The sequence below is a fragment of the Sulfitobacter profundi genome (genome assembly GCF_042661425.1).
GTDB classification, from domain to species: Bacteria; Pseudomonadota; Alphaproteobacteria; order Rhodobacterales; family Rhodobacteraceae; genus Sulfitobacter; species Sulfitobacter profundi.
Window position 1 is genome coordinate 112,514 of sequence record NZ_JBHSWA010000003.1, and the last position, 113,872, is coordinate 226,385.

General features: G+C 58.9%; 99 protein-coding genes and 19 pseudogenes (2 of these 118 cut by a window edge). 55 read left to right on the forward strand and 63 right to left on the reverse strand.

All coding sequences use genetic code 11. The features are described from left to right. On the forward strand, positions 1 to 1,250 hold the 3' portion of the coding sequence (locus tag ACFQAU_RS18865) for a vitamin K epoxide reductase family protein (RefSeq protein WP_386284764.1). The gene continues 631 nt to the left of window position 1, outside the view; the window shows 1,250 of its 1,881 coding nt (coding positions 632-1,881); its start codon lies beyond the left edge, outside the window; the stop codon is at positions 1,248 to 1,250. Then, complete coding sequence (locus ACFQAU_RS18870) at positions 1,247 to 1,570, forward strand: SPW repeat domain-containing protein (RefSeq protein ID WP_386284398.1); 324 nt, start codon at positions 1,247 to 1,249, stop codon at positions 1,568 to 1,570. The genes ACFQAU_RS18865 and ACFQAU_RS18870 overlap by 4 nt, the downstream gene beginning before the upstream one ends. 171 nt (positions 1,571 to 1,741) lie before the next feature. Here the strand turns inward: ACFQAU_RS18870 and ACFQAU_RS18875 are convergent. Together ACFQAU_RS18875 and ACFQAU_RS18880 are read right to left on the reverse strand one after the other, a co-directional pair. Next, positions 1,742 to 2,914: pseudogene (locus ACFQAU_RS18875) on the reverse strand (IS3 family transposase). Between the two features lie 300 nt (positions 2,915 to 3,214). Next, positions 3,215 to 4,243: an IS110 family RNA-guided transposase gene (locus ACFQAU_RS18880; RefSeq protein WP_132446397.1), complete on the reverse strand. Its 1,029-nt coding sequence runs from the start codon at positions 4,241 to 4,243 to the stop codon at positions 3,215 to 3,217. 574 nt (positions 4,244 to 4,817) lie between these two features. On the opposite strand from ACFQAU_RS18880, the gene ACFQAU_RS18885 reads away from it, so the two are divergent. The 10 genes and pseudogenes from ACFQAU_RS18885 (at position 4,818) to ACFQAU_RS18930 (ending at position 12,768) form a co-directional block, all read left to right on the forward strand. Continuing rightward, positions 4,818 to 4,997 (forward strand): lytic transglycosylase domain-containing protein, encoded by a 180-nt coding sequence (locus ACFQAU_RS18885; protein ID WP_132446493.1) that lies wholly within the window; start codon positions 4,818 to 4,820, stop codon positions 4,995 to 4,997. A gap of 200 nt (positions 4,998 to 5,197) precedes the next feature. Then, positions 5,198 to 5,725 (forward strand): hypothetical protein, encoded by a 528-nt coding sequence (locus tag ACFQAU_RS18890; protein WP_132446395.1) that lies wholly within the window; start codon positions 5,198 to 5,200, stop codon positions 5,723 to 5,725. A 268-nt stretch (positions 5,726 to 5,993) separates the two neighbouring features. Then, positions 5,994 to 6,251: pseudogene (locus tag ACFQAU_RS18895) on the forward strand (IS6 family transposase); the annotation flags it as partial. A gap of 318 nt (positions 6,252 to 6,569) precedes the next feature. Next, positions 6,570 to 7,040 (forward strand): annotated as a pseudogene (locus ACFQAU_RS18900) (IS5 family transposase); the annotation flags it as partial. 398 nt (positions 7,041 to 7,438) lie between these two features. Then, the gene (locus ACFQAU_RS18905) at positions 7,439 to 8,431 is read left to right on the forward strand and encodes an IS30 family transposase (protein WP_132447155.1); all 993 of its coding nucleotides are present in this window, start codon (positions 7,439 to 7,441) and stop codon (positions 8,429 to 8,431) included. Positions 8,432 to 8,532: 101 nt separating this feature from the next. Further along, positions 8,533 to 9,534, forward strand: a complete 1,002-nt coding sequence (locus ACFQAU_RS18910) for an IS30 family transposase (protein ID WP_120352504.1) — start codon at positions 8,533 to 8,535, stop codon at positions 9,532 to 9,534. A gap of 142 nt (positions 9,535 to 9,676) precedes the next feature. Then, positions 9,677 to 10,030 (forward strand): IS66 family insertion sequence element accessory protein TnpB, encoded by a 354-nt coding sequence (gene tnpB / locus ACFQAU_RS18915; protein ID WP_120352502.1) that lies wholly within the window; start codon positions 9,677 to 9,679, stop codon positions 10,028 to 10,030. Between the two features lie 62 nt (positions 10,031 to 10,092). Next, a pseudogene (tnpC, locus tag ACFQAU_RS18920) lies at positions 10,093 to 11,756 on the forward strand (IS66 family transposase). 270 nt (positions 11,757 to 12,026) lie between these two features. Further along, entirely contained in the window at positions 12,027 to 12,278 is a 252-nt protein-coding gene (locus ACFQAU_RS18925) for a TFIIB-type zinc ribbon-containing protein (protein ID WP_120352500.1), read from the forward strand. Between the two features lie 28 nt (positions 12,279 to 12,306). Further along, positions 12,307 to 12,768: a pentapeptide repeat-containing protein gene (locus ACFQAU_RS18930; RefSeq protein ID WP_240791654.1), complete on the forward strand. Its 462-nt coding sequence runs from the start codon at positions 12,307 to 12,309 to the stop codon at positions 12,766 to 12,768. A gap of 68 nt (positions 12,769 to 12,836) precedes the next feature. Here the strand turns inward: ACFQAU_RS18930 and ACFQAU_RS18935 are convergent, their stop codons facing one another. Beyond that, positions 12,837 to 13,802, reverse strand: coding sequence for a calcium/sodium antiporter (locus ACFQAU_RS18935; protein ID WP_120352499.1), 966 nt, complete (start codon positions 13,800 to 13,802; stop codon positions 12,837 to 12,839). Positions 13,803 to 14,025: 223 nt separating this feature from the next. On the opposite strand from ACFQAU_RS18935, the gene ACFQAU_RS18940 reads away from it, so the two are divergent. Then, positions 14,026 to 14,670, forward strand: coding sequence for an exopolysaccharide biosynthesis protein (locus ACFQAU_RS18940; RefSeq protein WP_240791655.1), 645 nt, complete (start codon positions 14,026 to 14,028; stop codon positions 14,668 to 14,670). 99 nt (positions 14,671 to 14,769) lie between these two features. On the opposite strand, the gene ACFQAU_RS18945 is transcribed toward ACFQAU_RS18940, so the two are convergent. Both ACFQAU_RS18945 and ACFQAU_RS18950 read right to left on the reverse strand, forming a co-directional pair. Next, positions 14,770 to 15,267, reverse strand: coding sequence for an MgtC/SapB family protein (locus tag ACFQAU_RS18945; protein WP_206054330.1), 498 nt, complete (start codon positions 15,265 to 15,267; stop codon positions 14,770 to 14,772). Positions 15,268 to 15,692: 425 nt separating this feature from the next. Further along, positions 15,693 to 16,043: an H-NS histone family protein gene (locus tag ACFQAU_RS18950; protein ID WP_132446199.1), complete on the reverse strand. Its 351-nt coding sequence runs from the start codon at positions 16,041 to 16,043 to the stop codon at positions 15,693 to 15,695. Between the two features lie 170 nt (positions 16,044 to 16,213). Between ACFQAU_RS18950 and ACFQAU_RS18955 the strand changes: the two are divergent. Continuing rightward, positions 16,214 to 16,303, forward strand: a pseudogene (locus ACFQAU_RS18955) (integrase core domain-containing protein); the annotation flags it as partial. A 258-nt stretch (positions 16,304 to 16,561) separates the two neighbouring features. Here the strand turns inward: ACFQAU_RS18955 and ACFQAU_RS18960 are convergent. The 3 genes from ACFQAU_RS18960 to ACFQAU_RS18970 are packed head-to-tail and all read right to left on the reverse strand — an operon-like array spanning position 16,562 to position 19,549. Further along, a complete protein-coding gene (locus tag ACFQAU_RS18960; RefSeq protein WP_132446203.1) occupies positions 16,562 to 17,332 on the reverse strand; it encodes an ABC transporter ATP-binding protein in 771 nt (256 codons plus the stop codon). Further along, positions 17,326 to 18,387, reverse strand: coding sequence for a FecCD family ABC transporter permease (locus ACFQAU_RS18965; protein WP_132446205.1), 1,062 nt, complete (start codon positions 18,385 to 18,387; stop codon positions 17,326 to 17,328). Before ACFQAU_RS18965 ends, ACFQAU_RS18960 begins: the two co-directional genes overlap by 7 nt. Positions 18,388 to 18,430: 43 nt before the next feature. Further along, positions 18,431 to 19,549: an ABC transporter substrate-binding protein gene (locus ACFQAU_RS18970; RefSeq protein WP_132446207.1), complete on the reverse strand. Its 1,119-nt coding sequence runs from the start codon at positions 19,547 to 19,549 to the stop codon at positions 18,431 to 18,433. 125 nt (positions 19,550 to 19,674) lie between these two features. Here ACFQAU_RS18970 and ACFQAU_RS18975 point away from each other — a divergent pair, with 125 nt between their 5' ends. Together ACFQAU_RS18975 and rpsU are read left to right on the forward strand one after the other, a co-directional pair. Next, positions 19,675 to 20,421 (forward strand): class I SAM-dependent methyltransferase, encoded by a 747-nt coding sequence (locus ACFQAU_RS18975; RefSeq protein WP_120352495.1) that lies wholly within the window; start codon positions 19,675 to 19,677, stop codon positions 20,419 to 20,421. 116 nt (positions 20,422 to 20,537) lie between these two features. Next, a complete protein-coding gene (gene rpsU, locus ACFQAU_RS18980) occupies positions 20,538 to 20,744 on the forward strand; it encodes a 30S ribosomal protein S21 (protein WP_120352546.1) in 207 nt (68 codons plus the stop codon). 81 nt (positions 20,745 to 20,825) lie between these two features. On the opposite strand, the pseudogene ACFQAU_RS18985 reads toward rpsU, so the two are convergent. After that, a pseudogene (locus ACFQAU_RS18985) lies at positions 20,826 to 21,576 on the reverse strand (hypothetical protein). A 99-nt stretch (positions 21,577 to 21,675) separates the two neighbouring features. Further along, positions 21,676 to 21,951 (reverse strand): hypothetical protein, encoded by a 276-nt coding sequence (locus ACFQAU_RS18990; RefSeq protein ID WP_132446209.1) that lies wholly within the window; start codon positions 21,949 to 21,951, stop codon positions 21,676 to 21,678. Between the two features lie 224 nt (positions 21,952 to 22,175). Here ACFQAU_RS18990 and ACFQAU_RS18995 point away from each other — a divergent pair, with 224 nt between their 5' ends. The 17 genes and pseudogenes from ACFQAU_RS18995 (at position 22,176) to ACFQAU_RS19075 (ending at position 36,925) form a co-directional block, all read left to right on the forward strand. Further along, entirely contained in the window at positions 22,176 to 23,762 is a 1,587-nt protein-coding gene (locus tag ACFQAU_RS18995; RefSeq protein ID WP_386284417.1) for an RcgA family putative transporter, read from the forward strand. Beyond that, on the forward strand, positions 23,752 to 24,759 hold the full coding sequence (locus ACFQAU_RS19000) for an alpha/beta hydrolase family protein (protein ID WP_120352492.1): 1,008 nt from the start codon (positions 23,752 to 23,754) through the stop codon (positions 24,757 to 24,759). The genes ACFQAU_RS18995 and ACFQAU_RS19000 overlap by 11 nt, the downstream gene beginning before the upstream one ends. A gap of 565 nt (positions 24,760 to 25,324) precedes the next feature. Further along, positions 25,325 to 25,693, forward strand: a complete 369-nt coding sequence (locus tag ACFQAU_RS19005) for a hypothetical protein (RefSeq protein WP_120352491.1) — start codon at positions 25,325 to 25,327, stop codon at positions 25,691 to 25,693. A 43-nt stretch (positions 25,694 to 25,736) separates the two neighbouring features. After that, positions 25,737 to 26,356: pseudogene (locus tag ACFQAU_RS19010) on the forward strand (lytic transglycosylase domain-containing protein). A 71-nt stretch (positions 26,357 to 26,427) separates the two neighbouring features. Continuing rightward, the gene (locus ACFQAU_RS19015) at positions 26,428 to 26,748 is read left to right on the forward strand and encodes a TrbC/VirB2 family protein (RefSeq protein WP_120352542.1); all 321 of its coding nucleotides are present in this window, start codon (positions 26,428 to 26,430) and stop codon (positions 26,746 to 26,748) included. Beyond that, complete coding sequence (locus ACFQAU_RS19020) at positions 26,741 to 27,019, forward strand: VirB3 family type IV secretion system protein (protein WP_025042451.1); 279 nt, start codon at positions 26,741 to 26,743, stop codon at positions 27,017 to 27,019. Before ACFQAU_RS19015 ends, ACFQAU_RS19020 begins: the two co-directional genes overlap by 8 nt. Then, on the forward strand, positions 27,009 to 29,384 hold the full coding sequence (locus ACFQAU_RS19025) for a VirB4 family type IV secretion/conjugal transfer ATPase (RefSeq protein ID WP_132446211.1): 2,376 nt from the start codon (positions 27,009 to 27,011) through the stop codon (positions 29,382 to 29,384). The genes ACFQAU_RS19020 and ACFQAU_RS19025 overlap by 11 nt, the downstream gene beginning before the upstream one ends. Continuing rightward, positions 29,381 to 29,548, forward strand: a complete 168-nt coding sequence (locus ACFQAU_RS19030; protein ID WP_162931912.1) for a hypothetical protein — start codon at positions 29,381 to 29,383, stop codon at positions 29,546 to 29,548. Before ACFQAU_RS19025 ends, ACFQAU_RS19030 begins: the two co-directional genes overlap by 4 nt. Further along, positions 29,538 to 30,692, forward strand: a complete 1,155-nt coding sequence (locus tag ACFQAU_RS19035) for a lytic transglycosylase domain-containing protein (RefSeq protein WP_240791657.1) — start codon at positions 29,538 to 29,540, stop codon at positions 30,690 to 30,692. The genes ACFQAU_RS19030 and ACFQAU_RS19035 overlap by 11 nt, the downstream gene beginning before the upstream one ends. After that, positions 30,692 to 31,500 (forward strand): annotated as a pseudogene (locus ACFQAU_RS19040) (type IV secretion system protein). The gene ACFQAU_RS19035 and the pseudogene ACFQAU_RS19040 overlap by 1 nt, the downstream one beginning before the upstream one ends. 17 nt (positions 31,501 to 31,517) lie before the next feature. Further along, positions 31,518 to 32,171 carry a VirB8 family type IV secretion system protein gene (locus ACFQAU_RS19045; protein ID WP_120352489.1) on the forward strand — a complete coding sequence of 218 codons (654 nt, stop codon included), beginning with the start codon at positions 31,518 to 31,520 and terminating at the stop codon, positions 32,169 to 32,171. Between the two features lie 2 nt (positions 32,172 to 32,173). Continuing rightward, positions 32,174 to 32,869, forward strand: coding sequence for a TrbG/VirB9 family P-type conjugative transfer protein (locus ACFQAU_RS19050; protein ID WP_120352488.1), 696 nt, complete (start codon positions 32,174 to 32,176; stop codon positions 32,867 to 32,869). Then, positions 32,866 to 34,245, forward strand: a complete 1,380-nt coding sequence (locus tag ACFQAU_RS19055) for a TraB/TrbI/VirB10 family type IV secretion system protein (RefSeq protein WP_120352487.1) — start codon at positions 32,866 to 32,868, stop codon at positions 34,243 to 34,245. Before ACFQAU_RS19050 ends, ACFQAU_RS19055 begins: the two co-directional genes overlap by 4 nt. A 4-nt stretch (positions 34,246 to 34,249) precedes the next feature. After that, a pseudogene (locus tag ACFQAU_RS19060) lies at positions 34,250 to 35,235 on the forward strand (ATPase, T2SS/T4P/T4SS family). Next, complete coding sequence (locus ACFQAU_RS19065) at positions 35,232 to 35,426, forward strand: DUF4177 domain-containing protein (RefSeq protein WP_012187154.1); 195 nt, start codon at positions 35,232 to 35,234, stop codon at positions 35,424 to 35,426. The pseudogene ACFQAU_RS19060 and the gene ACFQAU_RS19065 overlap by 4 nt, the downstream one beginning before the upstream one ends. Beyond that, positions 35,423 to 35,836 (forward strand): hypothetical protein, encoded by a 414-nt coding sequence (locus tag ACFQAU_RS19070; RefSeq protein WP_132446215.1) that lies wholly within the window; start codon positions 35,423 to 35,425, stop codon positions 35,834 to 35,836. The genes ACFQAU_RS19065 and ACFQAU_RS19070 overlap by 4 nt, the downstream gene beginning before the upstream one ends. A gap of 12 nt (positions 35,837 to 35,848) precedes the next feature. Then, a complete protein-coding gene (locus ACFQAU_RS19075) occupies positions 35,849 to 36,925 on the forward strand; it encodes a TrbL/VirB6 family protein (protein ID WP_120352484.1) in 1,077 nt (358 codons plus the stop codon). Positions 36,926 to 37,143: 218 nt separating this feature from the next. Here the strand turns inward: ACFQAU_RS19075 and ACFQAU_RS19080 are convergent, their stop codons facing one another. The 3 genes from ACFQAU_RS19080 to darT all read right to left on the reverse strand — a co-directional run bounded on the left by ACFQAU_RS19080 (position 37,144) and on the right by darT (position 42,290). Beyond that, on the reverse strand, positions 37,144 to 39,789 hold the full coding sequence (locus ACFQAU_RS19080; protein ID WP_165935602.1) for a TrlF family AAA-like ATPase: 2,646 nt from the start codon (positions 39,787 to 39,789) through the stop codon (positions 37,144 to 37,146). A 777-nt stretch (positions 39,790 to 40,566) separates the two neighbouring features. Then, entirely contained in the window at positions 40,567 to 41,649 is a 1,083-nt protein-coding gene (gene darG, locus ACFQAU_RS19085; RefSeq protein WP_120352483.1) for a type II toxin-antitoxin system antitoxin DNA ADP-ribosyl glycohydrolase DarG, read from the reverse strand. Continuing rightward, the gene (darT, locus tag ACFQAU_RS19090; protein WP_092838803.1) at positions 41,649 to 42,290 is read right to left on the reverse strand and encodes a type II toxin-antitoxin system toxin DNA ADP-ribosyl transferase DarT; all 642 of its coding nucleotides are present in this window, start codon (positions 42,288 to 42,290) and stop codon (positions 41,649 to 41,651) included. The genes darG and darT overlap by 1 nt, the downstream gene beginning before the upstream one ends. Between darT and ACFQAU_RS19095 the strand changes: the two genes are divergently transcribed. After that, positions 42,210 to 42,755: a hypothetical protein gene (locus ACFQAU_RS19095; RefSeq protein ID WP_386284789.1), complete on the forward strand. Its 546-nt coding sequence runs from the start codon at positions 42,210 to 42,212 to the stop codon at positions 42,753 to 42,755. The genes darT and ACFQAU_RS19095 overlap by 81 nt on opposite strands. Before the next feature lie 95 nt (positions 42,756 to 42,850). Here ACFQAU_RS19095 and ACFQAU_RS19100 read toward each other — a convergent pair whose 3' ends face one another. The 6 genes and pseudogenes from ACFQAU_RS19100 to ACFQAU_RS19125 form a co-directional block, all read right to left on the reverse strand. Further along, positions 42,851 to 44,533: a type IV secretory system conjugative DNA transfer family protein gene (locus tag ACFQAU_RS19100; RefSeq protein ID WP_386284437.1), complete on the reverse strand. Its 1,683-nt coding sequence runs from the start codon at positions 44,531 to 44,533 to the stop codon at positions 42,851 to 42,853. Between the two features lie 8 nt (positions 44,534 to 44,541). Next, positions 44,542 to 46,892, reverse strand: a pseudogene (locus tag ACFQAU_RS19105) (relaxase/mobilization nuclease domain-containing protein). Continuing rightward, the gene (locus ACFQAU_RS19110; RefSeq protein WP_120352480.1) at positions 46,879 to 47,472 is read right to left on the reverse strand and encodes a helix-turn-helix domain-containing protein; all 594 of its coding nucleotides are present in this window, start codon (positions 47,470 to 47,472) and stop codon (positions 46,879 to 46,881) included. Before ACFQAU_RS19110 ends, ACFQAU_RS19105 begins: the two are co-directional and overlap by 14 nt. Before the next feature lie 562 nt (positions 47,473 to 48,034). Continuing rightward, complete coding sequence (locus ACFQAU_RS19115) at positions 48,035 to 48,241, reverse strand: hypothetical protein (RefSeq protein ID WP_007120662.1); 207 nt, start codon at positions 48,239 to 48,241, stop codon at positions 48,035 to 48,037. Positions 48,242 to 48,778: 537 nt separating this feature from the next. Next, a pseudogene (locus ACFQAU_RS19120) lies at positions 48,779 to 49,706 on the reverse strand (DUF2493 domain-containing protein). A 672-nt stretch (positions 49,707 to 50,378) separates the two neighbouring features. Continuing rightward, the gene (locus tag ACFQAU_RS19125; RefSeq protein ID WP_120352477.1) at positions 50,379 to 50,741 is read right to left on the reverse strand and encodes an ArsR/SmtB family transcription factor; all 363 of its coding nucleotides are present in this window, start codon (positions 50,739 to 50,741) and stop codon (positions 50,379 to 50,381) included. 48 nt (positions 50,742 to 50,789) lie between these two features. On the opposite strand from ACFQAU_RS19125, the gene ACFQAU_RS19130 reads away from it, so the two are divergent. Continuing rightward, positions 50,790 to 51,236 (forward strand): SRPBCC family protein, encoded by a 447-nt coding sequence (locus tag ACFQAU_RS19130; protein ID WP_120352476.1) that lies wholly within the window; start codon positions 50,790 to 50,792, stop codon positions 51,234 to 51,236. A gap of 28 nt (positions 51,237 to 51,264) precedes the next feature. After that, positions 51,265 to 51,603, forward strand: coding sequence for a VOC family protein (locus ACFQAU_RS19135; protein ID WP_120352475.1), 339 nt, complete (start codon positions 51,265 to 51,267; stop codon positions 51,601 to 51,603). Positions 51,604 to 51,673: 70 nt separating this feature from the next. Here the strand turns inward: ACFQAU_RS19135 and ACFQAU_RS19140 are convergent, their stop codons facing one another. From ACFQAU_RS19140 to ACFQAU_RS19170, 7 genes and pseudogenes are all read right to left on the reverse strand, one after another. Next, entirely contained in the window at positions 51,674 to 52,078 is a 405-nt protein-coding gene (locus tag ACFQAU_RS19140) for a VOC family protein (RefSeq protein ID WP_240791658.1), read from the reverse strand. A 9-nt stretch (positions 52,079 to 52,087) separates the two neighbouring features. Further along, the gene (locus ACFQAU_RS19145) at positions 52,088 to 52,381 is read right to left on the reverse strand and encodes an ArsR/SmtB family transcription factor (protein WP_120352474.1); all 294 of its coding nucleotides are present in this window, start codon (positions 52,379 to 52,381) and stop codon (positions 52,088 to 52,090) included. A 247-nt stretch (positions 52,382 to 52,628) separates the two neighbouring features. Continuing rightward, complete coding sequence (locus ACFQAU_RS19150; RefSeq protein WP_120352473.1) at positions 52,629 to 53,357, reverse strand: DUF736 family protein; 729 nt, start codon at positions 53,355 to 53,357, stop codon at positions 52,629 to 52,631. A 125-nt stretch (positions 53,358 to 53,482) separates the two neighbouring features. Continuing rightward, entirely contained in the window at positions 53,483 to 53,785 is a 303-nt protein-coding gene (locus ACFQAU_RS19155; protein WP_120352472.1) for a hypothetical protein, read from the reverse strand. A 100-nt stretch (positions 53,786 to 53,885) separates the two neighbouring features. Continuing rightward, on the reverse strand, positions 53,886 to 54,347 hold the full coding sequence (locus ACFQAU_RS19160) for a DUF6915 family protein (protein WP_120352471.1): 462 nt from the start codon (positions 54,345 to 54,347) through the stop codon (positions 53,886 to 53,888). 1 nt (position 54,348) lies between these two features. Next, positions 54,349 to 54,735 (reverse strand): DUF6878 family protein, encoded by a 387-nt coding sequence (locus ACFQAU_RS19165; protein WP_132446219.1) that lies wholly within the window; start codon positions 54,733 to 54,735, stop codon positions 54,349 to 54,351. Between the two features lie 118 nt (positions 54,736 to 54,853). Next, positions 54,854 to 59,115, reverse strand: a pseudogene (locus tag ACFQAU_RS19170) (strawberry notch-like NTP hydrolase domain-containing protein). 404 nt (positions 59,116 to 59,519) lie between these two features. On the opposite strand from ACFQAU_RS19170, the gene ACFQAU_RS19175 reads away from it, so the two are divergent. Further along, complete coding sequence (locus ACFQAU_RS19175) at positions 59,520 to 60,035, forward strand: hypothetical protein (RefSeq protein ID WP_223866110.1); 516 nt, start codon at positions 59,520 to 59,522, stop codon at positions 60,033 to 60,035. Here ACFQAU_RS19175 and ACFQAU_RS19180 read toward each other — a convergent pair. The 5 genes and pseudogenes from ACFQAU_RS19180 to ACFQAU_RS19200 all read right to left on the reverse strand — a co-directional run bounded on the left by ACFQAU_RS19180 (position 60,032) and on the right by ACFQAU_RS19200 (position 65,055). Next, positions 60,032 to 60,688: a DUF6927 domain-containing protein gene (locus ACFQAU_RS19180; RefSeq protein WP_132446223.1), complete on the reverse strand. Its 657-nt coding sequence runs from the start codon at positions 60,686 to 60,688 to the stop codon at positions 60,032 to 60,034. The two genes, ACFQAU_RS19175 and ACFQAU_RS19180, sit on opposite strands and share 4 nt — an antisense overlap. Then, positions 60,688 to 61,281, reverse strand: coding sequence for a regulator (locus tag ACFQAU_RS19185; protein ID WP_132446225.1), 594 nt, complete (start codon positions 61,279 to 61,281; stop codon positions 60,688 to 60,690). Before ACFQAU_RS19185 ends, ACFQAU_RS19180 begins: the two co-directional genes overlap by 1 nt. 76 nt (positions 61,282 to 61,357) lie before the next feature. Next, a complete protein-coding gene (locus ACFQAU_RS19190) occupies positions 61,358 to 63,340 on the reverse strand; it encodes a ParB/RepB/Spo0J family partition protein (protein ID WP_132446227.1) in 1,983 nt (660 codons plus the stop codon). Positions 63,341 to 63,495: 155 nt separating this feature from the next. Beyond that, positions 63,496 to 63,885: a DUF3768 domain-containing protein gene (locus ACFQAU_RS19195; protein ID WP_132446229.1), complete on the reverse strand. Its 390-nt coding sequence runs from the start codon at positions 63,883 to 63,885 to the stop codon at positions 63,496 to 63,498. 100 nt (positions 63,886 to 63,985) lie between these two features. Further along, a pseudogene (locus ACFQAU_RS19200) lies at positions 63,986 to 65,055 on the reverse strand (alpha/beta hydrolase). A 424-nt stretch (positions 65,056 to 65,479) separates the two neighbouring features. On the opposite strand from ACFQAU_RS19200, the gene ACFQAU_RS19205 reads away from it, so the two are divergent. Next, positions 65,480 to 65,917: a helix-turn-helix domain-containing protein gene (locus ACFQAU_RS19205; RefSeq protein WP_165935603.1), complete on the forward strand. Its 438-nt coding sequence runs from the start codon at positions 65,480 to 65,482 to the stop codon at positions 65,915 to 65,917. A 45-nt stretch (positions 65,918 to 65,962) separates the two neighbouring features. On the opposite strand, the pseudogene ACFQAU_RS19210 reads toward ACFQAU_RS19205, so the two are convergent. The 6 genes and pseudogenes from ACFQAU_RS19210 to ACFQAU_RS19235 all read right to left on the reverse strand — a co-directional run bounded on the left by ACFQAU_RS19210 (position 65,963) and on the right by ACFQAU_RS19235 (position 73,171). Then, positions 65,963 to 66,900, reverse strand: a pseudogene (locus tag ACFQAU_RS19210) (ArdC family protein). Between the two features lie 40 nt (positions 66,901 to 66,940). After that, a complete protein-coding gene (locus ACFQAU_RS19215) occupies positions 66,941 to 67,411 on the reverse strand; it encodes a hypothetical protein (protein ID WP_132446237.1) in 471 nt (156 codons plus the stop codon). A 1,217-nt stretch (positions 67,412 to 68,628) separates the two neighbouring features. Further along, positions 68,629 to 69,836, reverse strand: a pseudogene (gene repC, locus ACFQAU_RS19220) (plasmid replication protein RepC). Positions 69,837 to 70,049: 213 nt separating this feature from the next. Continuing rightward, a complete protein-coding gene (repB, locus tag ACFQAU_RS19225; protein WP_132446241.1) occupies positions 70,050 to 70,979 on the reverse strand; it encodes a plasmid partitioning protein RepB in 930 nt (309 codons plus the stop codon). Continuing rightward, entirely contained in the window at positions 70,963 to 72,156 is a 1,194-nt protein-coding gene (gene repA / locus ACFQAU_RS19230) for a plasmid partitioning protein RepA (protein ID WP_132446243.1), read from the reverse strand. Before repA ends, repB begins: the two co-directional genes overlap by 17 nt. A 134-nt stretch (positions 72,157 to 72,290) precedes the next feature. Then, a pseudogene (locus ACFQAU_RS19235) lies at positions 72,291 to 73,171 on the reverse strand (recombinase family protein). 118 nt (positions 73,172 to 73,289) lie between these two features. Between ACFQAU_RS19235 and ACFQAU_RS19240 the strand changes: the two are divergent. Continuing rightward, positions 73,290 to 75,128, forward strand: a complete 1,839-nt coding sequence (locus tag ACFQAU_RS19240) for an SWIM zinc finger family protein (protein WP_386284462.1) — start codon at positions 73,290 to 73,292, stop codon at positions 75,126 to 75,128. After that, the gene (locus tag ACFQAU_RS19245; protein WP_386284464.1) at positions 75,122 to 76,714 is read left to right on the forward strand and encodes a DEAD/DEAH box helicase; all 1,593 of its coding nucleotides are present in this window, start codon (positions 75,122 to 75,124) and stop codon (positions 76,712 to 76,714) included. The genes ACFQAU_RS19240 and ACFQAU_RS19245 overlap by 7 nt, the downstream gene beginning before the upstream one ends. Positions 76,715 to 76,817: 103 nt before the next feature. Here ACFQAU_RS19245 and ACFQAU_RS19250 read toward each other — a convergent pair whose 3' ends face one another. After that, complete coding sequence (locus tag ACFQAU_RS19250) at positions 76,818 to 77,912, reverse strand: tyrosine-type recombinase/integrase (protein WP_120352530.1); 1,095 nt, start codon at positions 77,910 to 77,912, stop codon at positions 76,818 to 76,820. Between the two features lie 158 nt (positions 77,913 to 78,070). Between ACFQAU_RS19250 and ACFQAU_RS19255 the strand changes: the two are divergent. The 3 genes and pseudogenes from ACFQAU_RS19255 to ACFQAU_RS19265 all read left to right on the forward strand — a co-directional run bounded on the left by ACFQAU_RS19255 (position 78,071) and on the right by ACFQAU_RS19265 (position 82,072). After that, positions 78,071 to 78,954: pseudogene (locus ACFQAU_RS19255) on the forward strand (DUF1403 family protein). A 1-nt stretch (position 78,955) separates the two neighbouring features. Then, positions 78,956 to 79,564 (forward strand): SMC-Scp complex subunit ScpB, encoded by a 609-nt coding sequence (scpB, locus tag ACFQAU_RS19260; RefSeq protein WP_132446251.1) that lies wholly within the window; start codon positions 78,956 to 78,958, stop codon positions 79,562 to 79,564. Positions 79,565 to 80,389: 825 nt separating this feature from the next. After that, positions 80,390 to 82,072: a peptide ABC transporter substrate-binding protein gene (locus ACFQAU_RS19265; RefSeq protein ID WP_386284469.1), complete on the forward strand. Its 1,683-nt coding sequence runs from the start codon at positions 80,390 to 80,392 to the stop codon at positions 82,070 to 82,072. Between the two features lie 68 nt (positions 82,073 to 82,140). On the opposite strand, the gene ACFQAU_RS19270 is transcribed toward ACFQAU_RS19265, so the two are convergent. Next, positions 82,141 to 82,551 carry a RidA family protein gene (locus tag ACFQAU_RS19270; protein ID WP_386284471.1) on the reverse strand — a complete coding sequence of 137 codons (411 nt, stop codon included), beginning with the start codon at positions 82,549 to 82,551 and terminating at the stop codon, positions 82,141 to 82,143. A 50-nt stretch (positions 82,552 to 82,601) separates the two neighbouring features. Between ACFQAU_RS19270 and ACFQAU_RS19275 the strand changes: the two genes are divergently transcribed. The 3 genes from ACFQAU_RS19275 to istB all read left to right on the forward strand — a co-directional run bounded on the left by ACFQAU_RS19275 (position 82,602) and on the right by istB (position 85,785). Further along, positions 82,602 to 82,901 carry a hypothetical protein gene (locus ACFQAU_RS19275; RefSeq protein ID WP_386284474.1) on the forward strand — a complete coding sequence of 100 codons (300 nt, stop codon included), beginning with the start codon at positions 82,602 to 82,604 and terminating at the stop codon, positions 82,899 to 82,901. A gap of 573 nt (positions 82,902 to 83,474) precedes the next feature. Then, complete coding sequence (istA, locus tag ACFQAU_RS19280) at positions 83,475 to 85,004, forward strand: IS21 family transposase (protein ID WP_132447147.1); 1,530 nt, start codon at positions 83,475 to 83,477, stop codon at positions 85,002 to 85,004. Then, entirely contained in the window at positions 84,994 to 85,785 is a 792-nt protein-coding gene (gene istB / locus ACFQAU_RS19285) for an IS21-like element helper ATPase IstB (RefSeq protein ID WP_132447145.1), read from the forward strand. Before istA ends, istB begins: the two co-directional genes overlap by 11 nt. A 181-nt stretch (positions 85,786 to 85,966) precedes the next feature. Here the strand turns inward: istB and ACFQAU_RS19290 are convergent, their stop codons facing one another. The 13 genes and pseudogenes from ACFQAU_RS19290 to ACFQAU_RS19350 all read right to left on the reverse strand — a co-directional run bounded on the left by ACFQAU_RS19290 (position 85,967) and on the right by ACFQAU_RS19350 (position 99,141). Next, positions 85,967 to 86,224, reverse strand: coding sequence for a hypothetical protein (locus ACFQAU_RS19290; protein ID WP_132446060.1), 258 nt, complete (start codon positions 86,222 to 86,224; stop codon positions 85,967 to 85,969). 227 nt (positions 86,225 to 86,451) lie between these two features. Then, positions 86,452 to 87,618, reverse strand: a complete 1,167-nt coding sequence (locus tag ACFQAU_RS19295) for an ABC transporter substrate-binding protein (RefSeq protein WP_386284479.1) — start codon at positions 87,616 to 87,618, stop codon at positions 86,452 to 86,454. Continuing rightward, positions 87,615 to 88,010: an ABC transporter substrate-binding protein gene (locus ACFQAU_RS19300; protein WP_386284481.1), complete on the reverse strand. Its 396-nt coding sequence runs from the start codon at positions 88,008 to 88,010 to the stop codon at positions 87,615 to 87,617. The genes ACFQAU_RS19295 and ACFQAU_RS19300 overlap by 4 nt, the downstream gene beginning before the upstream one ends. Then, positions 88,007 to 89,101, reverse strand: coding sequence for a DUF917 domain-containing protein (locus ACFQAU_RS19305; RefSeq protein ID WP_240791647.1), 1,095 nt, complete (start codon positions 89,099 to 89,101; stop codon positions 88,007 to 88,009). The genes ACFQAU_RS19300 and ACFQAU_RS19305 overlap by 4 nt, the downstream gene beginning before the upstream one ends. Positions 89,102 to 89,127: 26 nt before the next feature. Beyond that, positions 89,128 to 90,231 (reverse strand): DUF917 domain-containing protein, encoded by a 1,104-nt coding sequence (locus ACFQAU_RS19310; protein ID WP_132446054.1) that lies wholly within the window; start codon positions 90,229 to 90,231, stop codon positions 89,128 to 89,130. Further along, entirely contained in the window at positions 90,224 to 91,438 is a 1,215-nt protein-coding gene (locus ACFQAU_RS19315; protein WP_386284488.1) for a hydantoinase/oxoprolinase family protein, read from the reverse strand. The genes ACFQAU_RS19310 and ACFQAU_RS19315 overlap by 8 nt, the downstream gene beginning before the upstream one ends. 86 nt (positions 91,439 to 91,524) lie before the next feature. After that, positions 91,525 to 91,821, reverse strand: a pseudogene (locus tag ACFQAU_RS19320) (hydantoinase/oxoprolinase N-terminal domain-containing protein); the annotation flags it as partial. Then, positions 91,818 to 93,494: a dipeptide ABC transporter ATP-binding protein gene (locus ACFQAU_RS19325; protein ID WP_132446050.1), complete on the reverse strand. Its 1,677-nt coding sequence runs from the start codon at positions 93,492 to 93,494 to the stop codon at positions 91,818 to 91,820. The pseudogene ACFQAU_RS19320 and the gene ACFQAU_RS19325, both read right to left, overlap by 4 nt. 3 nt (positions 93,495 to 93,497) lie before the next feature. Continuing rightward, entirely contained in the window at positions 93,498 to 94,373 is an 876-nt protein-coding gene (locus tag ACFQAU_RS19330) for an ABC transporter permease (protein ID WP_240791646.1), read from the reverse strand. Then, positions 94,374 to 95,438, reverse strand: a complete 1,065-nt coding sequence (locus tag ACFQAU_RS19335) for an ABC transporter permease (RefSeq protein ID WP_132446048.1) — start codon at positions 95,436 to 95,438, stop codon at positions 94,374 to 94,376. A gap of 80 nt (positions 95,439 to 95,518) precedes the next feature. After that, positions 95,519 to 97,000 (reverse strand): helix-turn-helix transcriptional regulator, encoded by a 1,482-nt coding sequence (locus ACFQAU_RS19340; protein WP_386284494.1) that lies wholly within the window; start codon positions 96,998 to 97,000, stop codon positions 95,519 to 95,521. 17 nt (positions 97,001 to 97,017) lie between these two features. After that, positions 97,018 to 97,389 (reverse strand): hypothetical protein, encoded by a 372-nt coding sequence (locus ACFQAU_RS19345; protein ID WP_386284497.1) that lies wholly within the window; start codon positions 97,387 to 97,389, stop codon positions 97,018 to 97,020. 792 nt (positions 97,390 to 98,181) lie between these two features. Continuing rightward, positions 98,182 to 99,141: an IS481 family transposase gene (locus ACFQAU_RS19350; protein WP_132446043.1), complete on the reverse strand. Its 960-nt coding sequence runs from the start codon at positions 99,139 to 99,141 to the stop codon at positions 98,182 to 98,184. Positions 99,142 to 99,176: 35 nt separating this feature from the next. Here ACFQAU_RS19350 and ACFQAU_RS19355 point away from each other — a divergent pair, with 35 nt between their 5' ends. Beyond that, positions 99,177 to 99,422, forward strand: coding sequence for an SUMF1/EgtB/PvdO family nonheme iron enzyme (locus ACFQAU_RS19355; RefSeq protein ID WP_386284777.1), 246 nt, complete (start codon positions 99,177 to 99,179; stop codon positions 99,420 to 99,422). A 96-nt stretch (positions 99,423 to 99,518) separates the two neighbouring features. Then, positions 99,519 to 100,061, forward strand: coding sequence for a flavodoxin domain-containing protein (locus ACFQAU_RS19360; RefSeq protein WP_165935598.1), 543 nt, complete (start codon positions 99,519 to 99,521; stop codon positions 100,059 to 100,061). Positions 100,062 to 100,123: 62 nt separating this feature from the next. Here ACFQAU_RS19360 and ACFQAU_RS19365 read toward each other — a convergent pair whose 3' ends face one another. Next, complete coding sequence (locus tag ACFQAU_RS19365) at positions 100,124 to 100,531, reverse strand: group III truncated hemoglobin (protein ID WP_132446034.1); 408 nt, start codon at positions 100,529 to 100,531, stop codon at positions 100,124 to 100,126. Next, positions 100,528 to 100,683, reverse strand: coding sequence for a hypothetical protein (locus ACFQAU_RS19370; protein ID WP_165935597.1), 156 nt, complete (start codon positions 100,681 to 100,683; stop codon positions 100,528 to 100,530). The genes ACFQAU_RS19365 and ACFQAU_RS19370 overlap by 4 nt, the downstream gene beginning before the upstream one ends. Between ACFQAU_RS19370 and ACFQAU_RS19375 the strand changes: the two genes are divergently transcribed. Next, positions 100,682 to 101,227, forward strand: a complete 546-nt coding sequence (locus ACFQAU_RS19375; RefSeq protein WP_240791645.1) for an RrF2 family transcriptional regulator — start codon at positions 100,682 to 100,684, stop codon at positions 101,225 to 101,227. The genes ACFQAU_RS19370 and ACFQAU_RS19375 overlap by 2 nt on opposite strands. Here ACFQAU_RS19375 and ACFQAU_RS19380 read toward each other — a convergent pair. Both ACFQAU_RS19380 and ACFQAU_RS19385 read right to left on the reverse strand, forming a co-directional pair. Next, positions 101,224 to 102,155, reverse strand: a pseudogene (locus tag ACFQAU_RS19380) (ornithine cyclodeaminase family protein). The gene ACFQAU_RS19375 and the pseudogene ACFQAU_RS19380 overlap by 4 nt on opposite strands. Before the next feature lie 11 nt (positions 102,156 to 102,166). Continuing rightward, a complete protein-coding gene (locus ACFQAU_RS19385; protein ID WP_132446028.1) occupies positions 102,167 to 103,279 on the reverse strand; it encodes a DSD1 family PLP-dependent enzyme in 1,113 nt (370 codons plus the stop codon). A gap of 333 nt (positions 103,280 to 103,612) precedes the next feature. Between ACFQAU_RS19385 and ACFQAU_RS19390 the strand changes: the two genes are divergently transcribed. Continuing rightward, positions 103,613 to 103,933, forward strand: coding sequence for a GNAT family N-acetyltransferase (locus ACFQAU_RS19390; protein ID WP_165935596.1), 321 nt, complete (start codon positions 103,613 to 103,615; stop codon positions 103,931 to 103,933). 78 nt (positions 103,934 to 104,011) lie between these two features. Then, a complete protein-coding gene (locus ACFQAU_RS19395; protein ID WP_132446021.1) occupies positions 104,012 to 105,556 on the forward strand; it encodes a phospholipase D family protein in 1,545 nt (514 codons plus the stop codon). A 31-nt stretch (positions 105,557 to 105,587) separates the two neighbouring features. On the opposite strand, the gene ACFQAU_RS19400 is transcribed toward ACFQAU_RS19395, so the two are convergent. From ACFQAU_RS19400 to ACFQAU_RS19410, 3 genes are read right to left on the reverse strand one after another with little or no spacing between them, the layout of a single operon-like run. After that, positions 105,588 to 106,847, reverse strand: a complete 1,260-nt coding sequence (locus ACFQAU_RS19400) for a D-amino acid dehydrogenase (protein WP_132446018.1) — start codon at positions 106,845 to 106,847, stop codon at positions 105,588 to 105,590. A 52-nt stretch (positions 106,848 to 106,899) separates the two neighbouring features. Further along, positions 106,900 to 107,340 (reverse strand): nucleoside diphosphate kinase regulator, encoded by a 441-nt coding sequence (gene rnk / locus ACFQAU_RS19405; RefSeq protein ID WP_132446016.1) that lies wholly within the window; start codon positions 107,338 to 107,340, stop codon positions 106,900 to 106,902. Continuing rightward, the gene (locus tag ACFQAU_RS19410; protein ID WP_132446013.1) at positions 107,337 to 107,837 is read right to left on the reverse strand and encodes a hypothetical protein; all 501 of its coding nucleotides are present in this window, start codon (positions 107,835 to 107,837) and stop codon (positions 107,337 to 107,339) included. Before ACFQAU_RS19410 ends, rnk begins: the two co-directional genes overlap by 4 nt. 605 nt (positions 107,838 to 108,442) lie before the next feature. Here ACFQAU_RS19410 and ACFQAU_RS19415 point away from each other — a divergent pair. Next, positions 108,443 to 108,907: a mechanosensitive ion channel family protein gene (locus tag ACFQAU_RS19415; RefSeq protein WP_386284511.1), complete on the forward strand. Its 465-nt coding sequence runs from the start codon at positions 108,443 to 108,445 to the stop codon at positions 108,905 to 108,907. Here the strand turns inward: ACFQAU_RS19415 and ACFQAU_RS19420 are convergent. Further along, a protein-coding gene (locus ACFQAU_RS19420) for an IS5 family transposase (RefSeq protein WP_386284514.1) occupies positions 108,895 to 109,651 on the reverse strand; the annotation gives its coding sequence in 2 pieces (ribosomal slippage) (positions 108,895 to 109,321 and positions 109,320 to 109,651; 759 coding nt in all). The two genes, ACFQAU_RS19415 and ACFQAU_RS19420, sit on opposite strands and share 13 nt — an antisense overlap. 367 nt (positions 109,652 to 110,018) lie before the next feature. Here ACFQAU_RS19420 and mgtE point away from each other — a divergent pair. Then, complete coding sequence (gene mgtE, locus ACFQAU_RS19425) at positions 110,019 to 111,347, forward strand: magnesium transporter (RefSeq protein ID WP_132445999.1); 1,329 nt, start codon at positions 110,019 to 110,021, stop codon at positions 111,345 to 111,347. A 42-nt stretch (positions 111,348 to 111,389) separates the two neighbouring features. Here mgtE and ACFQAU_RS19430 read toward each other — a convergent pair whose 3' ends face one another. The 3 genes from ACFQAU_RS19430 to ACFQAU_RS19440 form a co-directional block, all read right to left on the reverse strand. Next, positions 111,390 to 111,869 (reverse strand): Dps family protein, encoded by a 480-nt coding sequence (locus tag ACFQAU_RS19430; protein WP_240791644.1) that lies wholly within the window; start codon positions 111,867 to 111,869, stop codon positions 111,390 to 111,392. Positions 111,870 to 111,970: 101 nt separating this feature from the next. Further along, positions 111,971 to 112,282, reverse strand: coding sequence for a YjiS-like domain-containing protein (locus ACFQAU_RS19435; RefSeq protein ID WP_206054323.1), 312 nt, complete (start codon positions 112,280 to 112,282; stop codon positions 111,971 to 111,973). Positions 112,283 to 112,572: 290 nt separating this feature from the next. Beyond that, on the reverse strand, positions 112,573 to 112,788 hold the full coding sequence (locus ACFQAU_RS19440; RefSeq protein ID WP_132445997.1) for a hypothetical protein: 216 nt from the start codon (positions 112,786 to 112,788) through the stop codon (positions 112,573 to 112,575). Between the two features lie 288 nt (positions 112,789 to 113,076). Between ACFQAU_RS19440 and ACFQAU_RS19445 the strand changes: the two genes are divergently transcribed. Both ACFQAU_RS19445 and ACFQAU_RS19450 read left to right on the forward strand, forming a co-directional pair. After that, on the forward strand, positions 113,077 to 113,697 hold the full coding sequence (locus ACFQAU_RS19445; RefSeq protein WP_386284521.1) for a 16S rRNA pseudouridine(516) synthase: 621 nt from the start codon (positions 113,077 to 113,079) through the stop codon (positions 113,695 to 113,697). 76 nt (positions 113,698 to 113,773) lie between these two features. After that, a protein-coding gene (locus ACFQAU_RS19450; protein ID WP_132445991.1) for an HIT family protein crosses the window boundary here: on the forward strand, positions 113,774 to 113,872 show its 5' portion. The gene runs 333 nt beyond the window's last position; 99 of the gene's 432 nt are visible here — the first part of the coding sequence; it begins with the start codon at positions 113,774 to 113,776; the stop codon falls past the right edge of the window.

The following is a 113,872-nucleotide window of genomic DNA, read 5'->3' on the forward strand; positions in this document are numbered from 1 at the left end:
ATATGCTGCAAAAGCTGAAAGACGATCCGTATCACTGGTATGAGGAAAACAGCCTGAACGCTGCACGAGTCTCTGCGGCCAAGGTGGAGCAGGCCGCAGAAAAGGCCGCCGCCGAGGCGAAAGATGAGAGTGCCGCCGAACAGCAAAGCGCTGCGCGCGAACATGACAAACACATGCGTATGATGCATTTCCAGATGCTCTGGGTGCATTGGCTGGTCGCGGCACTGGGCCTCTGGCTCGCCACCGCGCCGTCGGTGTTCGGCACATTTGACCAAACCGAGTTCAGCGCGGCCGTGCAGCGCGTGACCGAAGATCGCGGACTTTGGGCGGCCTCACTGCGCAGTTGGCTGACGGCGTGGAACAATGTGTTCACTGGTCTGGCCATCACCGCGTTGGCTTTCATTTCGATGAAGCCCGGCAACGGTTGGGCACAATGGGCGAACGCGGCGCTTGGGGTCTGGCTGCTCGCCGCGCCCTTGGTGTTCTGGACGCCGGACCCGGCGGTCTATGCCAATGACACGCTGATCGGAGCGTTGGTGATCGCCCTGACGATCCTGATCCCGATGATGCCCGGCATGTCGCGCGAGGGCATGATGGACGACGCAGACATCCCGCCGGGGTGGACATATTGCCCCTCGACCTATGTCCAACGTCTGCCGATCATCGCGCTCGGGGTCGTCGGTTTCCTGCTGTCGCGCATTCTCTCGGCCTATCAGCTGGGGCATGTTGACGGGATTTGGGAGCCGTTCTTTACCTCGCCCTCGGGCCTCAACGGCAGCGAATATATCGTCACGTCGGATGTCTCAAAAGCATGGCCGATTGCCGACGGCGGCTTGGGTGCGATGAGCTATATGTTCGAGATCCTCATGGGGGTTATGGGTAGCCGTATGCGCTGGCGCACGATGCCATGGATGGTGGCGCTTTTTGGCATTGTGGTAGGCCCGCTGGGGGTGATCAGCATCTATTTCATCATCATCCAGCCCATCGCTATTGGCACCTATTGCACGATTTGCCTGCTCGCCGCAGCAGCGATGCTTATCATGATCCCGTTCTCTTTGGACGAAATCGTGGCGATGGTGCAGTTCATGGTCTGGAACACCCGCCGTGGCCGCCCCTTCTGGCGGGCGTTTTTCCGGGGCGATGCGCTGCTGGGGTCGAGTGAGGGCGGCACGATGAGTTTCGATGCACCCTCTCGCGAGATTGCCCGGCAAAGTGCGCGGGGGTCACTGTGCCCTGGACCTTGGGGATGAGTGCGGCCATCGGTCTGTTCCTGATGCTGTCACGCGCGATCTTGGGAAATGCCATGCCACTTGCGGGCAGTGACCACTTGGTCGGCGCATTGGTCCTGACGACCGCTGTCATCGCTTGGGCCGAAGTGGCGCGCCCGCTCCGGTTCCTCAACATCGGCTTTGGGCTGTGGCTGATCGTGGCGCCTTGGTTTTTGGACGGCGGTACCATCGCGGGCAGCTTAATCGGTGTAATCTCTGGCATCGCTTTGATCGCGCTCAGCTTGCCGCTCGGAAAGCGCAGTGCGGAGCACTATGGCAGTTGGGATCGCTATATCGTTTGAAGCAGAAGTGCCCTGAATTCGCAAACGATAGCCGAGGCAAATATCTGGTCCGCCTTTTCGGTTAAAGAACAACAATTTATTCGCAGATACCTGCTTCTTGAAATCCGCTGGGCAGCGTATCGTACTTAATGAAGGCATGGTTTGTGAACTGGCCCCCTTTCGACCGGACACCTAAGCGGTTTCGGTTGTGGCCTTGATGAACTCGCGAGGCGAGCGCCATCTTAGGCCGCTGTGTGGGTGGTTGTTGTTATAGTCCTCGATCCATTCTCCTATCAAATTCAAAACGGTTTCGGCATTGGGTAGTGGATTGACGCGCACGTAATCGCGTTTGAGCGTCTTTACGAAGGCTTCGGACATGCCGTTGGATTGCGGGCTGGCGACTGGGGTGAAGCATGACTTCAGGCCGAGCTGGCGAGCGAAGATGCGGGTTTCCTTTGCTGTGTAAGCGCTTCCATTGTCGGATAAGACCTCGACCACCTCTGGCGCACGATAGCTGCCGAAGCGTTTCTCGACCGCCTCCAGAAGCATGTTACGCACGTCCGAGCCGCTAATCCCGGCATTGGCGACGGCCCGCCAGGCAATGATCTCACGATCATGAGCATCGAGCAGAAACGTCGCGCGGATAATGTCGCCATTCCAACAGGTGAACTCCAGCCCGTCAGAGCACCAGCGCAAGTTCGACCGCATCATGATGACCTTGCCATCATGGGCGCGTTCGGGCCGGTCGAAGCCGGATCGCTCCAGCAGCAGGTGATTGGCCTTCATAATGCGATAGACGCGTTTATGATTTGCCGTGATAAGGCCTTCTGCCTTGGGTTCCCGGTTCAGCACTGCACAGATCCGGCGGTAGCCATAGGTTGGGCGCTCCGCCACCAGCTTTATAATAGCTCCGACGCGGCTCCGTGTTTCCCCTCTGCCGTTCATGTAGGTTCGAACGGGATACGCCTAACGTCTGTGCCACCGCCTTCATCGGGAACCGCCCGGTTTGAGCGACTGCGCAAGCAAGGCCGGTTTTTTTGAGCGGGACTTGTCGAGCGCTTCCTTCAAGATCTCCACTTCCAGCGTTTTGCGTCCCAGCTGGCGCTCAAGCTCCCGAACGCGGGCTTCCATCTCTCGAACAGCCTTATTGCTGGTCACGCTGTCATCCCCTGTCACGGCGACACTCCCTCCCTCGAGCATCAATCTACGCCAACGATACAACAGATTTGGGGCCACGCCATTACGGCGGGCAACAGCGGAAACGCTGTCCCCGTCATAGAGGGTCTCTTCAACGATCCGCAGCTTTTCTGCCGCAGACCAGCGTCGACGGCGTCCGCCATCAGTACTGATTTCCATCTCAGACATAAGCACGTGCTTAAGGCTATCCTTAAGCCTTGTGTGGTTGCCGTCCGTAGTGCAAGAGCCATTCTGACTTTTAAACGTGTGATCGAGTTCGGTCTTGTGTCAGGCCTCAAATTTGCGGCTTTGGTCGGAACCGCGGGCCGGTATGGTGATCCGCGGATTGGGTCCAAATCTCCTTGGCGAGCTTGACGCTCCTTGGCTTAAACTGGTTTCCACAATCCGGATCTGTTCGATCATGCGCCCATTCAGGTCATCGACTTCTCACACCTCCTTGCCGGGCTTGGCTTTTAGTTCATCGGCATGTCACATAGCCGCAGCCAAGGCCGGATCTCGATAATCTTCGTTTTTGGTCAGCATAGCCCAGATCGTTCGCGCCATCTTGTTCGCCAGCGCGACTGCCACCAACATCCGTGGTTTCCTTGACAGTATGCGCGCCAACCATGATTCCGACTTGAGCGGTTTACGGCTAGCCCAATTCACACAAGCCATCGCGCCGATGATTAGCAGCCTTCGGATGTCAGCCTGACCAGCTTTCGATACCCGGCCTAGCCTTTCTCTACCACCAGACGAAAATTGCCGGGGAACGAGCCCAAGCCAGGCCGCAAAATCGCGACCACAGCGGAAGTTCTCCATAGCTGGCGCGAAGGCTTCAATAGCCAACGCAGTCACCGGACCTAGGCCTGGCATAGTCTGAAGCCGCCGCGCGGACTCACTATGTCGGGATAATTCCGTGAGCCTCTTCGTTTTCTTCTCAATTCGCGCCGTCTGCTCACCGATCTGAGCTAACAAATCGTGGCACTCTTCCCGAACAAGCTCGGGGAGGTCGATCTCGTCACCTTCGATCATGGCCTTGATCTGCTTGATGCGACCAATACCGAGTGGAATGACTTGGCCGTATTCGTAAAGCATCGATCGAAGTGCGTTCACCAATTCCGTCCTCTGACGAACCACACGTTCGCGTGCTCGGAATAGAGCAGCCCGTGCTTGCTGCTCGGAAGTTTTAGGCTGCACAAACCGCATCTCTGGCTGGCGCGCAGCAATAACAATTGCTTCCGCGTCTGCAGCATCGTTCTTTTGGCGTTTGACGAAGGGTCGTACATATTGCGGCGCAATCAGTTTTACATCATGGCCCGCTTTGGCCAGTTCGCGGGCCCAGTAATGGGCACTTCCGCAAGCTTCTAGTATCACAAGTGCTGGCGGTTGCTCCGTGATAAATCGGAAGAATTGTCCACGTGACAGTTTCTTCCGGCACTTCACGTGACCTGCCATCGATGCCACGTGAACCTGGAAAGCATTCTTCGCCAGGTCAATCCCGATCATTGTATCCTTCATGTCGCCATCCTCTCTATTCTGGGGCTGTGCCAGCCACAATTTTGGCACAACACGATGCCGTTTGGGGAGGACGGCAACCACCCCATCTCCTTGGTCAAACCAAGGTGCCCGGTCGAAATGGGGGCCAGTTCACGTCTGCTGCTGGGTCACAATCGGAGTTTCAAATCTGTTTAATTTAACGCCTCTTTACCGGCGGGATTCTACCATAGAAACCGGATGCTGAATCCCTGACCACTTCGTTGCCGAGGGCGTTTTTCCGGACATCATACCCGGCGAAGATGGACGGACAAACCAGTTCAACATCTTTTCGCATCAGTAAAAGCTGTAATCACTTCTTTAAGAAGTAACGAAGAGTATAGGTCAGCATGGTACAGGCGTACCGCACGTTGTTTTTTGCATAGGGATGGAATGCGTCGGTATTGATCTGGATCAAAGCGCTAGTCAAGGCATAGCAATACACCTTGAAAGGAACGTTCCTCCGTCCGGATACTTGCACTGCCCAATAGCAAAATTCCGCGTAGCCAGGACGATCGTCACACTGCATTTGGAGAACAACCTATGAAATGCCGTCAACCTGCCTGAAGGTTTCACATTCGATCCCTCACAGAATCTTGAAGGCGGGGCGGGCTACCTCAAGATGCAATGCCGCGCGTTCGACATGGAGGAGCTTGTTCTGGGCGTTTATAACGCCGGTCCGGGCCCAGTAAAAAAGCACGGCGGCGTACCCCTATATAGAAAAGCGCATTTACGTTGAAGCTACGTGAGGCAGCTAAGTTTATGATTTTACTAGTTAATGAGCGTTGCCTCGACCCGTTTGGGCGGAGTTTTTACTATTCCGCCCAACCATTGACAGCGCGCACAGGAACCACCGGGGCATTTAAGGTGTTCTTCGATTAGAACCTCTTGCAGCGGGATTAGCCCGCCGCAGAGAAGAAAAGATCGTAGGAGAACAACATGTACACGAATATGAAGAATATCGCCCTCGCCGCAGGTGTAAGCGTCATTGCCCTTAGCGGTTCTGCCTTTGCTGATGAAAAAATCATGGTATCCGCAATTGACGTTGAATCTTCCGTGTCGGCTTCGACAGAGGCCAATGCGATGGATTTCTACCCTGATCTGGAAGAAGACCTACGTGCCGAAGTGGCCGAGCGCGTGCCGATGAGCAGCGATGCCGCCGATCCGCAGATCAAGATTGATATCCGCAAGATCGCACTGAACGGTTCGACCATGCTGCCAGACAGCAAGGAATTCAATCAGTTAGAAGGCGTTGTTGATGTCACTAGCCCTAATGGCGATAATGCCGGTCTAAGCTTTCCGGTGATGATCTCTGCCTATGCAGGCGATGAGATTGCCGCCGAAGGATATGTCAACGTACAGCCATCTGAAGCTGAATTTTACGTCGCGATGGTGTCGACATTCGCGGATGTTGTGGCCGAGGGTCTGGCAAATGTGAACACAGCTGGCGACCCAATCGACCCATAAGTTCTATCACAGAATTCCCCAGGCGTTCCCCTGCACGCCAGCCTGAGGACCAAGGCGCGGATCTTTCCCGGATCCGCGCTATTTTTATGCGGTGCTACCTATCTGTTGAATGTTACCAAGAACAGATGGGGTGGATACCCCTCCCGACGGCATCGCAATGTGCCAAGGTGATGTGGGTCACATCACTGATAGGAGAAAGCATTCATGGAACAAGTTACCATGGCATTGCCAAGTTGTTCAGGCTGAGTGACCCGGTTAAATCGCACTTATGAACATGCCAACGATTATGCCGCGCCTGAAAGGCTTTCGCTTTCCTCGTGAGATCATTGCTTACGCGGTTTGGGCCTACCATCGCTTTGCGTTGAGCACCGCTGACGTTGAGGATCTGTTGGCTGCGCGAGGCGTGATCGTCAGCCCAGAAAAAGTTCGGTTGTGGGGCAATCGCTTTGGTCGACATTTTGCAGATTGCATCAGGCAGGATCGTCCACGGCCAAACGGCAAGCGGCACATGGACGAAGCCGTGATCGAGCGTCAAGTTCGGCCCCCTGATCGCTCACGTTCTACGGCGGCGGCAGCCGCGCCCCGGCGATGTCCGGCATCTGGACGAAGTCGTTGTGAAAATCGCGGGCCAGTCATACTGGCTCTGGCGCGGGGTTCAGCGCTTCATCTCTACGCAGTCCGCAACCCGCAACTCTTTCTCCGTACCAACCCGCTTTCGTGCTGCTCTCACCATCCGCTACCATCGGCTAGAAGCATTTGAGGCGTGGAAATCCGTGGCAAACGTCGCTTGATCAACGATCGGCATGCCAACTTGCAAGCTCGGCGAGTTAACGTGACAACACCGACCGGGATCAAGGTCGAAGGGGAAGGCGAGTGGAATGCCTGCAAGCATGACGACCGCAAACGGCGCGTCTGGCGCAATATCCACATTGGTATCAACGAGCAAACGCTGTAAATCAGAGCAGTCGAGATCACGGGCAGCAACACCGGGGATGCACCGATGCTACCTCATCTGCTCAACCGGATTTTAGCTGACCTGCAGATCGGCAGCGTGACTGCGGATGGTGCCTACGACACGCGCAAATGCCATAACGCCATCGTCGATCATGGAGCATCTGCGGCCATCCCCCGCGTGGAATTGAAGCCAACCACCGCCGGCGCCATCGCAAAGAACGAGGCACTCCGCGCATCAAGATAATTGGGTCGGCCACTCTGGCGAAATTGGAGCGGATACCACCGCCGGAGCCGCGTCGAGACAAAGATAACTTGTGTAAAACTGCTGGGCCAGCGACTAATGGCGCCCGACTTTGACCGCTAGGTCGCCGAGGTTCAGGTGTGTGTTGCGACTGCGTCAAATATTACGCCTGAAGTGACTTGAATGTGAACTGCGGGACCAAGCGACTGATGCGATCGCCGTCAGGTGCTCCGTCTGGGTGGACATGATGCAGGTGGAGGAGTACGGGCTTCCTCCCGTCAACCCGAATCCGAAACGTGCAGCAACAAGAGGCGCTATAATGGGACACGCGCTTTACGATTTTTGTTTCAAGTTGACGGACTAGTCCACTCCGTCAATGAAGCAACTCAATACTATCGTCGGTCTAGCGCAAATAAATAACATAATTAACCCTATGGGCGATTTTGCTTGTAGGGGGGCACATTCTAAACTGGGTTGCGACAAATCCCCTATCTTGTTGGAAAGCAAGGAGAACGGACATGGCCCACACAGAGTTAGGATTGCGTGAAAGACGCGCGATTGAAGACATGTTGAACGCGAAGATGTCAGTGGACAAGATTGCAGCTGAGATTGGGAGACATCGTTCGACCGTGTTTCGCGAGATCAAGCGAAACAGATACATTGATAATGAGCTCCCCAATCTTAGCGGTTACTACGGTGTGACTGCACAGAGGTCCGCCGTCGACCGGCGCGCGCGTCGACGCAAGCTGGTACGGTTTATTGAATTGCGAGATGCCGTGATCAAACAGCTCAAAGTTGGCTGGTCTCCGGAACAGATCGCGGGTCGACTTCAGTTGGACGGCCAGGAACTTCGTGTCAGCCACGAGACGATCTATGCCTACATTTACGGTCCCGATGGCCAGTCCGAAGAATTGGCGCGGTATCTACCGCATCGCCGTAAGAAGCGGCAACCAAGACGCAGGCGAACACCTCGAGGCCTTGCTTTCCCACCAGATCGGTCGATTCACCAGCGGCCTGACTATGTTAAAACCCGCGAAACATTTGGTGAATGGGAAGGCGACCTCATGATTTTTGAGAGAGCGCACGGTAAAACCAATGTTGCTTCTCTGGTGGAACGCAAAACGCGCTTTGCCGTTCTGTTCCGCAACAACGACCGCAGTACGACGCACCTGATGAACAAGCTGATGAGTGTGATGGAACCCCTGCCCCAGCCGGCGCGAAAATCGATCACCTTTGATCGAGGGATCGAATTCCGCGACTGGCGCAAGCTGAAGCCCGGTATCGGAACCGAGGCGTGGTTCTGCGATCCGCAGGCTCCGTGGCAAAAGGGTGCAGTCGAGAATCTGAATAAGCGCGCACGGCGGTATCTACCACGCGATGCACCCGTGGCCGCGCTCTCAAATCGAGACATGAAATCGATTTGCGATCGCTTGAACGGCACGCCAAGAAAGTGCCTGGGCTGGCGCACGCCAACGGAAGCCTTCAGAGAAGAACTGATGAAAATGAGATAGAGGAACGCGTCGCAACGTGTCTTGAGATTCCAGGGGCGCGCGCTACCCTCAAGTACGACTCTTGTTAGAAAACAGTAGTTTATCTAGTGAGAGGAATCGGTATGGGAGCCGTTTACAGCCAACTGAGTATCACAGAACGACGCAAGATAGAACGCTGGAGACACGCAAAGGTCCCCGTCGATGAGATGGCGCGCGTTCTGAAGCGCTGCAGATCCACGATATTCCGTGAGCTGAAGCGCAACCATTTCTCGGATGAAAACATGCCCGGATGCGATGGCTATTACGGTGCAGCTGCGCACCTGATACAAGCGGAACGCCGTGCTCGGGAGCGCAAACTGATCAAACATCCTGAGCTTCGAAAGCGCGTGATTGAGCGTATCAAGAACGGTTGGACACCAGAGCAGATCAGTAACCGCATGATCCACGAGCGCGCTTCCCTCAGGGTCTGCCAGGAAACCATCTATCGCTACATCTATTCCAAGGAAGGTCAGCGCGAAGACCTGTGGTGGTATCTACCGACCCACCGTGTCGCCCGCAGACCGCGTCGCACCAGAAGGCGCAGAGAACCCAAATTCCACCGCGATGTCAGTATCCTGTTCCGACCCGATGATGTCGCTCATCGCCGTCAGTTTGGCCACTGGGAAGCTGATTTAATGCTGTTCAAACAGAAGCTTGGCCAGTCCAACGTTACCTCATTGGTTGAGCGCGTCAGCCGCTTCACCGTGATCCTGAAAAACCCGAACAGGCGCACCAAGCCGGTCATGGGAAAGATCATAAGGTCTCTCAAAGATCTTCCCCTCGTCGCCCGTCGGTCCATCACTTTTGATCGCGGAACTGAGTTTGTCAGTTGGCCACACCTACAAGCTGAGATCGGAACCCAGACGTGGTTCTGCGACCCCTCCAGCCCCTGGCAGAAAGGCACAGTCGAGAACACAAATCGACGCCTTCGAAGGTGGTTGCCCCGCAAACGCGACCTCCGGCAATGCACAGATCACGATATGAAGGTGATCTGTGATCGCCTCAACAACACGCCGCGCAAGTGCCTCGGATGGAAGACGCCAGCCGAGGTCTTCCGCGAAAAGATGTTGGAGGAAATGCGATGACGCCCCTACCCTGAGCTCGATAAGAGTCGCAGTTCAGGTATCGCTCACAGATCGAAATTGGGGCCGATGTGGTGTTGCGGGTGCCGGGCGATGTTCCGGCGGAGCGAGCAGCAGCGGTGGCGCATGCGTTGCGAGGATCGACATGATTGTCGCGGGGCAGCGCCAGCCTATCTTGATCGCGACGCGGCCGGTAGACTTCCGCTGCGGCCATCGGGCGTTGGCGTTGATCGTACAAACTGAGCTGAAGCTCGATCCTCATTCGGGGGTAACGATCGTGTTCCGTTCGAAACGCGGTGACAGGCTGAAGATTTTGGTTTGGGATGGAACAGGTCTTGTGATGGTTTACAAAGTTCTGGAGCAAGGCAGCTTTGCTTGGCCGAAGGTTCAGGACGGGACAATGCGGCTGTCGCGCGCCCAGCACGAAGCTCTGTTTGAAGGTTTGGACTGGCGCCGGATCATTGCGCAGCGGGTCGCTGCCCCCGTTGCTGCGGGTTGATTTATTAGGCTGTTTTGGCTTTGTTTTATTGGCTTTCCTTGCGGGAACAGCTATAAATCCACATGTCGCAGCCCTTCGATCTCAGCCTATTTCCAGACCTTCCGCCCGAAGTTGTGAAGGCGTTCGAGGCCGCGCAGTTTGAGCTGGCGGTTGAGCGTGCGGCCCGCCAGCATGAGCAGGCGGTCGTCGCCGAAAAGGACACCTTCATCACCGAGTTGAAGGCCCTGATCGAGAAGCTGCAAGGTCAAGTCGGACAATACCGACATGCGAAGTTTGGGCCTAAATCCGAGAAGTTGGACACTGCGCAGCTCGAACTGGCGCTGGAGGATCTGGAAGCCGCCATCGCCGAGACCCAGCAACAGATTGACGCTGTCGAGGCGAAGATTGCGGCCAGTGAGGCCAATCCCGAGAAGAAGGCGCCGCGCAAGAAGCGCAAAGCGCGCGCCTTGCCGGAACACCTGACGCGCGTCGAGCGCATCATTGAGCCAGACAGCATCGTCTGCCCTTGCGGTTGTGGCGACATGGTCAAGATCGGCGAGGATCGGGTCGACCGGCTGGATTACATCCCGGCGCGGTATCAGGTGATCGTCACAATCCGCCCTAAATACGCCTGTCCCAAAGGTCGCGCAGGCGTGGTGCAGGCGAAAGCTCCGGCGCATCTTCTGGAGGGCAGTTGGCCCACCGAGGCGCTGCTGGCGCAGATCGCCGTGTCCAAGCATTCCGAGCACATGCCGCTGAACCGCCAAGCTGTGGTCATGGCGCGGCACGGTGTGCCGATCGACCGATCGGTCCTCGCCGACTGGATGGGTCGGACCGGTGCGCTGATCGCGCCGGTGGTGGACCGAATGGCGGTGCTGCTGAAACAGGGCAGCACCCGGCTTTATGTCGATGAGACGACCGCCCCCGTTTTGGACCCCGGACGTGGCAAGACCAAGACCGGCTATCTTTGGGCGGTGCTGCGCGACGATCGCGGCTGGAACGGCCCGGCGCCACCGGGCGTGGTGTTCCACTATCGGCCCGGCCGAAAGGGCGAATACGCCAATGAACTCCTGACTGGCTTCAATGGCACGATCCAAGTCGACGCCTATGGCGGCTATACCCATCTGGCTAAGCCAAACCGCAAGGGGGTGAGCCATTGAAGCTGGCATTCTGCTGGGCCCATGGGCGGCGCAAGCTGATCAAGGCCACGCCGCAGAAAGGCTCGCCCATCGTCGATGAGGCGTTGGTGCGCATCGCGGCGCTGTACAAGATCGAGGATGCCATCCGCGGGTCAGCGCCTGAGCATCGTCGGGCGGTCCGCCAAGAATTGTCTCGCCCTCTGGTGGATCAGTTCTTCGCCTGGTTGGCCGCTCAGGCCGCGCGCGTCTCGCGCAAATCCGACCTCGGTGTGGCGCTTGCCTACATGCTGCGGCGACAAGACGGCTTCCAGCTCTTCCTCGAAGATGGCCATGTCGACATGGACTCCAACCTTGTCGAGAACGCTATCCGCAGCCCGGCCATGAACCGCCGCAACGCGCTTTTTGCTGGCCACGATGAGGGCGGCCGTTCTTGGGCGCGCTTCGCAAGCCTGATCGGCAGCTGCAAGATGAACGGCGTGGAGCCCTATGCCTACTTGCGCGACCTCTTCACCAAGCTCGCCAACGGTCATCTCGACCAAGACATCGATGCTTTAATGCCATGGGCCTACGCTGCGGCCTCATCCCCTCATAATGAGCTCATCCGGTAGTCCCCAGTGAGCTCATTCTGAGCACTCACGAAAGCGAAAACCCGACCGCAAGTAGATTCACAATGGGGCGTGGACGCCGCATACAATTGAGACGATGACAATAGGGCTGCAGTTGGATCAGATGGATACGGCAAGCTGACCTGGCAAGGAAAGCTCCGACATCGAGCCCTTTGTGACACCGTTGCTCCAGATGACATGAATGTTTGAGCGCAGATAGATTGCAATTTGCCGCTAGTATCCCCAATTCAGCTAAAACGCAGGAGGCTACCTATGCAATGTCCGATCGATGGAACCCAACTGGTGATGACAGACCGCTCCGGTGTAGAAATTGACTACTGCCCTCAATGTCGTGGGGTTTGGTTAGACCGAGGCGAGCTGGACAAGATCATTGAACGGTCGGATCCCGAACCTGCCCCCCGTGAGGTCGCCTCCCTGCGCAGTTCGGGACAAGATCGCGACCACGGCAAGCCTTATAAAAAGAAGCGTCGCGAAGGCTTTTTGAGCGAGCTTTTTGACTTTTGAAAGGCCTGATGGGCTTAGGTGGTACTTCTTGAAAAATCATGCGTTTCCGACGAGCTGCCTTGGCGTGCTTCTGACTGTCGCTTCTCTCTTTGGCACTTCCGCGATCGGGCAGGAACCGGAGCAGGAGAAGCAATTGCGCATGCTCGGCAGATGTTCCGGTTGTACCTTCGAGCAGATGGACCTCACAGGTCGGAAGTTGACCGGAATTGACCTGACCGAAGCTCAATTAAGGGACGTCGACTTCTCGGAAGCAGGTCTCAACCTTTCGCTGTTTGACCAGGCTACCCTCGAGAATGTTTCGTTTGCCTCTGCCGATTTGACGGGCGCCAGTTTTACCGGTGCCAAGCTCATCAACGTAACATTCGAGAACGCGGTTCTCAAAGCAGCCGTCTTCGAAGATGCCATTCTCATCGACACTGATCTTGATGCTGGGATCTACTGCAACACGCAGGTGCCAGATGAGACGATGGTCAGCACCGAATGCGATTGAGCGGCCATCTAATCGGTCTGGCTTGAGCTACATCTTCATGCGGCCTCGGCCGGGAATATTCAGGAAGGCTAGCTGATCGCGCCGCTTTGGAACAGGTATCCAATGTAAACTGCATAACCCGCTATGAACAGGAAGCCTGCTACTCGACCGATGCGCTTGGCTGCAAACAAGATCACAGCCAGGCCGCAGGACAGTAGTAGCATGAGCACCATATCAAGCCCCTGGAACCGTTCACTGACTTCAATCGGAACGATTGCGGATGTGATCCCAAGGATCGCTAGGACGTTGAAAATATTACTCCCAATCACATTGCCTATGACCACGTCAGACTGTTTTTTGAGGGCCGCAGAGATAGATGTGGCCAGTTCAGGCAGGGAGGTGCCGATGGCTACGAGGGACAGACCAATCACAGCATCGGAAACCCCGAACGTTTTCGCGATGGACCCGGCCCCGGACACCAGCAGATTAGCACCCGCCACGAGCGCTATGATGCCGCCTAGAACAAAGACGGTGGCAACGCTCGTTTTGGTGATGCCGGAACTTTCAAACTCCTCGGTCTCATGCTCGAACATCTGGGAGTCCCGGCTGCGTTTTTCCATCCAGAACGTCGCACCGAGGTAGACAGCTAGAACCGCGAGCAAAAGTGCGCCCTCGAGGCGGTTTAGAAACGCTCCTTTGAGCAGGCCAAACAGCGCGAAAGCGACCAAGGCCGCTACCATCGCTTCCCGTACAGCAGACCTATCCCAACCGGCGATCGGCATGATCAAGGCCCCAGCCCCGATGATAAGTAGGATATTGGCGATATTGCTTCCGACCACATTGCCCAGAGCAATTTCGGGGGATCCGCTGAAAGCGGCCTTCAAGGAGACCAGCAGCTCTGGTGCTGATGTGCCAAACCCAACGATCGTCAAGCCAATGACCATTTTGGAGAGTCCGGCCCGTTCGGCAATCGCAACGCTACCGCGAACAAGACCTTCGCCCCCTGCGAAGAGCAAAACGAGGCCGGCTGCGATGTAGATCAGATCAATGCCCATGCGGTCTCAGTTCATAAGAATATTGCATAGGCTCTTGGTTCCCTCAGGTTCATACCCAAATAGAGTTCCATTCAGCTCCCTACAAGAGTGGAACAGGGCGCATTCCGAAGGGACCTGCCAATCAATACCCCAGGCAGATGGGCCCCCAAGTTAAAGGCAGACCAATGACCACCATCCGAGAGACACTTTTCTATACTCCTCCCCATCGGGGCTTGGGAAAATCGTGACAATCGACTTCAGTTATCCACTGTCGAAAAGGCAAAGGACCGTCAAAAGTCGTTCTCTATCGTTCAATTTGCTTTGCGTGCTTCGGAGTGAGCGCCCGCGCAACGCGATACCCCTTGGTCATCTCTTAGAACAGTTGGGGGAGCGGTCATTCGGTTGGGCCATTCTGCTCTCATCCCTAATTAACCTGTTGCCGCTGCCTCCGGGCGCCACGCTTGTAACGGCCATCCCCCTGGTGTTCTTTAGTGTTCAATTGGTGCTCGGGCGTTCTTATATTTGGCTGCCGCCTTGGATTGCCAAACGGTCATTGTCCCGTTCCGCTCTGAGAAATACTGTGCTGCGTCTACGGCCGATTTCCCGACGCGTTGAGCGCCTGACTCGACCGCGCCTGCAAGGCGTATTCCAAACCAAAACTGAGCGTCTAATCGGATTGCTTCTCTTAGCAATTGCCTTGGCACTGTTTGTTCCTTTACCGCTCAGCGGGTGGTTTCCTGCTATTTCACTTTTCGTCTCAGGTATTGGTTTTGTTGAGCGCGATGGACTTGTTGTACTTGCTGGTATCGGCATGGGGCTGGCTTCGATAGTCCTGACGGTTCTCGTCGCGTTGTCAGTTGCAGCCGGGGCGGATGCCATTATGCATTGAGGGTGTCCTATGCAAATTTAGACCCAATACCTATTACGTCGGGTACTGTCCTTTGGAGCATTAGCCCACCGAGCATGGCAAAGCCGAACGTTAACAGGGTTACCGTCCTTCTTGGACCCCGCTGTGAATAGCAGAAGATGGTAGGATGCGCGGGATAACGGCGAGGATGATCAGCACGATCACCGTCGCTAGGACCGCAGTTGCCTCGAGACCGAGCCCCGCGACGATACCAATCCCAGCGGTAGCCCAAATGTTTGCAGCAGTCGTCAGCCCTTGGACCTTTTGTTCTGCTGCGCGTATAATGATCGCTCCTGCCCCTAAAAAGCCAATACCCTGAATGATACCTTGCAGAACCCGTGACATGTCTGGAGTGGGCATGCCACTCTGTAATGGGCCGATCACGAAGAGTGCCGCCCCAACAGCCACCAGCATATGGGTGCGCACCCCGGCGCTTCGCGCTTTGAGTTCTCGTTCATAGCCAAGCAGCCCGCCCAAAAACGCGGCCAATACCAAACGCAGCGTTATACGCGTCATGGTGGACAAATCGGGAATATCGGAAAATTCGTTGATGATGGTTGCCCAGACTTCTTGCCACACGGGTTTAATCCTTATTCAGCGCAACCTCGGCCGAGGTGCAACAACACCAGGGCGCCTCAGAACACCCTGCGCAGTAATCGCTAGGGTAACAGCCTTACAAGCGCCACTCAGTATTCAAATAAAATTCGGGAACATGAGTGGGCACTCCGATGACCTGAAAAGCTCTATGATCACCCAAAAGCTCAGCGTAGACCGTTAACGAGATTGCTTTTTAGAGGTACTTGTTGTGACCCGTCTGTAGCTATCCTGTAGGCCTAATGAGGTCATTCTGTAGGCGCCTTGTAGACGTGACGCTGAAGGAGGACTTCTCTCCCGAGGCCTTATGCCGATCGGTATAAAGGGGGTGGGCGAAATGCAGGTAGCTGCGCATCAGGGAAAAACCATTCTGAAATGCGCAGCTAACCATCAGTGTCGCTCCCCGGATGTCAGATACGCATAGCATCGGGCGCAGTGCCGCTCTCGATCTGACTACGGAACCAATTCGGCTGTCGGCCCTTACCCGTCCAGGTCTGTTTCTTGTCGTCTGGATTGGCATACATTGGTATTGAAGGCTTCGAAGCTTTCTTAACCTTAGCTCGCTTTTTCGGAGGAGCTGAGGGTTGCGTTTCAGAAATTTCCCCCAGGGAGAATCCAAACTCTGCGGCCGCTTTAGTAGCAGCCTTTCTTGCCTCTCGCTGGTCTCTGTTTCGAGCCGCCTGCAATGCCTTTTTTACATCAGACAGAAGCCTCTCGAGCTCTTTTCGCGACATTGCCTTCAGGTCATTTTTCGTAAACATACAAGCCTCTATTTCAGATACGCCCCATATATGTATCAATAGGCATTAACGTCGACCCTCTAAAGTACATAGGTATCAGTATTTCTCTTTTCCGGGCAAAGTGGCTATAGCACTGGATATGAGGTTTCCCGGTTACATACATGGGGCCAGATCGTAGGCGCCGTCCTGCTCAAGGCAATCCTTCAATCGGGTCGTTCAACGGCAGCCTGCGCGATGAGCTGCTGAATGAGGAGATATTCGACACTCTGGACGATACGCGGCTGGCCACGCTGCCTCAGCGAGGGACAGAGCTTACCCGTTCCAAGGCAAAAGTGCATGGATGGGCGATGGATATCTACCAATGCCCGTCTTTCTGATGGGCTGTTCGATCGTTTATCGATGGCCCTATGTGCGCGTACGAAGTTACCCCCGCCTTTTTATCGGTCTGTGATACCGGCCACCGCCGCGAGCCCAATGACGAAAAGATCCGTATCGTTGAGGAAAACTGCCTCTTTTGAGACTTCTTTCCGGGCGCACCGTCAAACGGTGATCGGTTGGCTCTCAGCTGGCCCATCGACGATCATCATCGCGCAGCCTCGCGAGCAGCGCTCAACGCGGCTGTTGATACCATAGAGGCGGCGGATCATCGCGGGTGTGAGTATTTCTAGCGTCGGACCGGTGGCGAGGATGCTGCCCTCGCCCAAAGCGATGGTGGTCGTGCTGCACCGCATCACCTGATTTAGGTCATGCAAAGCGAGGATCATCACAGCTCCGCTTTCAGCGGCATAGGATTGCAACGCCTCCAATACCTCGTATTGCCGGTAAAGGTCGAGCGCGGAGGTGGGCTCGTCCATCAGGATAACCTGCGGCCGCGTCACCAGCGTCTGTGCGATCGACACAACCTGACGTTGCCCGCCGGACAGTTCCGGCAACTGCCGCTCAGCAAGTGCGGTGATGCCCAATCTGGCCAAGACGTCGTTCACGGCCGTCAACTCGGAAGCTGAAAGTCGCCAGCTGCCCCCACCTTGCTTCAGCGCGAGTATGATGGATTCGTAGACCGTCAGCGCTGCATTCATCCCCGTATCCTGAGGCATGTAGCGCAAGTCTTCCGCGGCTGCACTGCTGAGGCGCACAGTTCCTGCCCCCCGCATCTGACCTGCGATGCGCCGAAACAGCGTGGACTTACCAGCCGCATTGGCTCCCACAAGAGCGGTCAAGCTGCCTCCTCGAATTGGCGGTGTTGTTGCCTTGCTGAGGACCTCGTGCCGACCATAGCGCGCACCGAGGTTTTCAAGTTGCAGCGTCACCATGCTTTACGCCCCTTGGTCAGAATAAGAGCGGCAAAGAAGGGAACGCCCACCAATGCCGTGATAATGCCAATGGGCAGGACAGCGCCGGGCAGCAAGGCCTTCGAGAGCACAGATGTGGCCGAAAGGATCAGCGCGCCAGCTAACATCGCTCCAGGCAGGAAGAACCGTTGATCTTCACCCAAGAGAAGCCGTGCCACATGTGGACCGACAATGCCGATGAAACCAATCGTGCCGACGAAGGAAACCGGCACGGCCGCCAAGAGCGAAACGAGAAACAAAGCTTCCAGTCTCAGCCGACGCACCGGCACGCCCATTGCCGCCGCGCGCGCTTCACCCAGTCGAATGGCGGTCAGGGCCCATGCCCGGCGAGCAAAGAGCGGCACACAGAGCGCGAGGACCACCGCCGTCACCGCCACCTTGCCCCAAGTGGCTTTGGTGAGGCTGCCCATGGTCCAGAAGACCACGGCAGATAGAGCTTGCTCCGAGGCAAAATATTGCAACAACGCCAAGGCCGCGTTGAAGCTGAAGACCAATGCGATGCCTAGAAGGATAATGGTTTCGACCGTCACGCCCCGTAGAGTGGACAATCCAAAGATCAGCAAAGCGGCTGCCATCGCCATCAAAAAGGCATTGATCGGCACCATCAGGGAAATCGCCGCCGGAAAGAGTGCGACCCCCAACACCATCGCCAACGCCGCGCCAAAACTGGCTGCTGCCGAAAGGCCGAGCGTGAAGGGACTGGCCAAAGGGTTCGCGAGGATGGTCTGCATCTGCGCCCCGGCAAGCGACAGGCTTGCCCCGACCGTCACCGCGAGCATGGCCATCGGCATCCGAATGTCCCAAACGACGACCCGCATCTGCACATCCGCATCGGTTGGAGAGACGAGGGTCCGCAGCACATCTGCCACCGAATAACGCGCCGGTCCCAGTGATACGTCCACCGCGACAGAAAGTATCAGCAAACAGGCCAGCAGAGCCAGAATGAAGATACGTCGCGTCACCAGCCCGCGGTAGGCGAACGCGGGTGCCGCAGTGTCGGATGTGATACTGGTCATTGATCTGCCTTATTCGACAAGAGGGCTGCGCTGCGCGCCCTGGTTACTTCAGTGAAACCCAATATCCAGGACGGTAGTCGACGGGCAGGAACCGCTCGTGAAGTTCCTTAAGTGTTGCCTCCGCGTCGGGGTCGGCAAACAACTCCGGGTGCAACCATGTCGCCAGCCGTTGGACGGCGACAAAGCTATAGGGCGAGTTGTAAAATTGATGCCAAATCGCGTGAACCTCGCCTGCCTCGACGGCCTTAACACCGGTAAAGGCGGGACGCTCCATCAAAGCCTGCAACTTCGCACGGGCCTGCGCCTCGTCCGAGCCTGGCCCGACGCCAACCCATGCGCCACCGGGGACGTAGGCCTCCCAATTGCCGCCGGTGACTATGATTTGATCGGGGTTGGAGGCGATCACCTGCTCCGCGTTCACCGTACCAAATGTCCCGGGGATGAACGGGGCAGCCATGTTTTCCCCACCCGCCAGTTCGACCATGCGACCGAAGTTGCCGCTGCCGAATGACATGCAGCAATCCTCGGAGTAGCCCCCTGCCCGTTCGACAAATACCAAAGGACGCTCCAGATCGTTCTGTGCATCGATCACATCTGTGACACGGGCGATCTGCTCTTGATAAAAGTCGTTGAAGTCATCGGCACGCTCTTCTTCGCCAAACAATTTACCGATGATTTCCATCGACTTTGCGGTGTGTTCAAACGGCTTTTCGCGGAAATCAACATAAACGATAGGGATGCCGACCTTGGCGAGCTTGTCCTCATAGCCTGCCTCATCGGTAGCCGCCTTGGCTTCGAGGTTCATGATCATCACGTCAGGGGTCAGGGATACGGCCTGTTCAATATCGAATGTGCCATCCTTGAAGCCGCCGAAGGTCGGAATATCAGCGATCTCGGGAAATTTTTCAGCATAGGCCTCATAGCTCTCGGGCGCGGCCTCACGGAAATCGTCCCGCCACCCCACCACGCGCTCGAATGGGTCTTCGCCGTCCAATACGGCCGCAAAGAAAATTTGCCGCCCTTCGCCGAGAATTACCCGGTCCACAGGTGCTTCGAGTGTGACTTCTCGCCCTGCAATATCCGTTATGGTGATCGGGGCTGCAAAGGCAGGAGCGGAGAAAAGACACAGCGCACCGGCGCTCAAGGTGTAGCGAAGGGACATCAGGAGACCTTTATGTTTGAACTGGCCCATCGCCTATTAATTCCGACTTAAATCGTCAAGTTTTAATATTGACAAAAATTGTCGTCTTTAACATGGAAGTCATCGACCCGTCTTGGAGCAGACCTATGACCCAACCGCTTGGCAGCAACCGTGATCTACGCGATGAGATCCGCGACTACTGGTCGGATAGAGCGGCCACTTTCGACGCCGAGCCAGGCCACAAGATTGGGCAAGGTGAAGAACAAGCAGCTTGGCAGGCGCTTGTCCAAAAACACCTCGGACCTGCCGCGGGGCGCCGACTGCTCGATCTGGCGTCCGGAACGGGAGAGATTGCCCGCCTGTGCCACGATCTTGGTTATGCGGTAACAGGTCTCGATTGGTCCGAGCCCATGCTCGAGCGCGCCCGCGCCAAAGTTCCGGCCGCAGTTTTTATGCAGGCTGACGCGGAGCGTACCATGCTGCCCAATGCAAGTTTCGATGTGCTCGTAACCCGCCACCTTGTATGGACCCTCGTCGATCCGGCTGCGGCCTTCGCAGAATGGAAGCGCGTTTTGGTTCCGGGTGGACAGCTGCTGTTGGTCGATGGTGATTTCGTCACCCGTGGCTGGGTTGCGCGCACCCTGGCTCGGCTTTCTCCACGTCGGTCCCAGAACATGGATTCTCGTCATCAGGAAATTCTGTCGCAAGTTCATTTCGCTCAAGGCGCTCGGGCGCAGCAAGTTGCTTTCCTGTTGGCCGAGGCAGGCTTCAAGGATATTCGCATCGATACCGATCTTAGTAAAATACATCGCGCACAGGCACGACAGCTCGGCTGGCGCAGGTCTTTGATCCGTCACAGTGAGCATCGGTATGCTATCAGCGCAAAGATTTAAGCGGAGGGAAGGACGAGCGCTTGTCTCACAGGCATCTCGATACACAAATTGCTCTTGCAACCAGCATGGTCCTGTTCTCTAGTAATTTCTCGTTCATGAATAATGGTGTTATCCATATGCAGGTCAGTGTCCGCGATAATAATGTCGATCAGGCTCTTCGGGTTTTAAAGAAAAAGCTTCAACGCGAAGGCGTTTTCCGCGAAATGAAGCTCAAGCAGCACTTCGAGAAGCCTTCTGAGAAGAAAGCTCGTCAACAAGCGGAAGCAATCCGCCGGGCTCGCAAAGCGGCGCGCAAGCGCTTGGAGCGTGAAGGCGTGATGTAGGTCTACCGATACACATCACTCAGAAAATTGCCCTTCGGCGTGAGTTCCTATCTAAAACAAATGGCTTTTTCCCGACTGGGCTCAGTAGTTGACCTGCTCGTAGCCATATTTGCCCTCGTAATCCCGCCACTCGACGAATACCGAACGGTGGCGGATGCTCGGACAATTATCGCCCCACCTCTCCAGCCCCACATGATCTTTCGGCAAGGTTCCGATCGATGAACGCTGCCAAGAGAAGTCTCCTTGAACGCCATAAGTTCCAAGTACAACGACCGCGCTCCGCTCGCAGTCCCCCTCGCTACCTGCCTCATATTGTCGAGCGTTCCGCACATCAAAGATTCGTATCGAGCGCACGAAGTTAAACTCCGGACCGCTGATGTCGATGTCGGCGCGTTCTTGACCAAGCGTAATAGAAAAGTCACTGCTCTTATCACCCGTTTCAACCCTTTCCGCCGGGAACACGCCCGTCGATGACAGGCCGACTTCCTGAGATCGGGCAACGGTAATCGTCTGGAGCAGCGGATGACGCGGTCTATCGAACAGAATGTCGAAGATACGGCCGCCATTTTTACCAGTGCCATTGAGTTCATGGGATGCTCTCATCGGACAACGCCATATCTGCAATGGAGGCTCTACTGGCCAGGGGTTATTCTTCGAATGAATTCCGCGCGGGCGCGTGAGCATGGCACTGATGCGGGCCAACCCCTGAAAGACAGAGGAGAATCGCGCAATCGATCGGATAGGTTTGCGCCCTAACCCGCTCGGCCGTTCCGAAGAAAGACGTGGAGCCAAGAGCGACAAGGACGACGAAACGAGTAAGCGCTTTGGGCATGAATACTCTCCTACAGTTTTGGCAGGTTGACGGTCTCTCTAGATATTTTATATTCATTGCGCCAATAGTATATTTTTGAAAGACCTGCTCCGATGACTATTAAGGCCTGCTAATTTGGGTATGCTCGCCGCCACTCGAAAGCGCTTCGAGGTACTCGATCACTTTCACTGGTGTCGACGATTTTGCCTCTGCCAGCACTTCGGGATGAAGCGGCGGCTCGATAGAACCGGCAGGTACCTGCTCGTCCAGCCAGAGCACCGACAACTCAGAGGAATCCCACAGGTATACCCATCCAACCGTGCGCTCCCGATCATTTCCAAACAATCGGGCTATGGGCTCTGCTTCTTCTTTCAACAGTCTCACCGCTTTCTTCATTCCAGTTTCCAACCACCAAGCAGGATTTCGATCACGTCAGACATTCTCTGGCCCAGTAGATGGCGATCGAATCACACTGCCTGTAGTTGCACTGTCGTGAGCCGCGAAATCACGATACGAAGCGAACGCCAGCGAAATAGAACGAAACGAACAACGGTACGTCCTTGATAAAAAATGGAAAATACTTCGTTCCTCCGTTGGATGACGGAAGTGACTTCAAGGAGTTGTTCAGACGGTTGAGCGCAGCGGGAGCGGGTCGGCCTATTGACAAAGATGGGATACCCTTGGGGCCGTGGACAGCCGAGCTACTTGCCACCGCAATTACTCAGATCGAAGCCAACCGGTCCGGGATCGAGCTGCGAACGGTGCAGCTTTGGTACCAAGACAACGAGAAAGGAATCAGCACCGAGAACATTCGATGGCTAGCAAGGGTGTTTGGGTGTGATGATCCGAAGGCGACCAGTGAATGGCAGACGGAGCTAAGTGCGGCCCGGACACGATTGGTAGCCAGGAGGCGAGCGCTGCGTGCGGGGCCAGACGGCCACGATGCGCATAGTCCTCCAGATACGGTTCAGAACGCGGCAATCGATGTTGATACCGTGGTTCCGTCACCGCTGGCGCACAAAGGTGAGGTTATCTCGCCGAGGCGGGGATTTAGCTTGGCGAGAACATCGGAGGCCGTGTTCAACCGGGGATCCCCTTTGGATTTGTCGGCGTCGGTGTTCGCAGGGGCAGTGGCCCTTGGATTTTCCTCTTACTTTTTGGGCATTCACAGCATTGTTTTTCCGCAGGCGAATGGTGTGATTAAGCAGGTTGGGTACTTATGGGCACCGAACTGGACACTCCTCTTCATGGTGCTCATGCCGCTATACTTCGTATTCGTGCGGGACTTAGTGGTCTTTTGGAGGGGTACAAGGCGGTCACTGTTAAGTCCTGAAGGTGAAGGAATCGCGAATGACGACATGTGGGTGCGAAAAGTCGCGACCTTTTCGGTGACGTATTGGGCGGCCTTTCTTGTTTGTTTACCTATAGCTACGGTTCTTCAGTGGATCGATAGGTGTTTAGGCCCATTACTGACCCGCGATACCGGCAACTACCCGGTGGAATGGGCTCGGATGGCGATTGAGCGCCCGCACGTCATTTCAATACCGGAGGCGGTCGCGTTCACCGGGTTCGCCTATCTCTACATGGGTGTGGTATTTTTTCTCTTCTTTGCAGGACTCATTTTGCTCTTCACAATAGCGCACGATTCTTGGGAACTTGGACGAAAGTCTGAATCGTGGGTAGATGGAGAATATCAATGTCAGCCTAATCAAGTCGGTCTCAAAATCATGCGTGGGATTTTTCGGTGCTGTATTTTAGGACTCTTGATTGCCATATGCATGAAGCTCCAAAGCACTTTTATGCTATCAAGTGAATCGACCATAACGGGTTGGTTGGCTAACGATTTCCTGTCAGTCTTGGGAAATCATGAGAAGGCAAGCGACTGGCTCGAATACAGCATGCCGACAAACTATAGCAGCCTGCTGATCGTATTGGCGACCTGCACTGTGTTTCTCTATGGGCTCATTCGAGTCCACGCCGCCTTGCGTCAGCAAGGGCACATTGGACATGGTCGAAATCAGAGAGAATTTAGAATCATGTTGGCGCGCGTCGCCCTGCTGGTCATCGTCTACGTGCTGATCGGTGCGGTCGCCGGTTTCTCGATCTTGCTGTGCATCGGGCTGCTGTCTGCAATCTACGGCCTGATTTATCCAAGCATCGATACCTGGCGGGCGACTAACCAAGGAGACAAACAAAGTGTATCATAGCTGGCTTGACCATTGGGATGAGCGACGAGCAGAGCGCGGGGACGAAGTAAAGAGGCCGACCGACTTCGCTCTGGACACTGAACTTGCCTTCCCTGGCTCCGGGCGTCCGGCAGGTATCGAGGCCTTTTGTAAACTTGCAGAACAGGCTGTTGAGGACCCAACCTATTTCGATGAACCAGATAACAACGACTTGGTCGTCGAACGCGAAGGAGAGTGGGTCAAGTTTCCTTCAGGAATTTCTACTGACGTCGCAGAGAACAATGTCGTCTGGGCGAAAGTAACAGAAAGCAGGTCATTCGACCAAGCATTGATTGTGTTTCACCATTGGAATGCAAGCGCGCGGTATCAACAGATCGCCAACTTTTTCGCCCGGCGCGGGATTACGGTTGTCGAGATAGCACTGCCGTATCACTTCGAACGTAGCCGTCCCGGCGCCGTTTATGCCGACTACATGCTAAGCCCGAATCTCGGACGGACGGTTCAATCCGTGAGACAGGCGGTATGGGATGGCCGAAAGCTCATTAGATGGCTGAAGGGGCAAGGTTATAAAGAGATTTCTGTACTCGGAATGAGTCTGGGTTCCTGGGTTGCCGGGTTGATTGCCGCCCATGACAAAACTGTTTCAAAAGCTGCGCTATTCCTGACGGCCGGAAGTCTTGCTGACATGGTGTGGACCGGGCGCGCAACGCGAACGATTTGCGAGAGCCTTCAACCCGTGATCGAATTGGGGGACCTCAGAAGGGCTTGGGGACCACTAAACTTGGTGAACCATGCGCATCATCTTGCGCGGGACAATCTCGAATTAAATGTGGTATTGGCCAAACGAGACAAGGTGGTGCTGCCGGAGCTTTCTGAACGGCTGATACAAGGGCTTAAGGACGCCGGAGCCGAGCCCAGCATATTGGAACTAAATTGCGGCCACTATTCGCTGTCCATGCCGCCCTACATTGTGTCGGCCGGCCGAAGCGTGGCTCGCTTGTTGAAACCCGACCCCTAAGCCGCTGACGACGGGGCTCGAACGGGTCTCGGCTGAATTTCGCTCGTAGTCCAGTTATCGAATTCGGAACCCGCGCGACTCGGACCAAAAGTTTCGCCCCGAAGTTATCGGTGAAGCGAGCCCAAGAAGCGCCCATATTCCTCGCTGACTTCGCGCGCTTCCTCGAAGGCGCGAGCACGCTCCTCGTCGAGGCAGCGAAAATAACCTGTACGTCACGGAAGTAGAGTTCGAAGTCATGACGGAGGATGTCCATAAATTCCGTGGCAACCTTCGGATCTCTTGGAACAAATGGCCGAGGCGGGGGATGCATGGACCGGCGAGCGCCGGACAACCGACGAGCGACAGCAGAACGAATGTGCGCATCAAAGGTAGGATGCGCAACCGAAGGTAGCAAAAGCCGCTTAAATCCTTGAACGAGTGCATGTTACGTGCCTAAAGGTATCAGATCAACGTATACCGCGAAAATTATAATATACTATTGCGGTCATCAGTATACTATCGTAACCCTAGGCATCAAGTAGGAGTGCCCGGGTGTTGCGTCTTTAGAGAAAGCGTGAGCCGGGCCATGAACTGGGACATAGAAGCACCAAATGTGGTTACGGAAGCTAGGTTCCGCGAGCTCGTGGAAAGCGGCTATAGCGCAGAAATCCTGTGCCAGGAGTCGGCACACAAGAAAGGCCCCAGCTATTACGGGGTCTGGATCATGCGTGTTGCCTCTGATGACGGGGTGGAAAAGCTCCTCGTCACCGCCCGCACGCGGACGACCTACAACGATATCAAGATCCGTGAGTTCAAAACGATCTCTGGCGTGGTGTCATTCTTCATTGGCCTTGGCTTTGCGCATGTCGACCTGCCCCTTGAGGCGGGTACAAGCCGTACGCATAAACTCGCCCCGCCAGACAAAGCCCCATCAGACAAGGGCGCTGGCAACTAAGTTCGTCTGTCTCTGGCTGGTCGCCGCGCCAGCCTCAGCGCAAATCGTTCTGGTCATGGAGGGCGACGGCTCTCTGACCCCGTCGCGGTCTCAGAGCGGTTTTGCCCGGAACTACAATGACGGCGTTGGTCAGGGATCGGCGTCCGATGGTTTGGCCATTCTTGGTGAGACGGAAGCAGCGCCCAAACCTGACGCGCTGCAGCTTGCGGCACTCGCCCAGCCAGCACCCCTGCCCCGCGCGGACGTTCTCTTAGGCATCGAGGCAACGGCCCTGCGCTATGCCAATCATCCTGGTTTGCGCCGCGCGGAGCTCTCCGTGAGGGATTGGCTGGCTCTCTACCGGGCCAACATCGAGGTTGAGAGCGCCTACCGGCAGGATGCGATCTCAACCGCGGGCGCCATTGGTCTGGGTCAACTGATGCCAGCAACCGCGCGTGATCTCGACGTCAATCCGGAGGACCCGATGCAGAACCTCGACGGTTCCGCCCGCTACCTCGCGATGATGCTCGAGACGTTCGGCGATCCGCGCCTGGCGCTGGCCGCTTACAACGCCGGACCCGACGCCGTGCGCCAATATGGCGGCATTCCCCCTACCGAGAAACCCAGAACCATGTGGCCCGCGTGATGGCGGTGGCCGCCCGATTGGAAGGATCAAATTCATGATGTCCCAACCTTTTTGGAAATCATTCCTCAAAACACTTATCGGCAATGTCACGAGAGCACGCAGCGCGGCAGTGCATTGGCGATACAACTTTTTCCAAACAAGTTGGTTTTCAAACCTCTTTGTCGCCTCGCTGGCGCTATTTCTGGTGATTGCCGAGCCCGCCCTAGCACAGAGCATCGACCTCTCCCCGATCCAAAGCTTGTTGCAGGGCATTGTCGATGCGCTGACCGGACCTCTTGGTGTGGTCATCGCCACACTAGCGGTCCTCGGCGTTTTCTTGAGCTGGTTCTTCAACATCATCGATCTGCGCCAGGCGCTCTGGGTCCTCGTCGGGATCGCCGGTGTTGCGGCTGCCCCCACCATCGTTGCCGCGGTCTTCGCCGGTGGCTGAGCGCGCGCCTCTCTTCCTCGGCCTCGTGCGCCCGCCCAAGCTTCTGGGCCTGCCCATCATGTATGCGATGGTCTGGCTCTTCGGTTCGGTGCTCTTGTTCGTCTGGGTCCAGCACATCGCGGTACTGGCTGTCGCGGCCCTTCTCTACCCGGTGCTTTGGAAGGCCGCAGATTGGGACCCGCGTTTCATCGACGTGATGATGACAGCCCTGCAGGAGACACCGCCCACGCGCAACAGGTCCATCCATGGCGGGGACAGCTATGCCCCGTGATGACGCCCGTGATGCTGCGCTCGATGCCCGCACAATGACGCCAGACTGGTATGCGCGCGAGACCCGGCTTGCGCATATGCTGCCCTATGTGAGCCTCGTCGACGACCAGACCGTGCGGACCCGGGTGAACGAACTCTTCCGCTGCATTCGCCTTGAGGGGATCAACAGCTACACGACGGACGATGCCTATCTCGACAAGGTGACGGCGCTTTTTGCTCGCATCGTCGCGCAACTCGGGCCAGAATTCAGCTATTACGTCCACAAGGTCTCCAAGGCCATCAAACCTGATCTCGACCCCATCCGTGAGGACAGCTTCGCGGGCGAGGTGGACCGGCGCTGGCGCGCGAAATTCGAGACCAGCGAGCTGCGCGACAAGACCCTGACGCTCACCGTCATTCACCGCCCGCCCCCGAAAAGCCTCCTGCCGCATCTCGGCCGCAGCGCGCCGGACCGGCTGAAGGAAGAGACCCGCAAGCGTCTCCAGCGCCTCGGTGAGGCCGTGAACGTCTTCCTGTCCGGCCTCGCAGAACTCAAACCGCGCCTCCTGTCGGCTGCATCGGGGGAGTTGGTGGGGTTTCTGGGCGCGCTGAACACAGGCACCGAGCTGCCGCTCTACCCTGCAAACACCTACGGCTTTTTGTCCGTCAACGTCGCCAATACCCGCGTGACGTTTCACGGAGACCATTTCGAGCTTTCCGAAGGCGTCGTGGGCCATCGCTACGGCAAGAGCTTCACCATCGGAGAATACTCGGAAGGCACCTCCTGCACCATGTTCGACATGCTGAACCTGCCGGTCGACATGATCGTGACGCACTCCTTCACGCCGATCAATTCGAACCTCATGGCGGGCCGCATCAAGCGGCAAAAGCGCCAGATGCAGGCCAGCCAGGACGCAGCCCTGTCGCTCCTGGAAGCCCTCGACATCGCCGCCGATGATCTCGAGGCCAAGCGCCAAAGCTTCGGCGAGCATCACATGGTCGTGACGCTCTTTTGCGACACGCTCGAAGAGCTGCAGACGCTCAGCGCCGAAATCGTGAACGCCGCCGCAACCGAAGGCGTGAAGATGATTGGCGAGCGGGTCGCGGCCAAGGCGCATTACCTCAGCCAGCACCCCGGCAACCAGTCAAAGCGCGTCCGCGCCAGCGCCGTCACCAACCGCAACTTCGCGGATTTTGCGGCCTTCCACCGGACACAGCTCGGCAAACCTGCAGCACTTACCCCCTGGGGCCGGGTCGTCACATATTTGCCCACGCCGGAGCAGAGCGCCTACCGGTTTTCCTATCACGAGCAAGGCTCGCCCGATAAAGAACCCACCAGCGGCCATACCCTGATCATGGGGCGGCCCGGGTCAGGTAAGTCTGTGCTTTCGGCCTTCTTGATGACCCAGGCCCGTCGCGCGGGCGCCCGGGTCTTCGTCTTCGATTACCGTCTTGGTATGGAGATGGCGGTCCGCGCCAATGGCGGGCGCTACGCGTCCCTGAACGCCGGTCAGCCCACGGGCCTCAACCCGCTCTGGACAGAGACCGATGCCCGCGGCACCGCCTGGCTCTCGGACTGGCTTGCCACCTTGCTCTACCGCGCTGACAAGCCCCTGACCCCGGCGCAGACCAATCGCATCCAGGAGGTCGTGCGCCAGAATGCCCAGGCCACCAATCCGGCCCTGCGGAACTGGCGGGATTTTGCGTCGCTTTTTGTGTCCACCGATGATGGCGGCGATCTGCACCAGCGCCTGCTCGAGTGGACCGAAGACGGCCGCTATGGCTGGATCTTCGGGCAGAGCCTTGAGGACACGTTCTCGCTCAAAGGCGATGTGGTGGGCTTCGATCTGACCGGCATTCTCGACAGCGAGGCCGACAAGGAGCGGATGGCGGTTCTCTCCTATCTTTTCCGCCGGGTCGAACGTGAGATCGAGGATCGCCACCCCACCATCATCGTGATCGACGAGGCCTGGAAGGCCCTCGATAACGCGTATTTCGCCGAACGGCTGTCGAACTGGCTGGTGACCGCGCGCAAGCAGAACACCGTCGCCGTGATGATGACGCAATACGCCAGCCAGCTCGAGCGCACCCGGACCGGCAAGACCATCGTCGAAGCCGTTCCGACACAGATCCTGCTGCCCAATATCCGCGCGCAGCCTGCGGATTACGCCATGCTGAACCTCACGGAGAAGGAACTCGACGTCCTTCTCAACACGGGCAGCAACAGCCGCCTCGCACTGATCCGCGACGATCAGGGCTCCATTGTCGTCGATGCCGATCTGAGCGCCCTTGGGCCCAATCTCACCATCCTTGGCGGCATGGAAAAGGGCGAAGCGCTTGTCGGCGCCGATTACCGCGACCGCTCGGACTTCTGGAGGCTTTCATGATCCGTACCCTGTTTCTTCTCACCGCGCTCGGCGCACTGGCCTCCTGCACCCAGTACCGGGAGCCGCAGGCGAATTGCTTCACCTTCCTTGCGTCCACGGCACCCGTCGCGCCTGATTGTGACTTCACGCCCCTTGGCACCCCGGAGGGCGACATTGAAGTCTAGCCTGCCTCATATCCTCGCGTTTTGCCTGCTGCCCGGTCTCGGCTTCGCCCAAGGCGTGCCGACCAACGACAGTGGGCTGACCGCGCGAGACATCGTCGAGACCGGCGACCGCGAGGCTGACTTGGCCGTTCAGGCGGACAAGCTTGCCGTGCGCGAACTCATTGCCGAGATCGACCGGGAGCAGCTGGAAACCCTGCAACGCATCCTTGATGCCCATACCAGCTTCGGCGGTCAGGGCTTACCGGCTATGGTCTCGGGGCTGGAAAGCGGCAGCGGGGATCCGGCCCGGTCAGTCGAGGCGGTCTATGGCAATGCCGACATCGACCCCAATCCCGGCGGTGCGCAGATGTTCGGCGACGCCGCCGAGAACATCGAGCAGCTCATCATCCGCGTCGCCCAGGAAACCAGCGGCTTTGCGGGTGTTGGCCGCGCAGGGCTCTCGCCCGTCCAGTGGCGCGCGTTGCTACAAGCGCTGATCTGGCAGGAAAGCCGCTTCACCATCGGCGCGCGTTCGCCGGTCGGGGCCTTTGGCCTCACCCAGATCATGCCCGGCACCGCCAGCGATCTTGGTATCAACCCGGAATACTACGACAGCCCTTACCTGCAGGTGCATGGCGGCGCGCGGTATCTCGCGACCCAGCTCAACACCTTCGATGGCAACATCATCAACGCGCTCGCGGCCTATAACGCGGGGCCGGGCCGAGTGTTCGAATATGGTGGCGTGCCGCCCTTTGCCGAAACCCAGCATTACGTTCAGGTCATTCCCGAACGCTATAACCACTATTTGACCCGTATCGGCGGGATCGATGCGCTTGGCACGATCGATCCGGCGCTTCTCGCCAATGCCAACCTCTCGCTCACGGGTCATGGGGCGGCCTTTTATGGCAGCAACTCACCAGCCGCGATCCGCCAAGCCGCCCTGCGCATTTCCGACATCGTCGAACGGATTTCCGAGACTGAAGACGTGCAGGAAAGCATCGCACTCAACACCTATGCCCGCGCCGAACTCGTGCGCCTCGTCGCTGCACGCATCCGGCTTCAGGCGGCACGCACCCGCGTCCTTTCTGCCGAGGAGTTGGCCCAGGCCAGCGCCCGCATGGCCGAAGGCGCGTTCATGGATTTTACGATCAGGGAGATTGAATGATGGGACATCTGCTCTTGAGGACGGCCTTGGCCACAACGCTTGGGATTGGCCTGCATCTGGACGCCCTATCCCCTGCCCTCGCGCAAGGCGTGCCCGTCGTCGACACCCAGAACATCACGCAAAATATCCAGCAGCTCCGGCAGATGATCGAGGACGAGATCCTGCAGAACGAGCAGCTGACGCAGCTCCGCGAACAGCTTGCCACGCTCACGGACCAACTCGCGGAGCTGCAAAGAACCTACGAGGCCCTCACCCGCCTCGCCGAGCTTCCAGAAATCATCCGCACCGAGATGGAAGACGAACTCAATGGCCTACTCGACCAGGAGTTCGGGGACATCCTCGCCACGATTGAGGCGATCAAGACGGGGATTTCTCCGGCCTGTCCGGCTCCGGCGCAGGCGAGATCGAAACCCAGATGGACCGGGTGCTGGCCGACCTCGGCTTTGACGAAGACACCCTCTCGGAAATGGCCGCAAGCGGCAATCCCGGGGCCAACCGCGTGGCGACGCAGGCCACCACCGGCGCGCTCGTCTCAGCCGCCGCCCAGAACAGCTATGAGGATGCCGGCCAATCGCTCGAGCGGGTAGACCGCCTTGTCGGGCTCATCGACGACATGGACGAACTCAAGGAAAGCATCGATCTCAACACGCGCGTGACCGCGGAGCTCGCCATTGCGCTGGTCGCCATGTGGCAACTCGAAGCCATCCAGACCGTGGGCGATGGCACCGGCGGCGTGATCGATGCCGCCACCATCGCCGAAGAGCAGCGCTTCATGGATTTCACCTTGCCGGACCTCCGGGCAGACTAATCGTGGGGGCATGACGGGTGGCGACTGAACAAGAAATCATCGAGGAAGAACTGGTCTATGGTGCTTTACGCCGCGAACGGCTCTGGCAACGCCTTGGCCTGATGGGCCTTGTCTTCGGTATCATCGGCTGTCTGAGTGCCGCGGCTGTCTCGATCCTCGATGTCGACCCGCCCCCCGTCGTTGTCCCCTATGATCCCGCCACTGGTTTTGCCCTGCCCGAGGCGTCCGTTGGGGCCACATCCGTCACCGCCAACCAGGCGATCATTGAGGCGGAGGTGTTCCGCTATGTGGCCGACCGGGAGGTCTATAACCAGCTCGACAACGATCTGCGCATCCGCAGCGTCCTGCGTCGCTCGGACGGAGCTGCCGAGAGCGGGCTGCGCCAGATCTGGAACAGCGCCAACGAGAATTACCCGCCGACGGTCTATGGCCCCAATGCTCGGCTCGACGTGGAAATCCTCAGCATCAACCGGATCGGAACCAACCGCGCGACGGTCCGCCTGCGCAAGCGCCTGACGTCCATTAACGGCACCCAGACCGGCCTCTTCACTGCGACGCTTCTCTTCGAGTTCCGCCCGGAGACCCGCCGCTCCATCGATGAGGTCTGGACCAATCCATTCGGCTTCACCGTTCTCGAATATTCCATCCGCTCCGACAGATTGGAGAACTGACGTTGTTGTTTATAAGATCGCTTATTTTTGTCATTGCCCTGTTGCCCGGCCTCGCCTCTGCCGAAGCCATCCCGCGTGGCGGTCCCAACGACAGCCGAGTGCGCTTGGCCACCTACCAGGAGGGTCAGGTCTACCGTCTCAGCGTGTCGCTCACCCATGTGACCACCATCGAGTTCGGCGAGGGCGAAAGCATCCGCTCGATCATCGCGGGCGACACCGAGGGCTTCGAGATCGACGGCGTCCCGGGCGGTCAGGCCTTCGCGATCAAGCCTGTGGCGCGCGGGGTGCATACCAATGTGACAGTCTATACCAACCGCCGCAGCTACTACTTCAACGTCCAGGAGGTCCGCAGCCCAACCTTCTACGTGGTGCAGTTCCGCTATCCGGAGGACGATGCGCGCCCGACCCGGGCCATCGCCGCCCAAGCGCCGAACTACAACTACGGTGCCAGCGCGCGGACCGAGTTTACGCCAACCCGCATCTGGGATGACGGGACGTTCACGTATTTCGCGTTTCCAAGAAACGCGCCTGTGCCCGCGATCTTCCGCTACGCGGGAGCCCGCGAGCGCACGGTCAACACGCAAACTCCTGAAGACGGCGTGATCCGCGTCAGCGGCGTGAACCGCCAATGGATCCTGCGACTTGGCGAAGAGGTGGTCTGCATCGAGGCGATCCCGCCCGCGGAGGCCACCTCTTGAGCGATACCGAGAACACCGAGCTGGAAAGGCGCCTCGCCGCCCTTGAGAAAGGCAGTGCCCGCGCGCCCATAGCGGCGCAGCGCCGGTCGCCCCTTCTCGCGCTGGCCGTGGTCTTCGTCATCGGCGCGGGTGGTGCCCTGCTTTATCTCCTCTCACAGCCCGACGAAGAGGAAGCCTTGCCGACGGCCACTCCGGACGTCTTCCAAAACGAAGGGGATGGCTTTGGCGCTATCGAGACCTTGCCCCCGCCCGAGCCCGAGGTTGTGTTCGCTGGACCAGACCCCTTCGAGCCCAACGCGGAGCTTCTGGCGCAGATCACCGCCCTGCAGGCCCAGATCGAGGAGTTGCGCAACGCCCCTGAACCAGTTGTCGAGGAAGACACCGCCGCCGCAGAGGCAATTGACGCGCTGACTGCTCAGATCGCGGCGCTACAAGCCGCCTCGGAAGCAGCACAGCAACGATTTCAGGACGAACTGACGGCGCGGGATCGAAGCCTTGAGCAACTCCGCATGGATCTGGAACTGGCCCAACTCGAGGCCAGCCGACCCCAACCCGCGCCAACGGGCCCTACGGAGGATGAGCTGCGCGCACGTGAGCAAGAGCGACTGCGCCGTGAGGAAGAAGCCCGGCGCATGGCCGAGCTGGAGCGCCGCGCCGCGGAGGAACGCGCCTTCCAGGAGCGGCGCATCGTCTCTCCCACCATCGCTTTTGGTGGTGCCTCCGGAGCGAATGAAACGGCTCTGACCGAACGCACTTTTGGCGAGGTGACGGATTTCGTCCTGAACGGTGCGCTGCCCTCCACGGTGACGCAGGCCGAGGTGATCGCCAATCCTTCCAACACCATCATTCAGGGCACAATGATCCAGGCCGTCATGGAAACCGCCCTCGACAGCTCGCTACCCGGCCAGACCCGTGCCGTAGTGTCCGAGGATGTCTACAGCGTCGATGGCGCGCGCCTCTTGATCCCCCGCGGGTCCCGTCTCATCGGGCGCTACCGCGCTGGCGTCGATATCGCGCAGCGCCGGGTAACCATCGCCTGGGACCGGATCATCCTGCCTGACAATCAAACTATCCAGATCAGCTCCTTCGGGGGCGATGAACTTGGCCGTTCGGGTGTCACCGGTTTCGTGGACACGCGCTTTGCCGAGCGTTTCGGGTCGGCCGCCCTGATCTCGCTGATCTCCGCGGCACCTAGTGCCGCCGCCTCCGAGGTCCAGGATGAGACTGCCGCCGACGTTCTCGAAGACGTTGGCGATGATCTGGCAGATGCCACGGACAGCGTCATGGGCGATTACCTCTCCATCGGCCCCGTCATCTATGTCGACCAGGGCGCGCGCGTTACTGTCATGGTCGACCGCGATCTGGAGATATTCTGAGCCCATGTCGCTGAGCTATCTCGAAACCTCGCTCGACCGGATCGACGCCGCCGCCCGCGACGATGTCATCGAGATCTGCATCAACCCCGACGGGACCTGTTGGGGCGAATTCCAGGGCGATCACTTCATGCGCGCACTGGACCAGAGGCTGACGAGCGTTCAGGTCAGGGACCTCGGCAACCAGATCGCGTCCTCTGCCAATACCACGATGAGCAAGGACCGCCCCATCGTCTCGGTTTCGATCACCTATAAGGGTCGCCCGATCCGCGCGCAGGTCATCACCCCGCCCGCCGTGCTGTCAGCCATGTCGATCAGCTTGCGGTTCTTCTCGAGCCTGCCACTCGAGGGAATTGCGCTCGATTTCCTCTACGGAAAAGAGCGCAAGCTCGAAGACCTGCGCGTCGAAAAAAGCGCGCCTTGCGCGCCGTGGTGGCCGCGGGTTTGATCGATGATGCGCTCGCCTTCTGCGTCGCGAACAAACTCAACATGATCGTCTCGGGCGGCACCTCCACCGGCAAGACCGTGGCCGCGCGCAAGATCCTCTCTCACGTACCAGCCGAGGAACGCATCGTCACCATCGAAGAAGCCGCCGAGCTTCTGCCGACCCAGCCAAATGCCGTGACCCTCATCGCCAATCGCGACGCGGAATTCCAGACCGCCGATGTGCTTCTCACCGCCACGCTGCGCATGCGCCCCGACCGGATCATCCTGGGCGAGGTGCGCGGCAAGGAGGCCATGACCTTCCTGGAAGCCATCAACACCGGCCATGGCGGGTCCATGACCACACTGCATGCCGAAACCCCGCAACTCGCCGTGCAGCGGCTCGCGATCGCGGCACTCAAGACCGAAATCCCGATGACCTATGCCGACATGATCCAGTACATCGAAAATTCCATCGATGTGATCATCCAGGCCGGTCGCCATGACGGCAAACGCGGCATCACCGAATTCTACCTCCCCGGCGCAACCGAGATTGGAACTTCCCCATGAAGACGTTTGAATACAATATCCTGTCCTTTCCCATGACCCGCAAGACCAGCCTCTCCGACATGCAGGCCAGCCTGAACGAGAAGGGCGCAGACGGGTGGGAGGTGGTGTCGATAAGCACTTCGGAATTCGCCAATATCGGGCACACCGTTTTCCTGAAGCGCGAAACCACACCTGCTGGAGCCACGGCATGAGGCAGGCGGGCTGTACCCTCGTACTGATTGCGCTGGTCTTGGGCCTAACGTCGGCACCCGGCTTTGCTGAGCGCAATCTCGTGCCGACCCTCGATCGCAGTTTCGACGTCTGTCCTGACCGGCCCGCCGAGCCCGTCTGGATGCAGCAGATCCCCCTGCGCCAAGTCTATCATCGGGTTCTGGTTCAGGACATCTATCGCGCCCAGAATCTCGAGCAGGTCGTCGAGATCGGCAACTGCGACTGCGCGACCCGGTTCCCCTCTTGGGACGCGGCCGAGGCCGTGTTTCGGGAGAGCTACGCGAACAACGAACGATGGAAACTGCTGCAAGCCTCGGACGCCTACAACCGCCGCGCCAACGCCGCCCGTCCGGAAGCCCAGGCCATCTGCGACGCCGCGGGCAACTGGTAAGGCAGCCCCGCGATGAGCGTCGTCACCTATTTCGTTGAAACCTCCCAAGCCTATCTCGACACCGCTGCCGAAACCCAGTTTGGTGCGGTTGCGGCAACGGTCGGCACGCTCCTGGTTTTGGGGACAACGCTGGTGGTGATCCTCGTCGGCATCAACATGATCTATCAATATCGGGCCATGGATGGGCACACAGCCTTCTGGCTCGCGGTCAAGATCGGGCTCATCGGGATATTCGCGACCAATTGGATGCAGTTCAACGCCTTCTCGTCTGCCATTCTCTATGGGATCGACAGTATCGCGGGCGCGCTCGTGGCCTCCGTCGGCGGCGGCAGCCCGGGGCCTTCTGGAACTTTCGCTGAAGAATTCGACCGGCTGATCGCCGAGCTCGGCGATTACCTGAATGCCGCCGGGTCCGAGCTGAACTGGATGGCTGGCGCCATGCTCGACATCGTCGGTGTGCTTCTGCTCTCGATCCTCGGCGGGTTGGCCGCCTTCATCCTCGTGGCCTCCCGACTGATGATCGCGCTTCTGATCGGGATCGCCCCGGTGATGATTTTCCTGACCCTCTTCGAGGTGACCAAGGATTATTTCGCGCGCTGGTTATCCGCGCTTATCTCCTTCGCGATCTACCCTATCGTGGTCGCAGGGGTCTTCGCGACCATCACCGGGGTGGCCTCGGCTCTCATAGGCGAGTTGGGTGATCCGGAAGGGGCTTCCAACATCGGCGCGCTCATACCCTTCTTTATGATGGTGCTCATGGCCAAGGGCTTCATTATCGCCACGCCCTTCATCGTCCGCGCGATCTCCGGCAACATCATGATGCCCGCCCTCTCCGGAGGTCTCGGCGGCGGCTACAGCTTTGCCCGCGCCGCCATGGGAAGCCAGCAGGCCTACAATCGCTACCTCATCGGCGGGGCCAGTGGCGCAGAATACGCAGCCCTCAGGGCGCGGCAGTTCTTGGGCGTGCAGCAAATGCCAGCGCGGCAAGGCATGGGGCAGACGGGTTCCGGAGGCGGCACAGGATCCGCAGACTCGGGATCAAAAATGCTGGCGCAGCTTGCGAGACTGGGACGGCTTGGACGACGGTGACGGCCCAGTCCGGCCGTTCACCGAGTTCACTTTCGCTGTGCTGCGGCTACACCGAACCGATCATCTATGGCGGTGTGCAGCGTAGTCGGGAAAGCCAAGTGTGCCAGCGCTGCATTCGGGCCTCCGAAGTGGCCGCTCACAGCCGAGTGCAGCAAAAACCGGAGGCGAATGTAGCCGAGAATAGAGTGGTGAAGCGTTTCGTGTTCTTTTAGATATGGTCAGACGGCACGGGCTTTCCAGATTTGATAGATTGTCTTGCGGCGCTCAAATGCCTCCGGGCCGCCCTCCATGATGGAAATGACGTTGGACTGACAGGACTTATCGTCGATATTGCCAACCGATATGGCGATATCATCATCGCTGGCGCTGCATGTGGTGATGGTCTCGGCATCGCCAAGCACCGGAAAATTCGCGTTATGTGTCGCGAAGATGAATTGCTGGTTTGGCTTGATCCGCCGAAGCAGCTTGACCACCTCCTCGTAGACGGTCTGGCTATCAAGATCATCTTCCGGCTGGTCGATGAGCAGAAGATCATTCCCCTTCTGGCTAAGCAGGAAGAGCATCATCGCGGAGGCGCGCTGACCAAGAGAATGCGACAGAAGTGCTTTGCCGTGATACGTCACCGCATAGCTGTTAGGCACCTGATAAGAGATGAGTGCGTAGAGATTTGCTATGAAGAGCTTTTTGAAGTCCTCGCTTTTTCCCTTCGCGTGAGCACAAGCCTTTTCGAGGTCTTTGAAAATCTCGCCAAAATCGGAGTAAGCCTCTGCAAGTGCATTATAATATTCCCTGCGAAGATTATTGCCTCGAAGTAACCCGTCGATATGGGTCGTGAAGGCGTTGCGGTCTCCCTTGAACGCTGCATTTACTCTCAATGATCCTTGCGATTCGTTGATGATTTTCAGCGCCGCCGCGATTAACTTGAATTCATCGTGCCAGGCATCATTCAGCGATGTCATGGCGATCAAGACGGCTTCGAGCCTTGTTTTTTCCTTTCCCGTCCGCTTGGCCAGCTCGGCGATTTCAGCTTCAAGCTCCTGCTTGCGCTGCGTAAGCTTGATATAGGCATCCGGCTGGATCGAGGTAACGCCCTGTTCGTCCAACGCTTTGACCAGTTCCCGCTCGGTCTCGGCAAATTCTTCCTTTAGGCCGTCGCGCACGCCTTCAAGCTCTTGGCGCAGTTCATCCAGATCGCCGGACTTGGTCTTGATGGTGGCAGCAAGAGCCTTGGCTGTCGCAACCGTGCCTTTTAGCTCTTCCACCTTGGCTGCGTAGCGCGTGAAGAAATCAGCATTTTGATCGGAGGCATGAACTTCTATCAGCTTGAAATCTTCTTCGGCCTGGGTTGCAGCATCATCAATCGTCTTGCGCCAGGCCGCAGCCGTCTCGTCAATACCCTGACAGTAGGTCAGGTCCTCGCTATAGGCCAATTGCTTTTCAAGCTTGTCCTTGATGCCATGCTTGTCGAATTGCTCCAGGTTGAATTCAACATCCTTGAGTTCATCTTCCAGCGCTTGCTTGTCCTCCGCATCGCCGCGGACAGAATTGAAGCTCTCTATAGCCGACTTTAGTTCGCCCGCGCGTTCCTCGATCTTTTGCCGCACACCCTTTAGGCTATCGCCCATGAGCTTTTCGACAAGATCGTGCCCGAAGCCCTTTCCAGCAGCGGAGAGGTCCTTCTGCCCGAAGTAAAGCGGCTTGGCGATGATCGTCTCCTTAATGGAGACACCGGGGCGCAGCACGCCATCGACATAAACATCCGGCAAATGCCCCCAGATGCGCCTTACCTCATAGCGACCGCCATGCCGATCGGTCGCTTCGACAATTACCTTGCCGCCGCTTTTCAGAACATGGGGCAGGAGCTTATCCTTATATTCCTTGTCCTGTGCCTTTTCGCCAAAGGGGATATCAAGTGCGTAGCGCACGCTTTCCAGGATAGAAGATTTTCCGCTGCCCTGAATGCCAATCAGACAATTCAGATGCGGAGAGAAGGTAACACGCCTACCATCCAGCAACCCGCCTTCAAAGCGAACGGCGTTGATGTGGGAATGGCCTATGGACGGTATATCCGGCGCAACGCGGAAAGCATGATCAGTCAGGGCAAATTTCACCGCATCGAAACCAACATCGCCAAGCTTCAGATAAACCTTCTTACCTTTGCCGATTTCAGAAATTTCTTTTGCATCAGAGCCTTCCACTTCGGCTGGATAGTGATCGCCCCACCAGCGCTTGACCTTCGTGCGGCAAACGCCATCCTGCTTGTCATGGGTGCGGACCTTCTGGAAGCCAAGGGCATATTTTTGAATGAGCGGCTCAGCGGCAAGTTCGCCCATTCGCCCGCCGCTTAACTCCTTCCACAGGCCACTATTGGCCTCGACATGCGCGAAGATAATGAAGAAGTCGCGGTTGTAGGATTCCAGTTTTCTGAGCGTCTCGATCAGGTCATCATTGCTACGTCCGTTTTCCTGCTCGTATTGCGCGGGAACCTTCCCAGCAAACGCTACGCCAAGAAATTGGTTGATGTAATCCTGACCATCGGCCAACCAAGCTTCGGAAAATACCACGAGTGTGTGAACGCCGTTTGCGCCGTCCTTGACGGATAGTTCCACGCCGGGGAGCACACCGATACCGAATTTGCGCGCCCTCTTGCGCAGAGCCTTGAATTCTTCCAAGTCAAATTTGTTGTGGTTGGTGATGACGGCAAGGCGTGTTCCGTTAGCTTCAAGCGCCTCGACATAGCTGGCGACGAAACGGTCAGCGTCGCCGTCATAACGAAATTCCTTATCCGCTTGAGTGTGCAGGTGGAAATCTGCCCTTACCCACTTCGTGCCATGCTCGAAGAGTTTCTGAAGTGCCTCACTCATTCGCTACGTCCCTGTGATCAATTAGTTTTTCTTCCCAATGAGACCACGCAATGCGGGTCTCTGTAAAGTTAGGCGCTGACTGGCCCGCGGTTGGCCAGAACGGCGCGCGGGCGGCGGCAGTGTGACTTGCCGTAGGGTGCAAGCGCGACTACGTCCGAGCGGTCGCTGCAATTGTGTTGCAGGCCCTTAGAGGAAGTCGACGTTATACCCGTTAGGTGGTCATGAATCCGTTGCCAGCGGCAATCAATCTGAATGGCTGGTCTCACGGTTAGGCTGCGGCTGCAATGCCGCGGCGCCATGAGGCCGCTTTCCGCCCTGCGTTTCAGAGTTTGGCGCGATGCTGCGCCAGACGCGCGGGACTGCTCTCAGCGCTTTGCGGTCTTATGCCCAAACGGCTGCGACCGTTAAGGTTCAGACTTAGTCAGAATTAACCGGCCTTTCCGTCCCGAGACCCGCCATCCTACGTGGAAGTGATCGGCCTGCGAGGTTAGAAGGGCGAATTAACGAGAACCCTCTTTCATTTTTTTGCGGGGGGCTTGCTAGATTTGCTAGGTTTGAGGGACGGTGTGTTCCCTGGTGTGGTTTTGTTGTCACGGCGTCGCTGATCTGGGGTCCCGGTTGATTTTGCTATCGGCTTCGGTCCTGGTTTAAGTGCCATGAATGCTCTCCTTTATTGGTTTGTTGATTTGATGCTCCCACGAATGTCCGCGTTGTAACGATGCTGCGGAAGCTACGCGGCATCGCCGCATGTGTGCTTCCCGCCCACGAACTCAAAGATTAACAGGCAGGCAGCCTGTTCGATGTCTGAAGTTGGCCCAAAGCTATGGCGACCAACCGGCGATCGAAGATCTTCAATTTGCGCTGTCCAGCGACTTCCCCGCCAGCCCAGTCCTTAAGACCTTCCATCACTCCCTCAACAGTCGGTTCGATATCGTCGTGCTGCATCATCCAGTCGACAGTCGCCAGAAGTTCCATGCCGAGAGGCGACTCAAAGCCATCGATGGTGGCCGAAGCCCATTCCAGTACGCTTGAGAACTGCTTCCCTTCACCCGAGTTCAGATAGGCTTGCACTCGATCATACTTTGCGTCGTTGAACCAAATGAGATCCAAGGGATCGGCATCTGCAAGGCGCTTGTCGCACCGGAGATAACTTCCATCGAGACTGTCGAGCAGCTTCGTCAGGTTATGCGAATAAGGTCCGTACTTGTTTGCTTGGAACCTGAACTTGAGTGCGTCCGAACCCCCGAACCGTTTCACGCCGCGCTCGAGAAACCATCCCAATTTCTGCACCTCAAGAATCGAGCATTCAATCCCAAGGAGTGAGTACCGACGTACCATCTCAGCCACCAGTGCGCGTGCCGGGGTGAGCTTCTCAACACCAGTGCGCTTGGCGACATTCTGATACTTGGAAGTCGGCTCGTAGACGATGGCATTAACCCCTTCAAGTTCCGCCAATGCCGACTCGATAAGAGGACGCACATCGCGCCAGTCAAGGCCACCATTACCACAGCCAAGTGGAGGGATCGCAATTGAATTAATTCCCTTCTCACGAATTACTCGGACAAGGTCCTTCAATCCATCCTCGACCCATTCAATCTTAGTTTTCACTCGCCAATGGGTCTTTGTCGGGAAATTGATGATCCAGCGCGGCCCGAAGAGCTCCTTGTTCTCGGTAACAAACATTTTGCCAGTACGCACTTCGCCTGCATCGCAGGCGCGCGCATAAGCTTCGAAGTTTCGTGGGAATTGCTCCTTGAACATGAGGGCAATTCCTTTGCCCATGATTCCGACCGTGTTCACGGTGTTCACCACCGCGTCAACGTCAGCTTCCAGAAGATTGCCTTGCGTGTAAGTTACCATCAGAAATACCAGCCTGGTCGCGCCACGATCTTGAGATCGAGCCCAACCTCCTCCCGTTGCTGTTCAAGTGTTCCTTTTTCGTTCTCGCTCAGGCAGACTATGCCTGCAAGGTGCTCCACTGGCAAGTGCCTGTGCACGAGCGCCTCGGCCTGGTAGCGATCCGTCTTTTCGGGATCATCGACGTCGCGTTTGAAGTCTCTACGCTGCAGGATGCCCCAGTCGACCTTGTCGAGGTCGTCGAGCGAGGTGAAGAATTGCGCAGTCTGGAGGTATGCGTGGCGATCTGAAAACACCGTTGCTACGCCTCGATCCTCGAGCCCTCGAAGTGAGGACGCCATGATCACAATCTCCGTGTTCGGGAACTGGCGAATTCCTCCGTAGCCAGTCTTGATGTTGTACATCATCATCGAAAATGGCGTGAAATAGAACGGAATGTAATCTGATAGCGATCCGCCCGGTGCAACAGGTACATTCCGTGCAGTCCGACGCTGAATTAATTCGAGGTTCCCAATTCGCACGAAATTGGGGTCTTGCACTCCGGAATTCTTACAATGAAGCCCATGCCTGAGGATCCACGGCACATTGTTGATGTGCGTAATCCTGAAGATCAGAGCTTTTTCGGCGGTCAAGTTGTTTGCCATGTCTCGATATGGATACAGTTTGGGCCAACTTCCCTCAAGATGTTATATGGTGACCAGCGCCGTCGAGCACATAGCCGATTGACTGGTTCGCAAAACACTTGCCATTCGGTCTTCGCACGAACGCCAACCATTGGCGACGGCCAGCCCCGAATGTCCGCACCTGCTTATGGCGTTGAACCTTTTCGCACCCTTTGCAAATGCCCGGAATCCGTCCTCCCCGACAAGCAGGCGATGTCCGCCACCCTATCGAGCAACCAGCTTTTGACGACCGTTCTCTCGCAGCATCGCTTCCATTTCATCCAAGCCATCGACAGCAGAGCGCATTTGCGCCTCATCAACGACGCTCGCAACTTCGGCATCCACGACCTGACTGCCAAAATCCATCTCCATCTGACGCTGTTCCTCGGCGATGACGGCTTGAACGACGGGCGCGGTTTTCTTTGGAACAACATCAGATTGCCCTGAATGTTCAGCATCATTAGGCTGGCCTGCTACGTCTACATCGGCCTCGGGTCCACTTGGCCCGTCCGGCGGCGGCGCCATCGGCATGGCGCGCACACTCAGCGGCAGCGTGCCTTGCGACCCACCTCCCCCGGCTTCGGAAAAGGCAACTCCCCCGTCTGCGCCGCGTGGATCGCCTTGAACAGCCGATCGTCAAAATATTGGATCCGCTTTGCCCGGACCGGCATCTGGGCATCGATGACCATGACGATCTCGTCGAGCGGCAGACGGCGCGCCTCATCTTCAGGCAATAACGAGCTTTCTTCGGTCCGCGTGGATTGGCTGCGGCCTTCAAAGGGGTTTTTGCCGATGGACTGGGATCGCGTGATGACGGTCTTCGTGGTCTTGCCAACCGCCTTGCTCAGTTCCTCGACTGTCTTTTCATCCGAAGGCGTGAGATAGAGTTTCACGCCGGCGTTGCCCTGCAGGGCGCGGCGGGTGTTCTCGCCGTAGATTTCATCGAGGGCGGGGATGGTTTGGGTGACCACGGCCAAATGGCCGCGATAGGTCCGCAGGGTCTCGATGCTCTCGACCACGATGGGCATCTTGCCGAGACGGTTGAACTCGTCGAGCATGATCATCACTGGCCAGGGCTCGTCGGGCCCGGGGTCCTTGTCCTGCATGGCGGAAAGGAGATCGGAGAAGAAGAGCCGGATCAGTGGTGCCAATGGTTTCACCATCAGCGGCTGGACCACGAGGTAGACCGAAAAGGGTTTCTTGCGGATCGTTCGGAAATCAAAGTCCGACACCGCCGTCGCCTCGTCAATCGCCGGGTTCTGCCACTGGTCGAGCCCCGAGGTCATCAGAAGCGAGACGTAAGAGGTCAGCGTGTCGTTGTTGGTCGAGGCCAACCGCGTGAAGATCAACTTGGCGGCCCTGTTATCGACCTCGTGGCCCCGCGCGAAATACTCCTTCTGCTTGTTCCCGCCCGAGGCCGCGATGCGGTAGATCTCGCCCAGGGTCGGACGCTTGCGCTGGAAGGCCAAGAGCCCTGCCGCCACGAAGAGATCGATCCCGCCCTTGAGGAGGCCCTGCACCCGGTCATTGTCGCTTTGCAGGAAGAGCGTCGCCAGAAGCTGCAGTTCCATCTGCTGGCGCGCGGGATCTTTGAGCTCGGCGATGCGCAGCAGCGGGTTGTAGCGATGCGTGCGCTTGCCCTCCCAATCGGTGGGGGCAAAGCGATAGACCTTGTCGCCCTGGGCTGCGCGGTGCCGGGCCGTTGCCTCGAAACACTCGCCCTTCACGTCGAGCGTCACGGCAGAGCCTTGCCATGTCAGCAGGTTCGGAATGACAAAGCCCGTGGTCTTGCCGCGGCCCGTGGGGGCCACGATCAGCGCATGGGGGAAAACCTTCGAGCAAATGTAATTGGCGCGGGAGCCCGGCGTCCCCAGCTTGCCGAGGATGAACCCGGTCCCTGGCGCCCCAAAGAACCCACTGGCCTTCATCTCGCGCGCGGTCTGCCAATGGGTCTGGCCAAAGCGTGTCAGAGCGGACCCCGAGAGAGCAAGGCTCAGCATCAGGCCGGCAGCGGCAAAGCTGCCGATGATCAGGTGGATGAGTTGGGCGTCCTCCGGGCGGCGATCCAGGATCGCCATGTAGTTCTGCGCGATATAGGCAAAGTCGATCTCGGCCCCGAAGCCGAGATCCTGGTAGGTCAGCACCGCCGAGGCGATGGTATAGCCCATGGCCCCGGTCACCAGCGTCACAAGCAGGACGCCCGTGGCAATCCGCGCTTTTCCCATGGAGGCGCTCAATGGACCTGACCCCGCTCGGTCTCGCCATCCACGTCTGTCGCGCGGTGTTTTTCATATTCGGTGTCGGCAAGATCATCGACCACCTGGCGCAAGGCCTCCGTGTTGGCCGTCGCTGCATCCGATTGCAGGTAGACCTTCGCGACATAGAGCCGGTCGAGGCGGTCCTCGAGAACCTTGTCCAGCGCATCGGCATCGCCGGATGTGAGCCGGTCGAGTTGGCGAACGTCCAGCACCCGCGCGATCTCGCCACGGAAGGCGTCCCGCTCCGCCTCCGTCTCGAAGGGCGCGGAGAACTCCCCGGCCCGCTCATGGTCCAGAACACGCGCAATCTCGTCTGCGAGGCGGTCGGCACGGTCAGACTGCGGCGCAGTTTCATCGCGGGCTGCGAGGATGTCGTCGTGCATGCCAGACCCGAGCCCATCGCGCATCTCGGTTTCGCGGCGGACCTGATTGATGGCCTCCGTGTCGCGTATCTCGACAACGGCCGCATAGGTCGCACCGAGCCCACGGGCAAGGTGGGACGGCATGTCCGGATAGCGCGCGCGCAAGTCATCCGTGACAGCATCTGCAACGGGCGTGCGGACGTCGCGTCCCTCCATGATCCGGTCGACCTCGCGGGTGATCGCGCTGGCGCGGGCCGCATCGGTGATGGTTTCCCTGTAGGGTTCAGACCGATCGATCACATCGCCTGGGCGTGCAAGCAGGTCCGGGTGCGCTGCGAGATACGCGCGCTGCTCGGTCTCGATCCGGCGCTCCGCCCGTGAGACAACCTCCCAGTCCCGGTCCTCGATCTGCTGCGCAGTCAGGCCGTCTGCGCGCATCTCCTGACGGATTGTCCCTTCCATCTCCCGCACCGCGCCCTCATGATAATGGAACTGCTCGCTGACCGGTTCCGCTTCCATGACCCCATCCCGGCGCAGCACGTTCTCCCGCTCCAAGAGCGTGCCAAGCGCGACGTGCACATCGTTGAGAATGTCACGCGCCTGTTCCAGATCGGCGCGGCGTTCAAGGTTCAGATCGCGCGCCTCGGCCACCTTGGAGAGATCATCTGCGATCCATTGATGCTCCAGCGCTGCATTTGAGGCGCCCGTCTCGATCCGGGCCACCACTTCCGATGTGCTGATCCCGGTGCCCCGTAGTGCCGCGTCAATGCGCGATCTCAGATCGGGCTCGGCCAGACGCTCGCGCTGGCTGGCGTCGATATTGGCTTCGGAATAGATCCCGCCCTCCGAGGGGTCTCTGACAGCGTGGATGATCGCAGCCCCAAGGGCTGCATGTGCTGGACCTGCGTCTGGATCTCGATGAGGCGTTTTTCCAGCAAGGGACGTTCCGCGTCAGACTTCTCGGCGATCATGCCCTGCACCCGCGCGAGCTTCTCCGCATAGAGGCTTCTGAGATCCTCGAAGCTTTGATCCTCAGCCATATAAACATCTCCTGTTCGGTCCACCTTCCCGCCATGCGCCAGAACCTCGCCCGCGCGGAAGAGTGCCGCGGCAATGTCTTCGCGGGCCCCGCGGACCTCGGAGGTCTCCCGGGAGGCCTCCACGGCAAGCGAATGGTAGACGTTTCTGGTGTTGGCGATCTCCGCCAGCGTCCGCGTCAGGTCGGCCCCCACGCGTTCGCGTTCGCGGGGCGCGCGGCCCTCGTCTTTCGCGGCATAGACCTCGCTGGTGCGGGCCGGGTAATGCACGACACCGCGATCAACGCGGCGCGTGGCCTCCAGGCGCACGCCATACTTTTCCGCCTCCTCGACCATGGCGAGGCGGAAATCGTCATAGTTGAAGCGATGGTTGCGCCCCAGAAAGAAGAACTCGCCTTCCTGCGAGCGGCGGTTCAGCACCAGATGCGCATGCGGGTGATCTCGGTCTTCATGCACCGCGATGATGTAGTCGAAATGCCCCTCCTCGGTCTGGAAGAACCGCTCCGCCACATCCGTCGCGATGTCGCGCACATCCTCCCCGCGCGTGCCGATCGGGAAGGACATGAGCAAATGCTTGGTTTGCCCGAGCTTGGGTTTGAAGCCCGCATCCCACCGCTTGGCAAAGCGCTCTGTGAGGTCCTTGATGTCGCCCGCCTCGAGCTTTGTCTTGCCATCCAGAAACCCGCTCGAGTCGACGATATGGGTGGACTTGGTGGTGAGGTAATCGAGCTGGTTTGCGAGCTGTGATTTGGTATGCGTACCCCCGCCTCGGATCGCCTTGAAGACCGCCGGACGGTGCCCGGCCGCCGCGCGCACAAGCTGGCTCTGCTTGGCCACGTGCAGCCCTTGCATCGAGCCCCGGACGCGGCTCCAGCCATCCCGGAAGACCTCGCCCGTGACGGCATGGACGGCATCATTCAGCCGCATGGGCAAACTCCCTCAGCGCGACCGTGGCCTGCAGCTGCATCGCGTCCCGACGGCGGCGCAGAAGCAGATCGATCTCGTCAGCGGAATCCAGAATGAACCGCGCCAGCCCGCGCATCTGCGCGAGGCGCAATTCGGTGAACTCGGCACTCGTGCCCCCCACGGCCCCCTGCCCCCGCCGGTTGGCCTGCGTCATCTGCTTGGCGATCTGCGCGACCCCATTGCCGACCTCGTGCAGAGAGGCGCGATAGCGCGCCATCTCTGCCGCCATCTGCGCGTCCGGGACAAACACGCCGCCCGCAGCCTGAATGAGCCGCCGCAGCCCTTCGGCCCGGCTCTCGATTCCGGCCTCGGCCAGCACCTCGTCGAGCGCCGCAAGCTCCGCAGCCGTGACCTTCACACTGATCGCTGAGACCGGGATGGCGGCATCCGTCTGGCGCTCGGCATCAGCTTTCAAGACGTAGCGCACGGCGCGCGATGTAACACCGAACCGCGCAGCCAGCTCGGACGTCGACACACCCTCCGCGGCCTCGCGGACGATCTGCATCTTCTCCGTCTCTGTCAGGCGTTTTGTTCGGGACATGCGGAAGAAAGACCCCCTATTTCCTGCCACCTTCCACCAAGGCTGCCCCCACCTTACGATAATATACCGTGCTGTCAATTATATACTTACGTTGCATTCAGTCTCAGGCAGCCTTGGTGTCCGCTTCACGCCGCGGCCCGCAGGGACGCGGCTCTGCCGCCCTCACCACCGGGCGACCCACCTGTCCAATGGGTCCCCTTCCCCAGCACCGCCCGAGGGTCTGGACGAACACGCATGTGTTCGGACGGAACCGCGGGCGGGCGCAAACCCCACCGACAGGGCGGACAGTCAGGGTCAAGGCGGGCCAGATTTGGCTTGCCAAATCTCTGCCGCAAAAACCGGGAGGCCCTGGCCGATAGGTTTTTGTGGATGGCCCCCTTGAGGCTGACTGGCCGGTCTGTCGCGGCCTGATCATTTCGGGGGAGTGCGTCCGTTGAACGCGCAGCGGCCGACGGCTTCGTGAAGTCGCCTCGGGCGATCTGACCGCCGGACGCGGCATCCCTGGAACAGGGATCGGGCCGCCCCAAGATCGTCCTGGGGCGGCCCATCCTCGTCAGAGGATTTAGTCCTGGGGATCTTTCGCGCTCGGCGGGAACATCACCAACTCCGAGACCGCGACCGGGAAGTCGAGCTTGAGGCTGAAAAACTCCGAGCCGTCCCCGTTGCGGGTGTTGCGGAACATAGCGCCCACGCGCTGAAAACGGGTGCGCTCCTGGCCATCGGTATCGGTGAACTTGACGGGGACGGTGGCGACGTAGTGGTTGGTCATTTAGGTTACTCCTTGTTGCGATGGGGATCACCCGGCACGGGGGCAAGAGGCCCGGTCGCAAGCGCAAATGCGGAGGGTCCGCGGCCAGCCGTGGAAGCCGTATTTGTGCTTGCCGAAGCGCAAGCGCAGGGCACGATTGGGCCGACCCCGTGCGATCCACATCTATGAGCAAAAAGGAGTGATCCGGATGACCCTTGCCATCACGCAGCCGCCACCATCCGCGTCCGCGTCCCGCCGAGCCTGGCCGGGGTGCTGACGGAGCCCGCCCGCGTGGATGCGATGTTCCGAAACACGCCCCGAGGGACGTGCAGGTGTTCAGCCTCATATGCGACGTCTCGACCCCTCGCGTCTTGCGCTGCTGACGATGTGCGTGAGGTGCGTACCATCCCCAGCCCGTACCGATGCGGATGGGCCGCACTCTGACGGACCGGGTAGAGGGATAACGGTGCTGGCCGCCGCGAGCTGCCGATCACGCATGACCAATCGCACGCGCCATGAGACATGACGAAAGGGCCGCGCCAAGCGCGACCCCTCTCTTCAATCCTGCGACGCCTTCTTCGTCGGGTCCGCAACCCGCATGACCGTCAGGCCTTTCGCTTCCGCCTTCTGCCCGAGATTCAGCGCGACCCCGTTGCCGCCGAAGAGGACAACCCCGTCGCCGCGAACTTGTCGTCGAGCATTTCGTCGTTGCACTTGAACGGTGCCGCCCGCCCATGCGCGGACCAGCGAGGATCAAAGCGCGCCTGCGCTATCCCGCGTGCCCGGGCCCACCGAGCCGCAATCATCTCTGCCCCGTGCTTGCCACCCTTGTGGCAGAGGAAGATCTCCTGGTTGCGGTTCTGCTTGATCCGTTCGCGAACCTTGTCGAGCGTGTTGAAGATCACATCGACATCTGTCCAGTCGGTGGCTCCTGAGACGATCAGGGGCACCCCTCGACTTTCGACTTCTCGGCGGTTTCGCGGTCGTGCTGCTCCAGGAGCTGCCGTGCCTCGAAGACCGCCCCGGTCTCTTGCGCGCGGACGCTTGCGCGCGACCCGGCTGCCGGAATGAAGGCGTGGCCCGCCTCGATCTCGTAGCATTCCGCCGCAGCCTCGCTCATCACCTCGATGGCGCCGACAATCTCGCGCAGCTGCAGAAAGCGCGCCTGCGCCTCTTCGAGCGCGGTCTCGGCGATCTCCGATCCGTCGTGGGATTTTGCCAGCGCGCCGATCTTGTCGGCGGTGCGGTCGACCTCCTTGCCAAGCGCCACCTTGCGGCGCTGGAGGATCGTCGCGAGCCCATGGGCCAGCGGTTCGATTTCGGCTTCAAGCCCGGTCCCGCGCAGCTGCCCGAGCAAAGCCTCGAAGCTCTCGCGGATGATGCGGTCGGTCAGGACGTGATCCTCGGGGATCGGCAGCTGCGCGTCCTTCTCGGTCAGTCCGAAAAGTTCAATGGTCTCGTAGGTGTTTGCGTTGTCGTAAGCCATGTCTGGTCTCCAGTGTTCGGTTCCAAGGCCACCACGTGAGTGTGGGGGCATGGCCGAATGCCTGGTTTCCGAATCTGCCCGGGTCAGGGACGGCGCAGCCGCCGGCTTGCCGGGCGAAAAAGTTTTCTGCGCGCAGCACCCGACACATGCGCGCGCTCACGCACGGGACCGCCCCAAGCCACCGGCTACGCCCTCGCGGAAAAGTTTTGCGATCCTTGACGCGGGCTGATTTGGGGGCCATCCGGAGGATATGCTTCCGCACTCATGTGTGTGTGTTTTGACGGTAGGTTTGCCCGACCCGAGCAGGCAAACGGCCCGACCGGACGCGGGAGACGGATGGAGCGGCGGGATCGTTTTGGCCTCGGGCCAAAACAGACCAGAGCGCAATCCGGCGGAGCGGCCGGGGAGGGACGTGCTCGCGAGGCGGGCAAACCGGGGGCCTGGGTGCGACGCCGCGGTGAGGCCGCATGGCCGAATGCGCGACGGACCGAAGGGCCGTTCTCCCCTGCGACACGCGAAGCCGAGCTGGGGAGGCCGGAAGGCAAGTTGGAACTGCGTTACAAAAGAAGACTAGGGAAATTCTGAGTTTCAGTTGTAGAGGTCAAAAGCGGAACTTCGCTGCGGGACGAACGAACTGGTAAGATGCGGACAAAGCAGACTTGCCTTTCTCCCTCAATCACTGCTGGTGCCGGCATCGTCCGGCGATGCTGCTTCGGTCTCTGCAAACGCCTCCAGACTCTCGAGAACCGCGACCGCATGCGCCGCGTACGGACCGATCCAGCGGTTCTGAACGTCGTGGATCGGGAGGGCGTCGAGATGGTTCCAGCGTTCTCGGCCGCGCCGCTCAACAACCACCAGCCCGGCTTTTTCCAACACCGACAGATGCTGCATCACCGTGCAGCGGTCGAGATCCGTAAGCCTCCCGCAAAGGGCGCCGGTGGTCTCCGGCCCATCCTTGATCAGGTCGAGTATCCGCCGCCGCGCTCGATGGCCAAGCGCCTTGAACACGGCATCAAATTTATCTTCGATTGACATGTTATGATTTTATAACATGATTGACGAAACGCAAAGAGGATTCGCATCATGGAGCTGAAATTCACCGTGGCAGGACGCATATCGAAGCCGGTCGAAGAGGTCTTCGAGGCCGTGGTCGCTCCTGACTGCCTGTCGAAATATTTCACCACGGGCGGGGCACGGGGGCGGCTGGAAACCGGGGCCGAGGTGACCTGGGACTTCCACGACTTTCCCGGCGCTTTCCCCGTCCTGGTGCAGGAGGTCGTCCCAAATCAGAGGATCGTGCTGCAGTGGGAGGCGGACGAAAAGACCGCCACATGGACGACCGTGACCATGGAGTTCCGCCCGCTGGACGATGGGCGCACCCTGGTGCGGATCAGTGAATTCGGCTGGCCCGAAACCGAGGCCGGCCTGATCTCCTGCTTCGGCAATTGCCAGGGATGGACCGGGATGCTCTGCGCCATGAAGGCTTGGCTGGAGCACGGGATCAATTTGCGCGACGGATTCTACAAATAATTCAACATAGAAAGAGGAGAACCATCAAATGGAGCCGGGAAAAAACATCGCCATCAAGGTTCCCCTGCATCGCTGGGAAGACACCGTGGCCTTCTACCGAGACAAGGTCGGCTTGACGGTCGCCCGCGAACTGGAGAACAGCACCGGGTTCGAGTTCGGCAGCTTGACCCTTTGGATCGACCGCGTGCCGCATCAGAGCCAGGTGGATGTCTGGATCGAACTGTTCGACGAAGACCCCGACGCCGCCCTGTCGCGTCTCGGCAGCCCCAATCGGGACGAGCTGGAGCCGCTGACCAATGTGACCGGGCACTGGACGTCGGACCCGGCCGGGACGGTGATCCTGTTGCGCAAAGAGCAGATGGGTTGAGCCACTGGATTGATGCCACCACCCGATCTTGGGTCGGGTGGTGGCGCTCCGCTGCGACCGCAGGCGCCCGTTAGCGGGTTTGCGCATCCTTGATCTCTACCAGCTGGATCAGGTTGCCGCAGGTATCATCCAGCACGGCCATTCTGACATCGCCCGCATCAACCGGGTCCTGCGTGAACCTGACGCCACCTTTTGTCAGGTGATCATAGGTGTCGGCCAGGTTGTCGACCTGAAAGGAGGCGGCGGGAATACCATCCGCAACAATCGCTGCCCGGTAAGGTTTCACAGCCGGATGATCGCTGGGTTCCAGAAGCAGCTCAGTGCCAGTCGGCTGCTCCGGCGACACCACCGTAAGCCAGCGGTTCTCGCCCACCGGAATGTCGTTCTTCAACTGGAAGCCCAGCTTTCCGACGTAAAAATCAAGCGCGCGGGCCTGATCGTCGACAAAGACACTGGTGACATGGATTTTCATCATCGTTCGCTCCTAAAGAAATGGGACAAGGGCCTGTTGCACGGCCTCGCGCAGCGGACCCGGCTCAAACCTGTGGATCTTGGTTCGCCCCTGCCACGAAATTTCCAGCAGTCCCGCCCGTTCGAGGGCGTCGAGATGCTGCGAGACAGTTTGACGGGACAGATGTCGTGCGCCGCCCGGCTGATCCGGGGCGACACACAGATCGAAAAGCGTCTGACCGGGCTTCTGCAAAAGCGACGCCAAGATGCGGCGCCTTTCGGTATGCGCCAGCGCTTTGAATACAAGTGTTATCTGATCCTCTGTCATGCCTGCTAAATATGCAGTACAAATACTGCATGTCAACCTATTCAGTAAAGCGAGTGCCAAGACCTCAGGGTAGAGGTCGAGGCATGGTCACGAAGGTCGTAGTAGGGCTCTTCGGTAGCATTAGCTGCAGGCGACACGAACGTCTGCAATGTAGGCCGGGTTCATTCAACCACACCAGCACAGCAAAAGGGGAACCGTGGTCCCACGGCTCCCCTTTCGGTTCAGATCGTCTCCCCTCGCGCGCCGATTAGGCGACCAGCGAGAGCCCCGCGCCTGCGTCCTGCGGCTGCTCACCGCTGTCGATGAACGGGATGATCGAGAAGGTCTGCCCGCCGCGCTGCTCTTCGTTCTGCACGGCGTTGACGCGCAGGTCGCCATCAGGCGTGTTGATCAGCAGCGACAGGTAGTCATTGCCCGTGCGGCTGCTTTTGGCCATCCACGCCGAGCCGACGCGGATTGGTTTACCCCGGGGCGAGCTGACCTCGATCCGGTAATCCGGGTGGGTCTCCTCGGATTTGTAGCTGTTCTCGATCAGCGTGAACTCCAGATCGAACATCATGTTGGCGATGTAGCCGGTGAACGCGTTGTCGGCGTCCATGGCGGTGAGCTCGCCTGAGATCGAGCCGGATTTCATCAGGCCGTTCGAGACCAGCGGGATGATCTCGAACTCCCCGCTTTGGGTCGCGCGCGCTTCTTTCGTCTGCACCGCGTTGACCCGGAACGGACCCAAGCCGACATCGATCTGCATCGAGATGTAGGGGTTGCCGCTGGTATTGCCGGTCTCGTTCCAGGCCGTGCCGATGCGCACCTTGCGGCCTGATTTGTTGACTGCCGTCACGTCAAAATCCGGGCTGCGTTCGGACATCTTGGCCCGTGCCTCCAACTGGATGGCGACGTCAAAGCGCGTCCCGTGGATCATGCCGGTGTACTGAGCGGCTGCGGTCTCGACGTTGCGGGTGAGGGTTCCTGCGAACATGGGATAGTTCCTTCTTGGATTGGCCGGTGCCTGACGTTCTTGCCAGCGCATCCGGGATTGCTTTCTCGACCCCTTGAGGGATCACAAACCAGAAAGCTTGCTTTCCTTTCAGCCCCGCCCACGGGTCAGAGCTGCCGTCCGAGTGGGAATGCCCCCGCGCCTCCTAGTGCTACGCCCCTCCCCTGCCCGTTTGGTCTTGATTGGCTGCCCGGATTTTCCGCGCCGTCCTCCGATCTCGCGATGAAGAACTCCGCCTCTTTTCCGTTCAACCGGTGCCCGCTCCGGTCGGTCAGACCGATGCAGCTTCCGTTCGGCACATAGGTGATGAGGTACTGACCGAGCCGGTCTTTGTGCACAACGTAGCCGGTATTGGCCCAATGCATGGTCTGGCCGGCATCGACGGCCGCCTTGATGGCTTCGAGTGTCATGCGATCCTCCTCAAGAAGAATGGTGGGGAAACGACGCAAGAAGCCCGATCTTCCAACCGGGCTTCCGTGCGGCATTCGTTTGGCAAACGACCGAGACCTGTCAGGCGCTTTGCGTGGCTTGCATCGCGCGCGCCGCCATCCAATCCTTCAGGCCAAGAACCGTTCTTCCGGCGGCGACCTCGGAGGCCCAGGCAACCCTTGGGTCGCCGCAGGGCTCATCGCCAGAATGCCGGTCGATATGGCCATTGGCCATCCATGGCTCAGGCTGGATCCGTCGCAGCCAGTCCGCCATGCTCGGAATGCGGCCCTGGCAGTCTTCACGGATATGCTGCTCGCCGATCCAGCGCACGGGAATGTCCCGACCTGCGCTATTGGTCAGGGTCAAGCCGAAGACACGTTCGGCCTCGAACAGGCCTTGAGCGTGGTGGCGCATGGCTCGGTGCGTGAAGAGCGCGAGGTGCTCTTTCGAGGCGTCAAACCAATCGTGCACAGACTGATAGTCAGATGGCACCCCGCCGAATTTCCGGGCAGAGCTTTCGGCATGATGAAGCGGATGGGCCATCTCACAGCCCCTCGTCATAGCTGTGCGAACATTCGACATAGCGGTCCGCGTGATCGAGGATGATGCTGTCTAGTGCTATGTCCCAAGTCAGCGTGCCATAGCCGCCCTCATTGTTCTCGAACCCCGGGTGATGGTGATAGGCCAGCGACCAGGCGAAATCGCCAACTTCTGTGACAAGCGGCTCCGGCAGGTTGACCTCTGCAGGCTGCACCGTCACATCCTCGACATTGCCGGAGTCGCCATAGCCTTCGTATTCGACAGCGACCTCGCTGATGCCAAGCGCACGTAGTTGCGCGAGCAGCTCCACTCTGGATGCCTTCAAGGTGGTTTCGCGCTCCGCGCGCCACTGAGCCGCCATCGCGGCGTAATCGATCTGGGGATTGGTCATGGGTCTGTCCTCTTGTCTGAAGTGGGGGCTGGGCAGGCATGGGGATGCCCGCGGCCGGGAAGCGCAGACCGGCCAAATCCCGATCCGCGACGCCCGACCGGAAGCCCGCTTTGACTTTTCAGGCGGCTTGTTCTGCAGCTCTAGCGGCTCGATGCCCAACGATCCGGGCCAGAATGCTTCCCGTGTCGATCCCGTCCCCATGCGGCAGAAACACCCGCAACTGAAAGGCGATGATCTCCGTGAAACACCCCATAGCCTTGAGGCCGTCGATCATGCCTCGATCTGCACCGCCCAACTCAAGGCGCATCTCGCCAGCGACACGACGACGGGTCAGGCTCAGGCCCCGGCCCAGATCGACAGGTGCGGTGGTGCCGAGGGCGGCGGTCAGCATATCCTGTGGCGTTTGCGGATTGGAGACGAGGAAGCGGGCGCGCAGCGCGGCCGCTCCTTCCTCGCTCAGCGTGCGCCCGATCATGGCGGTCGCCCCATCGGGCGTGACCCGGTAGATGCGCTCATTGGTGGTCGGAATGTCCTTCCAGATCGGCAGCAGCAGCCCGGTCAGCAGGTAGAGCTTGGTCGTGGTGGTTTTTGGCAAGGACGCGGCCTCGGCATCCCAGACCTGCGTGAACTCGGGCCTTTCAATGTCTTCCCAGGCAGACGCCTCAAATCGGGTCTCCTCCAGATAGCTGGACCCGTTTGGCCGCACCATCTTGCGCATGAGGGTGACGATATCCTCATCGTACATCTGCATGGGGCGCGCCGAGATGAGCGCCGCGCGGCCGGAGGCGCGATTAACCATCGGCAGCTTATCCGGATTGCGCGATATGGCCTCTTCGGCGCCCAGGACATGGACCGGGTCCGTCACCTCAAGTCCGATGATCCGCGTCACGGCGCCGGATTTCGGGCAGGTCCAGAGATCCTCAGTGGAGACCTGTTCGATCTTTTCGCCGCGCAGGGTTTCGACGCCGAGATCGAGCGTGCCCGCCGCGCGCGCCCTTTCCGTCTGATCGGCAATCCGGCGCATGAACTCGGCAAAGAGCGCGTTCTGCATGTGGATGGGAAGGGCCAGAACCCGGTTCAGAAACCGCTGGATCGGGGGCAGCTCCTCGAGCAGCACCCCGTCCTTGTCGATCAGCCGCAGGGCCGTCCAGTCGGTGAAGTTCTCATAGCTCATCGCCTCGGCGCGCCCGGCGGCAAGATCGGCGTAGTAGCCACGCAATGCCGCCCGCGCGATCGGGCTTTCCAGATTGTCCTCCTCGCGGAACATGCCTTGCGAACCGGTCTCGCGTTGGCCCTTGGTCAAGGCCCCCAGCTGGTCGAGGCGTTTGCTGATCGTCGAGGTGAAACGCTTCTCGCCATGCACATCCGAGGTGCAGACCCGGAAGAAGGGCGCACTGACCTGGGCCGAGCGATGCGTGCGGCCCAGCCCCTGGATGGCCGCGTCGGCGCGCCAGCCGGGCTCCAGAAGATAGTGCCGCCGCCGTTTCTGGTTCTTCGCGGTCTGTGCCGCATGATAGGACCGGCCCGTCCCACCTGCATCGGAGAAGATCAGGATGTCCTTCTCGCCGTCCATGAAGGCCTGGGTTTCGGAGAAATTGCTGCTGGCGGCGCGCTTCTCGATGAAGAGATGGCCATCTTCGGCCTTGAGTGGCCGGATCGAACGGCCCGTGACCTCCGCGACAGCCTCGTCGCCAAAGGCCCAGAGGATTTGATCGAGGGCCGAGGGGATCGGCGCCAGCGTCATCAACTCCATCATGGCCGCGTCACGCAAAGCGAGCGCCTCGCGCGAGACGACCAGCGCGCCAGTCTCATCGCGCAACGGCTCGGCCACCATGTTGCCGTCGATCTCGACCAGCTTTTGCGCATGGATCGGGAAGGCCTGTTCGAGGTAGCCCAGAACATAATCACGCGGCGTCAAGGCACCCTCAACGAGTTCATCCTCCGGGTCCATCGTCTCAAGTCGGCGCTTCAACAGGCTCTCGCCTGTCGAGACCACCTGGATGACGCAAGCATAGCCCGCCACCAGATCCTGCTCGATGGCACGGATGATGGTTAGGGCTTTCATGCCCAACAGGAGATGGTTGAAAAACCGCTGCTTCGTGCTCTCGAAGCGGGACTTGGCCGAAGCGCGTGCGGCCGAGGCATTGGTCTCGCCCGAGGCGTCGTTGACCCCAGTCGCGGTCAGCGCCGCCTCGAGATTGTGGTGGATCGTCCGAAACGCGCCCGCATAGGCGTCGTAGATCTCGATCTGGGCCGGGGTGAGCGCGTGTTCGAGCACGTCATATTCCACCCCATCAAAGCTGAGGGCACGCGCCGTGTAGAGCCCGAGCGTCTTGAGATCGCGCGCGACCACCTCCATGGCAGCGACACCGCCGGCTTCCATCGCAGAAACGAAGCTCTCGCGTCTTGGGAAGGGGTATTCGGGGCCCTGCCCCCAGAGCCCCAGCCGCGCGGCATAGGCCAGGTTGTGCACGCTCGTGGCACCCGTGGCCGAGATGTAGAAGACGCGGGCGCGGGGTGCTGCCAGTTGCAGCCGCAGGCCAGCAAGGCCCTGCTGGGAGGGTTTGACCCCCTGCCCTGCTCGGACCCTGCCGCGTTCTGCATGGCATGGGCCTCATCAAAAGCGAGGACGCCTTCAAAGTCTGCGCCCATCCAGTCGAGGGTCTGGTGCAGTCGCGTGGTGCCGCATTTGCCCGCGGACCGCAGCGTGGCGTAGGTGACGAAGAGGATACCGTCGCCCATCGGGATGGGCTGGTCCGGTTTCCATTTGGAGAGCGGCTGAATGTCGGCGGGCGAGCCGCCGAGATCGGTCCAGTCGCGGATTGCGTCCTCGATGAGCGTCGCGGATTTGGAGACCCAGATCGCCTTCCTGCGCCCGGCCAGCCAGTTCACGAGAATGAGCCCCGCGCATTCGCGCCCCTTGCCGCAGCCGGTGCCGTCGCCGAGGAAATAGCCAAGACGATAGGCACGTGCATCCGGGTCATTATCGGCGGGCGTCAGCTTGGTCTGGTCCTCGTCGATGGTAAACCGCCCCGGCAGGTCACGCCCATGGGCATCATGCGCCATGATGATGGTCTCGAGCTGCGCCTCGGAGAGGTATCCCTCCTCGATCAACCGTGCGGGCAGGCGCAAGCCATCACGGCCCGTATTTGAGGGCATGGGCGGGGCAACCGAGGCCATGGCGATGCTCTCGACCAGCGGCGTAGGATGTTCCTGCGCACCCGCGATCTCGATCCGCTGCGGACGGTAGCGCGCATAGATGTCCGAGATCGGCGTGTTGTCGCGCGGGATATCGAGGCTCTTGAAAGTGAGCGGGACAACGGCATTGGCCCGAGGTTTTGAGGCGGCGACAGGCGCAGCAGCGGTCTTGCGCGGGACAAATGATCGAACGGTCGGCCGAGCATGAGGGATCGCTTCAACCCGTTGGGCCGGGCTCATCTCGGTCCGTGTTGCGGCCACGGCATCGACAAATGGAAAGGCTTCATCCAGATCGCACAAAGTGGCGCGGATCATCTCGCCGCCCTCCTGCACCTTGTCGAAGACCATCAGCTGGGTTTCGACAGAGGTGCCGAGCTTGCGGTAGACCTGCCCCGGCATCGTCAGCGCCAATCGTGGCGTTAGGAGACCGCAGGCGCGGGACCAATGCGCGGCATCGCGTTCGGGCGTGAACCCCGTCGGCATGATCGCCACCAGGCGCCCACCTGGTGCCAGGCGCTTTGCAGCCGCAATGAGATGTTTGGCAGCGATGTGCTTGTCGCGGGATCGGTCGACCGAGGAGGCGAAGGGCGGATTCATCACCACGACGTCGGGTAGAACCGGCGTCTGCAGCAGATCGTCGATATGCTCGCCGTCATGGCCCGTCACATCGCCACCAAAGACCGCGCGCAGGAGGCGCTGGCGAAAAGGGTCGATCTCGTTGAGCAAAAGCGTGGCACCGGCCCGGGCGGCGAAAGTAGCCAGGGCACCGGTGCCAGCCGAGGGCTCCAGCACGGTCTCGCCCTTGCGGATCGCCGCGGCCCGCAAGACCAGCGCCGCGAATGGCAGCGGCGTGGAAAACTGCTGCAGCCGGATCTGCTGCTCTGACCGGCGCGTTTCCGTGAGAAGCCGTGAGGCAAGGAGCTTTGCAGCGGCGATGTCACCTGCCGCACCGTCCCCACGCAGCAGCACCTGAACAGCCGCGGCCTGCATCAGGTCATATGCCATGCGCCAGTCCCAGGCACCGCCGGCATCGTTGCCATGGAACGTCTCGCGCATGATACGCGCGATCGCTGAACTGCGCAGGGGCTGGTTGTCGACCTCCGCGCCGATCTGCGCGAGGGCAGAGGTGAGGTTAGCGTCGGATTCAACAGGATTGGGGAGCGTTGAGCGGGGCTTGGACATGGGGGTTTCCTTTGGATCAGGGTCTGAGTTCCAAAGACAAAAAGCCCTCTTTCGCTTTTCGGGATGATGAGCTCAGACCAAGAGGCATCCAATCTACGGCCGGCCAATCAAACGGTTTTTCGGAGTTGGATTAGAAAACTGAAAAACCCGCCGCAATGCGACGGGCTTTTGCTTTCTTTGTGCAATGAGGGGAGGCATAGTGCCCGCAATCTCAAAGCTCACGCTCTATATGGCACCGAAAGTCTTTACTGTCAATGTATCCACCGTTCACGGCTGATGAAGAACACCACCTTCCGAACGTCCTATCCGCACCTAGGTTTGCGACCTATCTGCGCGAAACCGGCAATGATAGGACGCGAGCTCTCCACCTATACCACTGGAATCTTCAAGTATCAGCCGCGTTCATGGTTCCACTCCATGTTTTGGAAGTTGCGCTGCGAAACGCGATCGTGGAAGCAATCGAAGCTGTCCATGGAGGAACATGGCCTTGGACACAAGGCTTCATCCGTTCGTTACCGAACCCGCGCGGTCCGGCATACAGCCCCAAACGAGACCTCGAAGGTTGCGCAGCACAGCAACCCACTGCCGGAAAGGTCGTCGCCGAACTGAAGTTCGTGTTTTGGGAGAAGATGCTGACAAACAGGCACCAAGGCAGACTGTGGGACGATCATTTCTACGCAGTGTTTCCGGACGCGCCTCGTGGTGTCGCTGCCAGCCAGCGCCGATCTGAATTAAGGTCTGACATTGAAGCCGTGAGGAGGCTCCGCAACAGAATCGCACACCATGAGCCTGTTTTTCCGCGCGCCCTTCAGGATGATTTTGACCGGATCATCCGCTGCATAAGATGGCGCAACGAAACGACCAGCAACTGGGTGCTGGAAATCGAGACGGTGCGCGCACTACTCGCAGTGCGCCCCTAAGCGTCCCGCCCCGCTAGGAATTCCGCCAGCACAGGACTGGCCGCGCCCTTTGCGGAGCTGAGCAGCTCTGAGCCCGCAAGCGAGGCCTTCGACAGGCGTACGAGCCCACCGGTTTCCTCGATGCGGTAGCAGCGGCGTTTTTGCCGGCCCCGCCTGTAGTGCGTCGCGGTGACGAGCTGGCAGGTGCTGCCATCGGTGAGCGTCACAGGGGTGGCGAGCCTGATCTTGTCGCCTTCCTCGTAGTCCGGTATCGCAGCCCAATCCCGGCAGCGCTGGCGCCAGTCCTGGGCGTAGCTGTCCGGGTCTTTCAGGTCAGAGAGAAGCTCGATCAGCGCAAGGGGAGCGCTCGACTCGTTCGGACCAGCGCTTTCCTCCATGTCCTTGTAGCCCCAGCAACCGTCATCGTATCGGGTAAGGAAGACAGCTCCGAAAGTGATGGAGCCATCCGCATCGGTGACATAGGTCGCATCCTCGACTGGGGTGCCGTCGCGATTGGTGACCCTTGCAGCAGCATACCAGGTGGAGGCGACCTTGCAGGCCTTGACCAGTTCAGTTTTGCGCGTGTCGCCCTCGAAGGTGCAGAGCCGTGTAATTTCCGCCTTCTCATCCGCGTAGGATTTGATACGGCGGTCGGTGTAGAAAAGCCATCCCATCAAGCCGCCCTCCGGTCATCGATTTCCATCAGCGCATCGAGCGGCACGCGGTAGGGCTGCATGGCGTCGAAATCCTCGCAATTGCCGCAGTTCTGCACGATCGCGAAGGTATCGCAGGCATCCTTGAGGATAACCCGGAAGGTGCCGCCGAGGCCCGAGGGCACTTCGTAGGTTCCGCCGATGAGATAATCCGAGGCCCGGCGCACGAAGACGCGGATGCTGTGGCCATCGGTGGCGAGCCGGATGGCCCCTCGCCCCCGGTCGATGAGCACCTGCACGTCATCCAGGATGTCGGTGTAGAACTGGCCGGTCAGATCACGAAACGCCATGCGGCGCTGCGCCATCCAGTCGGTGTCCCGAAACGGGTTCATGCTATCGGCGAAAGCAAAGGACGGATCGGCCTGCTCGGTGGTGACGATACGGGTGGTCGTGCCATCGATGCCGTTTGAGCGCAGATGCACGCCATTGCCGACGATGAGGATCAGGGCGGGCCTGTCCACGGGCCCGTTCCAGTTGGGCAAGAAGGTTTTGCAGGCGCGTGCATGGGCGATCTGCGCCGCAACAGCGGAGGCAGAGAACTTGAGAATAGCCATGGGGATGTCTTTCTGTTCGGTTTGGAAGGGTCGACCCGCGCGGGTGGCATGGCCCACGCGCGGGTCGCGTGATGGCTCAGGCCGCTTGCGCGACCTCGCTGTCAGGCTCCGGAGATTCCGCGATGGGCTCCGCCTCATCAAAGGCGACACCGTTGGTCTGCATCATCGGCGGGCACCAGGCGGCCACGGCAGCGCGCTGCGCGTCGGTGAGGGTGGCGAAGGGTTCGGCGAAGAGCTTGTCGCAGAAGGCGACAATCTCCTTCTTGCTCGACGAGGCCAGCGTCACCGCCTCCTGGGCGAGACCCAGATCCTCGCCGAGGATCTTCAGGAGCCAGGCCTTCTTGAAGCGGTTGAACAGCGCCGCGTTCGGCGTCCAGTGGGCGCGGATGTCGGGCATGATCTCGATCTCGAACGCATGCATCAGGCTGTCGCGCCGAGGATCCCGTGCGAAGCAGGACTGCGTGGTGCTGGCCGTAGCATAGGCGACAAGTTTGGCCTTCTCCCCTGCCTCCAGCGCGCGAAACGCCGCGAACTGATCAGCGGGCGCGCGGGCGTCATCGAGCCAGGACAGATCAAGCGCATCATGCGCCGCCGCCACCTGCTCGAGCGAGGTCTCGTCGATCTCGTCCATCTTGGCGTGGCTGCGATATTCCTTGCGGGCCTCGATCTTGATCGCCTGCGTGACACTCATGCCGCTGGCCAGAACATCACTGACCAGCTTGAAGAGCGTCACATCAAGCGTGGCCTCCGGATGCAGCGCCATCGCGGCCCCAAGCGCCATGGCTCGCTCGATCTTGAGGTCCTCAGCCAGTGAAGATGGATAAGTGATTTCGCCCGGGTCCGGGGCCTCCTCCCCGGTCGGGCTAGCCGAGGAGCCGCGCGCGCCCTCCTTTTTGACGGTGTCTTCCGGGCGGACGAGGCCAACATGGAGGGTCACCTGCCCGCCCGACCAGGACGCGATTACCCCAGACCGCGCGAGGTCCTCGGCGCTGTAGGCCTCCTGCAGGTCGCGGGCTTCCTCTTCCAAGGCGTCCACGCGCTCGTAAAGCGCGTTGTAGGCACCGTCCTCGAGCCCCTCATCCTCCATCTCGAGCTGCAGTTTCTCGAGTTCGGCGGTGATCTCATCGATGCGCTTTTGCGCAGCCTCATCAGGCTCGATCGGGCCGGGATAAACGCGGCCGTAGTCGGCCATGGTCGCGTAATCATAGCGGACCATCGCATCGGCCCAGGCAAAGCCCAGCTTTATGCGGGCCTCTTCGGCGGCGGCACCGAGCTTCTCGAGCAGGATGGTTTCGACCAGCGCTGCATCCTCCAGCACGGAATGCTCTTCCAGAAGGTCAGCCGCGACGGCGCCGCCGCGGGCCTCGTAGTCCGCGCGCACGAAAGCCCCGATATCATCGCTGACCTGCACACCGCGGGATTTGAGCGCCTGACGGACCGTGTAGGCCTGCAGATAGCCGCCGTCTTTTGTGAGCGCCTCGAAGACCTCGCGCTGCGCCTCCTGGCTCGGGTGCTCGGCGAAGGCTTTCATCGTGTCGAGCGTGATCACCTTGCCCCGGGCCGCGGCGCGGATGTCGGGGTGGATCAGGCCATAGCGCAACCGGCCTTTCACGGCCGCCACCGTGGCGCCGAAGGTCTTTGCGATCGTCTCGGGCGTCTGGCCGTCGACCTCCATCATCCGGGCGAAGGCCTCGAACTCGTCGATGGCATTCATCGGTGCCTGGGTGATGTTCTCGGCGAGCGACAGCGCCGTGGTGACGTCGCACTCCTCAGGGACAAGGCGGCAGTCGACCTTGGTTTTCGCCGTGAATCCCTTGCTGGCCTTGTCAGCGATCAGCTCCTTCAGGGCTGCATGGCGCCGGCCACCGGCGAGGACAGCATATTTGCCGTCAAGCTTCTGAACCAGAAGCGGCTGGAGCAGGCCCAGCACAGCGATACTGGCCTTCAGATGGGCGATGTTTTCGGGGTCATAGGTTTCCGGCGCGTTGCTGCGCACATTGGCGGGATGCGGGACGAGATCGCCGATAGCGACGGTAAGGGGAGCAAAGCTTGTGGTCATGGGATATCCTTCCAGGAGGGTGAGGTGTGGCCCGCGCGCTCACGCGCGTGACCAATCCCCGGCTTCAGGGATCACCACGACAAAAGGCCCACTTTCCCTTTGAGGAGTCAGCGGGCCTTCATCGTCTCAGATGTCAGGGTGAGGAGTCCCCTGCCCTACCAGTCGCGCGCCAGCATGATGGTCAGCACGCGCATGGTGGTGGCAGGATTGTCCGGGGTCTCGGCCCCGTAGCGGAAATCCGAGTCTGCTTCATAGAGATCGATCTTCCAGAACACGGTCTCGCCCCGGATCTCGACCGCCCCGAAATCGTGCCAGCCCTCGGGATCATTCTCAGGCTCGAACGTGGCAAACTCACCGGTGGCCTTCACCGCCTCGGCCATAAAGCCGTCGCCGGCCTCCATAAGCGCGCGGGTGACATGCATGCGGCCCTGGATGAGTTGCGCGGGCGGCACTCCAAGGCATGCGAGCTTGCGAAACGCGTCGTTCTGCGCCGCGATCACGGTCGGATCCGGACGGTCTGGCTGGGGTTGAACATTCATGGACATCGGGATCTCCTTTGAGAGGTTTGAAACACCCTTCCCAAAGCCTGCTTTTTCTTTTCCGTGCGGCGGAAAGCCCGGTCCAAACTTGCCAGAACCAAACAGTTTACACGATAGTAATATCCTGCAGACCAGCAAGCGATCCGCCCGCCGCTATATGAGTATCGATCGCGTGTCTGATCCTGGTCAGCGCGGTTGTAGATGACGTCGTCATGCTGTCGTAGGCCTGAAAATCATGCGGCATGTCCGGCCACAGATCGAGCGACACGTCGGCACCGTTTTCTTTCTGAACCTGCGCGAACTCGATGATCATATCCCGCAAGACCTCGCGCCCTCCGGCTTGCAGATATAGCGGAGCAAGACCGCTATAGTCATGGGAGATCGGAGACAAGGCTTCGCGCCCAAACGCCTGATCGGGATCAAGCCATTTGCCGAATTGTAGCGCCATCCAGCCTTGAACCAGATCCGTGGGATTGTTGCCCTGCAGGCTTGAGCCGCGATCCCCAATATCAGTCCATGGGCAAAGCCCGATACAAAGCGCAGGCTGCGGTTTGTCCTGAGCCTTGAGCGATTGTAGCAGCATCAATGCCATATGCCCCCTGCGCTGTCGCCAATCACGACGATCTTTTCTGCAGGCACCTGCGCCGCCAGAAAATTCCACGCGTTGATAGCGTCGTCGGCCTGTGCAGGATGAGGGTGTTCTGGTGTCAGGCGGTAGTCAGGCGCGAACAATCTGGCGCCGGTATGGTGAGAAAGCATCTGCGCGAAACGGCCACTCACCCCGCCATTGAACGTATACCCGCCGCCGTGGAAATAGAGCAGAACCGCCTCGCTCTCACGGTGTTTTGGGTCATACCAGCGCCCGCTTATCCCCTGTGCCGCCGAAGAGGTCACCTCGTAGATATCATCTGTCTGCGTCTGGAGACTGTCGAACAGTTCGCGCCCCTGCGCGATATCGCGATGGCGCATTGCCGCGGTGAATTGATGACGGACAAACCGGATTCCGGTTTCCATATTGGCATCCCAATCATCGGCCATACGCCTCCCGAGCGCATGCCGTATCGACGTTGCGATTGCGATCTGACTGAGTTTTGCAAGGCTGCGTAGCCGAAGCGCGAGCGGGCCTGAATAGACGATTTTAACCACGTTAATGTCCTCGTTGCCAGTTTTGGCCATCGTTGCCTCAGGAGGCGCGGCGAAATATAGAATGATTGCGTCACAAGGAGTGTCGCCGGTCTCAAAACTGTTCCTGCCGCCGCCTGCTTTGGGGGCTGCCTCATGGCGGGAATTTTTCGGGATACGCGTGGCGCAGATCTATCGGCCGCGAACCGGATGAACCATTTTCCGGCCTCTCCGCTTGTTGCGATCACACTCGTTCAGCACGGCACGATTCACATGCTCCCAGCGAGGACAAGCTGGCGGGGCGCTGCTGAAACGCCAATCCTCCCCAAAAAATCGGTGCTGCCACCGCAGGACGTGCCGGTGTCCAGTTGGGCGCAAGGCGATGTTGTTGCACTGACGGTCGGGGTCTATCCTGACGCATGGCTTGCCCTCGGGGGATAGCGCGTGTACAACGTTAGCACCCGTCTTTGATCAGGCGTTGGAGGGCTTTGATACCGAAGACGACGCGACCGCAGGATGGATCAAGTTCTGCGAAACGCTCGAAAATACTTGGCGTGATGCCCGACCGAAAACCTGGCAGCCTGCCGCGCGCATTTCAGACTGGACCAAGGCACTGGCGACCCGCGCGGCTCTGTCGGGGTCGGGACGCAGCGTTCGCAGCATTGAACGCAGGATCATGCGTTACTCCGGTCACACGCGGCGCAGTTTGGCGTTCTTTTCGGCCTTCGAACAGCTCCATGAAATTTCAAGAAATGCAGCAGGTCAGCCATTGGCAGAAATCGCAATCGATGCGGGATATTCCGACCAGTCCCACATGGGACGTGCCGTGCGCCGCGCGACGGGCTTCTCTCCGGCCGAGCTTAATAAAGCCATTGAAGCCGAGGAGCCTTTTTGTGCATCCTGCAGCATCGGTTGAAATGGGCTCACACCTGCCATTTTCCGCTTCGCCGCAATAGGTCTGTTAAGCCGCCTCGGCGCGGCCCCCTGCCCTGCCCGCCTCGGATATGGCGATCAGGTAGTCGCAGGCGCGCTGCGCATCGGCGGCGTGCCGGAAGATCGCGCCTTTGTCAGACCGAAGGACGCGCAACCAGTTGTGGAGATAGGCGGCGTTCATCTCGAGCGTATGCGCCGTGAAGCCAAGCGTCTGCCCAAGAAACACCGAGGTCAGTTCGGCGACGATCTCCTCGCGCGCGTAGGAGGTGTTGCCGAACTTCGAGAGCCCGAAATCACGGTTCAGTCGATGGGGGCCTTCGTGGCATGGGCCAGCTCATGGGCCCAGACCCCGTAGAAATTGCGCGGGTCCTGGAACCGCGTGATGGACGGCATGTAGACCTTGTCCACGGGCGGCAAATAGTACGCCTCCGTGCCCGTGAAGACGGTCGTGATGTCGATGGCATCGAAAAACGCCTGCATGTGCGGGATTGGCTCGGACGGAGGATGCTCGGGCACGGGCTCCGGATCGGGGAAGAAGCTGTCGGGCAAGCCCTCGATCTGGCAGGCATTGAACACGCGGTAGGATTTCTGGAAGCGGAAGATACGGGCTTCCTCGGAGTGATCATCCCCGTCGCTGCGGTCATGCTCATCGCCGGCGTCTCTCCGGCTTTGACCGTAATAGACGACGACAGAGGACTTCTCGCCCTTGCGAACCTTTGCATCCAACGCATTGGCTTGCGGCAGCGTCATCCAGAAAGGCGAGCTGTGGCCTGCCATCACCGTTCGCATGGTCAGCAGGAAGTTGTTGACCCCTTGGTAGGGCTCACCGCCTACGCGCAGGGGACGAGAGTTGCCACCTGCTGTCCAGGGCTTGCGCCACGGTAGGACGCCGCGCTCGATGATACGGATGATTTCGTTTGTGATGACCTCGGAGGCATCGAATTTGGTCGTGCGGGATCGGGCCATGGCTGGCCTCCTTTCGAGTGTTGGTGAGAGGGAATGGTGATCAGGTTGACTGGCGGGGGCGCGGATCGTTGGCGATCCTGGCACCGAGGGCTTCGACCATGTCGATGTAGGTGGTCAGCGAGACGGACCTGCCAGGACCGCAAGGGTCAGGGTCGACCGATCCGTCCCGCGCCACGCACGGCAAGTTCGCGAAGGCGGTGACATCGGTGACGGATCGGATATCGATGAACGGCGTTCCTCGTGCGACCGCGAGGGCGGCCAAGGGAAAGCGCTCGATCGGCGCGAGGGTCGACACGGTGGTCCAACCGAGATGGAGGAATGTCCCACCCTCCCCGCAGATCACATGCGCGTTTGGCAATGACGCCGCCTGCTTCAGATAGCCGAGATCACGCAGGACGGTCTGGCGTTCGAGCTGCAGTGCCTGGCCCGTCTGGCCGGTTCGGCGTAGTTCCTTGTGTCGCCACCACGAGGCAGCGGTCGTGCGTAACACGCGCAAGACACCTATTTGCATGGGAATGCCCTTCGTCAGGAACGACAGACCGGAACCCGGCCCGGACCCATCTGAGGGACCCCAAAGGCCCTCATCCGTCAGTCACAAAACCCGAAGAACACTTTTACTTTTCGTGGACCAAACCCATGAAACACCCAACCTCCACCGAACTGTACTGGCACGACGGGATGAGAACTTCCACAGGGCCTATCGGCTAGACCTGTGGCGGTTTCTTCTTCACGAGATAGCCCAGACCGCTCAATCGGCCCGCAACTGCCAACTTCTTCGTAAAGCGTGCTGATCCTTTGGCTTCCCGTCGATGTAGCGGATCGGCATCCTGGAAAGGGAAGCCATTTCGATGAAGGCTATTATGGGCATGATTTCTCATCGCGAATACCAAAAACGCAATAACCTATTGTTATTAAATCGTTTTCCGCCATCGGACGGATCAGATCATTCCGCAGCCAACATCAAAGCACTCTTTTGAAGAGTTCGGGTGTCATGAAATCAAGAGATTGAGTTGCAACCGCTGTTCTGCGATGTCCTCGTCGTCCACTACGACCAAATCAGCGGAACGCGGGAACGCTGGCAACCAGCTGCTGCGCTTGAGGAGCCGATTGCCTCGCTGGCCATGTCGCCATTATCGAAGTGACTGAGAAGTTACGGGGTCCCCTTCCCCGCGCGCGGGAGTTCGAGGATCGAGCCCTTGGTCAAACGGTTTTGGCAACCATCAATCGTCTGCTCCTTGTGCGCTACGGCCCGTAGCCACGATATCATGCAACAGACATCCACAACCTACCTCTCAGGCATTAGCACCGATGAAGGCCAAGCGAATATCCGAGGCCAGGACCCAAATCGCCGTCAGCAGGCGCCGGATAGCGTAGAGCCAGTTATTGAGGGTATTCATCATCAGATCTCAGACATCGAAAAGGGCAGGGGCCGCGGAGGCGCGCAACTGCTAGGTTGGCTGCAGCGCAACGATCTGTATGTTCTTCGCTAGCCGCCTTGGCGCTACTAGCAGCGATGGTCACCAGCTGAGGTTTCACCATGGTGATCGGGATGCCCTCGTCATCAGATCTTCGCCGCGACGAAGGCGAAAGCCACTTTCACGATCTCAAATACCGCCATACCTCAACCCCTAACTTTTCTTTCTCAGACACCGTTTGTGTGCCGAGAGCCTACTTAACAGCTGTTAAGTTATGCCATGCCAGCCGCACGCGATCGGAGTTTAACAGCTGTTAAGCCGCGTTCCGCCGGCCAATCAATGCCATGACCATTGGGCCACAGGAAAACTCGCCTGCCGCAGCTTTGGTAGTCAGAGCTCGCAAGTATCCACCAGGCGATCTTATGTCGGCGAAGCGTTCCAGCATCGCAGCAACAACGATCGACGCTTGCTCCGGACCCATGAACCGCTGTGCTTCTTCCCATGCAGACGCACTGATCCCCATGGCTGGCCGCACATGGCACGCCGCATCGAAAAGCTGATGCCAATGCCGGATCTCACCTTGGTAGAAGGTCTTAAGCGAGGGGCATGCCGCTATCACTAGGTGGAGCGGGATCTTTGGCAGATGTCTTGTGTCCTGTTCATCAACGTCAGCCACCGGCTCATTCGTATCCACATCTGGCACACCCGCCGCCCCTCTTTTTCTAAAGCAGGTTCAAAATCTATAGATTCTTTATTTGAATTATGATGGTGACGCTCAGATTGGGCATCATTGGTGTTCATTTCTTCTGTTTCAGGGCCATCAATGATGTTGCGTGCCTGGTCAAGGAGAGCTTCAAGATCGGCTCGATAGGCCGCGAGGTCCTCAATTGAAAGCTTGCGGCGAAGCGCGCGGGCTGTGAGGGCAGCCTTGTCGCGAAGCTGATCCCAGAAGCCTAGGCCTGGCTGCATCTCGTCTCCGAACTCGGCGAGGGCCGCGAGATCGCGTCGCATGAGGCTTACGACCTCTCTCAGGCGCCTGACGCGCTCCTCAGCCTCACGTACGGCCTCTGCGGCCCGTGCTATCTCCTCAGACTGGCAGTAGAGCGGGGAAAGATCGAAGCCAAAGGCGACGCGGTCTTCGCCGTGCTTGCGGACGTAGCGCTTCCCATTGGGGCTATCGCGCCGCTGGAGCAAGCCAGCCTCGACGAGACGCGCGAGGTGACGACGCATCGTTGAGCACGGCATGCCATTGAGGCGCTCGCAGATTGCCTTGTTCGAGGGGAAGACGACCATCTCGGCGTTCCCGCCAAGCGCATCGTCCGGAAAGAAGCTGAGGAGCCCCTGCAAAACAGTCAGATCACGTTCCGAGACCCCAAAGGCCGCTTGCGCCTTGGAGAGCTCGCGCAGGAGTTCCCACTTGTTAACGGGTCTGGCCGGAACAGATGCCTCGGGTCGCTCGATGACGCGCAAATGAGCGTGCGAAATCGGCCGCATAAACGGCGAAATTGGTGTGTACTCCATGAAAATGTTCACGAAGACAAAAATTCTAGGGCCCGCGAATCGCTTTGCGCTTGCGGGGTAGGGGCCAGAACGCTACATTCAGAAGTGCGAAAACTGAGATTTTGTAGCGGGCTGATCCCGGTGCGAAACCTTACAAAGGTCTCGTGAAGCTAGCTTCTCGGGGCCTTTTTCTTTTTGCCTGTATCGTGCCTCCTTCTTGTTGGTTGCTCTTCCTCAGTCTTCTGAACGCTTCCAGCGCTCATGAAGCTCGGCAATCAGCTTTGGGGCATTGCCCTCCAACCAGCTGATAAAATCAGGTTCATCCGTAGTCAGATCGAGTTTAAGCTGCTTGCCTTGGCGGCCGGTCTTGACCGTCGCAGCTCCGACACCGGGGATCGCCAAAGCAGGCACACCCTTTCTAGATGGGCTTACTTTCTTTTCTGCGCTCTTCGCAGCTGCCAGAACTGCGAGAAACGCACGCTCAGAAACCTCATCGACCGAGCCGGAACTGTCGGACTTGGCTGCATGAGCTATGGCTAGCAGTTGGTCCCGATCACCGTCGTAGGCACCCAAAGCCTTTTTGAGCTCTTCCCATCTCGGGCGACCAATCCCAGGAGCTGCACCAATTGCCTGGATGAGATCCTCACCGACCGTCCGAACGACACTCAAGAGCTGTGAAACCCCAGCTTCGTGGAGGTTAAGGACTTCGGCGACACCACGATTGGTGCGCTCAGCACCTTCCAAATGGTCGCCGTCCAGAAGCGCCGTCGCTACAAGCGCACGTTCAATAAAGCTCAGATCACGACGCTCTTGGTTCTCGAGAAGCTGATCTCGAAGCGCTTGATCACCTTCAACCTCTGTGACGATGCCTCGAACTTTGATACCGAGTTCGCGACATGCTTCCAAGCGTCTGCGGCCATAGATCAGGTTGTAGCGATCGCCTTCCAGTGGGCGGACCAAGACAGGCACACGCTGACCGTTCTTGGAAATAGAGTTCTTCAGGCCCTCAACTTCAATCTGAAGCCTGTCATCCAACCGTCCTTCGGTAACAATCTGCGCCGGATCGATCTCAAAAACACCGCCACGCAGTCGGCGCCCTTCAAGAGCGTCAGGAGCGTTGCGAAGGGTCTGCAGCGGCAGGCCAAGTTTAGGCTTTCTTGCCATTCCGCCCCCATGTGTTCTGGATGATTTCAGCGATCTCATCGTTCACTGCATTCATAGATTCGATCGCACGATCAAACGTCTGACGCGTGAAGTCCTTCTTGTCAGCTTCGTAGAGCGTTTGCTTGGTCAAGCCGGCATCAGAAATTGCGGTCGACTCAACCATGTGATTGGTCAGGACCGACCTCCCAAAGAGCCCGCGAATGAAGGCGATGACTTCGGTCTGTGGCGCGTCGCCGACTTTGTATCGCGTTGGCAAGAAGCGAAGCCAATCGAAGCGCAGATTTGCGCCTGCATCCCTGATTACTCCCAGGAGATCCGCCGTCATTCGCAGGAATTGGGACATCGACATAAGGTCAAGCATCTGCGGGTGAACCGTCACGAGCACACCCGAGGACGCGGAAAGTGCTGACATTGTCAAGAAACCAAGTTGCGGCGGACAGTCGATCACAACAACGTCGTAGTTCGCTTCAACACTATCGAGTGCGTCATGAACTCTCGCGAAGAACGCCTTTGCTCCGCCTCGCTGGATCGCAGCAGGCGTCTCGTGCTCGAACTCCATGAGTTCAAGGTTGCCCGGGATAAGATCAAGGCTGCGGATGTAGGTCTTGCGGATCACTTCGGCGATCGGAACCGGATCGTCATAGCGAACGGCATCATAGAGGGTTCCGCCCTCCATGAGGTCGAGTTCTGGCTGGATTCCGTGAAGAGCCGAAAGAGATGCTTGGGGGTCGAGATCGATCGCAAGAACTCTGTACCCCTTGAGCGCCAAGCGCTGAGCGAGGTGAGCAGACGTCGTCGTTTTGCCGGACCCGCCCTTGAAGTTCACCACTGAAATGACTTGAAGCTCGTCACTGTCGCGACGCCCAGGCACGTAAGTTCCAGACTTTTTTGCGTTTCCTTCAAGCGTCTGCCGGATTTCCCAGATATCGTCGAGCGTATAGCGGCGATGACTTCCCGCCGTCGTCTCGACGTCAACGATCTTTCCTTCTCGATGAAGCTTCCGAAGATAGGTATGGTCGACGCCAAGGAGCTCAGCAGCTTCGCCGCTGGTCAAAGTGCGCATCACCTTCTTTGCATCCGGTGGGAAGTGCGCAGCGCGCTGAGCATGCAGGTTCGACGCGAGAAGTTCCGCGTAGTGCCCGATGGCGATATCTAGATCTTGTTCTGCTTCGCTCATGTCTGCCCCGATCCGTGGGCGCGTTTTTTATGTGACCGCGCGTTATTTTTCGAGACTATTGCCCGACCAGCCAGATTCGTGCAAGCACTTTCTAGATTTAGTGGCAATCCGTTAAGCCAACACAAGTGTCGTGTTCACAGGAGCCCCAACTTTTCCGCACGCTCAAGCAGCATTTTGACCGAAGACGGCTGCCAGCTAGTACGGCCTCGAGGGGTGCGCTCACGCATCGATTCTAGCCGGTCGCAGATCGCCTGCAGTGTAATTTCGGGGTCCGAGCCTTTGATGGCAGCCACGATAGCTGGCAGGCGGTCATCGGTTTCGCGGCGTCCGGCGCGGCCAAGCACTTCATCTGGTAGAAACCCGTCGCGGACATAGGCTTTCACAGCACGGAGTAGGCGGCTTTGGGTCCAGTGCCGGTCGTGGGGCAGGGGGCCATTAATGATTCGCAAAACATCTTCCCAGGCCATATCCGGCCGTAGGCGTCGCACGTGGGGCACCCAATCCTGCGCGGTTTCGTTCAGGCGCTCCATGTAGCCGTCCTGTCGTGCCAGCCGCACCTTGCGCAGCGCGGCGGGGTCTTTGGTGCGAAGCCCAGGATTGCCACCAACGCGCCCTTTGGCGCGCGCAGAGGCAAGCCCGGCCTTTGTGCGCTCACGTATCAGCGCGCGCTCGAACTCGGCCGCGGCGCCCAGAACCTGCAATGTGAATTTTCCTTGAGGGGAGGCGGTGTCGATTGGATCCTGCAGCGAGCGGAAGAAAGCTCCCTTGGCCTCCAGACGTTCGATCACCTCCAGCAGATGCGACAGGGATCGCGCAAGCCGGTCGATCCGCACAACGACCAGCGTATCGCCGCTCTGGACGCGTTCGAGCAAACGCGCGAGTACAGGACGCGCGCGATTGCCGCCTGAGGCGTGCTCTTCAAAGATCTCGGCACAGCCCGCAGATTGCAGCGCCTCAGACTGGGGCAGGGGGTCTGATCCTCCGTGGAAACGCGGGCATAGCCTATCAGGGGCATGAAAACGGGGCCGATTGCAATTTCATATGCCGTTACTAAACGACCGATTGATGGCAGAAGAATAACGTTTCGGAGGTTGGTGCCACCTTTTTTCTGTAAGTTCCACATAGGCGGCGCAATGGAAAACCGCTATCTGGAAGAATATGCGGGAGACCTGTGGGCCGGGTCTGCGGGGCGGGCATTGGGGTGTTGCATGGACTTACGGTTGAGGGATTATTTTGATGTCGGCACGCTGCAACGCGGTGAAGATTATGCGCATCGCGGTCTGGTCGCGACGGTCGAGCCTCTGCCGGATGGGAGTATCCGCGGGCGCGTGTTGAATGGGCGCGGGGAAAGCTACCAACAGCGGATTACCCTGAGCAACAGCTTTGTGGACGGGATTTGCTCTTGCCCGGTGGGGCATAATTGCAAGCACGTGGTCGCTGTTTTGATGACATCGGCGGAACGCGATTCCAGCTCCCCGCAACTGGCAGCACCGGTGCGGGGTTGGCTGACCCGTGTCAAGCAGCAGCCGACAGCCCTAGTGCCGCCTGAGGCACGTCCCGAGGACTATCCGGACAAGGTGAAGGAACGCCTGCTTTATGTCCTGATCCCGAATGAAACAAAAGTCAGGATCGACATTTACAAGGGCCGTATCAATGCTGCTGGCACGGGCCTGAACAAGGCGATCCGGCGCTATGATGCGCTGCATGCCCTGCGCAGCAACGCTGTGGCAAAATTCATCCGACCGACCGATCTGGAGCTTTTGTCTGCGCTGGCGCAGACCCAACTGTGGGAAACGCACTATAGCTACGGCCTGCCCGGTATGTTCAAGCCAAAGGGGCAGGATGCTTTGCCCCTGATCCGGCGCTTGTGCGACACGGGTCGCTTCCTCCATGACAATTCTCCGGACGCGGAGTTGAGCTGGTCAGAAGCGTGTCCAAAGGCCAGACTGGCCTGGCGCATGGCGGCGGATGGCAGTCAGAGCCTGGGGTTTGAGGACGCAGACGGCATACAGTTGGAGTTGCGGGCGTTGGACGGGGCAGCGCTATGGGTGAACACCGCGCACGGTCAGATCGGGGCGCTGGCACAGCCGGTGCAGATTGAGGCGCTGCAGCTTGTCCAGAGCGCTCCCCAAGTCGCGCCCGATGAAGCGGCGGCCCTGGCTGCGGAGATGCCCGCCACGCTCGCTGGACTGGCCTTGCCGCCGCCGCATGTGGCGCGACAGAGACGGCGCGCGGCCCATAAACGCATCGCTCGTTTGACGCTTGGAGCGGAGAGCGCGCGTGACGGCTATAGGCGTTGGGACAGCGTTTCTGTCACTCTGCCAACACTGACATTGCGCTTTGTCTATGACGGGCAGGAGGTTTGGGAAGGCGACGCCGACCCCCGGGTCGTTGAAAACAACGAGGTCGTAACGCTGACGCGCGATCATCAATGGGAAGCTGCTTGCGTCATCCGGCTGATGGATGCAGGGGCGATACCCGTTGACGAAATGGACTATCTTTTGCCGAGCGCTCGAATGCTGCAATGCGATTTCGTCTTCGCTGAGGAGGAGATGGGCGCGAACAGTATGCGCCTCCCGTCGTCGCGCGATGGTCTCGAGTTTGCGTTCCGGACGCTGCCCGGGTTGCGGACCGAAGGCTGGGAAATCATTGAAACATCAAAGTGGCCCTTCCGTTTGAGCGATGAAGCTGCCGCGCTGACGGTTGCAACACAGGCCGAGGCAGGCGACGCATTCCACGGCAACGACTGGTTCTCGCTGGGGTTTCAAGCCGAGATCGGCGGCAAGCCAGTGGATGTCGCGCCCCTGATCGCGGCCTTTCTTGAACAGGTGCGTGACGAATGGGACGCCGTGCCGGATGTCGACGTCCTGTCGCAGCATCTGTCCGATAAGCCGGTTTACCTGAACCGGGGCAAGGCGGGCTATGCCCCCTGGACCTCAGTCCGCTGGCACCCCTACTCCATCTGGTGCTGACGCATTATGCCGAGTTGGGCGCGCTGCACCCGTCGGATGCCGATGTCGCTCGGTTGGCAGAAAAGGCGCTGGCAGGCAGCTCGGTACACTTCGCCGATAACGCCGGGATCATTCCGCTGGCTCGTAGCCTGAAGGCATTGGCCGAGGCCGAGAGTTTTGCTCCACCAAAGGGATTGCGCGCGCAGTTGCGCCCCTATCAGGCCTATGGTTCCGCCTGGATGGGCAGCTTGCTCGAAGCCGGTTTTGGCGGAGTTCTGGCGGATGATATGGGGCTGGGCAAGACAATTCAGGTGTTGGCCCTCTTGCAGGCACGTCGCGAAGCAGGAGCAGCTGGCCCGGCGCTTCTGATCGTACCGACCAGCCTGCTGCATGGCTGGCAGATGCAGTCCGCGCAATTCACACCGGATATTCGGCTCGTGGTCCTGCATGGCACAGGCCGGGCGGCGCTGCGCGACGAGGCTCTGCGCGCCGATCTGGTCGTCACCACCTATCCGTTGCTGGCGCGTGATCAAGACTGGCTGACAGCGACAGAGTGGCCTCTGGTGATCCTGGACGAAGCGCAAACCCTCAAGAACCCTGCGTCGCAAATGGCCAAGAGCCTGCGCAACATTCCTGCCAAGGGGCGGCTGGCGCTGACCGGCACGCCGCTGGAAAACTCGCTGCAAGACCTTTGGACACTGATCGACTGGGTGAATCCGGGTCTTCTGGGGTATAGAAAAGAGTTTCAGAAACTGTTTCGCACCCCGATCGAAAAGCATGGTGACGCGGTCGCACAATCGCGTCTCAACCGTCGGCTGCGCCCCTTCATGCTGCGTCGCACCAAGGAGCAGGTCGCAACCGAACTTCCTCCTAAGACCGAAATCCTGGAACGGGTGGAGCTGCCAAAGCCGCAGCAAGCGCTTTATGAAGCCGTACGCAGCACCATGGATGCCCGGGTGCGCGAGGCGATCAGCGCCCGTGGTCTGGCCGCAGCGCAGATTACCGTGCTCGATGCGCTGCTCAAGCTGCGGCAGGTGTGCTGCGACCCGGCGCTGGTCAAGACTGACGCGGCGCGCGCGGTGGCGAACAGCGCCAAACGCTCGCGATTGCGTGAATTGCTGGCCGAGCTGGTGGCCGAGGGTCGCCGCGTTCTGGTGTTTTCGCAATTCGTTGAAATGCTGCGTCTGATCGAAGCGGATCTGGCCGCCGCCGGCATCCCCCATCTGACGTTGACGGGCCAGACGCAAAAGCGTGCCGATGTACTGGAAAGCTTCGCGAAAGGCACTGCGCCGGTTTTCCTGCTTAGCCTGAAAGCCGGTGGTCTTGGGCTGACCTTGACCGAGGCGGATACGGTGATCCTTTATGACCCATGGTGGAACCCAGCTGTGGAGCGTCAGGCCATGGACCGCACCCATCGCATAGGTCAGGACAAACCGGTATTCGTGCATCGTCTGGTCGCCGCAGGCACAGTAGAGGAAAAGATACTTGACATGCAGTCGCGCAAACAGGCGCTGGTCGACGCCTTGTTCGACAAGGATGGGGGACAGGCTGGCCCGTTGCTGGACGAGGCGATACTGGAAGATCTGTTTGCGCCGCTCGGGGTGTGACAGGGGCTCGCCGCCTAGACGTTGCGCCAAAGCATGCGAACGCGGCTCTTCCGGCTTGAGATGTTACCGACCATTTCTGGCAAACGCGCCGAAGGTCCGAAGATTACAGCCCCGCAGCCTTGGTCAGGTTTACGCGGAACCGGTCGCGGCGACGCTGATAGCGGCGGGTCATTTCGGCTGAGGCGTGACCAAGATGCTTTTGGACGTAGCGCTCATCGACTTCGGCAGAGCTCGCGAGACCGGCGCGCAAGGAATGGCCGGAAAACAGCGCCAGGCGCTCTTTTTCGGACAGTTCGGATCGGATGCCGGCGTCGAGGACCGTGCGCTTGATCAGTCGTGCGACATGTTTGTCGTTCAGGCGTGTTTCAGATGCGCACTTGCCATCCCGCGAGGTGCCGACGAAGACAGGGCCGAAGTCGATCTTTGCAAAGTGCAGCCATTGTTCCAGCGCCTGGACCGGGCAGGTTTGATCGCTGGAGCCGCGGCCAATCTCGACCTCGCGCCAGCCGGTCTTCGCGTTGAGCGTGAGCAGGGCGCCTTTGTCGAAGATCTTAATCCAGCCACCAGAATCCGGCGTGTCGTCCTTGTGCACGTCGAGGCTGACGATTTCGGATCGGCGCAGACCCCCCGCGTATCCCAACAGCAGGATCGCGCGGTCCCGCAACCCACGCAGATCGAAGGGAAGGCTGCCCACCATAGCGAGTATATCGTCGGCCATGATTGCTTCTTTCCGAACCGGCGGTCGCGCGTGCCTGCGCTTGATCCCGGCAAGCACGGAGGCGATGTGGCGGTTCTTACGATCAAGGGTGAAGCCGCGCTGAGTGTAGTTCCAGCCAAGGCCAGAAAGACGGCGATCGATTGTCGAGACTGAGAGGGCAGGGGCCTTTCCCGTGGGTGCCGCCAGGTTGGCGAGGTAGAGCCCGATCATCTCGGGTGAAGGCGGCAAAGGGTCCGTTCCCTTCAGTCTGCACCAGCGGGTAAAGTGCGCCCAGTCTTTCGCATAGGCCTTCAGGGTATTCTCAGAGGCCGCCTGCTTTGCATAGCTGCGTGCGGTTTCTACCAGCTGATCGACGGTGCCTGAACCAGCCACATGCGAGGGCAAGGTGATGCTATCACTTTTCTCTTGATCGCCCTCGCCGACGCAAGCATCAAGTTTGTCAGAGGGCGTTGACGTCGATTTCTCGATCTCTGTGTCCATTCTTTCCCCTTAAAATTCGCTGATTTTGAGACTGTGTAGCAGCATATTCCACCAAGTCCGATAATGTAAACTTATTGGACATAGAAAAGAACCGCAAGGCGAGGCGGTTGGTTCGGTATTATCTGGAATAAAGCGCCGCGCAATTGTAGGCTGTGGGCATGACCTTTGCCCAACCGGATCACATCAGCGACCTCGATACACTACCCCGGATGCCCGCCTGGGTCACCTCCGTGCGTTCTAAAACCCTTGAAGATGTTGCGTTTTCGTCGGGCGCGGCGCTGAACCACCTGCATCTTGTGTTGGGACGCGAGGACGTGCCTCACGCCTTGATGCGTGACCGCTTGGCGCTGCGTGCAGCCGAGGCCTGTGTAACGTTCTCTGGCCGCCCGGAGCGGGCCAGGGAACTGCGCGACTTGCTCCATCTGCTGCGCCCCGGCGACCTACCCGGACCGGCGGGTGAGATCTACTTTTTTGGCGGCGTGCCACTGAACGGCCGGTGTCGGTCAAGGCTCTCGGCCGCGCCTTGCCGACCTTCGAGCCGGGCCAGATTGCGACGTGGCTGAATACGGGGCAGGGGACTCCCGTCGTCCGGGCCGCAACGGTGCTGGAGACGGTGCTGAGGGAAGCGCCGCGTGCCGATGTGCCGGCGCTGATCTTAGCGGAGGCGGCCCTCGCTCAGTCGCTCGGATGGAAACATCTTATACCATTGCTGGCCCCGAGCCTAAAACGTGCGGACCTGCTCAAACAAGGTGATGACCTTCGCCTCGCCTGTCATCGCGCCATCATTGTTTCGGCGGTCGAGACGATACGCCTTGCTACCGATCTCACGCGGCGGGCTGAACATGTGAAGGCGGTTGCGCCGAAGCTCCGCGCTAAGGGGGCAGCGAAAGCCGTCGAGATGATTTTGAGCCGCGATGCCGTCGCAGCAGCGGCGCTGCCCTTGCCGCCTCGCGCTGCGCGGCGGCTTTGCGACCGGCTTGTCGAACTGGGGGTGGTGCGCGAACTCACTGGCCGCGACACGTTCCGGCTGTACGGAGTATAAGATGGCGAAGTATCGATCTGGGTCAGAGCTTGACTGCGAGCTTGCTAATCTTCCACCCGAGCTGCGCTGGCGGGAATGGATGCGACGGATCGAAGCAGTGCTTTTTGCTTCTGCTTCACCTGTGCCTCGCGCGGATTTGGCGCGGGTGGTAGGGCAGGGAGCGGCAGTCGATCTCCTCATCGAGGACCTGGCCACCGTTCTGGACGGACGCGCGTTCGAAGTCGCTGAGGTGGCGGGTGGCTGGATGATGCGCACAAGAACTGCTTATGCCCCAGCGATCCGCGCGGCTGCAAACGTTGGTGAACAACTGCTGAATCTGAATGAATTCGATGTCGCGGTGTTGGCGGCTATTGCTTATCACCAGCCGATCACCCGCGACGGGCTGAAGGATATTTTTGGCAAAGAAATCAGCCGCGATTTAATTGGTCGCTTACATGCGCGCGATTTGATTGGAACGGGACCACGCGCGCCTCAAAGAGGGGCTCCTTACACGTTTGTGACGACAGAGCAGTTTTTGATCGCGTTTGATCTTGAGAGCTTGCGAGATCTTCCGAACAAGGAGCAAATGGTAGATGCCGGTTTAAGCGTAGAAAACACGGAAGCTGGGTGAATAGATGTTACTCGAACTGTTTGCCTTGTGAATGGTTTTAGCCTAAGCAACTTTAGGGTGTCGGGTGACGCCTTATTCTACTTCGGCTTGAACTTCCATGGGCCGCGGTAAACTGCGGCGGCCTTCGTTCCATTCCTTGGCTCTTGGGGGTCGTCGCCTTTCTTCGCATATCCCAGAGAGTTACATGTTGGGGCATACCGGTGGAAACCTGCCACCGTAATTGCTTTTTCCTAAAGCGCACGTATATGCAATTTGTGAATGACAGTTGTGGTTCATTCACGCCGGTGCATCCTCCCTGTAGCACCGAATAACTGCGGCGACCCATTCCCTTTTTACCCCAGGTGGGTCGTCGCCACTTTTTTTGCAGACTGCGCTGCCTGCGCGAGCCGAAACAAGTACACGCGGTGAGCTTAACCCTCAGTATGTTAGACTCGTTTGGTATGCGCGTAGAGACCGGCAACCGAACCAGAGGTGTCGATCGGCTCAGTATCTGGGCAGCTTGTCAGGGAATATTTCGCGCGGTTCACAGCCACCGAAGCCTTAGGGGCAGGCTTGATTGCCCATTTGCCCTGTCCCTCAGAATAGCGTTTGAGACGGTCGGTGATTTAGAGTGGAGCCCAGGGTGTCCTTGGATTCGGGCTTAAATGGTTCTCGGTAATGGTGCGGCTTTGTCTGGAAGATGCCTGCTCATCCGGCACCGCGAGTCCTCAGCCTTGCAAACCGGTAAGAATCTGTTTGATTGGTTAAGCAATTATTCGCGTTAAACACGAACAGACCAGAGGATAGACCATGCGGTTCATAGCACATTTGCTCGGAGCAACCTCGATGACCTTGCTGTCATCATCTATGGTGTTTGCCCAAGAGGGCGAGCGCGGTCGCGATGATCAACTCAACATTATCTACTGGCAAGCGCCTTCAATCTTGAACCCCTATCTTTCCGGCGGTGTGAAAGAGCGCGATGCTTCCAGCATGGTGCTTGAGCCTTTGGCCAACGCCGATGAGAAAGGCGAGCTTGTGCCGAAACTGGCTGTCGAAATTCCAACGGTCGAGAACGGCGGCATGACCGAAGACTTAACTGCGATTACCTGGAAGCTGAAAGAAGGGGTGACGTGGTCAGATGGCACGCCTGTAACAGCCGACGATGTAAAATTCACAGCAGATTACTGTATGAACCCGGAAGGCGGCTGCGCTCAGCAGTCAAAGTTTAATGACGTCAAGAATGTCGAAGTCGTTGATGACCGCACGATAACAATTCATTTTGATGAGCCGAAACCTTACCCGTATCTGCCTTTTGTCGGGGCGGCGTCGCCCATCCTTCAGGCTGCACAGTTTGCTGAATGCACCGGTGCGCGGGCGCCGGGCTGTACCGAGGAAAACTTTAATCCGATTGGCAGCGGCCCGTTTGTGGTCACGGACTTTCGGCCAAACGACTCTATCCAGCTTGTTGCAAACGACAATTATCGCGACCCAGGCAAGCCCGCCTTCGCCAAGCTGAACTTTAAAGGCGGTGGAGACGCCGTTTCAGCCGCGCGCGCCGTAATGGAAACCGGTGAGTTTGATTACGCGTGGGATTTGTTGATGGCACCTGATGTGCTGGAAACAATCGCACAGGGCGGTACTGGAAAGCCTATTTTTGAGTTCGGTCCGCTTGTCGAGCGGATCGAAATCAACATGACGAACCCTTCTCCGGACCTGCCCCCGGAAACGCGCGCCACGGTTCAGGAGCCGCATCCTTTTCTTACTGACCGGCGTGTTCGACAAGCCATGAGCATGGCAATCGATCGCGAATTGCTCAACGAAATCGGTTACGGTCAGGCAGGTCGGCCAACCTGCAATCTGGTCCCCGCGCCGCCGATTTATAGCTCTGACAACACAGAATGTATGACGCAGGATTTGGAAGCTGCGAAGACACTTCTGGATGAAGCAGGCTGGTTGGACGAAGACGGGGACGGCGTACGCGAGAAAGACGGTATGCGCCTGTCGATCGTGTTTCAGACCTCTACCAACGCCGTGCGTCAAGACTTTCAGGCACTGATCAAGGATTGGTGGAACCAGATCGGCATCAAGGTGGAGCTGCGCAACATCGACGCGTCGGTCTTTTTCGGCGGCGATCCCGGCAGCCCCGACACATTCCCCAAGTTCTATGCCGACGTTGAGATGTATGCGAACCTCTATGACGGCACTGACCCGCAAGCCTATCTTGCGCAGCGCCGTTGTGGGAATGAGCCAAAGCCCTCAACACAGTGGCAGGGCGAGAATATCAACCGCTTCTGCGATGAGGAATATGACACGCTTCTTGATGAGCTTTCTCGCACCAGTAAGCTCGAAGAGCGGGCGCGTCTGGTGAAACGTCTGAACGACATTATCACCACCGAAAGCAAATCCATGCTGCCGCTAATCAACCGCGCGGCGGTGGCAGCACAGGGTAACACGCTTGGTGGCGTGAAGCTGAACGCTTGGGACAGCGACCTGTGGAACGTCGCCGACTGGTATCGCACAGAAGGCTAAACGAAAAAGCGGTGGCCCCTTTGGGCCACCGCTCTGACAATCAGATGATTGTCTGCTGCGCGGGCTTATCAGCCGGTGCGGACCGCCACAACTTCGATTTCAACCAGCCAAGCTGGGTTCGCCAATCCCGCGACGGCAAAGACCGACCGGGTTGGCAATTCGGGTTGCTCCTCGGTGCCGAAATATTGGGTATAGCCCTCCATAAAGCCTTCAAAGTCCATCCCATTGCTGCCTTCGGGAGCGACGAGATAAGCCTGCATTTTGATGACGTCTCCCATATCAAGATCGAGTCCGGCGAGCTTCTTTTTAATCGATGCGAGAACGCTGGCTGTCTGAGTGGTCGTATCCCCGAAATACTCGGGTGATCCTTTCTCTGCCGTTTTATCAGCGACCTCAGGAACGGTGCCGCTGAGATAAACCAAAGTGGCATCCGCTGGCACCTCTACTGCTTGCAGGATCGGAAAGTCGGAATCCTGCAACCCATGGCGGACAACTTCCGAGCTTTGTGCGAATGCTGCGGTGGTCGTAAGTGCGGTCGCCGCAGCGAGGGGGCGATAAATTTGCCGATCATTCGTGTTCCTCCATATTCTGGTCTACTGGGTCGGCGGGCATCGGCCACGGCATCAAGCGTGCCATCCGCCTCATAGTCATTGCCAAGGTTGGTTTGCAGACAATTGGTACTGGCGAGCACCTGCTTATCATCAAAGAAATGGCCGAAGCTGGGCATGGCAGCCTGACCGTTAATGATGATGTAGGTCGCGTAACCGGCGAATTCGAGGTTCGGGTTCCCGCTGAGCGCAGGGTATTTTCCGGCTCCGACTGCGCCTGACCCGTGCATCTGCCTCGGATCGCCCCTTCCGAATTCTTTTCCGAGTTGCTCGCGTCAGACCCACTTTCTTATCGAGTACAACAGAGCAGCTTGGAAAGGATACAGCTATGGACATGGACACTCAACTCGTCGGCCAATGGTTCGAGGAGCCATCGGATAGCAGGTCTGGTCACTGCCTGCTCGTGATTGGGCAGACATACTACTTCATATTGTTGATCAGCAGAAGGCCAGTGAGATGTTGGTGCAAATCATCTCACGAAACGTCGACAGCTTGATCCAATACGACTACCGCGACATCTGTGAACAGACGTTCGACAAGATGCGCATCCTGACCCGGTAACGGTCCTCGGTCCGGCGCTTAGCGCCCCTGCGGCCCTCGAGCTGCTGAGCTTGCAGATTCGGCGCAAGGTTACGTCCTCAGCCTGATGGCCTCGATCAACATGGCTCAGGTAGTGTAGACTGTTGATTGTCACTGAGAACTGACCCGGTAGCCCCATAAATTGTCACTGAGAATTGACCCATGTGAACACACTTCCCCGACGGTTTTGGTTGGGGGGATTTGGAGTGATCGACATGGGATTTTTGAGTGTCATTCGACGCTGGGCATTGCGTGACAAAATGCCAATCAGGGAGATTGCCCGGCGGACGGGTTTGTCTCGGAACACGGTAAAGAAGTATCTGCGTGAAGGTGCGGTGGAACCGCAGTTCAAGACGCCCAAGCGTCCAAGCAAGCTGGATCCCTATGCGGATCGGCTGTCAGCCTGGCTTTTAATCCAGACGCGGAAGTCACGCAAAGAGCGGCGGACAGTGAAGCAAATGCATGCTGATCTGGTGAAGCTGGGATATGATGGCTCCTATGAACGCGTAGCAGCTTTCGCCCGGGCATGGCGTGAAGATCGGCATCGAGCGGAACAGACGACGGGGCGCGGCACCTACGTGCCTTTGGTGTTCGCGCCCGGCGAAGCCTTCCAATTCGACTGGAGCGAGGACTGGGCCAACATTGGCGGTGAGCGCGTCAAACTTCAGGTCGCGCATATCAAACTGTCACACAGCCGGGCTTTCTTGGTGCGGGCCTACCCGCTGCAAACGCATGAGATGCTGTTTGACGCCCACTGGCATGCATTCCGCGTGTTCGGCGGTGTGCCTGGTCGCGGGATCTATGACAATATGAAGACCGCCGTTGATCGTGTGGGCAAAGGCAAGCAGCGGGATGTCAATGCACGCTTCAAAGCCATGGCCAGCCACTACGTGTTTGAGCCCGAGTTCTGTAATCCGGCAGCCGGTTGGGAGAAAGGCCAGGTTGAGAAGAACGTGCAGGATGCGCGCAACCGCATGTGGCAGGTCATGCCGGTCTTTGCCGATCTGGACGAGTTGAACCAATGGTTTGAAGAGCGCTGTATGGCCCTTTGGACAGAGACACTGCACAAGGCTTTGCCGGGGTCCATCGCAGACGTGTGGGAGGCCGAGAAGCCCACGCTGATGGCACTGCCGCCGGCATTCGATGGCTTTATCGAACACAGTAAGCGTGTGTCACCCACATGCCTGATCACGTTCGAACGCAATCGCTACAGCGTTCCCGCCAGCTTTGCGAACCGACGTGTTAGTTTGCATGTCTATCCCGAACGGCTGGTCGTGGTCGCTGAAGGGCAAACGGTTTGCGAGCATGCGCGGATCATCGAGCGGTCTCACCGCAAGCCGGGCCAGGTCATCTATGACTGGCACCACTATCTCGCTGTTATACAACGTAAACCCGGGGCCCTTCGCAATGGCGCGCCGTTTACAGAGATGCCGGATGCCTTCCGCCAGCTACAGGATCACATGCTGCGCAAGGAGGGTGGAGACCGAGAGATGGTTGATGTCCTGTCATTGGTTCTTCAGCACAATGAGGAAGACATTCTGTGCGCAGTGGAGCTGGCGCTGGAAGCGGGTGTGCCAACTAAAACGCATATCCTGAACTTGCTGCACCGATTGATTGATCGCAGACCGACAGATCACCCCGAGGTCGATGCGCCGGACGCACTGGCATTGCAGACAACGCCAGAGGCCAACGTCGGTCGCTATGACGGGTTGCGACAGACTGAGGAGAAGCGCCATGCGTCATGACCCAGCAGGAGCCTCTATCGTCATCATGCTGCGCAGTCTTAAGCTCTATGGCATGGCAAATGCGATTGAAGACTTGGTCGCCCAGGGCGCGCCAGCGTTCGAAGCTGCCACACCAATGCTGTCACAGCTGCTCAAGGCCGAGATCGCCGAACGCGAGGTACGGTCCATCGCCTACCACACGAAGGTCGCCCGCTTCCCCGCATACAAGGATCTGACGGGCTTCGACTTTGCATCGAGTGAGATCAACGAAGCGACAGTGCGGCAGCTACACCGATGCGAGTTTATCGAAGCGGCCGAGAATGTCGTTTTGATCGGCGGTCCCGGAACGGGCAAGAGCCACACAGCCACAGCAATCGGCGTCCAAGCCATCGAACATCACCGGCGTAAGGTGCGCTTCTTCTCGACCGTCGAATTGGTCAACGCGCTGGAGCAGGAGAAGGCGCTTGGAAAGGCAGGGAAACTGGCTGAGATGCTGACGAAGGTCGACTTGGTCATCTTGGACGAACTCGGCTACCTGCCGTTCAGTTCATCTGGCGGGGCGCTGCTCTTCCATCTACTCAGCAAGCTCTACGAGCGCACCAGCGTCATCATCACCACAAACCTCAGCTTCTCAGAATGGGCGCAGGTCTTCGGGGATGCAAAGATGACAACCGCGCTCCTCGATAGGCTGACCCACCGCTGCCACATTCTCGAAACCGGAAACGACAGCTACCGCTTCAAGGCCAGCGCTGAGGCTGCAAAGAGAACACGAAAGGAGGCCAAAGCATTGACCGCGTCATAAACCACGACGCATAACTGAGGGTGGGTCAAATCTCGGTGAAAATACCGGGTCAGTTCTCAGTGACAATCAACAGTCTTGTCGCGCAGAGCTTCTATCACGCGTCGCTTGGCCTCCTTAAATCCAATCTTCTTACTCAAGATACGAACTTCCTCGTAAAAAATCAAGTTGATGTTGCTGTTTATTACTGCAGTTTGCTTCGGACTTCACGAAACAAAGCCATTATCTCTCCGACCGCTTTCGAGCTTGGCCGATCGAACTCTGTGATCGCCTGACTGGAGATTAGTGCCTGCATAAAGGCTTTGCGTTGACCGAGCCGCGCCTTCGCCACTGGTACATCATGAAGGGCGGCTGCTGTATCGTCCAAACCGCCAGCATGGACAATAGCAGGGTCGAGCTCGGCGATCCTGCCAGCCACTGGACCAGTGTTGGCAGCTGCCAACCCATCCTTCCTGGATTTTGCGGCCAGGTCCCGCAGGGAGGTTTTACGAACGCGCCAACAAGGAGACTGAGCTAATGAACCCCGACCGAGAGAACGCAGTGTCCGCCAGGTCATCTACGAGAACGACAGCCAGAAGTTGCCATCCAGCTGCCGTTTGATGAAATCGGAGCCCTTTCGGGATCCGGTCCTATGACCCTGGCGCATCCGCCAGGGTCAGGTAGGCTTGATCAGTCTTTGCAGGTCCAGCGGAAGCGGGAAAAGTCAAAGTCCCAGCTCTGCATCGGCACCCATTCGTAGCCTTCGAGACAACGGTGTGCGACGAGCCGCTTCTGCTGCGCGAGAAGCCAGACTGACCGTTGGTCCTCAACCAGTTTCGAATAAATTTCCTGATAGATGGCGTTGCGGGCGCCGGTGTCGGTTTCGGCACGAGACTGAACAATCATATCGTTGATGTCGGCATCGTTCACCCAATCCATGCTCGACCAGGTTCCCGCGGCATCGGATGCGTATTGCACGTAGAACACCGAATCCGGCGACGGGTAGGTTGGCCCGTAGAAGATCTGTGAACTATGCGGTGTGGTTTCCACAGACGTGGCAAGTTCAGTTATCCGGTTCCATGGTTCGGGCTGGATCGTCACGTCAAAGCCGATTGCATCGAGCGTTGCCTTGAAAAGAAGTGCGATTTCCTCTTCGAAGGGCGTGTTTGACACATAGGTGTGGGTGATCTCGATTGGCCCCTGCCCCGAATAGGGCGACTTCGCAAGTTCGGCGGACGCTGCCTCGATATCGAACACGGGCTCGGCCGCACCTTCTGGAATCGCCGCTTCGAACACATCCGCCAATGGTCCGCGCATTGGCGCACCGGGATAGATGACCTCTCGGATGGTGGCATAGTCCATCGCCATGGCAATGGCCTTGCGCACATGAATGTCATCGGTCGGCGCAAGCTGGTTGTTGAGCTTGATGTAAAGCCCCGTCGCCGTCGCGGCCTCAATCAACTCGTAGTCATCGAGGGCGGCAATATTCTCATACGTTTCTGACGATTGATAAGAGGAGGAAAGGCTCAGCTCGCCCCGCTGGGCCAAGGCGCGGACGGTGGATTCATCGCGGGTCACAACGATACGGATATCGTCGATTGGCCGGTCGCCTTCCCACCCGTCATGATAATCGTCGAACCGCGCAAGCGACATCTGCGCGCCCCGATCCCAGCTTGACAGGCTATAGGGGCCGGCGCCCAAAGTAGTCTCGGCCAGTTGCGTTTCGCCCCATTCATCCTCGTCGGTGCTATTGACCTGTGATTCATTGACCACAAGCAGGATCGGAGTAATCGTGATGAACGGCGCGTATACCTTGTTCAGGACGAACTCGACGGTGTGGTCGTCGATTGCCGTCACCGAGCTCTCGTGCAGCAGGTCTGAAAAAGGTAAGCCGGTCCTTCGTTGATCGACAGCAGGCGTTGCACAGAATAGACGACATCTGCAGCCGTTACAGGGTCGCCGTTCTGAAACTTCGCATCTTCCTTGAGGTGGAAAGTATACGTCAGGCTATCGTCGGAAATGTCCCAGCTTTTGGCCAGTTGTGGGATAACGGTGCCGGTGGCGTCGACCGTGGTCATCGCATCGTAAAGGTTCACCGCGGCCATATATTCCGTGTAGTCGTTGATTTTGGCTGGATCGATGGTGCCGATAATCTGCACCGCGTTCACGGTGATGGCCACCGGCTCCTGCGCTGCGGCGGGCAGCGCGACAAGGCCGGCCAGTGCCATACTGGCAATTCTATTTTTCATTTTGGGTCCTCCTGTTGCATTGTTGTCGTGCGAATAGGGTTCAAGTCCTCGACCGGCACGAAGTCGTGTTCGTAACCGAAGTAGCTTGGTCCAGCGAGGTCGAGCCCCGCAGGGCTGCGCCACTGCGGATCGGCTTTGAGCCCGATAAGGCGGATGGCCAGCCCGAAGCGCAGGCTTTCGGTCGTCACAGGCAGGCCGCCGTCGGCATCGAGCGCGCAAATCAGATCAGGGGTCAGCGCGAGGGGTTTTCCGTCCGCATCCTCAAGACAAAGAAACTCGTTCTGGAAAGACAGGAAAAACTCACGCCCTGCATCCGCGTCGAGCCCCCGCAGTCGGGCACGTCCACGTGCGAAACCGCCTTCGGTCTTGCGTTCTATGTCCACGACCCTTGCGGTGCAGAGATCTATGCCCCCGCAACGCGCGATCAACGCGTCACCCGAATGGCGGTTCGCCTGCCTCTCGTCCAGGATCGTCTGCCCCAGCTCGCGGATGAGCGACAGCGTTCCGTGCAGCAGGCCTCGTTTCACGTCCGCGCCGCTCATCGGGTAGAGGGCCACAAGGGCTGCGCCGCCCATCTCGATCGTCTGGGCGCGTGCTAAGCGCTCGGTCCAGACGTTGGAGACAGTGTTGATGACGGAGCTGTTGCCCTTCTCGTCGGCCAGCACCATCGGCGTGGACGAAATATTGTGTAAGGTCAGGCTGACCATCTGCAACTCGGGGAAAGCCCGCCCCATGCCGTCTCCATCGATGAGTGGCAGGCCCGTCGCGGCGGCCACCGCAAACGGAATGGTCGAGTTGAGCCCGCCTGCCTCGATGCAGATCAGGTAATCAGCTTTCTTGCCCAGATAGGACTCAAGCGCAGAGAGCGCTTCCAGCGCCTCATCGCCATTGGGCAGCTTTTCAAGCATCACCGTGGGCGCGCCCATCATGCAGACAGGAACGCAAAGCGCATCATCGGGCACGTCGGCGGCATCAACCACGTCAACTCCGCCACCGTTGGCCATCGCCGAGCGGGCCATCATTTTGCCGATATAGGGATCGCCCCCTCCCCCGGTGCCGAGGAAGGCACCGCCGAGCGCGATGGCCTCCATATTTTCCGATTTTACGCGAAATCCCATTACTCCGCCTCCGCCATCGGCCGGTAGATCAGGTCCTCGAACCCGAAAGCCGCCGGACCGATCACCTCGAGCGCCTGCGGAGTCCGCAGCAAATCATGACAGGGCAGCGCCAGGACCGCGATCCGCTGTCCGTAGCGCAGCAGCTCGGTGCCAAGCGGCAACCCGGTGTCCAGATCGAGCACGACCACGAGGTCGGGAACGCAAACCTCCATCTCGCCATCGCGGCGGAAGACGAGAAACTCGTTCTGGATGGTGATCTCGCCCTGCGATCCACGATCCCCGTCCAGCCCGTCGATTGTGGCAACGCCCGTGTTGAAACCACGCTCGAAATATCGCTTGAGGTCGGAGATCTTGCCCGAAAAGATGCGCTTGCCGCCTTCACTGGCACAAATTGCCGCGATGGGGTCCTCATTGGCGGATTGCGCTGCGATCACGCGACGCCCGAGACGGATGGCCTGAGTATAGGTATGCGGGATCGAGTATTTCTTCACGAAGGCGCCCGACATGGGCGCCGAAGCAAGAACCGAGGCGCCGCCCTGAGCGATAACGCAGGCCCGCGCCATCCGCTCGTGCCATTTTTCGGTGATCGCATGTTCGAATGCCACGGCATTGCCGTGCGGATCGCACATGACCGACGGCGTCGATTGATGGCCATAGATGCAGTAGGTCGTCATCTGCATTTCGGGGAACGCGCGTCCCATGCCATCGCCGTCCACGACCGGCAATCCGGCGAGCGCTCCGGTAACCAGCGGCTCCATGGAGTTCTGCCCGCCGATCTCTTCACAGGCCATCGCGTCGGCCTTGAAGCTCAGCCGTTCTTCAAGGGACCGCAGACAGCGCAGCCCCTCGCGCCCTTCCTTCAGCCTCTCGAACGACACCAACGGTGCGCCGATGCCGCCGATTGGAACAACCTTCGCGTCGTCCGCAACCGCCTCGAGCGGCAGAATGCGCGGCTTGTGCCCGGCACGCAGCACTTCTCGCAGACGCAATTTGCCCGTGTAGGGGTTGCCGCCGCCGCCGGTGCCGAGGATTCCCGAACCAATTTCAAGCGCATCGATATCCTCTTCGGTGAGGGTCCAACATTTGTTCAAAATATCACGCATCGAGACCTCCCATGTCACCGACAACCTTGAGATGGATGCGGGTGGCGTTGCCTGGCAGATAGGCCAGCGGCACGTCCTCGCGTTCGATCACCGTCAGTGTCTCTTCCGTTGCTCCTGCGTTCAGCGCATTTGTGCGGGCCTCTTCCTCGGCTTCGGCAAGACAGACTTCGCGGCTCTTGCCCTCAAGCGCGTAGATACGGTCGACCTCGCCCGAGATCTGCGCAATCGCGGCGCCTACGGCGTTGGCCACGGCGAAGTTCTCCGGTCGCAGCACCTCAAGTTCGCCGATTTTATCGGGCACCAGAATTGATCCGCCCCCGACGGCAATCACCGGGATCGGGTCCGGGCTGATACGGCTGCGCTCAACGGCCATTTCCAGCATCTCGCCAATACGCTCTCGCGCGGCATCGATCATCGCTGGCTCAAGGTCGGCCACCTTCGACGCATCGCCGATATCCGCCATGCCTGCAGCGACGGCGATATCGGTCGTGGTTAGAACGTCACCTCCGAATACGCGCGCCTCGCTCGTCAAGCGGTAGCCTACAGATTGGGGTCCGACGACCGGCGCCGCAGCGTCGCCTGTCACCTTTGTGCCACCGCCAAGACCGATGGAGAACACATCGGGCATGCGGAAGTTTGTCCGCACTCCGCCAATGTCGACCACAGTGGAGGCCTGCCGCGGAAACCCGTGGTGAAGCGAGCCCACATCCGAGGTCGTGCCGCCGATGTCGACGACGATTGCTTCTTTGACACCGGTCAGGAACGCGGCTCCGCGCATCGAGTTTGTGGGCCCCGAAGCAAAGGTCAGCACCGGGAAGCGCCGCACCATGTCTGCGGCCATCAGCGTGCCATCGTTTTGCGTGACATAGAAAGGACAAGTCAGTCCGGCATCGCCAAGCGCGCGCTCGAACGCATCCACCGTCCGGCTGGACAGCCCCAGAAGCGAGGCGTTCATGATCGCCGCACTCTCGCGCTCCAGAAGGCCGATACGCCCGATCTCGCTTGACATGACCACCGGCACGTCGGGGCAGTGCTGGGCCAGGATGTCACGAGCCCGCTCTTCCATGTCACGGTTAATGGGCGAGAAGACCGAAGAAATGGCTGCCGCACGAATGCCCTTGGCGTTGATCTCGGCGGCGATCTCCACCAGACCGGCTTCGTCCAGCGCGGCGATCTCACGCCCGTCGAACTCGTAGCCGCCACGCAAGAGGTAGCCGTGCCCCCCACCATTTCGCGCAGATCGTCGGGCCAATCCACCATCGGAGGCAGACAGGCTGTGGCGGGAAGGCCAAGCCGTATGGCGGCAACCGGATCAAGGTGGCGGCGCTCAATGATCGCATTGGTGAAATGGGTCGTGCCGATCATCGCGACGTTGATGGAATCGCGTGCCACGCCCGCCTTCTCGATGACTTCTTCGAGGGCAGTGGAAATGCCGCTCATCACGTCCTCGGTGGTGGCGCATTTGACCCCCGCCAGAACCTCTCGATCGCGTAGGATGACCGCGTCGGTATTCGTGCCGCCAACGTCGATGCCCAGTCTCAGAACCATTCTCTTCTCCTTAATTTTATAATTCCATTTCGCCCAGCTCATGCGGCCGATGACACGAGGAACCTTTGTTTTTCTTCCAGCGTCACAAGCGGTTTTGCAGCCTCTTCCGCATCGGTTATGACGGGGATCGCCGCGATCAGAGCGCGGGTGTAGGGGTGTTCGGGGTTGGCGAAGACCTCAGCAGGGCGGCCCTGTTCCACAAGCTCGCCGCGCAACATGACAGCGATCCGCGAGCAGAAGTTCCGCATCAGCGACAGGTCGTGACTGATGAAAAGGTAGGTCAGGCCAAGATCGTCTCGCAACTCCTCAAGCAACGCGATCACGCGTTTCTGCACGCTCACGTCAAGGGCCGAAGTCGGCTCGTCCAGGACAATCAGCCTGGGATTTGCAGCAAGGGCACGGGCGATGGCCACACGCTGCTTCTGCCCACCGGACAATTCGTGCGGATAGCGGGCTATGAAGTGGCGCGGCAGATCCACCCGTTCAAGCAGTTCCTCCATTCGGGCGGTATGGCGCTTAGGCTCCAGCCCGGCGAATTGCAGCGGCACCGAAAGCGTTTGCCCGATCGTCCGTTTGGGGTTCAGCGAGGTGCCGGGGTTTTGGTATACGATTTGCGCCATGGCGCGATCGGCGCGGTTTCCGGCCATCTCGTCCAGTGGGACGCCGTCGATGAACACACGTCCTGCGCTTGGGCGCATGATGCCCATGACCATCCGCGCCACAGTCGTCTTGCCCGATCCGCTCTCTCCGGCGAGGCCGAATATCTCCCCTTTGCGGATATCGAGGTCCACGCCCCGAACCGCCTTGGTAGTGCCATCAGGTCCAAGCAGCCGCTTTTGCAAGAACGTCTTATCCACGCCTTCGAGGCGCACCATCTCGTCCCCCTCTGCGATCTTCTGGTCCTTAACCGCTTCACCATACAACGGCGGAATGGCCCCGATGAGTTCGCGCGCATAGTCCGTCTGTGGATTGCCGAAAATTTCGTCGAGCGGACCGTGTTCGACAATTTCGCCCTTGCGCATAACGTACACGTAATCTGCGGTGAGACGCACCACACCAAGGTTGTGGGTGATCATCAGAAGCGACAGACCCTCATTGCGCACGAGGTCGTTGATGAGGCGCAGAATTTCGTCCTGTGTCGTCACGTCCAACGCCGTGCCCGGCTCGTCAGCGATCAAAAGCGCGGGCTTGTTCATAAGCGCCAGCGCGATCAGCACCCGCTGACGCATCCCGCCTGAGAGTTGTGACGGATAGGACGAGATCACGCGTTCGGGATCGGCAAGCTGCACCTTGAGGAGCACCTCGCATATCCGTTGGCGTCGCTCGGCCCGTCCGGATTTGCGCCCCGCCCGCCGGTCGGCCCAGTAAAGCACGTCGTCAAGGTGCCGCCCAATAGTGAACACCGGGTTGAACGATGACAGCGGGTCCTGCATCACCACCGACATCTCGATGCCCTTAAGCTTTTCACGCGCGGCGTCGGACTGTTTCAGTAGGTCGTCACCCCGCCAGAGGATTTTGCCCCCCGTCACCGCTGCATTTCCGGCAAGCGTGTTCAGCACCGCCTTAGATGTGACCGATTTGCCCGAGCCGGTTTCGCCAATAAGGGCGACGCGCTGGCCTTCGGCGATTTTCAGCGACACGTCCCGCAGCACGTAATTGGTCTGTCCGTAGCTGGTAAAGCTCAGATTAAGGCCTTTGATATCGAGTAATGCCATGGCTCAGACCTCCACATCGAACATATCGCGCAGCCCGTCACCCAATAGGTTGAACCCGAGCGTGGCGTAAAAGATTGCGAACCCCGGGGCCACGACGCCCCACCAGAGTTCCGGCAGCAATTGCCGTCCGTCCGCGACCATGGTTCCAAGGTCCGGGGTCGGTGGCTGCACACCAAGACCAAGGAATGACAGTGTTGCGCCGAACAGGATGATGAAGGCCGCGTCCAGTGTGGTCTTGACGGAAATGACGGCGATGCAGTTGGGCAGGATCTCGCGAAAAAGGATGTGCAGATGCGAAGCGCCCGCCAGACGCGCCGCTTCCACATAATCTTCCGCAGCGACTGATTTTGACACCCGGTAGACAAGCCGTGCATGCCAGGTCCACCACAGGAGCGCGATGGCGATCATGGCGTTGGTGAGGCTCGGTGTAAGGACGTTGCCAACAGCAAGAGCCATCACGAGGGGCGGAATTGCCAGCATCACGTTGGTGAACCCGGTGATCAGCGTCTCGACCCAGCCGGTGAAATATCCCGCAAGCAGCCCGAGCCCCGCGCCGATCGGAACGGCGATGGCCAAGACACCCAGAACCAGAAGCAGCGACACCCGAAAGCCGAAAATCACGCGGCTGAAGACGTCGCGACCGACCTTGTCCGTGCCGAACCAGTTCACCGCATCCGGTGCGGCATTCTTGTTGCGAAAATCAATGACCGCGCCGACATGGTCGGGGAAGGTCGTGATCAGTGGCGCAAAGATTGCAGCAAGGATGACCGAGGCAACCATCAGCGCTCCGACCACTGCCACGGGATTTGCGCGGAAACGCAACCAGGCCATGCGCCGGGCCGACAGGACCTCTACCTGTTCCTCCATTAGGGATGACATTCAGTGGCCCTCCTTCATGCGCAAGCGTGGGTCGATGAGACCTATGAGGATGTCGATAACCAGATTCGCCACTACGAAGAACATGCCCGATACAAGGACCACCGCCATCACCGCGTTCAGATCCTTCTGCATGATCGCTTCAAGGCCAGCGGATGCAAATCCACCCCATGAGAATACCATTTCGACGACAAAGGCGTTGCCGATCAACGAAGCGAACTCGAGCCCCATGATCGTCAGCGGCGCGATGGCCGAAAGTTTGAGAAGATAACGGAACGTTACCACCCGGCCCGGCACGCCGAAGCTGCGCAAGGTCTGGACATGGTCGCGACGCTGGTGCTCAATCATAGCGGACCGTGTGATCCGCATGATCTGGCCGATTCCGGCCATTGCCAGCGCCAACGCGGGGAAGGCCAGGTGCCGCAGCGCGTCCAGCGTGACGTCGAACCGGCCGGTCAAAAGGCCATCGAGCGTCAGAAGGCCGGTAGGTCCGGCGAAATCCCCAAGCTCGCGCGATGCACGGCCCAGGATCGGCCAGTCGGTCAGGTAGAACGCGGCAAAAAGTTGAAGCAGAATCGCAAAAAGAAAGCTCGGCATGGTCACACCGACCAGCGATACGATCTGCAGGATCGCGTCGAACCAGGTGTTTCGATAGCGCGCGGCCAGCACACCGAACGGCAGGCCGATTACCAGCATGATGATTAATGTGGCCAGCACCAATTCCAGCGTCGCGGGCAGAAGCCCGGCGATTTCCTGGGCGACGGGCTTGCCAGAAATCAACGACTTGCCAAAATCCCCTTGAACCGCGCCGCCAAGAAAATTGAAGAACTGCACTGGTAGTGGATCGTCGAGGCCCATCTCGGCACGCAACGTCTCGACTTGCTCAGCACTGGCCGTGGGACCAAGTGCGATACGGGCCGGATCCCCCGGCACGACCCGTGCAAGCACGAAGATGATAAGCGCGAGTACGAGCAGCACGCCGGCAAACCCGATGATACGTCTGAATAAGAATTCGAAAAAGCCTGCTGTCACCCGATCGCCACCCCCTGCTGTCGATAACTTCAGCATGGCAGAAGGAACCCTCGTCCCAAAACAGGCTTCAAGGATAGGTTATGATCTAATGAGGATAGGTTTTCCGCTTCGAACCCTCAAATAAGACTGCTGTTCCGTGCGGCGGCAACCGCGCTCTTGCGGTCTGAGACCGCCAGCTTTCGAAACAAATTCTTCAGGTGAAACTTGACGGTCGGCAGGCTCACGACCATTTCCCGCGCGATCTCCTTGTTGGAACATCCCTCGACCAGAAGCAGCAAGGCCCGCCACTCTTGACGGGACAGTGGCCCTGCGCCGAAAGCCGCAACCGCGCCACTGCGCAGATTGCGCGGAATCGCAACCCGCTCCATTTCCCCGCGCATGATCTGCGGATCTTCGAGGAGGGGAAGCAGAAAACTGCGTTCTTCCAGGATTGGCGCATTGCATTGATGCGTTGCGCAGACGCCCAAGGTGCGCGCCAAACGCTGCCGGGCTTGGGCGATACGTCCTTGACGACGATCCACCCAGACGCTCCAGAGTTGCAGGCAGATGCGCTGCCGCAATGCGAGTCTGGGATTGGCCTCCAACGCCACAAGCCGCGCAGGCAAGGCTGCATCCCGCGGGGCTTCTAAGGCCTGCTGGCGCAACCAAAGCAGTGCTTGCACGATATCTTCAAAATCCTGCAAATCGGCAAGATTGTCTCCAGCCGTGTCCATCCACAACCGCCCGATCCGGGTCGCTATTCCTTCAAGCCGCGTCCGTGCGTCACGCCAACGTTGGGCACCCTGTCGAACCGCGACATCCCGCTGTTCGATCAGCAATTGAAAGCGTCGTGACCGCCAGAGCTGAAGGCGCCAACGGTCGACAAACTGCATTGCGGCTTTTTGCCCTCGAAGCTGCAAGAGCGCATCGGCCCCATGCGCCAAGGCGAGTGCGGCGATGGACGGCCATAGTTCACCGAAAGCAAACTGGCTGAACTCGGTCTCGACGAAATCGACCATTGCCTGCGGTTCGCCGGTTTCATAGGCGGCACCGGCGCGCAGCAATGCAAGAAACCGCTCCTCCTGCACTGTTTCGAACGCCGTTTTTTCAAGAGACCGCTCAGCGGCAGAGAGACACTCTGTCGCTTCGCGCGGGTTCCCTGTGGTCAGGCCCATCATTGCGCGATGGACGTGGACGAAAAAGCTAAGGTAAGGGGCTTCGGCGGCGTCATAGTGATGCAGCGCCCGGAGAGCACAATCTTCCGCTTCCGCCAGCCGCCCCTGCCGGATATGGGGCTCGAGCAGTGCGTTGTAAATTGCACCGAGAAGAAGATGCTGGCGTGGCCCGGTCCGCGCAAGAAGCTGTGCAGCCTCATCCAACAGGAACTGCCGCGGCGGCTCGCTTCGGTAGGTCGCGAGCATGAACCGGGCAAACAGATACTGCGGCGGATATTTTTCGGACGCCTGCAGTGGCTGGCCCAGGTTGACCAGGGCTGCACCGCCTGCCGTCGCGAGGATCCGCTCCGCCCGTGAAACATCACCCAATTTGACCGCTACCAGGAAATCGAGCGCCACGACATCGGGCAGCCGGTTGTTCTCGAACCTGTCGAGAACGTCCAAAGCGGGCTGCAACCCGTTCATATGCATGAAGAACGCGCCACCGCTTTCCTGCAGATGATGGAGCGCAACCGTTGGTTCCCCTTTTCCAACGCCAACAGGATCGGCGTAGCAGCATTTTCGGGGATGCTCAGTTCGGGGATGGTGGCACGCGCAAAATTGGCAACTTGTTGCGAGGCAATGATCCATCGGTCCGCCTCTCGGGAAACAAACGGGTTAAGCCACAATAATGCGGTCCGTTCGTCATCAGTCAGGATCGTATCCCGGAGGCCGTCAGGTGCATCGAGCAGCCGCCGGAGCAGGTGCCGGTGAAGAGGAGGCAGCCTGACCATCGCATCGGTCGCAAAGCTATGCGGCAGGTCGTGGGTCGATTTTCCAATATCACTTTGCATGGCTGGACTTACCTCGAATGATTGCCGGGTGCGCAGGATTGATTGACGTGGTCACGCCTTTTCGCCCAGTCTTTCAGGTTTACCAAGGTGTCTCGGGTTCAGCTTCCGTGCCGGGTTGACCCGCTCTTGCCGGCATGGCCGATCTGGAAGCGCTTATTGGCATCCAGCAATGCTCTGATTGCCGCGTCGATCGTGCCTCCAGCATGTTGAGGCGTAGTCAACGCCGTCATCTTCCGATTGGGAAAACTTTGCTGGATGCATCAATGTTAACCCCTGATAATAATTAGTGGATTGAGTTCGGCTATTTTGCAGACATTAGTCAATGTCCCTTTGCCACACTAAATTCTGGCAGGGCCTATATATATAGAAATCTCTAAACGCGACGATCTAAAATTTTAGTGTTGAAGTTGATGCCCTTACCATCGCTATAGCCGCCACTCGATACCGCTTTCAAACAACTGCACTTCAATCCCTGCCTCGCTGCGCGCCGCAATTAAGGAACCTCGGCACAACTGCATGAAAACAGCGTCGAACGTCGCTGACCCCGGGTATCAGCGGCGACCCTCCGCCAGTTGCCCAGCGAAGAGCGTCATCAAAGGGGCTGTACGTTACAGCCAGGGCGGCATCGCTGAGCATAATCCGGAAGGAAAGTCGCTTTGCTGCGCGCCGCAAAGAAGTCGTACCTACCGGCTAATGCTCAGAACTTGGTGCACCCGCCATACCAGATATATTGTGCCAGAATTTCCTGCAGAAAAGAAACTTTTAGCGAATTTGCATTTTTTATCTCTCCAGCTAGGTGTTCAGTCCCGGCATCTGGTGGATCGGATTTATGATGAATCGACCTGGCTCTGAAGTCCAGATTTTGCAGATGTATTCGTAGGGTGTGAGGCCGTTCAGGGTCTTTAGCCTACGTGCGAAGTTGTAGGCTGCCATGAAGTCGGTGAGGTGAGTGCGCAGCTGATCATGGCTGTCGTAATGGTATCGTTTCACCGTCGCCTCCTTGATCGTTCGGTTCATCCGCTCGACCTGGCCATTAGTCCAAGGATGGTTTGGCTTGGTCAGCCGGTGCTCGATCCCATTTGCTTCGCAGATCATATCGAAGCGCATTTGCCTTGAATATGCTGTGTTACGGTTGCGGGGCTGCTCAGCGAATTGGATGCCGTTATCAGTCAGGATCGTGTGGATGCGATAGGGGACTGACTGAAGCAGGCGCTCGAGGAACTCCCACGCTGTCTTGCGATCCGCCTTATCCACGAGTTGCGTGACTGCAAATTTGCTGGTCCGGTCAATGCCCACAAAGAGATAGAGCTTGCCCTCCACCGTCTGAACTTCCGCGATATCGATATGAAAGAAGCCGATCGGGTAACGCTTGAACTTTTGGCGCTTAGGCTTGTCGCCCTCGACATCCGGCAAGCGAGAGATCCCGTGCCGCTGAAGGCAACGATGCAATGCCGACCGGGTCAGATGCGGAAGCGATGGCTGCAGAGCATAGAGGCAATCATCCAGCGGCAGCAGCGTGTGCCGCCGGAATGCAACGATCATTGCCTCCTCAGCTTCTGTGAGAACGGTTGAGCGCGGCTCCTTTGGCCCGGTCTTCAAATCCTCGACCGTCGCACGCTTACGCCACTTTGCAACGGTCTTAGGGTTGATGCCCAATTCCTTGCTTAGCTGCGCGAGCGAAGCTTGCGATCGCTGTATTGCAGCTCTGACGGCGTGCGTTGTCGTGGCGCTCCCGTGACGAACTTGCCCCATAATGCTTCCTTCCAAGCCTGAGAAAGGATCGCACCATCAAACCGTGGGATCAAACAGATATGGCTGGCAATGTCTGGGAATGGACTGATGGCTGTTTCGCGAATGGCGTCGTGCGCGTAGACGGAAGCGTTGAGCGCACTGCGGACTATTGTGGCGTCAGGATCGCCGCCGGGGCGCATCGTGCTGCGGTGATCAATTTTGTGCGGGACGCCAGTGTGGGTGGCTGCGCGGTTGGACTACCACCGGATTACCTGGGATTTCGACTGGTTCGTGCGCGTTAATTCCTGCTTGGGAATCGCCACATTTGTTGATCCTGCTCAAAGTTGGTCCCCATAAGGCGGGATATGCTTGGTCGTATCACAAAGGAGGAACGCACCATGCATATACTCATCGCTTATTCCACAACCGAAGGCCAATCGTCCAAGATCGCCCAGTTTGCGGCTGATCAGCTGGCGCGCAAAGGCCACGAGACGACTGTCCTCGATCTGGATGAGACCGGTAACATGCCGGTTCTGACCGCTGTGCAAAGCGTGATCTTGGTGGGCTCTGTCCACGAACGCCGCCATTCGCCGGCGCTTGAAACCTTCATGCAGGCCCGTCGCGCATGGCTGTCGTTACGACCTGTGTTGCTCATCTCCGTCAGCCTCAGCGCAGCTTTCAAGCGCGGAAGGGAAGAGGCGGAGGAATATGTTATCGAAACCCAAATGCGCACGGGATTTACGCCCGATGAGGTTGTTCTCGCGGCAGGCGCCGTGAAACCGAATAGCTACGACTACTTCGCGAAATCGGTGGTGCGCTTTGTGGTGCTGAATGATCGGGAGTTCGAGATGGGAACCAGTGACCATGAGTTTACAGATTGGGAAGTGCTGTCCGACCGGTTGGAGGGATTTACGGCAGCCCCACTCGGTCGCACTGCCTGAAGTCTCGAAATCTCTCTGCTGGAAGGTGGCTGTCGCTTTCATTGGAAAGGCTGGATAGTTGATCAGTGCAGCGACAGCCTCGGAATAGCACCTCCGGCGTTTTTCGGCGTCAGCCCATAGCTCAGCCCGCGCCCGACCCGATGTGCCAAGGCGGACCAGCTTTGCGCGAGATCGGCGGGGAGTTCTTCGGCCAAAACTCGGTCGAATAGCTCAAGCCAGATCGGGAAATGCTCCGGATGCACATTCCCCGCGGCTTGGTGAACGTGCATCGGATTGCCGTCATAGCTGCGCTGCAACAACAAGGCGTTGCGCCAGAAACGTCCAATTTTTTCTTCATGTGCAGGCCAGTCGGTCACATGGGCGGCAAAGATCGGCGCCAAGTTTGGATTCTGTCGGACAGCGCTGTAGAACCGCGCTACCACGCGGTCGATCTGTGCTTCGGTGACCGCAATGCGGGGCGGCATTGTCATACGGCGAAAATCCAGACGAAAATGAGGCTCAGGATCAGATAGACGAGCGTGTTGACCATCCAGCGGATCAGACCTGCTTCGCCTTCGGGGTCAACGCCAAGCCGTTCGCAGACTTTAGTACCGGGCCAGAGAAACGCTTCGGATAGGGTCATGAGAACCTCCTTAATAGGTATTTCAGATACTCAATATGTACGCGCTTTTAAATGCGCAATGCAAATGCTAAATATCGTAGCCATGCAGCTTGATAAATTTTCCGATTACGCTTTGCGCATTCTGATCACCCTCGCGGTAAGGGCGCCCGAGCGTGTGGCCACATCTGAGATCGCCGGTCGCTTCGCGATCTCGGAGAACCATCTTTCCAAAGTCGCCACACAACTGGCGCGGGAGGGGTTTGTGCTTTCCGAACGGGGGCGCAGTGGGGGGCTGACCTTGCATCAATCGGCGGAAGAGATCCGCATCGGTTCGGTGCTGCGGGCGCTCAAAAGACAGGAATCGGTGGCGGAATGTTTCGGGGACAATAAGACTTGCCTCATTCTGCCAGTCTGCGGCTTGCGCGGGCCCTTGGCGCAGGCACGGGAAGCTTTTTTCGCTACCCTGGACGGCTACACTTTGGCGGATATTGTCGGACAGCGGGGTGGTTTGACGGCTTTGCTGCGCGATGATGTAGACGATACCAACACACAGCTGACGTCTTAGCACTGGTTTTTATCACTTTCAGTGAAATGGCTCAGGATCGCTTGCGCCATGTGCAAATCCTGAAGCGAAATGCCGGAACTGTCGAAGATCGTGATGTCGCGGTCCCTCTCGCGGCCACGGGCATTGCCGTTCAACACCGACCCGATTGCAGTGAGTTGCGCGTCTGCCGCATGCTGAAACTCGCCAATTCGCAATGATTGTTCAGGCAGATCGCAAAACAGGCGGGCCTGTGTAAAGAGCGCGGGGGAAGCTCCTGCTTGCCCGTCGCATCCGATCCCATCGATGAGATATGCGTGCCGGGCTGCACCCATTCCTCTTTGAACAGCGGGGCGGTCGCGGTTGTGACCGTTACGATTATATCAGCTGCCCGAACGGCGGTTTCGGCATCTTCGGCTTTGGCAGGCAGCCCTGACTGGCGCAGCTTGGCGACGAAATCAGACGTGCGGCCTGCATCCCTGCCGACGACCAGTACGCGGGCCAAATTTCGTATGCGGGAGATGGCGCGGGCTTCATAGGCTGCTTGGTGGCCCGTGCCGAAAAGGGTTAAAACCTCTGCATCGGAACGTGCCAGAGCATCGGTCGCCACCTCATCAGCGGCGGCAGTGCGGTAGCAATTGGCGGCGGAGCCTTCGACCAACGCGCTGATGCGGCCAGTGGATTGGTCGATCAAGAGAATGGTCGAGGCATGACGGGGCAGGCCACGGTCATCGTTTGTCGGGAAATAGGCGCCAACCTTGAGCCCCGCCAATTCCGCCCCGGCGGCGGATTTGACAGTAAAGCGGTTCTGCGGGTCGCTGCCGTGGCCGAGTACGACGGGAAAGATCGCAGCGCTTGGTGAAACTGCGGCGATGAAAGCCTCGCGCATCGCAGCAAAGGCAAGCTCTGGCGTTACGATTTCGGCAGATTGGTCTTCGGTTATCAAGATCATAGGGGGTCTCCTTACCAGCCGTTAAAACGCGGCCATACCTCAAGCGGGCCACCGCTTTGCGGCACCAAATGGTAGCGGTCATGCTGAGCTGCGGTGGCGCAGGCGTGGTTGGGCAGGATGCGCAGACGGGTGCCGACGGGCAAGTTCAGCGGCGGCTGTTCCGCCCCATCACGCAGCGCGATGATGCCATGTTCCTGATTGGCGCTGACGACGATATAATCGGTCAGGACGCGCCCCTCTTCGTCACACACCAGCCCGTAGCTTTGGTCTACATCCTGCGCCGCTGTTCCTCGATCACGCGACAGGGCCATCCAACCGGCGTCGATCATGGTCCACCCTTTGGCGGGCTGATGCCCGATGACCGTGGTCAGCACGCTCAATGCGATGTCGTCTTGGGTGCAGACGTCGATCCCGGCCATCACCAGATCGAAGAACATATAGACCCCGGCGCGCAGTTCCGTCACGCCCGTCAGGTCGCGCGCGGCGTGGGCGGTGGGGGTCGAGCCTACGCTGACTGCGGGGCAGGGCAGATCCGCCGCGCGTAGGTTTTCGGCGGCGGTGACGGCGGCTTTTCGCTCCTGTTCTGCGAAGTCGGCGTGGGCCTCGCGGCCCCGGACCGTATAGCTTTCACCCGCATGGGTCATCACACCGCGCAAGCATTCGGCGGTGTGCAAGATGCGCCCGATCTCAACGAGTGCCGGGTCATCCGGCCGCAGCCCGCCGCGGTGACCATCGCTGTCGATCTCGATCATTGCGGGGACAGCGGCTTCCGCCACTGCCTGCGCCTGGGCCGCGTTATCAAGGATCACGACCAGATCGCAGCCCTTTTGGCGCAGCGCCTGTACCCGCTTCAGCTTCTGCGGCGCAATCCCAACGGCATAGAGGATATCGTTGTAACCATCCGCGAAAAACACCTCGGCTTCGGCCAAAGTCGACACGGTGATCGGGCCAGGCGCACCGCCAGTGAGTTGGCGTGCAACATCGACGGACTTTGCCGTTTTGAGATGCGGCCGCAGCGTGACGCCAAGCTTTTGCGCATGGTCAGCAAGACGCGCGATGTTCCGCAGCATCCGCGCTTCATCAAGCAAAAGAGCAGGGGTGTCGGGGGCCTGTGCGTCAATCATCGGGCAATCCTTTCGCGGTTTTGCAAGGGCTTAGCATCGAAGGCGGCGGCGCGACATATGCAAACACATGTGACGCGGATTTGGCGATGCCGTTGGCGGGGAACCACTATCGAGCTATGCGCCGCGCACATCACGGGAAGACCATATCGGCTCTGCAGAATGAGCGTTGAGACCCCATCTCCATAGCAGATTGGAAAGCACATGCAGGCGATAACTCCACAACTCGTTTCCCTATCCCGTCCCGCTCTCCGAAGGACACTTTTGCGGCACTATCGCTGCTTGAGTGAAGCATCGCGCAGATTGCGCTTCATGGGCGGCATAAAGGAAGAGGTCTTGACGCAGACAGCCAATAGCGCGTCGCCGAACGTCATGTTCGGGATCAAAGAGGATGGCGCCTATCGGGGTATCTTAGAGCTTCACATTCTTGAGGACGGGCGGGCCGAAATTGGGCTTTCCGTTGAAGATGCCTACCAAGGGCGCGGATTTGGTCGTGCGCTGTTTCAGCTAGGCCTGTCTGAAGCGCAGGCGAGGCAAGTTCATTCGGTTGACGTGCATTTCTCGAACGCGAATGCGGCGATCCAAAAACTCTGTCTCGAAATGGGCGGCGACATGCGCGTTAACGGTATGGATTCTATGTCGCGCATCACCCTTTAGCATTCGCCCTTGCCCGACTGGACGCATTTACAAAGACATGCGAGCGTAGTTGCGAGTGAATTGAAGGACAGCGCTGCGATGATCAGGGCAATTGTGAAGTTTCTTGCCGGGCTCGTCGTCACTCTTGTCGTTGTTATTTTGATTGCCCGTTTCGCTTTCCCTTTGCCAGAGGTTGAGAACCGCGACGATACGGAGGCACCGCTGCCCACGACGCAGGGACCGCTGGCGGATGCTTTGGCGAGACAGGAAGAGAGCCATGCCGGGCAAACCGGCGTTGCGCCCTTGCAAAACGGCGCTGATGCTTTCGCGGCGCGTATCCTTTTGGCGGATGCTGCGGTCTCGTCTATCGATGCGCAATATTACATTTGGCACGACGATTTGACCGGGACGCTTTTGCTCGGCGCGCTGCGCCGCGCGGCGGATCGTGGCGTTCGAGTGCGGCTTTTGCTTGACGATAATGGAACGAGTGGACTGGATCCGGAGCTTGCTACGCTCGTTGCGCATCCAATGATTGAGGTGCGCCTGTGGAACCCTTTCAACCTGCGTCGCTTCAAGATGCTGTCCTATGGCTTTGACTTTTTTCGGCTGAACCGACGGATGCACAACAAGTCATTCACCGTGGATTGTCACGCCACGATCCTTGGTGGGCGCAACATTGGGGATGAGTATTTCGCCACCGGCCCCACCGCGCTTTATGTCGATCTGGACGTCTTGGCCGTAGGCCGGGTGGTGAACGATGTGTCGAGCGATTTCGATCGTTATTGGAGCGCAGGCGCGGTTCATCCGGCGGGGCCGATTGTCGGCGCAGCGCGAGAGGGCGATCCGCTGGCCAACCGGCTTTCCGCCCTAGAGGCCGACCCGCAGCTTTCAGAGTACCGAGAGATCCTGCAAAGCTCGGACATCGTGAGCGCCCTCGCCTTGGGGAAGTTCGGCGTGGAATGGACCTCAGTGCAGTTGGTCAGTGACGACCTGATCAAGGGCGAAGGCGCGGTGGCGTGGGAAGACCTTCTGGCGTCACGGCTGGCCGATGCAGTGGGGGAGATAAAGACGCGTTTTGACGGTGTGTCGCCCTATTTCGTTCCCGGTAAAGCGGGAGTGGAGGCTTTCGCCATGCTTGAGGGGCAGGGGGTTCAGGTTCGGATGCTGACCAATTCGCTGGATGCGACTGACGTTTTGCCGGTCCACGCAGGATATGCCAAACGGCGCAAGGATTTGCTGCGCAGTGGCGTGCAGCTTTATGAACTGCGCCAGCAGGCGGCTGTCGATGCGCCGATTGACCGGCTTGGCCCCTTTGGGTCATCGGGGGCAAGCCTTCATGCCAAGACCTTCGCTGTGGACGGTGCGCGTATTTTTGTGGGGTCGTTCAACTTTGACCCGCGATCCACCACGCTCAATACGGAGATGGGGCTTTTAATTGACAGTGAGCGTATGGCGCAGGGGTTGCATGATGCATTTGACGCGGACTTGCGCGGGCTGGCATGGCGGGTTGAACTGGACGAGGGTGATCTGATCTGGATCGACCTCCAAAAAGAGACGGTGACGATAGATGAGCCGGGGACCAGCTTGGCTAGGCGAATGGCCTTGATGGTCATCGGCTGGCTACCGATTGAATGGCTGCTGTAACTCCGGCAGACGCCCGCCGCTGGGCTACCCGTCAGCGGGCATAGCGCTCAGCCGTCAGTCCCTCCATCGAGATCTCTGGGGTCTTGCACAAGACCAAATCAGCCACCGCCCGCCCTGATCCGCAGGCCATGGTCCACCCCAGCGTGCCGTGACCAGTGTTCAGGAACAGGTTGTCATATTGCGTGCCGCCAAGAACCGGCGTGCCATCTGGTGTCATGGGGCGCAGTCCGGTCCAGCCTTCGGCCTGAGAGACATCGCCTCCACGGGGGAACAGGTCATCAATCACATGTTTTACAGTGTCGACCGCATGCGGCCCAAGCCGATTGGAATAGCCCGCGATCTCGGCCTGGCCCGCAACGCGAATGCGGTCCCCCAGCCGTGTGATCGCGACTTTATGCGTTTCATCCATGATCGTTGATTGCGGGGCATAGTCATCATCGATGACGGGCAGCGTGACGGAGTAGCCTTTGACCGGATAGACCGGCAGCCGGACCCCGATGGGGTTAAGCGTTCGGACCGCATAGCTGCCCATGGCACAGACATAGGCGTCGCCCGTGACACGCTCGCCCGCCTCTGTATCGACACCGGCAATGCGGCCATTTTCAACGGAGACAGCGCGGATCGTTTCGCCGTATTTGAAGGTCACGCCCATCTCGATACATTTCTCGGTCAGCCCAATGGTGAACATCCGGCAGTCCCCAGTGCGGTCTGCGGTCAGACGCAGGCCACCGACAAATTTTCCCTGCACTTCGGCCAAAGCCGGTTCGGCGGCGATACAACCGCCGCGGTCAAGCACCTCAAAAGGGGAGCCGTATTCTGCCAAGACATCTTGGTCCGCTTTTGAGGCCTCCATCTGTTTGGCGGTGCGGAAGAGCTGCAAGGTGCCTCGCTCGCGTCCGTCATAGGTGATGCCCGTCTCAGCGATCAACTCGGGCATTACGTCCCGCGAATAGCTGGAAATCCGAACCATACGACCCTTGTTGACCCGGTAGCTCTCGGCGTTGCAATTGCCGACCATACGCGCACACCACGCCCACATGGTCGGGCTGATGAGTGGCCATATAAACAAAGGCCGTCGCTTCATAAACATCCATTTCATAGCTTTCATCGGTATGCCCGGTGCCGCCCATGGTGAGGTCATGCCGTAGCTGAGTTGGCCCGCGTTGGCATAGCTGGTTTCCAGCCCCGGTCCGGATTGGCGATCGATGACGACAACCTCGGCCCCCTGTTTTGCCAAATAATAGGCGGTAGTGACGCCGATCACACCCGCACCCATAACAACGACTTTCATACCAATTGCCTTCCTAGACCGCCCGGGCGCCGTGCCGCGGATGCGTTGAATTTCACCGTGACGTACCGCCCTGCGGGTCGTTTAAGCCTTTCTCGACCTTGAGGATCGTCAACGTCCGCCGCTGGTTTGCCTGTCGCGTGTCCCAATAAAAGCTGGCACCCTCCCGCAGACCCAAGAGCGCGACGCCGATGGGTGTGATGATCGACACACGCAATCGGGTTATGTCAGCGTCTTCCGGGTACACGAGCGTCACGGTCTTATGCTGGCCTGTCGCCTCATCGCGGTAGGTCACCTTGCTCCCTATCCCGACGACATCCTCGGGCATCTGCGTGCTTTCGAGGATTTGCGCGCGGCCGATCTCTTGAAAAAACCGATCGGCCAAAGTCGGGTGCCGTTTCATTGCACTTTCGGCAAGGTCTTCGAGGTGTTCGAGATCCGCTGCATTCAAGACAAGATGCGGATTGCGATCTGCGACCTCAATGCTGCTGGTCATTTGGAGCACTCCTTCACGGACCGGGGGCGTTCATCTTTTGCTGCCGAGCTAGGTGACAGAATTGAAATGACGGAGACCGTAGCAATACCGCCAACTTCGTTCAGCAGTGGCGCACGCTCTCCCACGCGCATTCCAATCAAGGTGGCGCCGAGAAGAGACGCCACTGCAATCACGCCACCCGGTGCGCCGGGTCTTGCGCTATGCACAAGAAGGCCTGAGCAGGGAAGCGCTCCGTCGATTGCGTAAGCGACCTCGGACCCGCCAATTGCCACATCGACAAAGGGCAGGTCAGCAACCGCGCGGGCATTCATCAACTTGTTGGCCAGCACATAGGCAAGCAATGTCGACCCAGGACGAGACGTTGAATCGCAATCCTCAAGGTGGTCCTGCAGTTTGCGGTAGTCGGTCTGCGGCAGGACCAAAGGTCTGTTCTCGAGGGCACGAAAGACGGTGCAGTTGGTGCAATTGGGCTGAACTGATGCAAGAATGTTGGACATATTCTCTCCTCGGGCGCATGCGCCGCGTTCACGTTTTCAAGAATGTGAGGAGACCCCGGGGAGGATGTCAGACGCGCATGCGCCTAGACCGCCCGGGGATGCAGGCGGTTCAGAAGTAGAAATCTATAATGATCTACATGTTCCAACATGCGAATGAACTTAAGCACTGGAACACCGTTGTCAATCGGGCCGCGTGACCATGTCGGAAGATGTTCGTGACTATGTAAGACGGCAGGCATTTGGATAGGCAGATAGTGGCTACGCAAAAGCGCGCGACGGGGCCCAAAGTTAAGAGTTTCCCTGCGGCAGAGGTATGTTAGCCTTTTCAAGAACCTGAACGCAAAAAGGCAGGCCAGAATAACCAAAGGACTGATCCTGTGGACCTAAAGCGACATTTTCGCCGGCTTATCTTACCGCTGTTGGCAGCAGGGGTTGGGATCGGACTGGCGGTCTTTCAAGAGGAACTTCCCGAGCCCGTCGCGGAAAGCCAGAAGGTCACCTTGTTCCTTACAGCGGTCATATACCTTTCCAGCGCTTGGCTCGCGAGTCGGGTCTTGGCGATGATCTTAGACCAGGCCGGAGGCAACCGACCTTATCCACCCCTGTTGAAGGACCTGATCGCCGCCGCGCTCTTCATCATCGCACTGGCAGCGACGGCGGCGCTTTACATGGGGCAGGGCGCGATTGGGGCGCTTGCAGGCTCGGGCATCGTCTTGGCTCTGTTGGGGTTTGCCATCCGCAACGTCGTGGCTGACACGCTTTCCGGCATCGCGCTGGCGATGGAGGCCCCTTTTCGGATTGGCGATTGGGTCGATATCGACACATTGGCGCTGGCCAAGGTGATCGAAATTGGCTGGCGCACCACGCGGCTGCAAACGCCTGATGCCACCTATATGATCCTGCCCAACAGTCAGATCGCGCGGCATCGGATCACGAATTTTTCGGCACCCAAGCGCGAGTTCAGATCGCAGGTCAACATCACGCTCGACCATGTTCTGCCAATCGACAAAGCGCGGGTGATCATGCTTGCCGCACTCGGCAATGCTAGGCTCAGGACTCATAGCCAGTAGATGACAGTGGCGGCGAGAGCGATGGCTGAGAGGAAGACCTTTGGGCATCGGTCGTAGCGAGTGGCAACGCGCCGCCAGTCCTTGAGTCTGCCGAACATGATCTCGATCCGATTGCGGCGTTTGTATCTGCGCTTGTCATACTTCACCGTCGCCTTCCGCTGTTTTCGTCCGGGGATGCAGGCGTGTATCCCCTTGTCTTTTAATGCTTCTCTGAACCAGTCGGCGTCGTAGCCGCGATCGCCGAGCAGCCAATCGACATCCGGAAGACTATCGCAAAGCGCTCGCGCACCTATGTAGTCGCTCACCTGTCCTGCCGTTACGAACAGGTTGAGTGGGCGCCCCCGGCTATCGCAGATTGCATGAAGTTTGGTGTTCATGCCGCCTTTGGTTCGTCCAATAAGACGTCCACGCCCCCTTTTTGACGCCCAAACTGGACGCTGTGCGATGAGCCTTCAGGTAGGTAGCATCGATCATCACGGTATTCTTTTCGCTGTGCTCGGCAGCCAGTCCCACCATCATCTGTGCGAAAATGCCTTTGTCGCTCCAACGCTTCCAACGGTTATAGAGCGTCTTGTGGGGGCCATACTCCTTAGGCGCATCTCGCCATCGCAAACCATTGCGATTGATGAAAATAATCCCGCTTAAAACCCGCCGATCATCGACACGTGGTTTGCCATGGGATTTCGGAAAGTAGGGCTCCAGCCGCGCCATCTGCGCATCGTTCAGCCAGAAAAGATCAGACATATCACCGCTCCGTTTTCGGACGGTGAATCATGCGGCTCCACGATAATCAATGGGTCCTGAGCCTAAGCTGATCCAGCAGAGCCCAGCTCCCGATGTGCGCGTGCAATCCTACGAAGAGGGGGCATTTGCTATACGGTGCGCTATTGGGTGCCGCGGTTCGAACTGGCCGTGGACTGCCGTGATGAGGTGTTTAGTCTTGTGGACGAAGCTTTGCGTAAAGCAGGCAGTATCGCGCCCTATCGGCGCATACAGTTGGTGAATGCCCCGATCTACTCCGAACAGGGCGAGGCGGTAGAATAGACTGCTCCACGGGGGCCATGCACCACGGCCACACGGAGCCAATTGAGGGCGTGAGGAAAGGCCAATCATGTCGTCAGATACCCCGTTTTCCCTACAGGATGAGACCCCAGAGGCGCTTGATCGGTTCTACAACCAATCAAGGCCTATTGATCTGGCCTCTTGGCTGAGTGAATTGCCGCTTGACCAAGCGTGGCGATATCTCGCGGCCATGCCGCTCCCGCGTCAAGCCGCTACTTTCGGCGCACTTTCACTAGAAGATCAAACTGCCCTTGCCGCTGTCATCCCCGCGCCGAGCCTGAATGTTATTGTCGCGCTGATGTCGGCTGACGATCGAGTGGACCTGTTCCGATGTCTGGGCCCGATTGAGCAAAAACGTCTGCTTCAATCCCTGCCGTCAGAGGTGGGTCGCGATATCCAGCAGCTTGCGCTCCATGCCGAAGAAACAGCCGGGGCGATCATGACCTCGGACTATGCGGTGCTTGATGCCAAGATGACCGCACCCGAGGCTATCGACGCGCTGCGTGGGCAGGCGAGCGGCTCTGAGACGATTTACCGTTCTTACGTTGTGGATAAGACCGCACGGCTTATCGGATCGGTTCGGCTGCATAGTTTGATCATTGCTGATAAGAGGGCGGTAGTCGCGGCATTGATGGAGGACGATCCGGTGTCCGTCACAATCGATACGGATCAGGAAAAGGTCGCGCAGCGTATCGCGTATTACGACCTGCTAGCGATCCCGGTTGTCGATGGCGCAGGGCGGTTGGTTGGCATCGTGACCCATGATGACGCAGCGGACGTGATGCAGGCCGAAGCGACGGAAGATTTTAAGAAAATCTCACATATATTGCCGTTCAAGCAAACCATGCGGCAGGCCGGGATCGGCGTGCTCTATTCGCGGCGTATCATTTGGCTTGCGCTTTTGGTCATTGGCAACCTCTTCTCCGGTGCTGGCATCGCGCATTTCGAAGATATGATCTTGGCCTATGTCTCGCTGATGTTCTTCCTGCCCCTGTTGATCGACAGCAGCGGCAACGCAGGCTCGCAATCGGCTACGCAGATGGTGCGGGCGTTGGCAATTGGTGATGTTAAGATGAAAGACTGGCGCGCGCTGATCCTGCGTGAACTGGCCGTGGCCGCCGCCCTTGGGGCGACGATGGCGGCGGTTGTTTTTCCCGTCGGCGCATGGCGAGGCGGGATCGACGTGGCGTTGACGGTAGAATTGACCATGTTCATCGTGGTGATGATCGGCAGCCTCGTGGGCATGTCTCTACCGTTTTTGCTGAGCCGTTTGCGCCTGGACCCGGCTACCGCGAGTGGACCGTTGGTAACGACGATCTCGGACGCAACTGGGGTTGTGATCTACTTTTCAATCGCAACGATGGTCTTGAAGCTTTGAAACTCGGGCACGCCAGTTGGGTCGGCGTGCCCTGAATATAGTTTACCCCGCAGTGGCGCGAAGCATCCAAGCAGCTTTCTCGTGGAAATCCGCCCGCGTTGTGGCAAGATCAGCGGTAACGGGATCTTCGGCCGCTTCTGCGGTGCCGACCAGCGCCCGCATACGGGCCGCAAGGCGTTCATTATCTGACAAAAGGTCGCGCAGCATCTCATCGGCAGGGAGCGATACGTCCGCGTCCCGTCCCTCAGCCCCTCTGCCCAAACCCGACGGGTCGATCACTGCGGGCTTGCCTAAGGCGCGGATGCGCTCGGCGATTACATCGGCGGCGGCGAACATATTAGTGTAATGCGTCTCGGTCAGTTCATGCAGCGTCAGAAAGTGTGGGCCGATTACGTTCCAGTGGTACATATGCGACTTCATCACCAATCGATATGTAGCCGACAGCGCTTCGGACAGCGCGTCAGCCACAGAAGCGACGTTGGAAATATTGGCGGTGCTGGTTTTGGGATTAATTACGGACACAGATAGCTCCTGATGTAATTTAGCGCATGGCGAAACTCCCGCGCCCCGGTGGTTGACACAGGGGTGCGGGCGGTTCGGTGGGGTGAGCTTGCGAGACTAAACTAGGCCACAGAGGTGTGCTGCCTAGTCTGGTCAGGTGACACAACAGATCGGTGCTGGGCGGGAGCACGCGGCGAATCCAACCCAAGATCGACATCGCTTAACCCTTCAACCACCCAGCGAATATCGCCTCTGTAAATTCCGATATCTCGCAAGCTCGCGTCATCCATCGCTTCGAGCTCGGCAATCGCCCGTCGGCGTTGTCTGCGTCTCGCGAGAGAATCCGCCAAATCGCGGAAGACCGAGAACGGTTCCGCTCTGCTTTCTTCGCTTGCGAAGTCCGTGAGCATTTTTCGAGTGATATAGATAGCCATTTGATCCTCCAAGGCAGTCGACACTGCCGCACGAACGATAGCTCAGGCGTGGGTTAGCAGGCTTGCTGCACCCTATCGCGGCAAAGCGTCATCGTTCTGTTTGATTGTTCGAAATGAAATCAAAACCCCCGAGGCGTGGACAGACCAAAGGGCCAGCCCGCTCGGGGCTACCGGCGGTTCAGTAGACGTTCTGCACTCGGCAGAACCCTCGTATGAAAGCGGATCATCATACCCGATATATAGGATTGAACCCGGCGCCATTCAAGCTTCAGGCAGCGAAGCACCTGGCCTCAAGAAGTTGTGGACGCATCAAGCGCATTTAGCGCGGTTTTAATATGGCGCAGAAGTTCAGTGCGGTCAGTGCCTTTCATCCCTTCGTCCGATGCGCGCATATAGGCTTTCTTATCATCCCGCCATTGTTCAAGCAGTTCGATCTTTTGCGCTCGATCCAACGTATCGTCGTGTAGAATTTCCTCGGGCGTATCGTATTTTCCGAAGTACGGCATGGCAGCGCTCCTTTGGCCGGATTGTTAAGAAACTAGCACGAAAAGCGGTCTGACAAAAACTCGCAGTCATGACGGTGCGACCGGTTATTCGCCTGCCGCTTGCTTTCGCATTCTTGCCGCCGCACAACAGGTCGACGCCACATGGTGAGAGAGGTCCGACCAGATGGCTAAGGTTCCGACCACCCGGATCGACAGGTTGCTGTCCTCATTAGGCTATGGTTCGCGCAGTCAGATCGCTCAGCTTGCCCATGCGCAGCAGATTTGGCTGGACGGGGGCGGGTAAAAAACGTGTCCAAACGCATCTCCATGCCGCCCGATCTGGCCGAGCGCATGACCATCAACGGCGCCGCGCTCGATCCGCTGCCGGGCATGGTAGTGATGCTCAACAAACCGGTTGGCTATATCTGCTCGCGCAAGGACAGCGGCCCGTTGGTCTATGACCTTTTGCCGGACAGGTGGCGACTGCGCAAGCCCATGCTCTCACCCGTTGGTCGGCTGGACAAGGAAACCTCCGGACTGCTTTTGCTAACCGACGACGGGAATCTATTGCATCAGATCACCAGTCCCAACCATGCGGTTAGAAAGACCTATCGCGTCACGCTTGCTCGCCCGCTTGAGGGACAGGAGGCAGATGTTTTCGCCTCGGGAGAATTGCAGCTGACCGGAGAGAAGAGACCGCTTAACCCGGCAAAGCTCGACATTCTCACACCCACCGAGGCGCGGTTGAGCATCACCGAAGGCCGATATCATCAAGTACGACGTATGTTTGCCGCGGTGGGAAATCATGTGGAGGCTTTGCACCGCGAATCTCAGGGCGATTTGACATTGCCGGACAATTTGCACGCAGGTGCGTGGTGTCGTCTGAATGCAGACGACATCGCTAAGGTTTTCGCAAAATCGTCGAGCTAGTCTGGACCACCGAGTATTCATCGGCAAACCATTGCTGAGAGAGAAGCAAGCCGCAGCGCACAGGGATGGAAGCTGAATGGACGATACCTGTATCTTTTGTCGGATAGCGCGGTCTGAGCTGCCTGCGTTCAAGTTGTTTGAAGACGATATGGTCCTCGCGTTCCTTGATCTGCAT

What these genes read in the sequence shown, in the direction of transcription:
- ACFQAU_RS18870 (WP_386284398.1), top strand. Translation starts at nt 1,247, where the DNA reads ATGAGTGCGGCCATCGGTCTGTTCCTGATGCTGTCACGCGCGATCTTG.
- ACFQAU_RS18880 (WP_132446397.1), bottom strand. Translation starts at nt 4,243, where the DNA reads ATGAAGGATACAATGATCGGGATTGACCTGGCGAAGAATGCTTTCCAG.
- ACFQAU_RS18890 (WP_132446395.1), top strand. Translation starts at nt 5,198, where the DNA reads ATGTACACGAATATGAAGAATATCGCCCTCGCCGCAGGTGTAAGCGTC.
- ACFQAU_RS18905 (WP_132447155.1), top strand. Translation starts at nt 7,439, where the DNA reads ATGGCCCACACAGAGTTAGGATTGCGTGAAAGACGCGCGATTGAAGAC.
- ACFQAU_RS18910 (WP_120352504.1), top strand. Translation starts at nt 8,533, where the DNA reads ATGGGAGCCGTTTACAGCCAACTGAGTATCACAGAACGACGCAAGATA.
- tnpB (WP_120352502.1), top strand. Translation starts at nt 9,677, where the DNA reads ATGATTGTCGCGGGGCAGCGCCAGCCTATCTTGATCGCGACGCGGCCG.
- ACFQAU_RS18925 (WP_120352500.1), top strand. Translation starts at nt 12,027, where the DNA reads ATGCAATGTCCGATCGATGGAACCCAACTGGTGATGACAGACCGCTCC.
- ACFQAU_RS18935 (WP_120352499.1), bottom strand. Translation starts at nt 13,802, where the DNA reads ATGGGCATTGATCTGATCTACATCGCAGCCGGCCTCGTTTTGCTCTTC.
- ACFQAU_RS18950 (WP_132446199.1), bottom strand. Translation starts at nt 16,043, where the DNA reads ATGTTTACGAAAAATGACCTGAAGGCAATGTCGCGAAAAGAGCTCGAG.
- ACFQAU_RS18960 (WP_132446203.1), bottom strand. Translation starts at nt 17,332, where the DNA reads ATGGTGACGCTGCAACTTGAAAACCTCGGTGCGCGCTATGGTCGGCAC.
- ACFQAU_RS18965 (WP_132446205.1), bottom strand. Translation starts at nt 18,387, where the DNA reads ATGACCAGTATCACATCCGACACTGCGGCACCCGCGTTCGCCTACCGC.
- ACFQAU_RS18970 (WP_132446207.1), bottom strand. Translation starts at nt 19,549, where the DNA reads ATGTCCCTTCGCTACACCTTGAGCGCCGGTGCGCTGTGTCTTTTCTCC.
- ACFQAU_RS18975 (WP_120352495.1), top strand. Translation starts at nt 19,675, where the DNA reads ATGACCCAACCGCTTGGCAGCAACCGTGATCTACGCGATGAGATCCGC.
- rpsU (WP_120352546.1), top strand. Translation starts at nt 20,538, where the DNA reads ATGCAGGTCAGTGTCCGCGATAATAATGTCGATCAGGCTCTTCGGGTT.
- ACFQAU_RS18990 (WP_132446209.1), bottom strand. Translation starts at nt 21,951, where the DNA reads ATGAAGAAAGCGGTGAGACTGTTGAAAGAAGAAGCAGAGCCCATAGCC.
- ACFQAU_RS19005 (WP_120352491.1), top strand. Translation starts at nt 25,325, where the DNA reads ATGAACTGGGACATAGAAGCACCAAATGTGGTTACGGAAGCTAGGTTC.
- ACFQAU_RS19025 (WP_132446211.1), top strand. Translation starts at nt 27,009, where the DNA reads ATGCCCCGTGATGACGCCCGTGATGCTGCGCTCGATGCCCGCACAATG.
- ACFQAU_RS19030 (WP_162931912.1), top strand. Translation starts at nt 29,381, where the DNA reads ATGATCCGTACCCTGTTTCTTCTCACCGCGCTCGGCGCACTGGCCTCC.
- ACFQAU_RS19065 (WP_012187154.1), top strand. Translation starts at nt 35,232, where the DNA reads ATGAAGACGTTTGAATACAATATCCTGTCCTTTCCCATGACCCGCAAG.
- ACFQAU_RS19070 (WP_132446215.1), top strand. Translation starts at nt 35,423, where the DNA reads ATGAGGCAGGCGGGCTGTACCCTCGTACTGATTGCGCTGGTCTTGGGC.
- ACFQAU_RS19075 (WP_120352484.1), top strand. Translation starts at nt 35,849, where the DNA reads ATGAGCGTCGTCACCTATTTCGTTGAAACCTCCCAAGCCTATCTCGAC.
- ACFQAU_RS19080 (WP_165935602.1), bottom strand. Translation starts at nt 39,789, where the DNA reads ATGAGTGAGGCACTTCAGAAACTCTTCGAGCATGGCACGAAGTGGGTA.
- darG (WP_120352483.1), bottom strand. Translation starts at nt 41,649, where the DNA reads ATGGTAACTTACACGCAAGGCAATCTTCTGGAAGCTGACGTTGACGCG.
- ACFQAU_RS19095 (WP_386284789.1), top strand. Translation starts at nt 42,210, where the DNA reads ATGCCTGAGGATCCACGGCACATTGTTGATGTGCGTAATCCTGAAGAT.
- darT (WP_092838803.1), bottom strand. Translation starts at nt 42,290, where the DNA reads ATGGCAAACAACTTGACCGCCGAAAAAGCTCTGATCTTCAGGATTACG.
- ACFQAU_RS19100 (WP_386284437.1), bottom strand. Translation starts at nt 44,533, where the DNA reads ATGGGAAAAGCGCGGATTGCCACGGGCGTCCTGCTTGTGACGCTGGTG.
- ACFQAU_RS19110 (WP_120352480.1), bottom strand. Translation starts at nt 47,472, where the DNA reads ATGTCCCGAACAAAACGCCTGACAGAGACGGAGAAGATGCAGATCGTC.
- ACFQAU_RS19115 (WP_007120662.1), bottom strand. Translation starts at nt 48,241, where the DNA reads ATGACCAACCACTACGTCGCCACCGTCCCCGTCAAGTTCACCGATACC.
- ACFQAU_RS19125 (WP_120352477.1), bottom strand. Translation starts at nt 50,741, where the DNA reads ATGTCAATCGAAGATAAATTTGATGCCGTGTTCAAGGCGCTTGGCCAT.
- ACFQAU_RS19130 (WP_120352476.1), top strand. Translation starts at nt 50,790, where the DNA reads ATGGAGCTGAAATTCACCGTGGCAGGACGCATATCGAAGCCGGTCGAA.
- ACFQAU_RS19135 (WP_120352475.1), top strand. Translation starts at nt 51,265, where the DNA reads ATGGAGCCGGGAAAAAACATCGCCATCAAGGTTCCCCTGCATCGCTGG.
- ACFQAU_RS19140 (WP_240791658.1), bottom strand. Translation starts at nt 52,078, where the DNA reads ATGATGAAAATCCATGTCACCAGTGTCTTTGTCGACGATCAGGCCCGC.
- ACFQAU_RS19145 (WP_120352474.1), bottom strand. Translation starts at nt 52,381, where the DNA reads ATGACAGAGGATCAGATAACACTTGTATTCAAAGCGCTGGCGCATACC.
- ACFQAU_RS19150 (WP_120352473.1), bottom strand. Translation starts at nt 53,357, where the DNA reads ATGTTCGCAGGAACCCTCACCCGCAACGTCGAGACCGCAGCCGCTCAG.
- ACFQAU_RS19155 (WP_120352472.1), bottom strand. Translation starts at nt 53,785, where the DNA reads ATGACACTCGAAGCCATCAAGGCGGCCGTCGATGCCGGCCAGACCATG.
- ACFQAU_RS19160 (WP_120352471.1), bottom strand. Translation starts at nt 54,347, where the DNA reads ATGGCCCATCCGCTTCATCATGCCGAAAGCTCTGCCCGGAAATTCGGC.
- ACFQAU_RS19165 (WP_132446219.1), bottom strand. Translation starts at nt 54,735, where the DNA reads ATGACCAATCCCCAGATCGATTACGCCGCGATGGCGGCTCAGTGGCGC.
- ACFQAU_RS19175 (WP_223866110.1), top strand. Translation starts at nt 59,520, where the DNA reads ATGGTTCCACTCCATGTTTTGGAAGTTGCGCTGCGAAACGCGATCGTG.
- ACFQAU_RS19180 (WP_132446223.1), bottom strand. Translation starts at nt 60,688, where the DNA reads ATGGGATGGCTTTTCTACACCGACCGCCGTATCAAATCCTACGCGGAT.
- ACFQAU_RS19185 (WP_132446225.1), bottom strand. Translation starts at nt 61,281, where the DNA reads ATGGCTATTCTCAAGTTCTCTGCCTCCGCTGTTGCGGCGCAGATCGCC.
- ACFQAU_RS19190 (WP_132446227.1), bottom strand. Translation starts at nt 63,340, where the DNA reads ATGACCACAAGCTTTGCTCCCCTTACCGTCGCTATCGGCGATCTCGTC.
- ACFQAU_RS19195 (WP_132446229.1), bottom strand. Translation starts at nt 63,885, where the DNA reads ATGTCCATGAATGTTCAACCCCAGCCAGACCGTCCGGATCCGACCGTG.
- ACFQAU_RS19215 (WP_132446237.1), bottom strand. Translation starts at nt 67,411, where the DNA reads ATGCAAATAGGTGTCTTGCGCGTGTTACGCACGACCGCTGCCTCGTGG.
- repB (WP_132446241.1), bottom strand. Translation starts at nt 70,979, where the DNA reads ATGGCAAGAAAGCCTAAACTTGGCCTGCCGCTGCAGACCCTTCGCAAC.
- repA (WP_132446243.1), bottom strand. Translation starts at nt 72,156, where the DNA reads ATGAGCGAAGCAGAACAAGATCTAGATATCGCCATCGGGCACTACGCG.
- ACFQAU_RS19240 (WP_386284462.1), top strand. Translation starts at nt 73,290, where the DNA reads ATGGAAAACCGCTATCTGGAAGAATATGCGGGAGACCTGTGGGCCGGG.
- ACFQAU_RS19250 (WP_120352530.1), bottom strand. Translation starts at nt 77,912, where the DNA reads ATGGACACAGAGATCGAGAAATCGACGTCAACGCCCTCTGACAAACTT.
- scpB (WP_132446251.1), top strand. Translation starts at nt 78,956, where the DNA reads ATGGCGAAGTATCGATCTGGGTCAGAGCTTGACTGCGAGCTTGCTAAT.
- ACFQAU_RS19265 (WP_386284469.1), top strand. Translation starts at nt 80,390, where the DNA reads ATGACCTTGCTGTCATCATCTATGGTGTTTGCCCAAGAGGGCGAGCGC.
- istA (WP_132447147.1), top strand. Translation starts at nt 83,475, where the DNA reads ATGGGATTTTTGAGTGTCATTCGACGCTGGGCATTGCGTGACAAAATG.
- istB (WP_132447145.1), top strand. Translation starts at nt 84,994, where the DNA reads ATGCGTCATGACCCAGCAGGAGCCTCTATCGTCATCATGCTGCGCAGT.
- ACFQAU_RS19300 (WP_386284481.1), bottom strand. Translation starts at nt 88,010, where the DNA reads ATGAAAAATAGAATTGCCAGTATGGCACTGGCCGGCCTTGTCGCGCTG.
- ACFQAU_RS19305 (WP_240791647.1), bottom strand. Translation starts at nt 89,101, where the DNA reads ATGGAGGCCATCGCGCTCGGCGGTGCCTTCCTCGGCACCGGGGGAGGG.
- ACFQAU_RS19310 (WP_132446054.1), bottom strand. Translation starts at nt 90,231, where the DNA reads ATGCGTGATATTTTGAACAAATGTTGGACCCTCACCGAAGAGGATATC.
- ACFQAU_RS19325 (WP_132446050.1), bottom strand. Translation starts at nt 93,494, where the DNA reads ATGGCATTACTCGATATCAAAGGCCTTAATCTGAGCTTTACCAGCTAC.
- ACFQAU_RS19330 (WP_240791646.1), bottom strand. Translation starts at nt 94,373, where the DNA reads ATGTCATCCCTAATGGAGGAACAGGTAGAGGTCCTGTCGGCCCGGCGC.
- ACFQAU_RS19335 (WP_132446048.1), bottom strand. Translation starts at nt 95,438, where the DNA reads ATGCTGAAGTTATCGACAGCAGGGGGTGGCGATCGGGTGACAGCAGGC.
- ACFQAU_RS19345 (WP_386284497.1), bottom strand. Translation starts at nt 97,389, where the DNA reads ATGCAAAGTGATATTGGAAAATCGACCCACGACCTGCCGCATAGCTTT.
- ACFQAU_RS19350 (WP_132446043.1), bottom strand. Translation starts at nt 99,141, where the DNA reads ATGGGGCAAGTTCGTCACGGGAGCGCCACGACAACGCACGCCGTCAGA.
- ACFQAU_RS19360 (WP_165935598.1), top strand. Translation starts at nt 99,519, where the DNA reads ATGCATATACTCATCGCTTATTCCACAACCGAAGGCCAATCGTCCAAG.
- ACFQAU_RS19365 (WP_132446034.1), bottom strand. Translation starts at nt 100,531, where the DNA reads ATGACAATGCCGCCCCGCATTGCGGTCACCGAAGCACAGATCGACCGC.
- ACFQAU_RS19375 (WP_240791645.1), top strand. Translation starts at nt 100,682, where the DNA reads ATGAGAACCTCCTTAATAGGTATTTCAGATACTCAATATGTACGCGCT.
- ACFQAU_RS19370 (WP_165935597.1), bottom strand. Translation starts at nt 100,683, where the DNA reads ATGACCCTATCCGAAGCGTTTCTCTGGCCCGGTACTAAAGTCTGCGAA.
- ACFQAU_RS19385 (WP_132446028.1), bottom strand. Translation starts at nt 103,279, where the DNA reads ATGATTGACGCACAGGCCCCCGACACCCCTGCTCTTTTGCTTGATGAA.
- ACFQAU_RS19395 (WP_132446021.1), top strand. Translation starts at nt 104,012, where the DNA reads ATGATCAGGGCAATTGTGAAGTTTCTTGCCGGGCTCGTCGTCACTCTT.
- ACFQAU_RS19400 (WP_132446018.1), bottom strand. Translation starts at nt 106,847, where the DNA reads ATGAAAGTCGTTGTTATGGGTGCGGGTGTGATCGGCGTCACTACCGCC.
- rnk (WP_132446016.1), bottom strand. Translation starts at nt 107,340, where the DNA reads ATGACCAGCAGCATTGAGGTCGCAGATCGCAATCCGCATCTTGTCTTG.
- ACFQAU_RS19410 (WP_132446013.1), bottom strand. Translation starts at nt 107,837, where the DNA reads ATGTCCAACATTCTTGCATCAGTTCAGCCCAATTGCACCAACTGCACC.
- mgtE (WP_132445999.1), top strand. Translation starts at nt 110,019, where the DNA reads ATGTCGTCAGATACCCCGTTTTCCCTACAGGATGAGACCCCAGAGGCG.
- ACFQAU_RS19435 (WP_206054323.1), bottom strand. Translation starts at nt 112,282, where the DNA reads ATGGCTATCTATATCACTCGAAAAATGCTCACGGACTTCGCAAGCGAA.
- ACFQAU_RS19440 (WP_132445997.1), bottom strand. Translation starts at nt 112,788, where the DNA reads ATGCCGTACTTCGGAAAATACGATACGCCCGAGGAAATTCTACACGAC.